The following is a 115,343-nucleotide window of genomic DNA, read 5'->3' as shown; positions in this document are numbered from 1 at the left end:
TCGGGCATGGTGTTATACACCGGTCTTGGCATCCTGCTCGCCATGGCAGTCGGCTTGCTGGCCGGTTTGGTCAACGGCCTGCTGGTCGCGAAACTGCGCATTACGCCAATCCTTGCGACGCTTGGCACAGGCCAGGTCTTGATGGGACTGGCACTGGTGATGACCGGCGGGCCGGCGATCGTCGGTTTTCCCGATGCATGGAACTGGATCGGTAACGGTAAAATCTTCGGCATCGCGACTCCGTTCCTGCTGTTCGTCGCCGTGTGCATCATCGTGGCTATCCTGCTGACGCGCTCGACGCTTGGCATCAACCTGATGCTGATCGGGACCAATCCGCGGGCCGCAGTGTTTGCCGGCATCCGCAAAGATCGCATGATGCTGTATTCCTACATGCTGACCGGCGTTCTGGCGTCACTGGCGGGGATCATTCTGTCCGGCCGAACCAATGCAGCGAAATCCGACTACGGTGCGTCCTATCTGTTGCAGGCGGTGCTGATCGCGGTACTCGGCGGCACCAATCCCGCAGGCGGAAAGGGGCGGGTTCTTGGCATCGCCATCGCACTGATCGCCCTCATGCTGCTTTCCTCCGGCTTCCAGATGATGCGGTTCTCCAACCACCTTATCGACTTCATCTGGGGGGCATTCCTCATTCTCGTCATCGCCATCAATGCGTGGCGCAACCCCGGCAGGTGATCTCATGCAGGCGACGGAATTTCATCTCCGCAGGCAGGACTTTACAGACGTCCCGCATCTTCTGGCCGCAACCGATGGGCTGAAGGTCACCGCCTTCCGCTATGCCACCGGCATTGAGGCACTGCAATTGGACAACCGCCTCGGCCGGATCGTCATATTGCCTTTCATGGGGCAGATGATCTGGAGCGTGGCGTTCAACGGCGTCGACCTGACCATGGGAAGCCGCTTTGCCATACCACGACCGGCAGGTTCAATCGTCGAGACCTATGGGTGTTTTGCATTCCACAGTGGCATGCTGCGCAATGGTTGCCCGTCGCCGCAGGACAATCACCCCCTGCACGGTGAAATGCCCTGTGCCGCCATGGACAAGGCCGGTTTTGTCGTCGCCCACGACGCGCGCGGCGCCTATGTTCGGGTAACAGGCGAAGTTGAATATGTCATGGGCTTCGGCGCCAATTATCTCGCCCGCCCCAGCGTGACTTTGCACGCTGAAGACACGCTTTTTGACATGGTCATGGATATCCAGAACCTGTCATCAGCGCCCATGGACCTCATGTATATGTGCCATGTGAACTTTGCTTATGCCGAGGGTGCACGCATCGTTCAGCCCGTGCCGTATACGCCGGAGCAGGTGAAGGTGCGCACGGCCGTGCCCGGCCATGTGACGCCAAACCCCGATTATCTTTCCCTGCTGGAGACGCTGGCAAAGCAGCCTTCAGCCATGGAAGTGCTTAACGAGCCGCAACGTTACGACCCCGAACAGGTGTTTTACATTAACGGCCTGCCGACGGACGGCGAGGGGCTTACGCATCTGATGATGCAGCGGCGTGAGGGCGATGGCTTTGCCATCTCCTATCCGCTTGCCGCCTTCCCGAAGACGGTGCGCTGGATCCTGGTCAATGGGGATTCGCAAGTTGCCGCATTTGCCCTGCCGTCGACCTGCGAGCCGGAGGGCTATCTGGCGGAGAAGGCCAAGAACAACGTGCAGAGCCTGGCACCGGGCGAACGCAGGGCGTTTCCGGTACGGCTCGGCTATCTCGATTGCGCTGCCGCCGATCAGTTCGGCGCCAGGATCAGCGCCCTTTGAAACAGGATATCCAGGGAATTTCGGCATGAGCAAGAAAATCGGGGTCGTAGGCTCCAACATGGTCGACCTTATCACCTATGTGAACCGTATGCCCGGACCGGGCGAGACGCTCGAAGCTCCCGCCTTCGAAATGGGTTGCGGCGGCAAGGGCGCCAATCAGGCGGTGGCTGCGGCGCGTCTTGGCGCTGACGTCATGATGGTCACCCGGGTCGGTGAAGATGTCTTCGCCGACAATACCATTCGCAATCTCGAGAGCTTCGGCGTGGATACGCGTCACGTGGTGAAGGTTGCCGGCAAGTCCAGTGGCGTCGCGCCGATTTTCGTCGAGCAGTCTGGCGAGAATTCGATCCTCATCGTCAAGGGCGCCAATGCCGATCTTCTGCCGGCAGAGGTCGACAAGGCGGCCGCCGATCTGAAACAGTGCGGTCTGATCCTCATGCAGATGGAAGTGCCGGTTGAGACAGTCTATCACACCATCGAACTTGCGGCCCAAAACGGTATCGAGACGATCCTCAATCCTGCGCCCGCCGCTGCCAATCTCGATCCGGAGCGTATTCGCCAGGTAACGTTCCTCGTTCCGAACGAGAGCGAGCTGGCATTACTGTCCGGCTTGCCGACCGAGACCGACGAAGCAATCATCACTGCCGCCCGTTCCCTGATCGCACGCGGTATCCGTACCGTCATCGTGACGCTGGGCGGACGTGGCGCGCGCATGATTACGTCAGATGAGATCGTCAATATCGAGCCCGTCAAGGTAACGCCGAAAGACACCACCGGCGCTGGCGACGCCTTTATTGGCTCCTTTGCCCGCTTTTATGCCGAAACGGGAGAGGTCGTGTCCTCACTGAAGAAGGCATCTCTCTATGCGGCGCATTCCATCACCCGTCCCGGAACACAGAAGGCTTATGCCAGCATCGAAGAGTTCGAGGCATTCTGCCGCGAACATGACCATGCCGCAGCCTGACCCCAAGAATGGACAGAAAATGAGCGAAGCATTCCCCAGAAACAACGGCACGGCTCTCAAACCGGAATGGTTTGAAGATGTATCGGTCAATCGCAGTGCCTCTGAACGGCGGGCAGCAACAATCACCACCCGGCGCTCGGTCAAGAAGGAATATCAGGTTGCCTGGCAGATCAAGGCGATTACCTGCATCGATCTGACAACGCTGTCCGGCGACGACACGGCCGGTCGTGTGCGCCGCTTGTGTGCGAAAGCACGACGTCCGGTCAGGGACGACATTCTTGAAGCACTCGGCCTTGCGGACGCCGGCATCACAACCGGTGCCGTCTGCGTCTATCCGACCATGGTGCCCCATGCCGTCAAGGCACTGGAAGGCACGACTATTCCGGTCGCATCGGTGGCGACAGGCTTTCCCTCCGGCCTAACTCCGCTACCGCAGCGGCTGGCAGAAATCCGCTATGCCGTCGAGCAGGGCGCTAAGGAAATCGATATCGTCATTACTCGCGAGTTCGTTCTGACGCAGAACTGGCCAGCACTTTATGATGAGATCGCCGCGATGCGTGAAGCCTGTGGCGACGCCCATATGAAGGCTATCCTGGCGACGGGTGATCTCAATACGCTTACCAATGTCTATCGCGCCTCGATGGTGGCGATGCAGGCGGGTTCGGACTTCATCAAGACCTCGACCGGCAAAGAAGAAGTCAACGCCACTCTGCCGGTCAGTCTGACCATGGTGCGTGCGCTGCGCGACTACGGCGAACTGACTGGCCAGATGGTCGGCTTCAAGCCTGCAGGCGGGTTGAAGACAGCGAAGGACGCGTTGTCATGGCTGACGCTGATGAAGGAGGAGCTGGGCAATCGCTGGTTGGAACCGGACCTGTTCCGCATCGGCGCCAGCTCGATGCTTGGCGATATCGAGCGCCAGCTCGAACATTTCGTAACCGGTCGCTATTCCAGCGCTCACCATCACGCTGCCGCGTAAGGACTGAAAAAATGCGACCCATCAAGGACATTTTGGAAACCATGGAATATGGACCTTCCCCCGAAGCCAATGGTGATGTGAAACAGTGGCTCGACGCGCATGGACGCTCGTTTGGACATTATATCAACGGCCGGTTCGTTTCTCCGGAGGGCCGCGAGACCATTTCCGTGTCAAACCCCGCAAACGGGGATAAGCTGGCGGAAATCATTCGCGGCAATGAGGAAGACGTCGATCAGGCGGTCAAGGCCGCCCGCACGGCCTTCGCAAAATGGTCGAAGCTGTCGGGTCACGAGCGCGCTCGTTACCTCTATGCCATTGCCCGACATGTACAGAAGCGCGAGCGCTTCCTGTCCGTTCTGGAAACGATGGACAACGGCAAGCCGGTTCGCGAAACCCGCGATATCGACATCCCACTCGTCGCCCGCCATTTTTACCATCACGCCGGATGGGCCGAAATGGTGGAAGACGAGTTCCGTGGTTTCTCGCCGGTCGGTGTTTGCGGTCAGGTGATCCCGTGGAATTTCCCTCTGCTGATGCTGGCGTGGAAGATCGCGCCGGCGCTTGCTGCCGGCAATACCGTGGTACTTAAGCCTGCAGACCTGACACCGCTGACCGCTGTCGCCTTTGCGGAAATCTGCCACGAGGTCGGCCTTCCCGCCGGTGTCGTCAACATCGTGCAGGGCGATGGCTCGACAGGCGCTGCAATCTGCGGCCATGACGGCATCGACAAGGTTGCCTTCACCGGCTCCACTAAGGTCGGTCGCGTTATTCGCGAGCAGATTGCTGGTTCGGGCAAAAAGCTGTCGCTGGAACTGGGCGGCAAGTCACCATTCATCGTTTTCGAGGATGCAGATCTCGATGCGGCGGTTGAAGGTGTTGTTGACGCGATCTGGTTCAATCAGGGCGAAGTCTGCTGCGCCGGTTCCCGCCTGCTGGTGCAGGAAGGTATTGCCGATAAATTTTATGCACGGCTGAAAAAGCGGTTGGAAACCCTGCGGGTCGGCGATCCGCTCGACAAGTCGACCGATGTCGGCGCGATTGTTTCGGCCACGCAGGTGAAACGCATCACGGATCTGGTACGCAAGGGCGTGGAAGAGGGCGGTGAACTTTGGCAGAGTTCCAACCCGTTGCCGGCCACCGGCAATTTCGTCGCTCCCGGCTTCTTCACCGAAGTCGATCAGGCATCGACGGTTTGCCAGGTGGAAATCTTTGGCCCGATCGCTGCGGCGACCACCTTCCGCACGCCGGATGAAGCCGTTTCGCTGGCCAACAATACCCGTTACGGCCTCGCCGCCTCCATCTGGTCGGAAAACATCAACGTAGCGCTTGATCTGGCCGCCCGCGTCAAGGCTGGCGTGGTCTGGATCAACTGCACCAACATGCTCGATGCCGGTGCAGGTTTTGGCGGCTACCGCGAAAGTGGCTTCGGTCGCGAAGGTGCGCGCGAGGGGCTTTACGAATATCTGGCGGCAGACTGGGAAAAGAGCCTGCCGGTTACAAAGCCCGCTGAATCCTTCACGCCATCTGCATTGCCGAACGCTGACAGCAAGATGGCGATTGATGGCCTTGATCGAACCATGAAGAACTATATCGGCGGCAAGCAAGCCCGCCCCGACGGTGGCTACAGTTATTCGGTGACCGGCAAGGGCAACGCCGTGATTGGAATGGCCGGAATAGGCAGCCGCAAGGACATCCGCAATGCTGTGGAAGCAGCGTCCAAGGCAGGCAGCTGGAGTTCCGCAACCGCCCATAACCGTGCGCAAGTGCTCTATTATCTTGCAGAGAACCTCGATGCACGGCGTGACGAATTTGTCGCCCGCATCATCGATAGCACCGGTGTCAGCGAAAAGAAGGCGAAGGACGAAGTCGACGCATCTCTGCGCCGTATTTCCTATTATGCCGCCCAGGCAGACAAGTTCGATGGCGCCGTGCACTCCACCAAGTCGCGTCACGTCACGCTTGCCATGAACGAGCCTTGGGGCATCGTCGGGATCATTTGCCCCGATGAGGCACCCCTCCTGTCGCTGGTGTCGCTGGTGCTGCCTGCAGTAGCGATGGGCAATCGCGTTGTGGTGGTCCCGTCGTCTCGCCATCCATTGATTGCCGGTGATTTCTACCAGGTGCTGGACACGTCGGATATGCCCGGCGGGGTCATCAACATTGTGACCGGCGAAAGCGATCTGCTTGCAAAGACACTGGCCGAGCATGATGACGTTGCGGCTGTGTGGTATTTCGGCTCGACCGAGGGAAGCGCGATGGTCGAGCGGGCTTCTGCGGGCAACCTGAAGGCCACCTGGGTCAATAATGGCCGTCAGCCCGATTGGCTAAATCGCACCGAAGCGCAGGGTCGTGATTATCTGCGCAGGGCGATCCAGGTGAAGAACATTTGGGTGCCATACGGAGCCTGACCGGCATTGTGCACGGGCGACAACTGACAAGATGGCTTACGGAGGCCAACGGTCTCCGTAGGTTTTTTGAATTATACTAATTGCTGCAACCGCATCTTTGCCCTGTTGGCCAACCTGGAAACGTCATTGGCGCAACTTCTGGGTTTCGAGCGGAACGAGCAAGCTAATAAACGGTTGAAAACCGTCGATTTAGTAAAGATCGCTCAGGGCCTTGGCGCCGATCTGGCGCCACAGCCAATCGCGGCTTGCTACGAAATCTCATATCAAAGCGACGCCGACAAAAATCGAACACAAGGGACGCCCCGTTGTCTCCAATAGGTTAGCCGTTCAGGGCGACTCCCAAGGTACAACAGGATGGTCTATTTCTTTTGATTGCCAGCAAAAGCGGCCGTCAAGCCAAGACCGATATACACGAAACCACTGACCCAGCGTTCAGCCTTCAGGTACGCGGGACTGCGCTTCAGCCACTTGCCGGCCGTGCCGGCGGCAAGTGCGTAAGAGCTGTCCGTCAGAACGCCAATCGCTGTGTAAACAAGCCCGAGAAAAGCGATCTGCATAGCCACATGGCCACGATTGACCTCAACGAACTGCGGCAAGAAAGCCAGAAAGAATAGTGCGGTCTTCGGATTGAGAAGATTAACGATAAAGCCCTCACGAAAGAGGCGCATGCGGCTCCGTGTGGGTAAATCGCCCTCGACGCCGGGAATATCCGAGGGGCCAAAAAGCTTTTTGAGGCCAAGCCAGATCAGATAGGCCGCGCCGGCATACTTTACGACGCTGAAGGCGAGCGCGGATGATGCCAGGAGCGCCGACAACCCGACAGCCGCGGCGGCGACATGCACAAGCGTGGCCGTATGGATGCCAAGGATTGAAACGAGCCCCGCAGAGCGACCCTGCTCGACCGAGCGCGCGAAGATGTAAAGAACTGCCGGTCCCGGCACAAGAAGCAGCACCAGTGTAGCGCTGACGAACAGGCTGAGATTTGTTAAGCTGGGAATTACCAAATCCATGATTGTCTTGCCCCGTTTTATATTGCACGAACGATAGCATTGGGCTTGCTCCAATGCCATATCGTCGTCTGCGGCTTGACACTTTTATGGTTTCACATCGCGCCGATTCCTGGTTCCGGGCTCACATGAGCCGCTATGACCTGAAAGACGTCGACATTGTGCCGCCTTTTACTGATGCCATTTGACGAGAGGCTGATAGTGATGCGGCTGACGCATGACGACAAGGTCTTTTCGCCGGACGATGTTCGTCGGATATGGCGTGTCGAGATTGGTGGTATCGACAGCCGCAGCGGCAATCCCCTCCTCATCCAGGATCGCCGATTCCTGACGTGGAAAAGCAAAGGAATCCGGCCCGAATACCGCACTCTTGCCCAGATAACCCTTTTCCTGGTCCAGCACATTGGCGAAGGCGAAATAGACGTTGTTCTCGCCGCCGCGAACGCGAAGCGCATGCCAGTGGTAGGGATCGGCGCCCTTTGGGATCGGATAGTTGTGCGGGATTTTCGTACCGCCATGGCTGCCGGTGAAGGTGCCGGCGATCGCCGAAGGGCAGGCAACAAGATCGCATCCCATGAGTGAAAGCGAACGGATGGCTTCCGGATAAAGCGCGTCGTGGCCAATCGCCAGGCCCACCCGGCCAATGGCAAGGTCGTAGATTTTCCATTCGTCGCCGGCCGTTGCCCAACTGTCGGCGACGCCCAGATGCGTCTTGCGATAGCTGCCCACCAGCCCCTCCGGCCCTGCAAGGACCACGCTGTTATAGATCCTGTCTTCGTCCGCTTCGGCAAATCCGGCGACGATATAAAAGCCGAGCTTCATGGCCAGACGAACGAAGGCGGATACGGTGGGACCAGACAGCGGCTCCGCACGCGTTTGCGGGGCCTCAAGTCCGGTCAGCGACAGTTCCGGGAACACCAGAATGTCCGGCGCCGTTGTCGCCTTAGCCTCGTTTGCGAGCCTTGTTATGTGGGCAATATTGTCTGCAATGACCGAGGTTGGCGCGAACTGGGCAACGGCTGCACGCGATCTGCGTCCGCGCGGGATTGGCTGATAGCCATAGAGGCGGAAGTAATCGCCAGGGTTCCAGGTGAAGCTGTTGGTCATCATGTTCATGTAGAGCTCGGGCCGGCGCGTCTTGAAGACCGGTTCGCTTAAGACCTCGCGGCGACGGGCACGGGCAAGATCGACCTTGCCATAGGCAATTCCGTCGCCTGTGTCGATGGATGCGGCAACCGTTCCGTCGGGCTCGATCAGGCAACTTCCCCCGGAAAACTGCACGGTTCTTTCCAGACCCCACCGATTACTTTCGATGACATAGCAGGCATTTTCGAAGGCGCGGTTGATCCAGTAGGGAGCGGGCGCGCGCTCCTGCAGCCAGTTGGAGATGTGGCATATGATGTCGGCACCGGCCAGAGCCTCCAGCCGCGCCGTCTCGAAGAAGTGCAGATCCATGCACACCAGCATTGAAATACGTCCGATCTCCGTTTCGAAGACCTCGTGCACGATGTCGCCATTTGCGGCCCATTTTGGCTCGGCGATATAGGGATGCGACTTGCGGTGCCGACCAACGATGCCATCCGGACCGATCAGAACTGCCGTATTGTAATAGAGATCGCTCGCCGGATCGACTTCCGGCATGCCGACGACGATATAGCAGCGGTGTTTGCGGGCAATCGCCTGGAAAACATCGGTTGTCGGTCCGGGGATCGCCTCGACGAAGGGCTTCACCTCGGCCCTGTCGAACCAGCAATAGCCTGTCGTCCCCATTTCGGGGGTGACGATCAGGCGGGCGCCGGCCTGCGCCGCTTCCTCGCAAAGGGCGCTCAGCCGGCTGATATTGCGCGCCTTTTCGAACATGGTCGGTTCGAACTGGATAGCGGCGGCGGTGTAGCTTTGTGTCGGTGTCATGATTGTTCCCATTGTCTTATGAAAGGATGCGTCTTTTCAAACAGCCATATGCCTATGAACCAGCGCGTCGGAGAGCGCGTCGATGGCGCCGGCCGCGACCACACCTCCCTTCTCCAGCATGGCGAAGTGGTGAGAGGCATGCCGCGCAAATGCAACGTTCTGCTCGACGAGGATGATCGTCATGCCGATCTCGCGATTGAGCCGGATGATGATCTTTTCAATCTCCTCGACGATCGAGGGCTGGATGCCTTCATTGGGTTCATCGAGAAGCAGTACCTTCGGATCCGCGGCCAGTGCGCGGGCGATGGCGAGCTGCTGTTGCTGGCCGCCCGAAAGCACACCGCCGGGCCGATCAAGGTTGGCCATCAGATATGGAAAAAGCTCCGGCACCAGTGCCGGAATTTCGCGTTTGCGATCGGTGCGCGCAAAGGCGCCCATCAGGATGTTCTCGCGGATGGTGAAATCGGGAATGATCTCCCGGCCCTGGGGGACGTAGGCGATCCCGGCCCGTGCCCTCATATGCGTCGAAGATGAGCCTATGTCTTTCCCCTGCAGATGCATCTCGCCCGTCATACGGTCGGTCAGCGCCATCAGGGTTTTCAACAGGGTCGTCTTGCCGGTACCGTTGCGGCCAAGAATGCTGGTTACCTTTCCCGCCGGGATATCAAGCGTGACGCCGTGCAGGATATGGCTGCGGCCGTAGTAGCTGTGTACGTTTTTCAATGTCAGCATCAGGATATTCCTTTCGAACCGAGATAGGCCTCGCGGACCTTCGGATTGCTCTCGATATCCCCGACGCTTCCTTCGGCGAGCACCTCTCCCAGATGCAGAACGGTGATGCGTTCGGCGATTTCACGGACGAACCCCATGTCGTGCTCGACGACGAGGATGGTGTGGCGGCCTTTGAGATTTTTGATGATCTGGGCCGTCTTGCGGGTTTCGGCCTGGGTCATGCCCGCCGTCGGCTCGTCCAGCAGAACAACCTTGGGATCCTGGACGATGAGCATGCCCAGTTCCAGCCATTGCGTCTGGCCATGACTGAGATAAGCCGCAGTCACATTCTCCTCCGCTTCGAGGCCGGTGAGGGCGAGTACCTCATCGACGCGTTTGGCTTCGGCGCGTGAAAATCCAAACCGGAGATTGGCAAACACCGATGGATTGCGGCAATTGGCGACCTCCAGATTCTGCCGCACGGTGAGATCGCGAAAAATGCTGGGGATCTGGAATTTTCGACCGATCCCGGCGCGGGCGATCTTGTGTTCCGGCCAGTTGGTGATGTCTGTGTCGTAGACGAAGACCCTGCCTTTTGTGCTGCGGGTCTTGCCGCTGACCAGGTCCATCAAAGTTGTCTTTCCGGCGCCATTTGCGCCGAGCAACACACGCAACTCGCCATCGCGAACGGTAATGCTGACATTGTTGACGGCTCTGAATCCGCCAAAATCGACGCTGAGACCGTCGATGGTCAATGCGATTGCACTCATATTACAATGCCTCGCTTTGTTGCTGTAACGATGAGGATGCCGGGCCTGGTTTGACACGGCGGATAAACTGCCGCAGCACATCGTGCGCGACGCCGCCAAGGCCCCGCGGCATGAACAGGACGACAAGGACGAAGATGAGGCCGATGATCGCTTTCCAGGCCTCGACCAGCGCTTCGGTCTCGCTGACCTCGGCCTCGATCATGTTGATCAGGATCGCGCCGATGCAGGCGCCGAGCAGGGAGGAGCGGCCGCCGACGGCAGCCCAGACGACCATCGTCACCGAGAAAGACAGGTCCATGAAGGTCGGCGAGGCGAACTCCGCGACGACCACATAGAGCATGCCGGCAACGCCGGCGATGCCTGCAGAAATGACAAAGAAGAATACCTGGTAAAGAGAGACGTCGAAGCCAAGATAGCGGGCGCGAAGCTGATCGTCGCGGATCGCCTGTAGGATCATACCTGCACGGGTCTCCACGATGAGACGCGCGCCGATGAGCGTCAGGGACAGGCATGCGGCGCACAGATAATAGGTTGCCCGGCTGTAGGGGTCGAATTCGATGCCGCCGATCGTCAGCCAGCCAAGATCGGTCAGGCCGTTGAAACCGTTCGTCACCGGTTGCGCATCGACCATGACGAGACGCACAAGCAGAACAAGCGCCAGGGTGATGATCGAGACAAAGACACCGGAAATACGCTTGCGGAAAACCAGCATGCCGAGTGCCCCGGCGATCACGACGGGAAGCACGATGCCAAGCACGAGACCCACGGACTGGCTCTGAAACGGAAGCCAGAGGAAGGAGCCCTTGTTGATACAGCAAAGTTCCGTCGGCGCGCCGGGCTCGGCATTCCACAGCATGAAATCCGGAACCGGCCTGTCGGAGCCCTGTTGCAGACTGGTCAGGCTCGACAGTTTCAGCGACATGGCGAGCATGTAGGCGCCCAGGCCAAAAAACAGCCCTTGGCCGAGATTGAGAATGCCGGCATATCCCCATGTGAGCGCAATGGCGACGCCGAGCATGCCGTAGACCAGATATTTCGAAATGCGGTTCAGCCAGAATTCGTCACCGAAAACCGGCGCTGCAAAAATCACCGCGATGAAAAGCACATAGGCGGCGATCTGGAATTTTCGTTCGATGCTCATGTTAGCGCCCCTTGAACGAGAATAGCCCGCTGGGCTTGACGAGAATGACGAGGATGACGACCCCGAAGACGACGGCGCGCGCCAGAATGTCGTTCGTTCCAATCGCCACCAGCGCATTGATTTCGCCCAGAAGCCCTGACGACAGGGCCGTGCCGAAAAGGCTGCCGACCCCGCCGGTCACCACGACCATGAAACCGTCAACGACCATCGTCGTGCCCATGTCGGGGAAAACGGTCTTGAAGCCGGACATCATTACGCCGGCGACGCCCGCAAGGCCGGAACCGAAGGCGAAAGTCAGGGCATTGATGCGTTTCACATCGATGCCGCAAGCGGCGGCCATTTTTGGATTACGGATGATGGCGCGCACCTGCATGCCCGCTGTCGTCCGGTAGAGAATGAACCATGTCGCCAGCGTCAACGTGGCCGTCACCGCGATGATGAAGGTGCGATACGCGTTGATGTCGGCGCCGGCGAACCTGAAGGTGCCCTGCAGATACGAAGGCACGGCGACGTTTTGCAGTCCGGCTCCCAGGCCCTCGATATGAATGCCGAAAAAGCTGAGGCCGAATTCGAGCCTTACGGCCTGCTGCAAAAGGATGGCAATGCCCCAGGTGGCAAGAAGCGTGTCGAGCAGGCGGCCGTAAAGCCTGCGCACCACCACCCGCTCGATCACCAGGCCGAGCAGGGCGGTCACGACAAAAGCTAAGGGAATTGCGAACAGAAGGCCTGTTTTCAGCCAGATGCCCGAGAGGACGGCGACGTAGGCACCGATCATGACCATTTCGCCGTGGGCCATGTTGATGACGCCCATGGCGCCGTAGGTGATGGCAAGACCGAGTGCCACCAGAAGAAGGATTGAGCCGAGACTGAGGCCGATAAAGAGAATGTCGAGCATAACGCCACCGTTCGTGAGAAGGGCGGATCAGACTTTGTCCTGCTCCTTGCCTGCCCCAAAATCGGGTTGGCACCGAGCAGAGGAAAAAACGCAGATCCGCCTTGCCGAGACATGATCCCGCCAGGCATGGCTGGCGGGAGGACGCGGAAAGAGGGGTCAGCCCTTGAGCTTTGCTGCGTCGAGACCGTTGCTGGTGCAGAAAAGATTGCTTTCCGTCTCGCCATAGGCCGAATAGGGCAGCGGCTTGATCGGTGACGGGTAGGCGTTCACGACCTTGCTTTGTCCATCCGGCTGCCATTGGCCGATACGCGGCGTCAGCCAGCAATGCAGGTTGTCGGGGTCGGTGGTCACCTTGCCGCCGGGCGCGTCATAGGTCTGGCCACGAATGCCGGCCCGGATAGCATCGGCGGACAGATCGCCGGATTTCTCCACTGCCTGCTTCCACAGGAATACCTGGAAATAGGCGGCCTCGAGCGAATGGTATGTCACTGCCTTCGGATCGTTGACGAAGGTCCTGAAGCGTTCGATGAAGCTCTTGTTGGCCGGCGTTTCGATCGACATAAAATATGGAAATGATGTGTAGCTGCCCGCCGCATATTCGGCGCCCATGGCGGCGATCTCGATTTCGGAGGTCACTGTCGCGCAGATCGGGATGACCTCCTGCGAGAGGCCCTGGTTCTTGAACTCGCGGTAGAAGGCGATGATCGAGTCGCCAACCACGTTGGAAAGAACCACGTCGGCGCCCGATTCCTTGATCTTGCTGACCATGACAGCCCATTCGGAGTGTCCAAGTTCCAGATATTCGTCCGCCACCCATTCTGCGCCCGCCGCCTCGATCAGTTTCTTGGAAACCTTGGCCATCTCGCGCGGATAGACATAGTTGGAGCCAACGATGAAGAACTTCTTCTTGCCCAGTTTCTCGACAATCCAGGGAATGTAGTTGGAGAGCTGCTGGTTTGGAACGGCGCCGGAATAGACGACGTTGCGCGAGCACTCAAAGCCCTCATAGTGCGTCTGGTAGAACAGCATCGCGCCGCGCCGTTCGAAGATCGGCAGCACGGCCTTGCGGCTGGCAGAGGTGTGGCAGCCGAAGATGGTGGAAATCTTGTCCTTGAGGATCAGTTTCGATGCTTTTTCGCTGAAGGTCTTCGGATCGGAAGCGCCGTCTTCGACGACGACTTCCACCTGGCGGCCAAGAACGCCGCCGGCTGCGTTGATTTCGGCCACGGCCATCATGACACCGTTGGCGAGAAGCTTCTCGGCGACAGAAAGCCCGCCCGTCTGGGAGTAGAGCGCACCGACCTTTATAGCATCGGCTGCAAAGGCCCGGCCGCCCAGCGTCGGCAAGGCGAGTGCGGCGGAAGCGGTGGCTGCGGTTTTCAGAAAGTCACGTCTGTTGAACACCATCTTGGTTCCCCTTTTTTTGATTGGCGCACGCGACGGCACTGCCCGGCTCTACGGCGAGGCTTTCATGCCGAAAAAATACTGGAAGGCCGACTTCACTGTCAGCAGATAACAAAAAACCCGCGAGGCTTTTCACAGCCTGCGGGCACCCTTGCCATCATCGCATCACGGCTGCGCCGCGTGCAACAGCGGCACATGGCTTCGCGAAACGAAGGGATGTGCCGGAGGTGTTCATCTGGAACACATCAAAAACTAATCATGTTTTTGGGAAGGGCGCAAGAGCTGTTCGGCGTTGATAATCGAATTGGCGATTTCATCGATTGGGACCCGCCGAGCCATCGCTTGCTCGCGCATTTCACGATACGCCTCATTCTCGCTCGTGCCGCGATTGGCCATGAGAATGGCCTTTGCCCGGGCAAGCTTCTGGTCTCCCAAGACCTTGCGCTTATATTTACGGGCTTCCTTGACGAGCCTTTGGCGCTCAAGCCAGAGACTGCGCGCTATGGCGAGATTTGTCAGCAGGCCGAACGGTTTGATCGGTCTCTCGACAATGGCAAGCGCGCCGCTTTCCAGAACGATCTGCAATGTGGAGGGATTTTCGTAACCGACGATGGCGAGCATGGTCGGAGCGGGATTAGGGAGGCACTTCAGCAGGCGTTCGATTTCCGGTCGCGCCTCGTCTTCCATGGCAAGAAAGACGACATCCGTGCCGTGTGGCAACTCGGCAGGGACCGGCCAGAGGCAACTGACCGTACAACCGATACGGCGCAGGTGATCAACGAGAAACTCTCCTTCGGATGTCCGGGGATGAATCACCAGAACCTTGAGGTCCCGCAAATCTCTAAGAAGGGCGAAAGACATCGTCGCTCCTTCTCAGACCTGAACACGATGTGGGAACGGCTGCGTCAGATCCGGGCGATATTCTCGCATGAAGGGATCTGGCGCCACGCGCAGCGACGGGTCATGGACGATGTCATAGCTGCCTTGCGCATTTACTTTTGCAACCCTTGGCCACAGATGGGTGTGGTTCGTCAGCCGGTCTATCTTCACAGCGCCCTGCGGAGCGTCGTACTCGACCTCGTAAAGGGCTGGAAGAAGCTGCTCCAGCCCGTCGCCACCGGCCCGCTGCAAAGCTCCCGCATAGAGATAGACCTGGAAATAGGCCGCTTCGGCCGGCGCGGTCGGCAGCATCTGCTGGCCGTATCGCTGTTGGTAAGCCAAGACGAAGGCACGCGCGCGAGGCGTATCCAGGGAGGCGAAAAACGGGGCCGCGGTGATATGCCCCTCGGCCACTTCCGGCCGCATCCGGATCACGTCGGCCTCGCTTGTCGACTGACTGGCGATTGGCATCGTCGCTGAATCAAAACCCGCCTCTTTGAACGCCGTGTAGAAGGGAATGATACCGTCGCCGACGATTGTCGAGTAGATGACATCCGGCCGTGCCGCGCGAATATGCCGGATGATTTTGGCGACATCTTCGGGTTTTAGGTTGAGAGGAACATATATTTCGTCCAGCACCTGACCGCCCAGCTGAAGAAAGAGATCGCTGATCGTCCGGTTGGATTCGTAAGGGTAGACGTAGTTCGAACCCACAAGGAAAACCCGCTTTCCATAATGCTTGGTGAGGAAGTCGACCAGCTGCACGGAGTTTTGGTTGGGTGCGGCCCCGGTGTAGATGCAGTGCCGAGAGTATTCAAACCCCTCATACAGTGTCGGATAGAATAGCAGGGCATCTCGAGCTTCGATGACGGGCAGTACGGCTTTGCGGGTGCTAGACATATGGCAACCGAAAACGACCCGGACCCGATCCTCGTCGCAAAGCTTGACCGCAAGTTCCTTATAGAGATTGGGCGTCGATTTAGGGTCATAGGCGACAGGCTCGATCATCCGGCCAAGGACGCCGCCAGCCGCATTGATTTCGTCAATCGCCAGCAAGGTCGCGAACCTCTGGGTTTTTTCGACGGCTCCGGTCACACCCGTCTCGGAGAACAGCACACCGACCCGCCAGCTTTCTGAATGCATCATCGCCCACCAAAAAATAAAAAAGCTCCCGCCCGTTTCCGGTCGAGAGCTACCCTGCTCATGGAATATCAGCGGCCCGTTGAAGCCTGCAAAACGATGATGTCAGTTTCCTTGTCCGGTGGCAACATAGAGGAGAGCTGAAAACACTCGCAAATCTAAAATCATGGGATCAAAATTCTTCCGCGTGTTCGCCTGAGCATCGAGAATACGCACACACCCTCTTTGCTCCACCGAGCGATGTCTAACTACCCTTCATCCGCGCGGCGCTATTCGGTAGCCTGGATGGAACGCGATATGGACATCGGTTCCACCGCCAAGTCGGCTTCGACAGCGGCGGCCAACACCACATTGCTGAGCTGTAACCGGAGGCAATTTATGTCTCAGCTGGATCTTCGATCGCCTTCGCAAGGCGTTCAAGTTCGACGGAGTAGCAAAAAAAACTGAACAGTACCAACAGGATCAAAGCCCCCTGCAGAACCGTGTGACCAAGCGGAGGCAGCGTGTTGGATTCCGGCAAGTGTCGAAAGAAGATCGTTGAGAACAGGACGCCTCCGAACAGGAAGGCCAGGCGTGCGGCAAACGATAAGAGGTGAGATACGAATATGGAGTGGAACGGTGCGCGGACCTCGACCCAACGCATTCTTGTCCAGTAGCTTGCCTGTAAAAGCAGCGCAACCGCAAGGATTGTGAGCAATGTCGACACGGGCACTTGTTGGCGTTCGCCAAGATGGGTGACGACGGCGTAAAAGATCGGGAAGATAACCCGGAGCAGGAATGCGACCGCCAGGGACTGGAGCACGATGAGTGATCCGTAAGCGAGAGCATTTTTCCTTCGATCAGTCATCATGCGCATTCCCTTCGAGCCGCCTGGAGAGGCTGCGCCCTATGGGTCAATGGCCCACCGCCGGCGCAATGATCCCTAGACGCCCTAGCCCACTGACAATCAGCTGGACTGCGACAGCGGTCAGCAAAATCCCGAACACGACCTCTGAGACGACCATGCTCGCTGGCTTCATGTGTTTGGACAGCTTGTCGGTATTGGTAAAAACGACATAGTCGAAAGCAGCGACAATCAGGATCAGAACAGCGACAACTACCGCGCTGGCGACTGAGACAACTTCGCCAGACGCCAGGATTATGACGGTTATGCCGACGGGGTTGAGCAAATAGGGAACCGCAAGCGGGAACACTGCGAGTTTGTCCGGATCGATCGGATCGGCAAGCTCGTCATGCGGCTTTTCCGTCGGTCCGGATGCCATCTTGATCGCTATGAGCGCAAGGATGATGCCACCTGCCACAGCGACGGCGCCGCCGGTTATGTGGAGAAGTCGCATCAGAAGCGCGCCGGTCGCAAAGAGGATCAGTGCTGTGACGAGTGCTGTCAGTACCATCTGGCGGCCGATGCGCACTTTGGTCGCGGTGTCGAAACTATGGGTTTTCTCAAGAAACGGCACGAGGGCAATTTTTGGACCCATGCCGATCAAAAGCAAAAGAAGAAGCTTTCCGACAAGCGTGGCGTCGATGGTGTTGAAGTCCATGGAAGATCCCCTTCGTTGATGATCTGCGCGTGCGCGAGCAGCATGATTGTCCCAGCCAAGCAGTTTCAGTGCGGGCAAACGTCCCAGAAGCCGGTCGTTTTGGCCGGAGACGTGTAATACCAGCACTGGCCGGGCTGCGGCGGTGTACCAGCCAGTGCGACAGCTGCTGCACCGGTGACGACGCCAATGGCTGCGCCTGCAGCTATCGCGGCGCCCGGCCGCCAGTAGCGGCGGGGAGCAACAACGACAACGCCGCGCCGCGCTGGCCGGTAGGCCGGGGCCGCAGGCCGATGGGCGGGGCGATATGCGGGTGCATGACGACGTCCGGCAGCAGCGCAACCGCGCGGTCCGCACGCCGCCACACCGCAGCCTCGGGGGCCGCAGGCTGCAGCCCCACGACGGGCTTCAGCGGTCGAGGGTAAAAGAACCGGTATGCTGATCAGCATCAGCACGGCGATCAGGCTGAGTAGGTGTGATACGATTTTTGAGGTTTTCATTTCATATCCTCCTTGTGATCTTTGATGGCGTTTCGCCTGGTTCACTTCGTGATCAAGCTGGCCCGGGCACGGTCACGGCGTTGTGTTTTGCCAGCGCCTGTTGGGCAGCGGCAGCAAGACCCTCTTCCTTTCCGCCTGCGACTTGCACGGTCGGAACGGCGATCTTGATGCCTTGGGCGTTGAATGCTTCCCGCAGCATTGCATAAGCTCTGCGACGGATGGCCGATTGCAGTTGGGTAGGTTTCAACGTCATCCCAAAGCTCAATTTTATTCCAATGTCTGTGATCTCTTCGACGCCTTTCATTTTGAGGTTCTCAATAATGAACGGCTGGAATTCGGGGTCATCGTACAGGGCTTTGCCCACGGCTTTGGTGATTGCCTTGACCTGGGCGACGTCGGATTCGTAGGACACGGACAGCAGGAATTTGACCACTGACCAGTCGCGGCTCATGTTCTGGACGGCACCCAGTTCACTGAATGGGACGATGAATATCGGGCCCCTGTGGTGCCTAAGCTTGACCGAGCGGAGACTGAACGCCTCGACGGTTCCTTTGTAACTGCCGCTCTGAATGTATTCACCAATCCGGAATGCATCGTCGAGTAGATAGAACATGCCGCTGATGATGTCCTTGACGACGGTCTGCGCACCAAAGCCAATGGCGACGCCTACGACGCCAGCACCGGCGATCAATGGTCCGATCTCGATTCCGAGTGAAGACAGGGCCATCATGATCGCAATCGCTGCAAAAAGGATCATGACGAAGTTGCGCAGGATCGGTAGAAGAGTTCTCAAACGGGTACGCCGCCGCTCCCGCTCGCTTCCAATCTCAAGCGCGGCTTCCGTGTCTCCCATTTTCCGATCGATCAGCACTTTAACGACATTCCATGCCAGATCGACGACGAGGAGAATGATGCCGGCGCTTAGCACTCCACGTAAGAGCCGTAGCGCGGGTGAATCCTGCATCGTCATCTCGGTCAGTCGAACGTCCATGACATCGGCGAGGAAGAGGATGGCTGCAACGATCAGGGCTGCCCTTATCCCACGCTCGACGACAACCGAAACCACTGTGACACGTTTATGACCATCCTCTTCAGCGCCGGAGCGGCGCAGAATGTTGTTTATAGATGCTTTGGTAAGAACGATCGCGCCTGGCAATGCGGCGCAGACGACCATAGTCCAGAAAAGCGTCGTCGCGCCCGCCACCCAGAGCAACCAGATACCGGTTAAATAGGCAGTCCAAAGCCAGTTGCGACCATTCAATCCAATCCGGCTGCCCTGTAACGTGGAGGAATGAGGCGGGCGTCGCCATATGGCCTCGATAGCAATGCCGAGAAGAATGAAACCCAGGAAGTAGGCCGCGAGCTGCCGCGCCGGGATCGATAGGCCAAGCGTACCGAGAAGCCGAATGGTCACCCAGCCAAAGGCGTACCAACCCACGAGATAGCTCAGTCGTTTTGCCCAGTGACCTGCCGTCTCGTCAGAGATCGGAACCACGCGGAAATGGCCTTTCTCGTTCGAGCGTGGCGCCAAAAACACATCCAGTACTGCGCTGGCGAGGCGGTAAATGACGACAGCGAACAGGAAGCCGACGACGATTTCCCTAACGATCGGTGGCCACTCAAAAAGCAGGAAGAAACCGATGCTGCCCAGCCCGAACGACAGCACGTAAAAAGCCGCCCAGAGCAGCCGGGCGGTTATGGCAATAATCCTGTGCCAAACGGTCGTGAACGAGGCTTCCGCCATCCATGACCGCCAGCCAGCACTGATCCACCAAAATACCCATTGAGCGGCAAGTCCTGCGACAACAAACGCGACCACCAGCACGATGGGCCGGGTCCCGCCAATCGTCTTGATGTCCTGCTCAAGTAAAGCGGCGCCACGCATTGCTTCGGACGGAAAAGAATGTGCAGCGTCGACCATTGCGGCGGCATGGGCGCGGAAACGCATTGTCGATGCGGCAAACGAGGGACCCGCCTCTGCGCTGGTCGAAGGCGGCGCTTCAGGATTCGCTCCACGAGCAACGTGCTGCAACCATTTCTGAACATCGGGATCCGACATTAGGGTGATGAAGTGCTGGACATTGGGTGGTTGTTCCGCCGGAGCGGGCGCGTCAGGCATTTGCGCTGCTACGGCTGAGATGCCAACGAAAAGGATGAGCATCGCCGCAATAGACGTGCGAGATATTTTCATCAGCAAAAATTTCAGGCGCATTACCATTGTCTGTCCCTGTTGTGGTACCTCGGCGCCCTTCCGAAGGACGCTCGACCCGCTAGTGATGACATGCTTCAGTCGAAGTGTTCGGTGTGTTGCAGTGCGATGATTTCCGTGTCGTGCCACCTGAACCAAGAAGGGACTGAACGCCCCCGGCATAATTGTCTCTGGTGTCGGCATCGACGACGGCAACCGGAGCGGCAAGGATCAGCCCTGCGGTACTGCCCACTGCCGCTGCCGTGCCGGTTGTTGCTGCAAGGATCGTATCTCCAAGGCCAATCTTGCTGTCCGTCAAAGTCTGTCCATCAGAAATCCGGGCTCCAATCAGCCGGACGATCTCTGGCGACTCCGCGAACTTCCCGTGGTTGAGGCTGTCCCCGGCTTTGATCATGGTGAGGTCGATTACCGAGATCTGGCTTTCGGCCAATTCACTCTTGTAGGGAGGCTGCTCAGGGTCGATAGCGCCAAGCCTCGCGACGTTGCCCCACACTCGGCGGGACACGGCCAATGCCCGATCATCCCGGGAGACAAATAAAGTGAATTTCGGATGCTTTTTGCCCATGTCGGCGATCTGTTGCCGGAAGACGTCGACGTCGACGTCGGGAGATGCGAGCATCACATTCTTGAACTTGGCCGGAAGGCTTCCATTGCGAATGGCCATTTGACGAAGCGCCTCGAGCGCGAGCCAGTTACCCATGGAATGAGCAAGGATCGAAACTTCCTTCACCTGCTTATCCCTGGCCAGATATTGAAAAAGCAACTCCAGGGCATTGCGCGTATAGTTGGTGCTCTCGCGGTCGTAGCCGTACGCAAGTAGGCTTCCGCGCGACGGCCAGGTGACCAGTACGGGAGCGCTCGCTACGCCGGAATCCTGGACGATTTGGGCAAAGCGATAGACCGAGTCTTCAAATCGATTGTTGAAGCCGTGAATGAAGACCAGCACGCTGCCGTCACGGCTCTTTCTGACGGAAGCGCTCAGCCATTTCCGGGCATCGTCGCGGCTGATTTCCTGTGCCTTTAACGTCGCAAAATCAGTGGCTGGATTGGGAGGAATCCTTTTCGGCCAGGCAACATTACCAATCTTGCGGACATTTCCCGGAGGGATGGACACGGTGATCTCCGCGAAGGCCGCATCCCTTGCGCGTTCACCCGTAAACATCTCGCCTTTGTTCGCGGAGCGACTACGCGTTGTTGTGATCAGCATGTCCACCTTGGTGGATGTGGGGGCGCTATCGGCAACAGGGACAAGAACGTTTTTCGCGTGGCCGCCGCAACCAACGAGAGCTGCGAACATCACACAAAAAGGGAGCCTTCCCATTCGATATGGAAAGCGTCCGTTACGGAGGTCCCTTGTATCGTTGCCGTTCACCAGATCGCCCGCCGCCATATGTCACAGCTTTGTCCTCGCCACGTCGGCGCACAAAAAACCTATGCGAATGACGGGCTGTTTTCCCGTAACATCGGGTATGTTACGGGCATCCGGCGGACGATGCCGTCATCTGAATGCGTGAAAGTGTGGAAGTTGCCAGAGACAATCACACGCGGCCCCGTAACCGTCGTCTTTCTCGCCCGCTCGCTAGCCGTGTTAAAACATGCGAGACCTTGACGGTGCTGCAATCCGACCCCGGTAAGCTGACCGCACCAGCGTATATTACGGTAACATACTGCACGAGCCGCGCTTCATCAAAGAATATGCCATCGAGGCATTCGGCGTCGCCGTGACGCTGTGAGGGTGGGAGAGGACAATGGATGAAGGTGTGGCTGCGGTCAGGCTGCGGTTTCCCACAAGAGTTCAGGCCATCAACGAGCTTGCGTCGCGCGACGTCATATTCTGTGAAATCTGCCAGGATTTTGCCGAAGCCCAGACGGAGTTGGCAAGATGGGAGGCGGCTTCTTCCGATCCAGTCCGAGATGACCGTGTGGCCGAATACAGGGAATTGTTGGCGGCCCTTGGCAGAGAGATTGAAGATGCTCTCGCCCGAGCCACCGTTGTCTCTCTTCATCGCTCACCTGGTCCGCGCCCGGTGTAATTCCGCCGGATGGGCAGTTAACTTCGAAGGAACGAGATCGTGGCTTCCGAGATATCACACGAGCCTGTAACTACCCCGCCACCCCGCAATCCCCTGCGGAGGATCGCTTTCGCTGTCGTTTGTCTGGCGCTGGTCCTGTTCGTGCTGTCAATCTTCATGGAGCGGCGGACACCATCAACATCTCAAGCGCAGGTCCAGGCGTATGTCGTTGGTATAGCGCCTGAAGTCACAGGTCGCGTCGTGGAAGTGGGCGTTAACGACAATACGCGGGTGGAGGCCGACCAGATCCTGTTCCGAATTGATCCCCAGCGCTACCAACTCGCCGTGAACGAGGCGGAGGCCGGTCTGGCCAGTGTCGGCCAGTCAATCGGCGCATCGACCGCTGCGGTGGATGCCGCCCAAGCAAAGCTTGTCCAGATCCGTGCCGACAGGGACAACCTTCGCGACCAATATGCCAGGGCCTCCGAACTCCTCAAAAACGGCGTGTTTTCAAAAGCCCGTTTCGACGCCGCCAAATCTGCTTTCGATCAGGCAGAGGCCTCGGTTTCCGGTGCGCAGGCTGATCTCACCAAGGCCCGCGAGCAGCTCGGCCCTTCCGGAAACGACAATCCGCAACTGCGCGCAGCTCTTGCTGGATTGGAGAAGGCCAGGCTGGACCTGATGCATACCACAGTGCGGGCGCCTTCGTCCGGGGTCGTGACAAACCTTCAGCTCACCAGTGGCAAGGTCTTGCCAGCCGGCCAACCGGCCATGACCTTTATCGATGTGGGCACCATCTGGATCAATGCCGCGTTCAAGGAGAACAGCCTCGAAAATGTCGTCGTCGGCAACAGGGCGGAAATCCTTTTTGATGCCCTTCCAGGCCGACTGTTCCCTGCCACGGTAGAAAGCGTCGGCTTCGGTGTCTCGCAAGGGAGCACGGATCCGAGCACCGGGTTGCCAACCATGCGCAGTGACAGCGGCTGGGTCAAGGAAGCGCAGCGGTTTCCGGTCCGTCTCAATATAGATGAAGCTCAAAGACCCAAGGGCGGCGTGCGCTACGGTTCGCAGGCGACCGTCATCATCTATACCGGTAACAATCCGGTCACCAATGCTTGGGGATCACTCTGGATCCGTATCATGTCGGTGCTCACCTATGTCAACTGACAGCACCGCCGCCGAGCAGAAACGAAAAGGATTGCGGGTCACTCTTGCGGTTTCGATCGGCTTTGTGCTGGCGGTGTATTGGGGGGCCTTTGTTCCGTTCCTCGGGCCGCTTTTCGCCGCGCAATTTCTGCTGGGAAGCTCTCGACCGATGCCGCTTGCCAAGACACTTGGCGCGGCGCTCGTCATTCTGGTCGCGGGAATGGCGATGATGATCTTGACCAGCAGCCTCGGCAATCGTCCTGTTCCCTTTCTCCTGCTTCTGGGGCTAACCTATTTCCTGTGTTTTGCCTTACAGACGTCGGGAAAGGGCGGGCCTGCGGTCTTTCTGGTGTTGGTGGTCGCGATCATCGTTCCGCTGCTCGGTATTTTGAACGATGAGTTGGCCAATTCCATCCTCTCGATTCTCGTTGGTGGCGTGTTGTCGGGCACGCTTTTGACGTGGCTCGCCCATGCGATCTTTCCCGAACCGGTAGTTCTGGACGGAAGTGCCGCGCCATCCTTCGACCAGCCGCCGGCTCTGCTGAGAGCATTGGCAAATACACTGATCCTGCTGGCATCTGTCGTGATCTGCCTGACGAGCGACAATCTGACGGCCGCGGCGGTCATTCCGATCACCGTTGCATCCTTACTCGGCCAGCTCGACGTCGCCGCAAGCACGCGGGCAGCTGTTGGGCTTATAATGGTCAATCTATTCGGCGGCGTCCTCGCATCTTTAGCTTATGCGATCCTCACGCTTCGCCCCAGCCTGTTCTCGATCTTTCTGATTGTCCTTGTCGTTGCCCTCTTTCTGGGAGGTCGGGCAGCAGCTCGTACCAAGGAGGCGCCGATGTTTGCCGGTGCTCTGACGATTTTCCTTATCCTGTTCGGGCTCGGTGTGTCGCCCCTGCCTGGCAGTGCTGCGGAAAGCTTCGCCACCCGCATTGTCTATATCGCGTTAGCTTTGACCTACACTCTGTTGCTCGCCACCATTCTGTGGCCCCGAAGGCCGCACCTGAGAAGGATAAACCCATGAAAACGAAGCTCGTCTGATTTCTACAGCGGTGCGTGGATCTGGAAGTATCCGCGTAAGATGTGGGCGTTCGAAAAAGGCCTGAAGGAAAGAGATATTGGCGTCACCTTTCCTACCTGCCCGTTTGGTACGTCGCAGCGGGCGGCATTTCGATTTTCAGCGTATTAAGCCTCTGCGCTAGCGCGGCTGCAAATCCGAAGCACTGATGGTTATCGCGGCGGGTTCTTTAACCTTGGGAGGCAGCATTCCGGCTTTGCGAAGTCCCTCTACCAGTCGGTCACGATCACCTGGCTGTACGTTCCGCATCGCCAGTTCTTCAACGACGTTTGGCAGGAAGTCCGGGCGCATTCGAACGAAAATCTCTGCCTCGTGCCGGGCTTGATCCATCATTCCGGCATCTGCGTATATGACCGCCGCAACCGCATGAAACAGCGGAAATTTTTGCATATCAGCCTTGGTGATCTCGCGGACGGCGGTTGAATTGTCGTGGAGCATGTAGGCTGCAAGAGCGCGTGTGCCGTTATAATAGCCGCTGCCGCCTGGATTGAGTGCGATAGCCTGATCAAGCAGGTTGGCTCCCCGTTGCCACTGGCCGCCAAGGGCTAGTCTGGTGCCGAACTCGCCCATCAACTCGGTGTCGTTGGGGTTGGTAGCGAGGGCCACTTCGCCTACTCGCATCGCCTCGGTAAGCTCCCGGTTGAAAAACAGGGCCATCATCAATGCCTGAAGCCCTCGCGTGTTGCTCGCATCAAGCTGGGTCGACCGCCGCGCCGCGCGAAGCGCCCGCTGCAATGGTGTTTCCGGACCTTGGCCCCTATTGAATTTGAAGCGGTCTTCATCGAGATAGATGATTGATAGCATCGCCCAGGCAGTGGAAAAGGTCGGATACCGCGCAACGGATGTTTCCAGGCATTCGCGAACGTGTGCATGCTCTTCGGGGCTGAGCTCGCTACGATATGCGTAAAAGCGCAGGCTGCATTCGTATGCACCAAGATCCTGCGGTGGAGGATTTGCGGTGTCGGCCTGTGCCATCACACCATATGGCTGCGCAATGGCGGTGGCGACTCTTCTGGCCACGTCCGCCTGTATGGAAAACAGGTCTTTCGATCCGAGATCGTTGTCATAATCCCGGGACCAGACTATTTCGCCATCGTCGGTGTCCAGAAGACGGGCTGTCACCCGCAGGCTGTTTCCAGCAGTTCGCACACCCCCGGTCAGAAGATAACGGGCCCCAAGCTCTTCCCTAACTTTGGATACATCGACGTCCGACGGCAGCGCTTTGGACGTCTCGCGACCAAAGACCTTGATCTCCTTGAAGCGGGGCAAGGCAGTCAGAAGCTCCTCCGTAAGCCCGAGGCTGTATAACTGGGCGTTTGGTCCATCGCCCAAATTGGCGAAAGGAGCCACAATTAGGGCGGGTCTGTCGGGAGCCGTGCTTTCGACTAACTCTTCTGTTGGCGCCAATCTTGAGTGACTTGAGAATTGATAGGCAGACGCAGCCGTAAGCAGGACGAGGCAAGCAAGCGAAAGCCGCCTCACGCTCCACCATCGGACAATCGGCGATAGCTGTGATGTCGGAACGGACCCATTATCGACTTTCTTGGAAACGACCGCAGTATTCAATGAGAACACCGGGGCATATCCGCCCTTCGGTATGTCGATCCTGACCGGGTCCTTGTGACCTTCCACCAGATAATAACGTTCCAGCGAACGCCTTAGACGCGCGGCCTCGATCCGCACGACCGGATCGTCCTGCGTGAAGCTTTCATTGCGGCCGAATACCTCAATTGCGATGGAGTAACCCTTGATGCGGGCGGCCCGCCCGGCGATGGCTTCTTCGACAACATATCGCAGAAATGCGGCACTTCGCCCCAAGCCGGGAAACTCCGCGCTCGCGACGATGCGTTCGAGTTGCGACCGGATTTCCTCTACTCCCGGAGGGTCTCGTGCTGCAGTTGAAGCCGTGGACACCGTCGTCTGCATAGCCGCCTCCCGTCCCCCTCGAGATTCATCGCATGCGTGTAGTGTGTTGTGAGCTTACACCCGAGATATGGGCGCGTCCATTGTTCCGTCGAGCCGTCGCCTGTGAAAGCCCGCTGTTTTTGTCTTTATATGCGCATAAGGCTAACGCCTTGAGCAAACGTTTCGTTAGTTGCGGTGCCCGACGATTGCACCCGATCAGGCATTTAAGATCGAGGGCGAGCTGGTTGCCATGTTCTTGGCCTCCCAACAGCATGTCCCCTGTGGTGCTACATTTCCATCATCTATGCCGACTGATACGTCCGCTTTCCGTGGACGGCAACGCCGTAGTTTCGACTGTAACAGAGTTGACTCTGGCAACTGGGCAAAGCGCCTGCATTCCAGTCGTGAATTGCGAGGCGCTATGGCCGGCTGCTAGTCGGGCCTCCTGCAATCTGAGATGCTTGTGGTACTGACTAGGACTGAACGCTGTTATCGCCAGAAAATGGCGATGCAGGCTTGCGCGGCTCATGCCGCTGGCATCGCGATCTTCGAGATGGTCGATGCGGTGTTCGCGCCTCTTTTCCGGTACTTCGGTTTCATCGACCCAGCCATAACGCAGACGATATCTCAGGGTCTCACGCGCGTCACGCGATGGCGCGAGGCTTTGGCTCGACGAGAGAGCGTGGTTGCGGCTGTGGGTCGTGACTACTGTCAGCGGTTCAAGCAACCTCTGGCCGCGCACCGGGTGCTTTTGGCAGATTGATGGCACCCAGGCCAGCCTTCGTTCTTTTGGTGTGTTGACCCGGCGGCGCTCCGAAGAGACGCCTGTACTCGCGGCTGAACTGCGACGCGCTCTCATAGCCGACGGCGAACGCAACTTCGGCTGCACCTGCCTGGTTCGCGATCATGCGTCGGCGGGCCTCGTGGAGCCGGATATATTTCTGATACTGAAGCGGGCTGACGGCGGCGACGGCTTTGAAGCGATCGTAAAACACGGATACACTCATGCCGGCAAGTGCCGCGACCGCCTTGAAATCGAGACGTTCGGCGTAGTGGTCGCGTATCCAGGCCATTGCCTTTCGGATGTGCATCAGACGCGAGTCAGCCCCGGCAATCTGACGCAGCAGGCCGCCATGCGGCCCCATCAGTAGCCGAAACATCAGCTCATGCTCCAGAGACTGAGCCATGACCGGGATTTCGGATGGGCGATCGAGCAGTTCTACCAATCTCCCCCAAGCACCGAGAAGCGACGCGCTCGCGGTGCTGACGCCGTATCCCAATTCCATCGGTAACTCCGGCATCGCCGCCATCTCAAGGACGAGGTCGGACAGCATAGGCGGGTCCAGATATAAACCGATTGCGACAAACGGTCTGTCTGGCGACGCTTCGCAAACTTGGCCCAAGGCGGCAATCTCGGCTGCGACGATCATGCTTTGGCCGGGTCCGTATTCAAACATCTTGTCGCCGATAAACATGCGCTGCGTACCCTGGATCACTAGGGACGCCGCAGGATCGTAGATCAGCGGATCGACCTCGGTCGTATGGTCGAGAGTATACGCGAACAGTCGCGGCAATTTAAGACTGGGACGGCCAGCATGACGCATGGCGATGGCGCGTATTTTGTCGAGTTCGCTCATGGAGTCACCCTAAGTCGATTGCCCAGTTCTATCAAGTATTCCGGAAGATCAGGCAAGAGTGCCGGAAGTTTCGGCATCGTGGCATTGGGGTCGAAATCCTAATATCGCGGCAAGACAGAGGCCAACGGGGCTTCTGATGGCCCAGGAGAAACTGCCATGCCCACCCCAATCGAAACCGTTTCGGCTTTTTGCGCGACGTTCGTTGAAGACGGCGGAAGGCCAGCCGTGCGCCGCTGGTTCACACCCGCCACGCGCTGGGTCAATGAAGGCGTGTCGGTCACGACGGGCGCCGACGAGGCCATTGCGATGATCGACGGACTGGAGACATCGCTGGGAATATCGACAGTCCATATCGATATGCTCGCGGTTGCCGCCGATGGATCCCGCGTTCTCACCGAAAGGCTTGACCGGTTCGAGCGCGCCGACGGCAGTGAAATCGGGCGCGTGATGATCATGGGAATTTTCGAGCTCGAAGGCGACAAGATTGTCGAATGGCGGGACTATTTCGACGTAACCGCCGTCCAGAAGTTCTCTGCCGGCTAGCACGGCAGCTTGCGAACGATGATGTTGAGTGCAGGGACTATTGTCTCCGCACTCAACACAAGGCAGTCGACTGGACTTTCGACGACAGGCCGCAATCCTTCCAAAGCAGATGGGCCACGTCCCGAAGGCTTCGCACCGCAAAGACTTCAAATTGTCAGTAGGTCTTTAGCTGGAAGCGAATTGTCATGTCTTTCGAGAAACTCCACCATGGCAGCCTTGAGCGCCACGCCACTGACGCGGGTCCTCATCATATCCCTGGTCAGCGTCGCAATGATCTCGGCAGCTTCGCAGACCGGCAGACCACCATCCCTGATATTGGAGACACAATTTCGGCTGGAATCCAGGTTTCCCGACTTGGGACCGTAAGTGATGTAAGCACCGAGGCTGTCGGCAGCTGAAAGTCCCGGACGTTCGCCGACAAGCACGATCGTCAGTTTTGCACCTAATGCCTCACCGGCAGGATCGCCGAGCGCGACGCGCGCCTGGCTCGCCAGCACAATTGGTGCAGCCGTCAGGTTCAGGATAGCGAGCTTCGGAACAAGCGCCTCGATCAACGGCACGGCATTGAGATCGATTGCATGGGACGACAGGCCATCCGCGACGATAATTGCGACATCATAGCCATTGATCGTTCTCTCATTTTTCAGCCGTTTTTCGGATTCCGCCGCAAGCCGCCGGCCAAGATCGGGCCGCCGCACATAGGTGCTGCGGTCACTTGCCATGCTATCGACATTGACAGCCGGAAGGCCGAGACGATCGAGCCTGTCTGCCAGCGAGGGTCGGTCGACGCTCGTCCAGACCGCTTCGCGTGCCCGCGCGTGGTCGAGAAGGAAGGCGAGTTGGGCGCGTGTCGGAAGACCCGCGCCATGACGGCCGAGCAAAACACGCGCATCGGTCATATCCTTGATAGTGAGGTTTTTTCCGGCAGCAGTGGGTTCTCGCACCTTTTCCATGTCAGGCTCCGATCAATACGCTGTTGCGGACATAATTGGAAAGCGCGACAGGCTCGCCGACCAGCGCGCCATCTGGATCGGTCAGGCCGATTTCGAAAAGCCATTTCTCGAACTCTGGTGCGGGTGGCCGCTTCAGCGTCTCGCGGCAATAGACGGCATCGTGATGCGATAGCGACTGGTAGTTCAGCATGATATCGTCGGCGCCGGGAACGGTGATGACGAAATTGACATTGGCTGCGCAGAGGAGCGTCAACAGCGTATCCATGTCTTCCTGATCAGCATCGGCATGGTTGGTGTAGCAGACGTCGACGCCCATCGGCAGGCCAAGGAGCTTGCCGCAGAAATGATCCTCGATGCCGGCACGGATGATCTGCTTGCCGTTGAACAAGTATTCCGGCCCGATGAAACCGACGACCGTATTGACGAGCAGTGGATCGAACTCGCGCGCCACCGCATAGGCACGTGCCTCCATCGTCTGCTGGTCGACGCCGAAATGCGCATTCGCCGAAAGCGCCGCGCCCTGCCCAGTCTCGAAATACATGACGTTTGCGCCCGGCATGCCACGACCAAGCGACCGCCCCGCCTCATGTGCCTCCTTCAGAAGCGCCAGATCGATGCCGAAGCCGCGATTGGCCTTTTCCGATCCCGCCACCGACTGGAAGACGAGATCGACCGGCGCACCCCGTTCGATTGCCTGGATCGCCGTCGTTACATGGCCAAGGCAACAGGTCTGTGTCGGGATCGCAAGCTTTTCCCGCAATTCGTCGAGCAAGGAAACAATGCGGATATAGTCATCCGTCGCATCGGTCGCGGGATTGACGCCAATCACGGCATCTCCCGACCCCATCAGCAGCCCGTCGATGGCAGACGCGATGATACCGCGGCTGTCATCGGTCGGGTGGTTGGGCTGGTTGCGGGTGGAAAGCCGCCCGGCGAGCCCGATCGTGTTTCGGAATCGCGTCACGACACGTCGCTTGGCAGAAACAGCTATCATGTCCTGCAGGCGCATGATCTTCGACACGGCCGCGACCATTTCCGGCGTCAGTCCAAAGGTCACCGCCTCCAGCCGCTCATGCGACGTCTCGGGCTTGAGCAGCCATTCGCGCAATTCACCGACAGTAAGCGAGGAAACTGCGGAAAAGGCTGCCGGATCGTGCCGTTGCGCGATCAGTCGGGAAACCTCGTCATCCTCCGACGAAATGAGCTCCTCGCCGAGAAATGCTTTCAAGGGGAGATCGGCCAGCGCCATCTGGGCTGCCAAGCGCTCGACCGGGCCTTGCGCCGCAATGCCGGCCAGCTGGTCGCCGGAGCGCTCCGGGGTTGCTTTCGCCAGCAGCATTTTCAGATCATCAAAGCGGAAGACAGTCTGCTCGATTGTCGTCGTATAGGGCATTTGTTCACGTCACCGGTTGAGGAGGGCCAGGGCTTCGTCATGAAGTCTCGGGGTGGCCGACGCCAGAACCCGTCCGTCGGAATGGATCGAAAGCGCATTGCCCCGCCAGTCGGTAATGCATCCGCCGGCACCCGTCACAACGGGCACGAGAGCCATGTAGTCGTAAGGTTGAAGTCCCGTCTCGAGAGCGATGTCGCAATGGCCGGAAGCGATCAGACCATAGATGTAGCAGTCTCCACCGAAACGCCGCAGCCTGGCTTTGCGGGAGAGACGCTCGAAGCTTTCAGCTTCGCTGTCCACGAACATATCCGGCGAAGTCGTATAAAAACGGGCGCTTGAGATGTTCTCGCAGCCGCTGGCGTGGGCCGGCTTGCCAGCAAAGAGTGTCTCTCCCGGCCGGCCCTGCCAGCGTTCGCCGGTGGCCGGAATATCGATCAGACCACAGAATGGCTTTTCCTGAAATGTCAGTGAGACAAGCGTACCAAACAGCGGGAAACCGGTGATGAAGCTCTTGGTGCCGTCGATCGGGTCCAGCACCCATGTAAAGGCGTTACCTGCCTTTACGCCAAACTCCTCACCATGGATGCCGTGATCGGGAAAACGCGCCTCGATCATCTCGCGGAGATGTTTTTCGATCGTCCGGTCGGCGATTGTCACCGGGCTATCGTCGAGTTTTGAGATAACGTCGAGCGGGGTCCGGAAATAGGAGAGCGCCAGCGGACGCGCGGCGTCGGCAAGTTCCGCAGCGAAGGTGATATAGGTCGCAGCTTCTTGCGGGCTGATATCGGTGACTGGCATCAAAGGGCTTTCAGGAACAGGGGCCAACGGGGGTCGTGGATGATCGAGCGGGCGCGCATATGCTTCCAGATTCCGTACTTGTAAAAGTCGAAATCGAGGGTCGATATCCGGTTTTGTACCATCGCCCAGGTGCTCCACTTGATGTCGGCGAGTGCCTTGTGGACGATGAAGCGAGCGTGATGCGCCTTGTCGTAACGACCGAAATACTCCTCGATTATCTCGCAGTCGGTCGCCTCGGAATAGAACATCTCGCCACTCCAGATCGCGAGATCGTAGAGCCTCTCATTGTTCGACGCATATTCGAAATCTATCAGCTTGATCGACTTGTCGTCACCGATCAGGAAATTGCCCGGCATCGGGTCGTTGAAACAGGGAACCAGATCGAGCCCGGACGCCTCAAGCGCGGCGCGCGCCTGTCTGTAGTTGCGCAAGAGCCAGTCGTGGTCGAGCGGCCAGTGGCCGTCAAGCTGGCGCACTTGGTCGAAATGTTCCTCGATCATGTCGAAGACGGTTTTTGTCAGCGGCAGGGCAAGGGCATTGTGAAACTGCCGGTAGACGCGCACCGCTTCGTTGCGGATCGCCGGGTCTGCAAAATCCCTATGTGTCGAGGCGCGGCGACCGTCAATGAACTCGGCGATTTCGATGTCGAGGTGATCGAGATAGTCGAATGTCTTCGGGCCGATTCCGATCACTTCTGCCTGCTTGCTGGCGGCAGCGGCGGCCTTACGATCGATGAACATCTCGGTGCCGCGGCCGGGAATCTTTAGAAAATAGCCACGCTCTTCGCCTTCGACCTCGATGCGGAAATTGGTGTTGCTGATTCCGCCGGAAACCGGACTGTAGCGCAGCCGCCGTCCTTCCCAAGGTGGTACCTGGATGATTGCAGCCTCAACTGCCCGTTCGGCATCGGATCGTGCCATTCCCAGTTCATTCATAGTCTTGTTCCCGTTATTGTTTCTAGCCCGTTATCGTTATCGTATGCCTAGAGCGCTCTCAGCCTAGCCTCGAAATCCGGCTGGCCGAGCAGCATTCGGCAACGCAGGAACCGCCAGCCGGCATATTTCAGGAATTCGACACCCCGCGGCGGCGAACGAAGCTCCAGTACGAGGCTGCGCAACGCCCAGTAGAGGTCGTCTGCCGCCGCATAGACACGGCAGCGGTTGAAGTTTCTTTCGCTGAAACCTCCATCGTGCATTTCCAGCAACGGCCTCATCTGGCTTTCGAACTGGTAGAGTTCGTTCATCTGAACGCCGAGCTGGTAGTAGGGGTCGATGTCGGCGGCCATGTCAAAGTCCACGAGCTGCATTTTCCCGTCTGGGCCCAGCATGACATTCGAAACCTGCGGATCACCATGGGCCGGTTTCAGGTCCAGGCCGGCCGCTGAAACTGCCTCGCGGATCGGCGTCATCCAGGAGAGCATCCATTCGACATCGCCGGGCAGGCTGGCGTCACCGGCACTCACGATCGCCCAGAGCTGATCGATGCCGTCGAAGACTGACCATGTTCGGCCGGTGGAAACACCCCCTGCAATCGTCGTCTGCATCTCGATCAGGCGGGCAACAGTTTGCGGCTGCATCAGATCGTCGATCCTTGCCGCTCGCCAGCCGTCGCCAAGTCGGGCAAACAGCATGCTGGCCGTCCCAGCATCGTAACCAATCGGCTCTGGCGAAAGACCAAGGCTGTGAAAACGGTGTGCCGCAGCATTTGCGGTCTCGGCATCCACGAGATCGGTTACCTCATCGGCACCGAGACGCAGGAAATAACGTGCCTCCCCGTCTGTCGGCGCGACCACGAAACCGCAGGATTCGACGGCATGATAGGACGGCGATGCGACAGCTGCCGTCGCCGGCGCATAGGATGGGGTGTCGCCAATCACTGCGGAAAAGACTGAAAGCGCCTTCTCCGCGCGGGCTTCCATCGGTGATTGAGGAGAGCCCGATCTCTTCATTCGGCAGCCTCGCTGAGTTCGACAACTTTCAAACCTTCGCAGGCGATCTTGTAAAGCATGTCCGCCACTATCTGCGTGCCAAGGGCCTGGTCTTCAGGCGAGGTATACTCGGTCGGGTGGTGGATGACGCCGTCACGGCTCTGAACCGCCAGAACCACCGCCGGGCAGACATCGGAAACGGCAACGGCATCATGGCCGCCGATCGTATCGAGGTGACGGGCGCTCTGGCCGAGATGCGCCGCAGCACTTTGCGCAAGCGTCACCAGGCCCGGTGCGAACCTTCCCGCCTTGCGGCGGTCGATGGAGCGGACCTCCGAGGTGACGCCGGCTTTCATCGCCGCTTCCTCGATCTTGATCTTCATCTTGCGTTCCGCCTCCGTCAGGACGTCTGGCGATCCCGAGCGCAGCTCGATGAACAGCACGGCTTCGGCCGGCACGACATTGGGTGAATTGGGGAAGACTTCCAGGCGGCCAACCGACGTATGCAGGTCCAGTCCGTGTTCGGTCGATATCTGCTTGAGATCGGCGATCAGATAGGCAGCAGCAAGCAGCGCATCCTTGCGATCTGCCATCGGGGTTGCGCCGGTATGTGCCTGGCGTCCATGGAAGGCGAGGCGATATTTTGTCGCGCCCCAGAACCGCGTGAAGATACCGAACCGCTCCCCGGCGCGGCTGAGCGTCGTGTCACCTTCTATATGCAGCTCGATCAATGCGTCGGGAATTTCCACCTTTTCCTTGCCAGCATAACCGATCTCGTCCAGCGACTGGCGCACCGTAATGCCATCACCGTCGGCCCGTTCGAGCGTCCATTCCAGGTCAATGGCGCCGGTAAACACGCTGCTGCCGAGCAGGCTCGGCTGGAAACGGGCGCCTTCCTCATTGGTCCAGTTGACGATCTGGAAGTTGCAGGCGGACAACCTGCCTTCCGCCTTGAGACGTTCGCTGACGGACAAAACCGCCTCGCAGGCGGCGATGACACCAAGCGCTCCGTCGAACCGGCCGCCGTTCGGCTGGCTGTCGATATGGGAGCCGACCATGACGACGGGCGCATTTGCGCCCGCCAAGGTCATCTTGCCGAACTGGTTGCCGATCGAGTCCACGGCCTGCTCGAAGCCGTTTTCGGCAAACCAGTGCCCCAGCCAGTCGCGCGCCATTCCGTCTTCCCTGGAAAGCGTCAGGCGGGTCATCGAGCCATCGGGGCCGCCGCCAAAAGTGGAGAGGGTCTCCATCAGCATCTGGAGCCGCTCGGCATTGATCGGGACAGGGGAGGAGGAGACGTCAGGCATGTATGATTTCCACTTTGGATTGATTGAATTGATCTGAAAATTCCCGCGCGATGACGCCGCTGGTCACCACCGCGTCGATTTCGCTGAGGCCGAATGTGTGGATGGAGCCGAGGCGCCCAAACTTGGAACTGTCGGCAACAATGATCGAACGTTTTGCCTGGGCCTTGGCGACGCGGCGCAGGATCGCCTCGTCCTCGCCGAAATCCATGAACCCGCGTTCGGCGTGAATGGCGCTGATGGCGATGATCGCGAGATCGAAGAAATGCTCCTTCAGCGCGCCCACGGTCTCATGGCCGTATGTCGCCTGATAATCTGGGCGCATGCGACCGCCAAGAACCCGCACACTTGCCTGCGGCAGATTGAAGAAGTGGGCTGCGACCGCCAGCGAATTGCTGACAACGGTCAAGTCCTTGCGCGTCTCGATATGTTTCAGGCAGGCAATCGTTGTGGTGCCGGTATCGATGAACACCTTCATGCCGTCCTCGACCAGCGACGCTGCGGCCTCGCCGATCTTGGCTTTCTCGCGTGAACTGACGCGCAGTCGGTCGGTAAACGGCTGATCGCTTTCCTGCTGGTCAAGGACCGCGCCGCCATAGACGCGGCGGGCATAACCGCGCATCTCAAGTTCCTTGAGGTCGCGCCGGATCGACTCCTGGCTGACCTGCAGATAATCGGCAAGCTCCCTCACATTGACGCGCTGGGTTTGCTTCAGCATGTCGAGGATAAGCTTGAGGCGATGTTCGGTGAAACTCATGAATGCACCCTGGATTCTAGTGATCGTCGCGGCCCCGTCTGTGGCGCCGCAACCATGGTCAGGCTAAAGCCATTTGACGGGTTGCGTCATCGAGAGCCAATGGCTGGATGAGATGACAGGCGGCGAAATCCTGGCTGCCACGCGCGGTAAGCGCGGGCTGCAGGCTGCCGCATCTCTCCATCGCACGCGGACAGCGCGACTTGAAGCTGCAACCTGGAGGAATATCGATCGGGCTTGGCGGTTCACCTTCCAGAAGGCAGTCTTCCGCCTTGTAGCGGCGTTCTTCAAGTGTCGGCATCGCGCTGAGCAACGCCATTGTGTACGGATGTCCGGGATCGAAGAACAACCGCTCGTTATCAGCCAGTTCGAAGACCTCGCCGAGATACATTACCGCCACCCGGTTGCAGACCTTGCGGACCATCGCAAGGTCGTGGGAGATGAAGATGTAAGTGAGGTCGTATTCCTTCTGCAGCTTCTGGAAAAGATCGAGAAGCTTGAACTGTTCTGTCTGGTCCAGGGCAGAAAGCGTTTCGTCCATGATCAGTATTTCAGGCTCCAGAACCAGCGCACGGGCAACATTGATGCGCTGGCGCTGGCCGGCACTCAGGCCGATCGGCAATTCCTCGTAGAGATCGGCGGAGAGGCCGACTTCGCCCATGACCTTGAGAACCCGCTCACGAATTTTGGCACTGTCCTTCCATCCGTGCGTGCGAAGCGGGCCCTCCAGCATCTTCCCGACCGATGTGCGTGGCGGCAGGGAACCGAACGGATCCTGAAGTACCATTTGCAGCTTCTTGCGGAAGGTCAGAAGGTCTTTGCCACCGAGCATGGCGATATCGTCGGAACCGCACAGAACCTGGCCGGAGCTCGGCAGTTCCAGCCTGCTTAGAAGCCGCATCAGCGTCGACTTGCCACAACCGGATTCACCGACGATCGCGAAACTGTCGCCGCGCCGGACATCGAAGGTGACGTTGCGAACCGCACGCACATGGTTGAAGCCACCGAAGCCAGTCTTCTTCTTTACCCTGTAGACCTGTGAGGCATCGCGCAGGCTCAAGACAACGTCGCGTTTGTCGTTGAGACGCGGCATCTCGGTCTTTTCGATCCAGATCTTCGGCGTCTGTTCTACAAGCTCCTTCGTATAGGCATATGCAGGGGCGGCGATCAGCCTTTCGGTTTCCTGTTCCTCGACGATGCGACCTTTCTCCATCACCAAAATCCGGTTGCAGGCTTCGCGGGCAACGGGAAGGGAGGAGGAGACGAACAGCACAGCGGTATTGAAACCATCTGTCAGTTCCTTCATCAGACGGATGACCTGGGCTGCGACGGTAACGTCGAGCGGCTGGGTGACGTTATCTGCAATCAGCAGCGCCGGGTTCGTTACCAACGCATCAACGATCAGTGCGCGCTGCATCATGCCGCCGGAAAACTGCGAAGGGTAGTCGCTGAAACGGCTGCGGGCCGAGGGAATGCGGACGGCCTCCAGAAGCTCGATCGTGCGCTTTTCCGCCTCTTTCCGCGAGGTTCCTGGAACGACCGCACGCAGCTTCTCGACGATCTGGACGCCGACCGGCAGCGTCGGATCGAGTGCACCCATCGGGTTGGAGCCGACATAGGCGACCCGGCGGCGCAGGGTACGCATCTCGTTCTCGGAGATGCCGTAAATATCCTTGCCTTCGAAGAGGACGCTGCCGGAACGCACGGAAAGCGGCGGTTCCAGCCAGTTGACGACTGCCTTGGAAAGCACCGTCTTGCCGGCTCCGCTGGCCCCGACCACACCGACGATCTCTCGCGGCGCGAGGCTGAAGGAGATATTGTCCAGAATAATCTTCGCCTTGTCCGAGCGACCGGCATTAACGGTGAGGTTTTTCAGCTCAAGAAGCGGCTTGATCATCACTCGGACCCTCCGTGAATGGTGTTGCGGGCCCGTTCCAGCGAAGCGCCTATGAGATTGATGCTGGTTAAAGTGAGGCCGAGGAAAATGCCGGGCATGGTAGCGATCCACCAGGCGTTCAGAAGATACTTTCGGCCATCGGCAATGATATTGCCGAAGGTCGGGGTCGGCGGCTGGACACCCAGGCCGAGGAAGCCGAGTGTCGATTCAAAGATCATCATGCGCGCCACATCAAGCACCGAGGTGAAGATCACCGGCGGCAGGAGCAGCGGCAGAAGCAGGCTGACGATAATGCGGAAATCGGTCGAGCCCCCAAGTTTGGCAGCGCGCACATATTCCCGCTGCCTTTCCGTCATCACAATGCTGCGCATGATGCGCGCATAGACCGGCCAGCTTGAGAGACCAAGCACCAGGACGATGGCCGGAATTGTCGGGCGCGACACGCCAAGAACGGCGATCGCCAGAATGATCATCGGAATAGATAGCTGCGCATCGGTCAGACGCATGATCAGCATGTCGATACGACCGCCGAAGTAACCGGCAATCGTGCCGAGGGCACAGCCGATGATGAGTGTCACTGCAACCGATGCAATCCCGATCAGGAAGGAATAACGCAGGCCGACAAGCGACCTCACCAGCATGTCGCGGCCAATCTGATCGGTGCCAAGCGGGTGGCCCCAGCTCCAGTTGTCGCCGAAGAAAAGTGGCGGCAGAAGGCGGGCCTTCACATCCATCTTTGTCGGGTCGACGCCACTGATTTCCGGATAAAGTGCGGCGGCAATCGCAAGCAGCAGGAAGATCGCAAGACCAATGCGAAAACCGGGCGTCGATGCGGCGCGATCGAATATGCGGCGCGCAATCGAGCGGCTTGCCATTTTAGAAATGATCGGGGTGTCAAGTGCGGATGTGATGGACATCAGTATTCAAGCCTCGGATCGATGGTTGTTGCGACGAGATCGACGACAATGTTGATCAGTACAAAAATGGCGCTCGTGACGATCGCGATACCCTGGATCAACGGAAAGTCGCGCTGCAGCACGGCGTTGATGGTCAGAAGGCCGAGCCCGGGATAATCGAAGATATATTCGACGATGATGACCCCGCCGAGCAGGCTGGAGAATTGCACACCGAGCAGGTTGAGAAGCGGCACCGAGGCGTTGCGCAGGGCATGGTTGGAGATGATCCGCGAACGGCTCAGGCCACGTACGCGTCCGACTGCCACATAGGGCTCCATCATCTGGCTGGATACGGAACTGACCAGCGTGCGGATCAGCACCGGAGACAATTCGACCGCCAGCACGATTGCCGGCAGGATTGTGTAGGCAAAACCCTGATAGCCAATGGCAGGAAGCCATCCGAGCTTCACCGAGAAAAGCAATGCCAGAACGATGCCGAGCCAGAAATTCGGCAGCGAGATGAATATCGATGAAATGTAGAAGGCAAGCTTGTCTGGCCATCTGCCGATCGAAAGCCCGCCGGCAATGCCGATGATTGCCGAGAAGATCAGTGCAATCACCAGTGTCACGGCCGCCAGTTGAAGCGTCATTGGAAGTGCATCGAAAATCAGGTCGAAGACCTTTGCTCGTTCGCCGCGAGTTGAGTCGTTGAATGTCGCGCCACCGGTCGAGGCGCCGTTTGCCGGGCGCACGAAGGACTGGCCAAGATCGCCACGAACCACACCGCCCATGTAGCGACCGAATTGCACCAGTATGGGATCGCGAAGGCCCATGTCGGTTGCGATCTTTTCGATCAGTGCTTCGGGCGCCATGCCGCCCGCCATAAGGCGTACCGGGTCACCCGGCACCACCCGCAAGAGGGTAAAGATCAGCAAGGACACAAGGAATATGATGATGGCGCCCTGCATGAGGCGTCGCATCAGGAAGTTCACGGCAAACATTCAGTCACTCCGCTCGAAAAGTCACGGGCAAGTCCACACGCCGCCTGATCGCGGCGTGTGGCTGATCACGGTCAGGCAGCAGGTTTGGCCGCGTCGATCGACCCGTCGGGATAGATGTACATGCCCTCAAAGTCCTTCTGCATTGCGTGGATCATCACGGATGTGAACAGCGAGAGTGCCGGCATCTTGGCGGTGATGAGAGGCATGGTCTCTTCCTGAAGGATCTTCTTGCGCTCTTCCAGCGTCGGTGCCGAACGTTCCTTATCGAGGCTGGCATCGATCTCCTTGTCCTCAATGCCGCAGATGCGGTGCGAGGTGGAATGGAAATGGGTGCGCAGGACCAGATCCGGTTCCGGAGACGCTGTCGACCAGCCGCAATCGACCATATGGCCCGGGCCGCCGCCGGGGCGATGGTACAGTTGCTCGTTCCAGGCCGCAGGTTCAAGCACGGTCAGGCTGACGTTAAATCCCTGCTCCTGCAGCATGGCGGTCAGCATCTCGCCATATTCCTTGGTCTTCGGATAGAAGCCGACGGACGTGATGTATTCAAGTGGCGGCAGGCCCTTGCCGTTTGGGAAACCGGCTTCGGCGAGCAGGGCCTGGGCCTTCTCGGGGTCGAATTTCGGGTAGTTCGCCAGATCGACATAGCCGAATTTGACCGGCGAGACGAAATTCGACGAGGCATGGCCGGCCGAGCCCATCAGTTCCATGATCATGTCGCGATCGATCGAATGGCAGGCGGCAAGACGGATACGCGGATCGTCGAAAGGCGGTTTCGAGCAGCGGAACCACAGATACTTGTTCTCGACCGAAACGACCTTGTTGATGAAAATCGCCGGATTGTCCTTGATCGTGTCAACCTGTTCAGGCTCCAGACGTTCAACGATCGAAGCCTGGCCGTTCATCAGCGACAACATACGGGTGGTGGAGTCGCCTGTGAAAGTGAAGTTGATGCCGGGAATGGCTGGCTTGCCCTTGAAGTAGCCGTCATAGGCTTGCATCACGGTGTCGTTGCCGCGCTGTTCGACGAATTTGAAAGGACCGGTGCCGTTGAGCCGCTGGGAGAGCGGGCCGCCTGGGCCGCCGGCGACGTCCTTGGCCGACATGATCGGCAGGAAGGATGCAAGAAAGATGAAGAGATGGGCCGGATAGCCGCCCTTGGATGTGTCGACGATGACGGTGTAATCGTCAGGTGTTTCGATCGTCAGCGTCTCGGTCGGGCCGGGATACCACTGCGCCGGACGATCTGCCCTGGAGCCGTATTCGAAAGTTGCCTTGACGTCTTCTGCCTTGAACGGCTTGCCGTCATGGAAGACGATGCCTTCGCGCAGCTTGATCTGTAGCCGGTGCGGGTCAAGCAGCTTGATGTCGGTGGCCAGTTCGTACACCACCGCGCCGGGATCATCGAGTTTCATCGGCGTGCGGGTAAGAAAGCCCATGACGAAACCTTCGATATTCTTCTGAGAAAGTGTCGTATGAGCGGTCGGGTCCCAGTTGCCGGTAATGTTTTCGGCCGACAGGAACGTCATGGTCTTGCCGGCCTGAGCGAAGGCCGGCGAGATGAAGAAGTCAGGATTGATCTGCATGTAGCCAGCGACGGCGGCTGCGCCCGCGGATCCTTGCAGGAAGCGACGACGACTGAATTCTGAACCCATCGAGTTCCCCTTTTCTATTTTGAATAAACCGTCAAATCAGTCAAAACGGTCAAATCAGTCACAAGCAAACAGCGTGCCAATCTCGATTTCCTGCAAGAACCGGGCTTTTGGTTCGATGCAATTTGTGGGATTTGACCATTTATTGGACGAATGAGAAAGATTTAAGCGGCCAGCCGGATCGCTAAAATTACGGGGTCATTTCTGCCGTTGAATCGGGGGATGCTGATCCGTTGTCAGGATGTGTCCGAAACGGACAGCGACGATGATTTCAAGCGCCGCCGGATTGAAACTCCCACGAGAGTTCAACTGAATATTTCGTTTGCTCTTTTGATGGCGTGAATACATCAGCGGGCAGTACATCCGCCGATCCATTTCGTGCATGCCCGCCCGCATTTTTGCTGCGGTCTCATCTCTCTGCCGCCTCAGTTGATCACTTGATCCTTCATAGTGATTAATGCTGTACGATGGGTGATCGCGGTTATAGTGACGTCGCCGGCACGGGCTGTCGGTTCCGTCGTTTCACGCTGGGCTGGCCTCAGTAAGGAAAATAAGAGCAGGACCAGAATAAGGTTCTTGCCATGGCAATTGGCCGTCTTTCACCGCCCGAGAAATTTAGGTCATGCTTGCCGACCTCACTGGTAAGGCCGCTCGGTATGGCAACCGTTCGGTCATAAATCGCAGCCTGCATATTGCGTGTTTACGGCTGATATCAGCCGCTATACTGCTCTTTCAATATCCCAATGAATTGCTCGTCCGCGAATGCTTGGCGCTGCCCGTCTCTTCAGGGTAACCGACCCTACCAGGATTAAAGGACGTTTTGCGGCCCCGGTCACAGGCCATCCGCAAAAGGCCAGGCGGATTGTAGGCGTCCAGTTGCCCTGCGCGACGTGATTGAAGGTCCCACCTGATTGGGTTTAAATCAACCTCAGTCCCGTGCCGGGATCAAACACGTGTAGGTCGGACGATGCCACTTCAACACCAAGCACCTCGCCGATGGCGGGTCTTATGTCCGCAGGAACAGAAATATTGATCTCGTGGCGGTCGTTTTTCAGGCAGATCAGACGTGTCTCACCGTGGAACTCGTTCCGCTCGACGGTGCCGCGAAAGGCTTGAGCATCCTGGTTTATGCGAAATGATCCGGGCCGAATTCCAACGGTAACCTCACCGGAACGGAGGCCTGCCGGAGCTGTAAACCTGACAAGATTGTCGCCGAGCCACTCCTGCGTCATCTGCAACCGAAGGAAATTCATGTTCGGTGTGCCGATGAAGCCGGCAGCAAACACTGTCCGAGGCGCCTGATAAATTTCTTCGGGCGTGCCCATCTGCTCAATACGGCCGTCCTTCATCAGGACAATACGGTCGGCAAGCGTCATAGCTTCGAGCTGGTCGTGAGTGACATATATGCTTGTCGTTTTCAGGTCGCGGTGGAGGCGCGCGATCTCGACCCGCAGGCTGCCGCGCAGCTTGGCATCAAGGTTTGAAAGCGGTTCGTCAAACAGGAAGACCTCCGGGGTCTTGATCATGGCGCGGGCGATGGCCACACGCTGCTGCTGTCCGCCGGACAGTTCCGTCGGCTTGCGCGCAAGATAGACGCCAAGACCGAGCGCGTCGACCACAGGCGCCAGGCGCTGATCGATCGCGGCTTTTCCTATTCCGGCCCTCTCGAGACCGAAAGTGATATTGTCCCGCACGCTCATATGGGGGTAAAGCGCGTAGTTCTGGAACACCATCGCGATGCCCCGGTCACCCGGATCGCGATCGTTCATCCGCTCGCCACCGATGAGCAGATCCCCGCCTGAAATCTCTTCAAGCCCGGCAATCATCCGCAGCATGGTGGATTTTCCGCAGCCTGACGGGCCGAGAAAGACGACGAATTCGTGGTTGTCGATCTTCAGGTCAAAATCCCGCATGACCTCAAGCGAACCATAGACTTTCCTGATCCCCCGGCACTCAACAGTGGCCATCACTTCGTCTCCCCGTCCACGACGATCTGCAGCTTTACGTCCTCTGGCCGGCCTTCGGCCGCCCTTTCGAAGGCCTTGATCGATTGATCAAAGGCATAGGTGCCGGAAACCAATGGCTTCAGGTCGACCTTGCCTGCGGCGATCAGCGCCAGTGCACGGTCAAACACGTTGGCGTAGCGGAAAACCGTTTCAATACGGCATTCGCGGAAGCAGGCCGCCGCAAGGTCTACCGCGACGGGTTCGGGCGGCAGACCGACGATAACGACTGTTCCGCCCGGGCGCACGACCTTGAAGAGATCACGGACCGCGGCCGGTGCGCCGGAGCATTCAAAGACGATATCGGCTCCCCAGCCTTCTGTCGCGTCGTTGACGGTCTCAATGAGATCCACCTCCTTGAGGTTGATACCAGTGATGCCGCCATAACTTTCGGCCAGTTTAAGCTTTGTTGCGGAAATGTCCGAGATCAGCACTCGCGAGCAGCCGCCGGCAAGGGCGGCCAGTGCCACCATGATGCCGATGGTTCCGCAGCCTGTAACAACCGCCGTATCGCCGGGCGTGATCTTCGCCCGCGCCGCCGCCTGCATGCCCACGGCAAATGGTTCAACCATCGCGCCTTCGGCGAAGGAGACATTGTCAGGCAGCTTGTAGGTGAAACTTGCCGGATGGACTGTCTCCGGGCACAAGACGCCGTGCACTGGCGGCGTTGCCCAGAATGTCACCGCAGGATCAACATTGTAGAGGCCGAGCCGCGACGCACGCGATTTCGGATCGGGGATGCCCGGTTCCATGCAGACGCGGTCGCCGGGCTTCAGATGGGTGACATTGGCGCCGGTCTCGGTGACGGTTCCAGCCGCCTCGTGGCCCAGAACCATGGGCGCGTTCACGACGAAGTCACCGATGCGACCATGGGTGTAATAGTGCACGTCGCTGCCGCAGACGCCAACAGTATGGATACGAATGCGAACGTCATCCGGCCCCAACTCTTGAGGAATTTCGATATCGCGCAGGGAAAGTTCGCCGACATGTTCGAGGACAAGTGCTTTCATGGGTCAGTCAACCTTGGTCAGTTTTCTTGGAAAATGCGGCGTTGAGGCCACCGGCAAGCACTCCGAGCAGGATCAGCGGTGGCAGCGACAACAGGACGACGGCGGCGTTCAGAATTCCCCAGGGCACATTCATGCCGAGCTGTGACATCTCGGACGCGATGATCGGCAGGGTCTTTGCCTTCGAGGTCGTGAGCATCATGGCAAGCAGGAACTCGTTCCAGACAAGGACGAAGGAGAAGGCAATGGCGCCGAAGACCTGGAAACGGGCAATCGGCAGGGCGATGCGGAAGAAGGTCGCATATGGGCCAAGCCCATCCACCCGGGCAGCTTCTTCAACGTGAAGGCTGACACGCTCGAAAGCCGGCACGGAAAGCCAGATGGTGATCGAGGCTGTCACAATGAGATAGGTCACGATCAGCGACAGCCGGGTGTCATAGAGATCAAGACCGAGCCAGATGACCAGCATGGGAATAGCGATCGCGACGGGCGGCAGAAAGCGCAGCGACAGAACGAAGAACTGCGCCTCCGCCGTGATCCTGTTCTTGAACCGGGCGATCACATAGGCCGCCGGTACACCGAGTACGGCGCCAAGCACGACCGCACTCGAGCAGATGATCAACGAATTGGTAAGTGCGCGCGCCACCGAGCGGCGATTGAGCACATAACTCATATTGTCGAAGACAGGCTGGAAGATAAGCTTTGGCGTTGACACCAGCAGATCGGCATTGGTCTTGAAGGCGTTTAGCAGGGTCCATAGGAGTGGCAGCACGACAAGTGCAGCGGCAAGAACCAACAAAAGCCTGAGCAGAAAGGTGGATATCTTCATCGGTTCAGCCTCTTCCAGGTAAAGGTAAAGGTGACGATGGTCAGGACCATCATGATGACGGCCATGGAGGACGCATAGGAGATCTTGCCGGCTTCTATGAAGCCTTGGGAATAGGCATACATGTCAAGCGTCTCGGTTGAGATGCCGGGACCGCCGCGCGTCATGACGTAAACGAGGTCGAAGGAGCGAAGACTCTCGATCGCCTTGACCAGCAGCAGACTGATCAAGGGTGCTTTCAGCATCGGCAGGGTCACGAAACGATGGATTTCGAAGCGGGTCGCCCGATCTATGCGTGCGGCTTCCAGCGGCTGAGGCGGCAGGGATTCGAGAAGCTTCAAGATGATCACTGAAAAGAACAAGCCCCATTGCCAGACATCGACGAAAGCAACAGCAAGGAGGGCGCCGAGCGGCGTCGATAGAATGTCGGGCGTGATGCCGGTGAGCTCCCTGACCGGCCAGGTCAGCGCGCCGTAGAGCGGATGAAAGGCGAACTTCCACACAAAAGCGGCGCACACGCGTGGCAGGAGAACGGGAATGATGAAGAGCACGCAGAGGACGTTGCGCATACGGGGGCTCGCTGCCTCGAACATGGCAATCCCGAGCGCAACCCCCGTCACCATGGTCAACGAGACGCTGATAACCTCCCACTTGAAAGATACCCAGAGCGCGTTCAGGAAACGGGCATCCGAAAACAGCGCCAGATAATTGGCTAACCAGACATAGTCTGCATCGGGTGCCGAAAGGGTCCGGTTCTGCAGGGATATATTGATAGCGTAGATCGTCGGCACGAGCGCCAGAATGATCAGGATACCCAAACTGGGCCCAAGAAAGACGTAAGGCAGCGAGCGGCCTCGGCGCATGGCAGATCCTCGGATTGGGAAAAGGGGGCGCGTCATCAGACGCGCCCGTCAGACGGCTTGGGAGGCGTCAGAGTTTGGCTGCGAAGGCTTCTAGGTCGTTCAGCGTCGCCTTGATGTCAGTGCGGCTACCGGTGATCAGCTCTTCCAGCATGATGCCCCACTGGTTGCCCAATTCCTGCCAGCGCGGATCCTGCCAGAAGGTGACTGTGGTCTTTTGACCGGTCGCCGCCATGGCGTCGGCAAGGTTCTGGCCAAAGGTCTTGGCGTATTCCGGGCTCTGATAGGTGCTTGTGCGCGTCAACTCGCCCGGCTGGCCGGCGGCGAGGCGGCGGGCTTCCTGTTCCTTGGATGTTGCCCAGGCAACAAAGAGACCAGCGCAGGCCTTTTCCTCATCTGTCTTGTTGGCCTTGGACGCGATTGCAAAACCATGGGCGTAACCGGCCCCCGGCAGCGGCGACGGCGGAACGGAGAACGCAACCTTGTCTGCAACCTGGCTCTGTGCCTTGTCGACGGACATGCCGCCAAGGGGTGCGGATTCGATGATGATCGCCACCTTGCCGGAGCGGAAGGCGCCGGTGGACTCGTCCCAAGAGCCGGTCTGAGTGCCCGGCGCCGAATATTTGAAGAGCTCGAGATAGGTCTCTGTCGCCTTTACCGCGGCATCCGAATTGAAGGCCGGCTTGCCGTCCTTGAACCACTCGCCGCCGTTTGCTTTGAAGAACGGCATCCAGCGCCAGACGTTGGCGCCTGAACCGCGCTGTCCGCGAAGCGCAGTGCCGTAGACGCCGTTGGCCGGATCATGCAGCTTCTGCACGGCTGCGAAATATTCGTCCCAGGTCTTCGGCGGCGCGATGCCTGCCTTTTCCAGGAGGTCCGTACGGTAGACCATCAGGTCGCCGCCACCCTGCACCGGTGCAAACCACTCTTTGCCGTCATAGGTCGCAGCTGCGCGCATACCGGAGTCAAAGTCTTTGTAGTCGTATTCGGATGGATAAAAGCCATCAAGCGGGACGATCCAGCCAGACGAGGCAAAAAGCGCCAGATTGGCTTCATCAACATAATACACGTTGAAGCTTCCGACCGTCGAGGCGTCGGCCTGCGACTTCGCGCGGCGATCGTTCTCGTTGAGATAACTGATCTCGAAGCCTGCGCCGGAGAGCTCTTCGAACTCATCGACATATTTTTCGAGAAGGGTCAGTCCATCGCGCGGCTGCGCCAGGACACGCACGTCGCTGGTGCATTGTGCAGCGGCAAAAGCGCTGGATGCGGCAAATATGGCGATAACCGCGCAACCGGCGCGGAGAGCGTTGAGTGTCATGATGTCCTCCCTGAATGGCAACTCCCTTGCCATCGACCAGCCCACATTTACGCAAGCGACGGGCGCGTACTAGTTTGCCTCCGTCCCAGAACTGGTATTATATTGACATTTGTGCGCTGTAACATGAGCAATTGAATGCCTATTGCATCAGACTTTCCTCAAACAGTCTCTGAGACTTTCACCGCCACGCGCGAGCAGATCGTCTTACCCGGAGGCGCTTCCTATCTGATCCGGAGGGACGACTATCCCAATCCGATCTGCATCTGGAACTATCATCCCGAATGGGAGATTCACTTCATCCCTGACGCTTCAGGATTTGCTTATGTGGGGGACTATATCGGCCCGTTTCGGCCCGGGCATCTGGTGCTAACCGGGACAAATCTGCCGCACAACTGGATCACACCCGGTGCACCGGCTTTGCCAGGCCGAGACATGGTCCTGCAATTCGACGCGGATGCCCTGATCGGTATTCGCGCAGTATGCCCCGAGTTTGAAGTGCTCCACCGGCTGAAGCCTCTGGCCCAACGGGGGATCGAGGTGCTGGGCGCCGACGCGCTCTTGATTGGAGCGAAGATTCTCGAGCTTCACGCGGTGGGACACCGAGGTGGGCTCGGGCTGTTTTTAGAGATACTGGAGGCAATCGAAGCGGCCACCGAAAAGAGGTTGCTCGCCAGCGAACACTTCATAGCGGTCTATAACCAGGTGTCGGACCGCAGGCACCGCCGGATCGACCAGGCAATCCAGATCCTGCAATCGGATCCTGGTGCGCAGATGCATGAAGTGGCTGCGATGGTTGGTTTCGAGCCGTCCGCCTTCTCGCGTGCCTTTCGGCGTCTAACCGGCATGAACTTTTCTGACTACAGCCGATCCGTCCGCGTCTGGCGAGCAAGAACCCTTCTCGCGGAGACTGAAATATCGATCACCGATATCTGTTTCGAGGCGGGTTTCAACAACCTGTCGAACTTCAATCGCTATTTCCGGATGGAGATGGGACTCACGCCCCGGGCCTACCGAAAGGCCGCGCGCATAAGAGCCAAGTCCGTCATTGGAGGAGTGCCGGTTAAGTCCATTTAATGGGTGGTCGCGCCGAGATATCATCGATCCCTGGGGCTGCAATCGGTTTTTATCGTATCACCGCCGCTTGGATATGTCGGCCTCTTCGCTAACAACAAAACTGGCATCTCCATTTCCCTGAACCAGTCTTGCGAGGGTGGTGGCAGCCGGCCGCTGCATTTGTTGCTTCAGCTCTGTCGCATCGAGCGGCTGTTCGCAATTGTCCTATTCGGGTTCGCCCATATCCAAGCATTTGCTTGCCGGTGAGATAAAGACGATTAAAAAATACTCCTGTTTACGCTCCGGGACAGACCGGCGTTTGAAGCGCTGAAAACCTTACCTGGCTCTGTGGTGTTCCGGGCTCATGAATTCGGTTCTTGCAATGGCCCAAATCGACGACGCGATTCCTGGCGACACCGTTTCGACTTCGACGTGCGAGCGGCGGTTGATGTATGTGCTGGGCGGTCTTTACCTCGCTCAGGGGATACCAACGTATTTGCTTTTGGTGGCCCTGCCGCCGATCATGCGCGAGAGTGGGGCATCGCGCACGTCTATCGGGCTATTCTCGCTGCTGATGCTGCCGCTCATCCTGAAATTTGCGGTCGCACCGTTGGTGGATCGATGGTCTCCGTTACCCAAGCTTGGCCATCGCCGCGGCTGGGTGGTGCCGACCCAGCTTCTCGTCAGCGCCGGTATCGCTTCCATGACGCTGGTGGATCCGAGCGATGCCACGGTCCTTTTTGCAATCTGCATATCGATCACGCTTGTCTCCTCAATCCAGGATATTGCAACCGACGGCTACGCCGTAAGATGCCTGACCGACAAGACGCGCTCGCTGGGGAATGCCGTGCAGGCGGGTGCCGTAGCGCTGGGCGTAATCGTTGGCGGGACGGCGGCACTGGTGGTGTTTCATGTCGCTGGATGGCGCACGATGATACTGCTGGTAGCCGCGCTGTCGTTGCTGCCCCTTCTTGCAGCCCTGGCGATGCAGCCGGAAGCGCCCACGGTTGGCAAAGAAAAAAAGCGCGCAAGCCTTGCTGGTTTCTTCCGCCGTCCGAGTGCCTGGCTGATCTTGGGATTTGCGCTGACATACCGGGCGAGCGAAGGTCTCGTGCGCGGGATGGAAGGCACCTATCTGGTTGACAGCAAGGTCCCGGCTGACTGGATCGGTTACCTCTCTGGCGGAGCGGCGGCAACTGCGGGCCTGATCGGCGTGGGTATCGCTGCCTCCATTATCCGCAAGGTTGGCCTGACGACAACGCTCATCCTGCTGGGTTGCCTCAGAAGCTTGTGCTTCCTCGCCTTCACCCTGAATGCGTCCGGCGTCTGGCCCGGCATGTGGGTGGCGATGTCGGCCTCGGCATTCCAGACGCTGATCCGCTACATGGAGCTGGTCGCCATCTATTCATTCTTCATGAAGAACTCTTCGGACGATCAGCCAGGAACGGATTTTACCATTCTCACCTGTGCCGAACTGGTCGTCTACATGGTTGGTGCATCCGCAGCCGGCCTGGTTGCCGACCGGATGGGTTATTCCGCGCTGTTTTCGACGGCAACAGTTCTTTCGCTTGTCGGAATGGGACTTTCCGTCTGGTTCCTTGGAAGGATCGGACGCGGTTCAGGCGCGTCGCCACGGCGATGATCACAAGCGGCCAGAGTGACGCATTCCAGCGGTGTCACAAGACGGCTTAATTCCTCACATGTTTTTTGCCCCGTCAGGCGCCGTCATGCGGCGAAGGTCTGTAGGGCGTAGTCCGTAACGACTGCGGAAGGTGCGATTGAAATATGACAGGTCGTTGAAACCGACGCTGTAGACGATCTGGCTGATCGGAGTTGCGGTGTTCTCGGCAAGAATCAGGCTCTTGGCGAGCACCAGCCGCCGCTCCAGCACGTAGCGCGAAAAGGTCGTGCCTGTCCGACTGAAAAGTTTCTGGATCGCGCGCGGTGTGATGCCTTCGGTGCGTGCCACATCAGCTATCGAAAACGCACCGTCGGCAAGATTTTCCTCAACCATCGCCTTGATCGCTTCAATGCGGTTTTGCGGAACTGCCGAAGGCGAAACCTCGTTCCCATATCGGGCGAGAACGGGAAGCAGGGAGTAGAAGTGCGCCACCATCATGGTGGCATGCTCTTTGTCCTGATGGTCCTGTTGAAGAAGATATCCTGCATAGTGGGTCAACAACTGCAATGGTAGGCATTCTGCTGAAAAGGGCCGCAACAAGATCCGGTCGATCGACTTTCGTGCAAGGGTGAGGGCGGCATGGGGAAGATGGGCGCAGTCGAGGCGCCCGCCTTCCGGCAAAATAATTTCCGATGCCATATCCGTGGGAAGGATGATGACATCACGGGGTTCCAGTTCGAAAGTGTGCTTGCGATGATGGACAATCAAGGTTCCGTCAGTTGCACGCAACATCGCGATATCAGGCCTGCCGATCCCATGAGCTGTCAGCCGCAAGGGTGTTTTGGGCAGGTAAACGGTTGCGAGAGAAAGGTTTTCGTGTTTCCAGACAAGGCCGGTGACACCCGCCAGATCACCGTCTTCAACGGTGATTGTTGCTTCTCCCAACATGTCTAGAAGGATTGTGCGGCAGACCAGTCTGCTTTCTGGATCAGGTAGCGAGAGGGTTCCAAGTTTCAGGGGGCGGACTACTTCCATGAAAAATCAAACCTGTCTTTGCTGTTGATGTTCGCATCTATCCAAATCGGGTTCGTTCCCATCCAAGCCCGGCAGTTTCATAGCGCATAAAACATGATCAAAATAGTCTTGTATTTTCCGAGGAACGACTTGGAAGATATTTTTTGCGCATTGGGGGCGACATGATCGGAAAGTGGAATGTCGGCGTTAGTCTTGTGGCTATCGTCGTCGCAATCGGGGGCGGCAACGACGCCGCTCAGGCGCAGGATACGTCTCAGAACGCGCAGTCAGACAATGGTTCTACGGTGCTGGAGCCGATCGTTGTAAGTGGCAACCGTATACCCCAGCAAATCTCGCGGACGGCGCGAACGATTTATGTCGTTGATGCACAGGCCATCGAGGCCGAAGCCCGTTCGGGCAAGTCGCTTCAGCAGATTCTTGCTGAGAGAGTTCCAAGTTTCGACCCCGCCAGCGAAGGTGCGCGCACAGCCTATGGCCAGAACCTGCGGGGACGCACGGCCCTCATTCTCATCGATGGTGTTTCGATGAACTCGGCGCGCTCCCTGAGCCGCCAGTTCGATGCAATCGATCCGTTCAATGTCGAGCGTGTCGAGGTTCTGTCTGGCGCGACGGCAATCTATGGCGGCAATGCAACAGGTGGTGTCATCAACATCATCACGAAGAAGGGGAAAGATGCGCCGGACGGTTTGCGCGGTGAAGTGACGGCGGGCCTTGGCAGTGGCTTTGGCCGTACCCGTGACCTTGACCGCAACGGTGCAGGTGCCGTGACCTATAACAGCGAAAACTGGGATGCGCGTTTCTCCATCGCCGGCAACCAGACCGGAGCCTTTTACGATGGCTCAGGCACAATGCTCACCCCCGATATCACCCAGACGTCCACAGCATTCAACAAGCGCATCGATGTCATGGGAACTGTCGGTTTGCAGATCGATGACGACAGGCGCCTTGAGGTGTCCGGCCAGTTTTATGACAGCGCCCAGGATTCGCCGTTCGGGCTTTATCTTGGCGCAGGCCTTGCCGGGATCCGCAATTCCAACCTGGTTGAAACGCGGGACGGATACCGATCGGATTTCGATCCCCGCACGCGCCGTACCATGGTAAACGCGACTTACACCGACAATGATTTCCTGGGGCAGGAACTGCTTCTGCAGGGCAGCTTCCGACGGGAAGAAATCCGGTTCCACCCGTTCCCCGGTAGTGCGATTTTCTCGCCATTCGTCTATTTCGGCGGCAGCTCGCAGGATACCGACTACTACAGCATCAAGGCAGCGATGATCTCGGAGCCATTGGACGGGCTTAAGGTGACATATGGCATCGACGCCGACCGGGATTCACTCACCTCGAAACAGAACGTATTCGATTTCATCAACGTGGCGAGAAGCGGTGCGATGAATTTCAATACACGCGGCACTACCGGGCTTTATCCCGACATCGATGTCTCGTCCCTGGCCGGTTTCATACAGGGGTCTTATGAGGCGACGGACCGGCTGACGGTCAATGGTGGTGTGCGTTATCAATATGTCACGACCGACGTATCCAGCTTCGCCGGTGCGGCACAGCAGGTCGCCGTTCTCAACGGGGTCGGCTCCTCCGTGGATACCATCCCCGGCGGCGACGTCAGCTACGATGCAGCTCTCTTTAACGCAGGCGCGACCTATGAGCTGACCGACACGCAGCAGATCTATGCCAATTTCAGCCAGGGCTTCGAGCTTCCTGACCCGGCAAAATACTATGGGATCGGGCGCTATACGCTTGTTGGTGGCCGATATGTCCTCCTGGACAGCGTCAATGTCGCCGACTCCGCACTCCAGGCGATCAAGACCAACTCTTTTGAAGTCGGTTATCGTTTCAACGACGATACGTTCAGTTTCGAGACCGCGGCATATTACTCGCTATCCAACCGATCCATCGAGTTGAACCGTACGACCCTGGCTGTTGATGTCGTTGATCGTGAACGACGCGTCTACGGTCTGGAGGCTAGCGCGAGCATGAAACTGGATTACGGCTTTGATGTCGGCGCATCCGGTCATTGGGTGAAGTCAGAAATCAAGGCCGACGGTAACTGGGAGAAGGAAAACATCGGTACGGCCAGCGTTTCCAAGCTCGGCGGGTATGTCGGCTGGACGAAAGATAACTTCAACGTCAAGCTTGCCGGGCAGCATGCCTTCAACCTTAGCGACGATGACAGCGGGAAGATTGATGGTTATACCCTGTTCGATCTAACCGGTGCCTATCGTTTCGAAGCGCAGGATACGACCCTTCGCTTCGGCGTAATGAACCTGTTCGATACCGATTACACAACCATATGGGGCGCACGCGCCAACGCGCTTTATGGGGCTTTGGCAAATGAAGCCGTGTTCGACTACAAGGGACGAGGACGCACTTTCGCCGTTTCACTGACGAAAGTTTTCTGACGGGTCAATAGGGCGATATGCGGCGGGGGATCGTGACTCCCGCCACACCCCGCGAGGTCGCCGGATGACTGGTCCCTGTCGTCTATCGTGCCTTCAATCTCCATGGCCGCGGCACAGTCTAGCTATATCGGGAGGGCCGGCGGGTTCTGGTTTCCGATGCTGATGGAGTAATCACTCGCACTTGGTCTGACCTGTGTAGCTCGCTCCAGCGCTCGGCAATCAAGTACTGATCGCCTACAGGGGGTGAAAATTGGATGTGGAAAAGGGGGGTGCGGACGAAAACTTGGACCACCAAGGAGGTAGTTCGTGTATTCCTACGCAGACAGACTTCGAGCGGTTGAGCTCTATATACGGCTTGGCAAGCGGCTTAACGCGACCATTCGCCAGCTGGGATATCCCACCAAGAATGCGTTGAGGGGCTGGTACCGCGAGTACGTACAGCATCTCGACCTGCGTGTTCAGCCGGCTGCCCGAGCGCCAAAATATTCAGAGGCTCAGAGGCAGGCGGCACTTGAGCACTTTCGCACCCATGATCGTTGCATCTCTGCGACAATGAGGGCGCTTGGCTATCCCGGTCGGGGGACTTTGACCGGATGGGTCCGGGAGGCATTTCCTGAGACGCGAACATCGCTGGTCGGTCGATCGTGGCATCCTGGCTGCTGCGAGGAGGTCCGGAAAGCAGGAGTCATCGGGCTATGCAGTGGAGATGAAACTGCTCAACAGGTAGCTGACCGACTGGGCGTCTCAAGGCCAACATTGTACAGCTGGAAAGATCAGCTACTCGGTCATGAGGCTCCCTCATCCATGAAACGCCGCAAATCCAACCCCAAGGTGCCTGAACGTGAAGAGCTCGAGCGACAGCTTGAAGCCCTCCAGCGTGATGTCCGCCAGTTACAACTCGAGCATGATCTCCTGAAGAAGGCCAACGAACTCCTAAAAAAAGACCTGGGCGTCGATCTGCAGATCCTGAGCAATCGGGAAAAGACACAGCTGATTGACGCCCTCAAGGAAGTTTATCGCTTGCCAGAGCTGCTCGCCCAGCTTCGAATTGCCCGAAGCTCCTACTTCTACCATCGCGCCCGCATATGTCTGGCAGACAAGTATGCCGCCGTCCGCCACAGCCTAGCGGAAATCTTTCAAGCAAACCGTCGTTGCTAGGGTTATCGACGACTGCAGGCGTCGTTGGCCAGACAGAGCGTGATAATCTCGGAGAAGGTCGTCCAGCGATTGATGAAGCAGGAGCAGTTGGTCGTTGCCAGGCCGCGTCGACGGCGGTTTGGATCCTATCTGGGAGAGATCAGTCCCGAGCCCGAGAACCTGATCAATCGCGACTTCCATGCAAAAGCGCCGAACGTGAAATGGCTGACAGACATCACCGAGTTCCAGATCCCTGCGGGCAAAGTGTACCTTTCGCCGATCATCGACTGCTTTGACGGCATGGTCATCAGTTGGTCCATCGGTACACAACCAGATGCGGGTCTCGTCAACACCATGCTGGATGCGGCCATTGGGACCGTGACCGACGGCGATGAGCGGCCAATCATCCATTCCGATCGCGGAGCCCATTATCGCTGGCCCGGCTGGCTAACCCGTATCAGCGAAGCAAACCTAGTGAGCTCGATGTCCCGAAAGGGATGCTCGCAAGACAACGCCGCATGCGAAGGGTTCTTCGGCCGGTTGAAACCCGAACTCTTCTATCAACGCGACTGGAAGGCCATCACAATCGAGCAGTTCGTCGAAGAAGTGGACGCCTACATCCGATGGTACAATGAAAAGCGCATTAAAATATCGCTGGGATCACTCAGCCCGGTCGAGTACCGTCAGAGCCTCGGCCTGAATTTATGAAACAGTCCAACTTTTTATCCGCACCCCCTTATGCGCCTAACCGGCTCAGTTCTGCGTGGAAACCAACAGCACGGGGAAACACACTTGATCGATGTCAGCGGCCATCTGACATTTGATGGGTCTGACCTTATTCTGGAGGCCGCTCTTGCCGGATTTGGGCTCGCCTATCTGGGTGAACATGCACTTGCGCCCCATATTGCCTCAGGCGATCTCATTCCTGTTTTGGAAGACTGGTCTCCCGAATATCCGGGACTTAGCCTTTATTTCTCGCAACGGCGACACATGCCAGCCAAACTGCGTGCGTTCATCGAACTGATCCGAGAGCGTTCGACTAGCGATAACTGATAACCAGAGTCTATCTTACTCCTTAACCGCGTCGTTGGTTCATAGCTCTTCAACGCGAATACCGCCGCAAATTGTTTCCATTTTCAAGTTGCGGACGTAGCTTGGCGGGAAGTCTCCCGATCAATGCGCGGGCGATTCTCAGATGCAGATCGTCCCTAGGTGAGGCTGGATGATGCAGGTAAAGGTCTCGGCCGCTTCAAACATCGGCGTGCTTTATGACGTGAGGCGCCCAGGTGGATCGCGAGATTTCGTCTTCGGTCGGGTTCACCGTGTCATACTCCTCCAACAGCGTTAGGAACGCACTATTTGAATGCATGATATCCTCAGGCTTGAGGAATCCCCACTCACATTCCTCGCAATGCGCATAGATCATCTGCCGGGTCACGTCCTTCTGGAGATAAAGGCGGCCCTGATTGTCACACTGTGGGCAGGTCCCGACATAATAGAGTCTCGCCATCAATGATTGCCGCTCCCGCCATCCAAGCCGGTGTCGTTGCAGCCGCCGGTATGTGGAAGGTAGTCGTGACCGCCAGAGCTATCCGTAACGCCGCTGCCGAACACTCGCCGCAATCCCTCTCTCCGAGGCCAGATGAAGACCAACAGCACGAGCAGGACCAAGGCGAAGCTACCAGCCATCATGAATTGCAACAACAATTTCAAGTCTCCTCACTGCGTGATTTCACGGCTAGCATAGTCCGATCAGCATGAGATGGAACCAGAAAGAGACCGGGTAAGCCGCCGAATTGCATAAGTTCCCAGCATATATCTATAGCCGATAAACTCTCCTGCATCCAAGTTGATATTGAGGGGGCATCGATATGCTGGCTGGATGCGCGTTTTAAGTTCAACCATCCTGCAATACTGTGGATCGGATATCGGGTGTTTTCTCAGGACTAAGAAACGGATGATTTTACCGGTAGCAAATTCAGCTGAAACGTAACCCAGCATCGTACGGTGGGGGGCATTATCGGGGGAGGACGTGCCTGAAGGCCAATTTCACTGGCTTACAGTTTCCGGACGTGGGTTAGATGAAGTGCCAGTGGGGGGGGGGAGAATCTTCCCGAAGTGCATCATGCCTGTTTTGAGGGTAGGGGATCAGGCCTCTCCTTGCAAATGTGCCATGAACGCTTCGGTTGGCGTCTTGTAGCCTAGGCACTTTCTGGGTTGGTTGTTGAGTATGCGTGTGATTTGGTTCAGCATTGCTTGTGACATCTGGCTGAGGTCCGTGTTCGATGGCAAGAACCGGCGGATGCGCTTGTTAGCGTTTTCCACCGCACCTTTTTGCCAGGGCGCGCTTGGATCGCAGAACCAGCTTCGTGCGCCAATTCCATCCTCCAAAGCCCGGAATGCAGCAAACTCCGTGCCGCGATCGAAGGTAAAACTCTGGCGCGCGAATGCGGGCAGGGACGAGAACGCACGCACGATCTTGTCCATGATCGGGCGCGAATGCCGGCTCGGGTTTTTGATCAGCACCGTGTAGCGGCTTTTGCGCTCTACAAGTGATGTTACATTGGCATGTCCAAACGGACGCTCGAATATGATGAGGTCACCCTCCCAGTGCCCGAACTGCGATCTGTCTCCAATAAAATCAGGCCTTTGCGATATGCGATGGCTCGCGGGGAATACGCCGTCGCGAGGCTTCCTTGAGCCCAGTGGGCGACGTTTGCGACGCGCTTCCGGCAGGTATCTATAGAGACCGAGTTCGTAATCTTCCTTGCTGTAGATGAACCGGTAGATCGTTTCTGCAGACACGCGAACGGGGCTTCTTCTTTCCGACAGCAGACGTCCGGCGATCTGCTCTGGAGACCACCGAGCCTCCAGTTGACTGATAACTTCAGCACGAAGATCTGGATGGCGTCGAAGCTTTCTCAGACGCCGCCGACGTTCGCGCGTAATCTCATCAGCAATGGTCGGAAAGTAGCCGCTGTATTCAGGAAGTTCCTGATCGCGGAACGTGTTTCGACGGATCTCCCGATAGATCGTCGATCGGTGGCGTCCTAGCCGACGGGCCATTTCATTGACAGCAAGTTTCTGCTCTACGAAGCGATGAAGAAGACGACGATCGGCGAGGGTCATTTGCTGATAACAGTCAGACATGCCAAAATCTCCAAAGTGAAGCCATTGAAATCATTGGCATGTCGCACTTGAAAATAGAATGTACCCGGCTACATACGATAATCGCATAAGATATATTATGGAACTAAAACTAGCGAAAGGGCGACTCTCTTTTAATCCTGAGTTGACCACAGCGATACGCACAAGCGCAAACGCTGAGTGGTTCTTCCGATCCGAGTCGCAAGACCATCGAAGCCTTTTTCGTAAGACCAGCAGCTAGGAAAGGTTCTGTCCGTAGAAAAGCAGGATTGCAGTGAAGACAAGAACTCCAAAGCCTGCCAGGCCGAAAGCGCGAAAAGAGGAAGCTCGGCCTTTCTGGAGCAGCGCTGCCACAAAAGCGCACAGAGACCAGAGTGCTGTGAAAATTATCAACAACCACGAATACACAAACGGACCAAGGTCGTAGCCTCCCCCGCCAATTGATGGTGCAGAATCTGTATCGACTTGAGCTGCTATCAGAACCGACACAGGGACAGCTAGCATCACCAGCCAAATATAGAGCGACTTGTTTTCCATAGGGTTTAAAATAGTCTCCTTTTGGAGGTCGATGTGCCAGTTCTGGCCTATGTGTTTGATCCGGCGTGGCTCGTCAGTATCGTGATAGTTGCTCTACTAGACGACGCGACGAACGCCAAGAGAGCGTTCGATCCCCGGCAGGCAACAACCGAATGTGACATCCTGAACCGGCTTCCTTAGACGACCGCGTTATGAGCGCCCGAAACACCGAACAGTTGGAAGCTCATCTGTTACTGCTAGAGCGTTATGGCTTGCTTGATGTTCGCGACACCGCGCCTAAGGAACGGATCCATTAAAATAAAGAAATACTTGGCGCTTTTATCGAATTGGCCCTTTTGAACTCCCCAAGCCCCGTAAACTTACGCGAGGTCATGCAGCCGTGCCCAGCAATGAATCCTGGCGAACGGCATCAAGCAGAAAATCCAAAATAGCGCGGACACGGAGTGGAAGATTACGATGAGAAGCATAGACGACGGTGATCGGCAACCGCGCGGGTCGAAAAGAGGGCATCACTTCAACAAGGCGTCTCGCAGCGATGTCATCGCCAGCAATAATATGAGACAGCACGGCCAACCCGCCGCCTGCTTGCGCGGCTCGATGTGCCGCCACCGCATTGTTGAACACCATCCGCGGGGCAACCTGGATCCTCTCGATGTCGGCGCCATTCAAAAAACTCCAGGACCGCCCCTCGCCTCCACGATTGTAGCAGATGCAATCGTGGTCGGGGATCTCAAGCAGATGGTTGGGCATACCCCGCCTCTGGATATAACTGGGTGCGGCAACAAGGAAGGCTGTCGTCCAGCCGATCCGGCGACAGATCAGACTGCTATCGGACACCTCACCGAGGCGGACTTCGAGATCGATCCCCTCGCCGACCAGGTCCGAAGACTGTTCGCAAAAGAGGACGTCAACGGACAGGCCAGGACAATCCTTCAAGAAGGCAGGAAGCCGGTCGCTGATGTAGAGGCCGAGCGCTGCCGGCAGACTAATCCTGACTTTTCCGGAAGCGATGGCGCCATCAGCCGACGCGGTTTCGTCCAGCGCTTCCACAGCATCGATAACCTTCTGCGCCATCGAAATCATCTGCTCGCCCTCGACGGTGAGGGAAAGGGCGTTGGTCGAGCGGTGGAACAGCCGTGTGCTGTAGTGTTCCTCAAGCGACGAGACCTGCCGCGACACCGCCGGCTGGGTCAGGCCGCGATCCAGCGCCGCCGCAGAGAATGACCCTGTCTCGGCCACGCGCAAGAATGTCCTCAGCGCTGAAACGACGTCCATCCTGCTCCCCCTCTGCCCCATACCATTTGGAATAGGCGTTATGCCGAAAGCTTAGGCTGGTTTTAGTTGCCTGTCCAGCTATTAAGGATAAGAAATATCCATAAGGATAATATCTATCCGTAATAAAGGAGAAAGCCATGACACAGCGCCTCAATTACGCAGCCCGGTCCCCTGAGTTTTTCAAGAAGATATCCGAGCTCAGCCTGTCGCTGAAAGACAGCGTCATCGAGCAGTCGATCCGCGATCTCGTCAATATCCGTGCATCGCAGATCAATGGCTGCGCCTTCTGCCTCGACATGCACGTGAAGGAAGCCAAGATCCACGGCGAAAGCGAACTTCGCCTCTATCACGTTTCGATCTGGCGAGAATCCAACCTGTTCGTTCCCCGCGAACGCGCAGCCCTTGCCTGGACCGAAGCCGTAACCGAGTTGCCCGAAGGCGGCATTCCGGACGAGCTTTACGAGCGTGTCCGCGGCCAGCTCTCGGAGAAGGAAGTCTCCGACCTCACCTTCTCTATCATGACCATCAATGCCTGGAACCGTGTCAGCATCGCCTTCAAGTCCGTGCCCGGCTCGGCAGACAAGCTCTACGGTCTCGACAAGGCCGGCCTCAGCTGAGGTCCAAAAGACAACCGCATTTCAATGACAACCACACGATGTCAGCACGACTGACGGAGGAACGACCATGAAAATCGTCATCATCGGCGGAACCGGCCTGATCGGTTCGAAGACCACCGAACGCCTTCGGGCAAAAGGCCTTGTGGTGATCGCCGCGTCTCCCAATACCGGTGTGAACACGATCACCGGCGAAGGGCTGGCCGAGGTGCTGGCGGGAACGGATGTGGTTCTCGATCTCGCCAATTCCCCATCCTTCGAGGACAAGGCGGTGATGGAATTCTTCGAGACCTCCGGCCGCAATCTGCTCGCGGCGGAAAAGGCGGCTGGCGTTAAGCACCACATCGCGCTCTCCGTCGTCGGAACGGACAAGCTCCAGGAAAGCGGATATTTCCGCGCGAAGCTGGCGCAGGAAAAGCTGATCCGCGAGGCTGGCATCCCCTACACGATCGTCCACTCCACCCAGTTCATGGAGTTCCTCGGCGGCATCGTGCAGTCCGCCCTGGTTGAAGGCAAGGTGCATCTGTCGCCGGCCTTCGTGCAGCCCATCGCTTCCGATGATGTTGCGGATGCGATGGCGAACGTGGCGCTTGAACCTCCAGTCAGCGGTTTGATCGAGATCGCTGGACCACAGCGTTTCCGGCTCAATGAGCTGGTCGCCCGCTATATGGAAGCGACGGGGGACGCCCGACAGGTCGTTGCCGACCTTGAGGCCAAATACTTCGGCGCCCGCCTGGAAGAATGCACGCTGGTTTCCGACAACAATCCGCGGCTCGGCAAGATCGGTTTCGAACAGTGGTTCGCCACCGCTCCTCGCAAGTGAAATCCGCCTCCGCATCTATGAAGGAAGAACATCATGATCAAAACTACAATTGCAGGAATGGCGATCGCAATCCTTGCCTCGGCACCCGCCATCGCGCATGACGCCTCCGGCGGCTCGGCATCCAAGGTCACGCTTGTCTATGAACACGAGCTGCCGAATGTGCCGGGCAAAAGCCTCAAGGGCGTCCTGGTAGAATACGGTCCGGGTGGGTACTCCGATGCCCATACACACCCGGACAGCGCCTTTATCTACGCCACCGTGCTGGAGGGATCGATCCTCAGCCAGGTGAATGACGGTGCGGTCACGGAATACAAGGCTGGAGAACACTTCTCCGAACTGCCGGGCGACCGCCACGGTGTCAGCAAGAACGACAGCGACACGAAGCCCGCCAAGCTTCTCGCCGTCTTCGTAGTCGATACCAATCAAAAGGAACTGACCTACCCGATCAAGAAGTAGAGATCTCGACAAGGACCGGATGTCGTCGCCGCATCCGGTCCCTTTTGCCCTTTAAGTCTGGAGTAACCTGCCATGGCCGTTGACCTGTCCGCACTGGCATTCGCAATCGTCGATATTGTGGGCGTGATCGGCATCCTTGTCTGGCATGTTCAGGGCAAGGATCGACCAACGGCGCGCCTCATCATCCAGATCCTGTTCTTTGCAGCAATGACCGCGACATTCGTGTCGCAGGGTATCCTTCCGTTTCGCGTGACAACAGGTGAGCTTGAAGGGTTGACCTCCTATCTCGGGAAATCCGCGCGCGTTCTCTGGTGGGTCCACTTCGCCTGGGCAGCGATCGGCTTCGTACGCCTCTACATTGTGCTCGACCGCCGGCCGCAGGAGGCACGACTGATCCAGGATTTGATCGTCGCCGGCGTTTATCTGGGCGTAGCGCTTTCCATCATCGGCTTCGTGTTCGGCGCACCGATCGGAACGCTCGTCGCCACCTCCGGCGTGGTCGCTATCATCCTTGGGCTCGCCCTCCAAAACACCTTGGGCGACCTGTTCTCTGGCGTTGCCCTCACGCTTGGCCGCCCGTTCTCGATCGGCGACTGGATCCAGCTTGGCGACGGCACAGAGGGACGAGTCATCCAGAACAATTGGCGCTCGACACAGATCCTGACGCCAGCACATAACGTTGTTGTTCTTCCCAATAGCGCGCTCGCCAAACTCAGTCTCACAAACCTGACGCGCCCGGACGAATCGCACCTCGTCGTATTGGCCATCCGCATTGCCGCCGACCGACAGCCGTCCGCCATCGAAGTTATTTTGAAGTCGGCACTGGAGGATTGCCGGTTCATTGTTCAGGAGCCGCAGCCTATCGTGGCATTCAAGGGGATCGATGCGATCGCAATCGATGTCGAGTTGCTGTTCCGCGTGACCAGCCCTGCCAACCGAGCCCCGGCGCGCAATGAGATCATCGATGTCGTCAGCCAACACTGCGCGACCCATGGTCTCGGCTTTGCAACGCCGGCGCACGCCTATCTCGTTGTTTCCAGCCAGGGCGACAAGATAGAGGCATCCGGATCGGTCCGCGCTCTACCCCGCGCGCTTTAGCACCCAATCGAACGTTCCGGCCCAGATGCCCGGATCAATTTCCTGCTCCAGCGTTTTCCCAAGGTCTGCAAACGTGACCTTGCGAAGGACAGTGCGCCACGCTTCGTCAGCTTCCCACATGATTCGGGCGATCGCACACGGACCACTCTCGCAATAGCCCTTGGGACGGCAGGGATTGTTGGCACGGATGTTCTGGCAGACGAAGGTCCTTCCGCTCCCCTCCACTGCTTCGACGACATCAAGGAATGTCAGCTTTGCCGGTGCCTTTGCAAGTCTATAGCCGCCCGAAGGGCCAAGCGTCGTATGGACGAGGCCTGCCTGCGACAGGCTCTGAAGTGCCTTTGAAAGATATTCCTTCGGAAGCCCATGCAATTCTGCCAGCGCCTTGGTCGACAGATAGCGCCCGTCAGGCAGACCGGCGAGAATGGCGCAACAGTGGAGCGCCCATTCAACTTGGCTTTTGAGGATCATGCGGAGGATACCGTATTGTAATTAAGGATATATTATATCCCTATTTGAGGTTTTGTAAATGCGGGCAAAGCTTGATTGAGGCGGGAACCTTCTGTCTTGTCGGCAGGTGCTTTTCACTAATCCACATTGTGACGATGGCCGTACTTTCTTGTGGCCTACCGCTTGCAATCGGGCACCGGTGGAGCGCGGAACTGACGCACCCTTCAGCTACGCTGTGAAAAATCAATTAATAATACCGCCAAGGACTGGTTTCGCAGGCGGGATGCAATCGGAGCGGGCTTGTGCGAACGCCGTCAGCATAGTTCTCCGCCTCCTGTTAATTGACTGCCGCACGCGATGACATGGCAAAATCGCGAGGCGATTTTGGTCTCGCAAATACGTCGACCATCCCAAGGCTATTTTCATAGCGATCGTTATTCAGGAACGTTCCACAAACGTTACTTCCAGCCTAGAATTTGACATTCAGGCCAATTCTTCCAGTCAGGGTATAGCTGTCGCCAAAGTCGTTCAAACTGGTGTCGACCGCAGCCTCACTATAAAGGGTATACCTGTCATTGTTCCAGTTGTAGGTGCCTCCAAGGCCGAGGCCACCCCAGAGCGCGTCCTGTTCGCTGGTAAACTTGACACCGGAGAGTCGGACATCCGAACTCGAAAAGGAGTTATAGTAAAGGTTCGCGATGCCATAGGCATGGAGACGGCTTGTCTGGCCCGCAGTGTCTGTCCAGCTTTCCTCGTAGTCGGCCGATACACCGAGACGCCCCTTGAGATTATGCGCGTCGCTCAACGAAACCGCGCCGCCGAAGACGTCGGTGAAGTCGTCGTAGTCGACTGCTGAGTAGATCAGCTGTGCCTGCGGTGTAAGCGACCAATGCGCACCGAGTGCAATTTGTTGGCCTGCTTCCAGTCCGAATGAATAGCCGAAGCCGTCATTGCCTGAAATTAGGGTGGCGGCGGCAGTGGAAGACGAAAGGTCACTTTCGTACCACGTGGCGTTCGCCTGGGCATCAAGGTAAAAACCAGTCTTCCCGTACCAGGTCATTGATCCGCCGACACCATATCCCGAGCTTTCGATCGACCCGGTTCCAAAAGTCGAGGAAACGTCAGCAGAGATTGTGCCATAGCGAAGCGAAAGACCCCCGATGAAAGCGCCCGCATCTCTGGAGTAGAGCTGCCCGTCAGCCCCGGCCTGCATTTGCCAGATGTCTGCGTCATAACCCGACATCGTCGTCGATTCGCCGGGATTGATGCTGGCATGACGACCCAGGGCCCGCGCCCACATGCCGTTACCGGCACTATACGCACTGAGCTGACTGTCCGCCGTGACCGGACCTTCCGACCACGAGCGATTGCCAAGACGCTGTTGAAGCGTGTCGAGTTCGTTGAATGTTTGCAATACCCCCGCGTAGGCCTCGTAGACAGGAGCGCCCGCTTGGTAGAGCGGGGTTCCCGGATTTGCTGAATTCAAAAGGGCCGAACGAAGATACCAGTCACCGTCCGCGGGTGTGCTGACGCCACCCTGATAGAGGCGATAGGCGTAAGCGCCTGCAACTATGGCCGGGTCCCCCTCGAACGTGTAGCTGCCCAAAAGCGTGAAACTTCCGCTCGAGGTTCCACCGACATCGACGATTTTGATGCCTTCGTTGGTTTGCGCGCCTGTACCACCCAGATTGATCAATTGAACATTGGTGGACCCAGAAGTACTGCCAGTAACTACCAATTTGTCAGTGGCGGAACTATCATTTCCAAGGACTGTCTCGATTTCCAGCGTACCGCCGTTACCGGTATAATTACCGGCAACGGTCAACGTGCCGATTGAATTGCCGGGCGCGATCAAACCGCTGGCAAAGTTGGTGGCGTTTCCTACCTGGCCTGAGCCCTGAAGGCGCCCGCCCTTGACTTCGATCGAGCCACCAAGAATGCCATTGACTGAGAGGATCCCGCTCTGAACCTTTGAGATGCCAGTTAGGGCGGAACTGTTGGCGGTGAGCGTGGTCATTCCACTGCCGATTTGATGAACGCCACCAGCTCCCGTGAGCGTGCCGACAAATGCTCTCATGTCCGAGCGGTTGAAGGCCAGGATGCCGTTGTCAGTGACGTCGCCAACAATCCAGCCAGAGGTGCCGCCATGTCCAAGCTGCAATACGCCATCGGTGATCGTGGTACCGCCGCCATAATTGTTCTCGCCAGTCAGGGTCAACGTTCCAAACCCGTCCTTGGTCAAGCCGCCCACCCCCGAGATCACAGGAGCGATACCGATGTCATGACCACTCGTGTCGATGATTCCACCACCGGCGCCAAGGTTCACCTGTTGATTTCCATAGTTGGAAAAGAACAGGGTGTTATTATTAGTGGCACGCAAAATACCGCCATCAATTGTCAGATCCGCCGTTCCGAGTCCGCCCCGGAACCCACTTGTTTCCAGCAGTCCTCGGGCACCAGGCGTGCCATTGACGTTAAGTGTCCCGCTGGCATCCGTTGCCGAAATGCCAAGATAGACACCGGTCTTCGCGAAAACCTGCGCTCCGTCTTCGATGGTCATCGAACCGAGTCCATAATTGCCCAGAGTGAGGTTAAAATCTGTCATCTGCCAACTGGAGCCGTTCCCAGTCACGGAGACACTTCCATTGCTGCCGGTACTGGAGCCGATGTATCCTTGATTGCTGGTAACGGTAGCGCCGTTTTCGATGCGCAAAGTACCCGTAGCGAAGCTCCCGACCGTCAATTGTCCCGTGTTGACCCATAACGCGCCCGGGCCGGTCACGACCGCGTCGCCAGTGTCTGAATCGCCTACGATACCCAATGTGTTCGAGACATTGCCCGCGTTTTCAATGCGCAAACTTCCGTTGTTTATTGTCAGCCGCCCGGTACTTTGCCAGGAAGACCCCAACCCTGATACCAATGCATCCGCATGAAAAGATTGGCCGAGAATAGCATCGGCGTTGACGACTACCTTACCGCCGCCGAGAATATTCAGTGTGCCGGCTCCGCCGTCGCCGACTGCGAAATAGTCGTTGTTAACCCATGTCGAGGCATTGCCGTTGCCGTCAGTCCCCGAAATGGTGGCAATCCCGCCGACAATACCGTTGCTATTAGTGGCCAGGCCGCCGTTGTAGATATTAAATGCCCCGCCATCGGTACGGGTTTCCGCGGTCGTCAAAGAGGACCCTTGCCCCGTTATCGTCACTGTCCCGCCAGACCGTATGGCGACGCTGTCGCCCTCGGCAGCGTTGCCTGAAATGACTGCGCTGCCGGGATCGACTTCGATCGAGGTGGAGGCAGCCGGCACGGACGAGGTATCCCAATTGCCAGCGTTGAACCAGTCGTTGTTCCCTGCGGCACCGGTCCAGACGGTCTGTGCCAAAGCAGGATATCCGTTACCAGCCGTCAAGCAAACAACCAGAACGATTGGCGGCAGACGCAGATAGGATGATTTCCGGGCAGCTTCGTGCCCGCTTCGCGCCGGTGACGACGAGTGCTGTCTGCAGGCAGCCCGGACCAGCAACGAAAAAAAATCTTCCCTAGGCAATGAGGGCATCCGAAAGACGTCTGGGGTCTCTACCGAGCCATTAATTTTTCGCATCACCCCACCCCCGGTACCAGAATCGAAAACGGCTAATATCAAACTTTTCTAAATTAGAGTAATTTATAGTTAAATAAGGGTAAATCATAAGTTGTGTTTTTGGTCGACCTGCCGCTTAGCTAGCCTTCATTTCCCGGCTAAAAAAGGTAGTGGCGGCCTCTTGGTGCCGGTTGCCTCACGAACACTTTACCGGTCGTCGTCAAAGTCCGCTCCTCACACAAATACTTCTCATCGCCGTGTCCACGTCGGGCGGGACCGGCAGCGGATCATATTCTTGTCTCTTTCAGCAAACGACAATCCGAACCGCGCCGCAAATAGACGTTATCGAGCCGGATTGGCATAGTCCTGGGCGCGCGTATGCCGAGGCTCGCCATCAACGGGAACATGGCGTACTCGCGAGCGCCGCACTAACAGCCGGTCATCGACCGCACGGAATTTGGATGCCCCTTTTATTGCGCCGTTGCCGGATGACGATCACAGGTCGTGAGCCGATGTTGCTGGCGGCCGGTGACCTCGCGCTGGGGCCGGAATCTTCTCGTTCACGATTAGCAGCCTGGAGCCGCCGCCCCGTGGAGCGCTTGCCGAGCGTCTTGAGACCAGTCAGTGTGTCTTCCGGCTCGGATACCCAGAGGGCCCCTCCCCCAAATCGACGCGATGGTTGGCTATTTTGCCTTTAGCTCGGATGACAAGGCTCTTCTCGTCTCGCTACTACCGGACGTCATCCATGTGCAGGACGAGGAACGGCTGATGATGCTGGTCGCGATGATCAACGACGAAACCAGAGCCGACCGTGCCGGCGTGAGATGGTGCTTCACCGGTTGTTGGAGGTGTTGTTAATCGAAGCTTTGCGATCAAAGGCAAATGCGGCGTCCCCGCCCGGTCTCCTGCGCGGCATGGCCGATCCGCTACTTGCACCGGGTTCACGCGGATCCGGGGCGCAGCATGACCTTAGAAACACTCGCGCGGGATGCTGCCATGTCCTGTTCTGCATTCTTTGATCGTTTCCGAAAAGAAGTTGGCGTAGCCCCGATGGAGTACGCGACCTGCTGGCGTATGGCGCTGGCGAAGGAATTCCTTCGCCAGGATGTTGCCACGGTCGAAATTGCGCAACGCGTCGGCTATGGTTCAGCAAGCGCCCTCAGCGTCGCGTTCAGTCGGCGTGTGGGAATGCCACCTGGCGCCTATTCCCAGGAAAACACTGCTGGGTAGCGCTAATGCGTTTGGAGATATGGGACAGGCGTGCCCTCACCTGCCGATGTAGGCCGCCAGTTCATCGGGCGTTCCGTTCGGGAAAGCCTGCTTTAAAAAGTCCAGGAAGGCAGATACGCGCGCACTCAACAGCCGCCGGGACGGGTAAAGCACCCACAGCGCGATCTCGGAGCCCTCAATATCGCCCCAGTTCAGCAAAGTGCCATCGGCCAGATCGTGACTCACCAGCGAAATCGGCATACAAGCAGCACCTACGCCAGTTCGCACCGCGTCGCGAACCATAATGAGCGACGACAAGGCGAGGACGGGTTCTACCTTGATCTTCGAAGAGCCTTTCGCAGTCCTGACGCTCCAAGTCAGGAGATCGCCGGGTCCGCGCACGACGCCCGGCGATGTAATGTCTGCCACCGGCCGGGGAAGGTTGGGGTTTGCCACGACGACCAGACGATCATGCAGAAAGACTCGACCAACGAGACTTTCATCTGGGTCCGGGTTGACCCGGATGACCAGATCATAACCTTCCTCGATCATATCTACGGCTCGGTCCTCTGTTGTGACTTCCAACCGCACGTCTGGATATGTCAGTGAAAAGCCCGCCGCGATCCGACCCATGGCTGACTGCGAAAACAGCAGCGGCGCGCTGATCCGCAACCTGCCTCGAGGCTTGTCCCCGCCCGCCGCGATACTGGCTGCCGTTTCGTCGAGCTCCGTCAGCAGAGCCGCTGTCCGTTCATGAAGGGCGCGTCCTTCCTCGGTAAGTTTCAGGCTGCGCACGCCGCGTTCAAACAGCCGAAGCTGGAGGGCAGCCTCAAGTTCTGCAACCCGTCTCGACAAGGTCGCTTTGGGACGGCCGGACGCCCGCGCCGCTTTGCCGAAGCCGCCATGACGCGCGACAAGGTTGAAGTCGGCAAGGGCGAGGAGATCCATAATCGTTCCACTTACGAGACGAGCTGTCTAATTTAATCGTCTATTGGTTTGATGGTGAGCCAGGCATTCTCCGGATGTCAAGCAATACCAACCCGGAGAATATCCCATGACCATTCTTGTTACCGGCGCCACCGGCAATATCGGCGGCCAAGTCATCCGGCTCCTCGTTGACCACGGTGCCGATGTCCGCGCTCTCGTCCGCGACCCTTCCAAAGCCAACTTCCCGGCAGGCGTTGCCGTCAAGAAAGGTGACTTACTCGACGTCGACTCCCTGCGTACTGCGTTCGACGGTGTGTCGACGCTGTTCCTGTTGAACGCTGTCGCACCAGACGAGTTCACCCAAGCCTTGATCGCCCTCAACGTCGCCCGCTCCGCTGGCGTTGAGCGGATCGTCTACCTCTCGGTCATTCACTCTGATGTCTATGTGAACGTGCCGCACTTCGCCGGTAAATTCGGCGTCGAGCGAATGATCGAGCAGATGGGCTTTTACGCCACCATCCTGCGTCCAGCCTATTTTATCCAGAATGACTTGACGATCAAGGAGGTCATCACCGGATATGGCATCTACCCGATGCCCGTCGGGACGAAGGGCCTTGCGATGGTCGACGTGCGTGATATCGCCGAGATCGCAGCCCTTGAGCTGCTGCGTCGTGAGCAGGCCGCTCATCCATTGCCGCTCACCCGCATCAACCTGGTTGGACCCGACACACTGACAGGAACGGATATCGCCGCCATCTGGTCGGACGTGCTCGCTCGCCAGATCAATTATGGCGGCGGTGACACGGCAGCCTTTGAGCAGAACCTTAAGCAGTTCATGCCGGCCTGGATGGCCTACGACATGCGCATGATGGGCGAGCGATTTTTGACCGATGGCATGCTGCCCGAGGGAAGTGATGTAGAGCGCCTGACGACGCTTCTTGCCCGTCCGTTGCGCTCCTACCGCGACTTCGCCTCGGAAACAGTTGCCTCGGCCTGAGGCCATCAACCACAATTTCAATCAAGGAGAACCGTCGTGATCTATTCCAGCGCAACAGTCCCGGTGAATCAGGAAGGCGAAGCAAAACTCACCCGGGAACAGGTCTGGAAGGGCCTGGAGCTGAAGGCGCGCGATGCGCGTCTCTTTCTCCCGCCCGGCCTCTGCACCCGCTGTGACGTCATCGAGGAAAGTGCGACGCACTTTGTGCGCACAGCCACAATCGCCGGCTCCGACATCAGGGAAATCATCACCCTTGAGCCACAGAGCAAGGTCACCTTCTTCCAGGCAGCCGGCCCCCGTGAAGGCGCCATTATCAATGAGCTGTTCGAGGACGAAGCCAGCGCAATGCAGCTGAAGTTCTACTGCTACCTCGGCCTGCGCGGAAAGGAACCCGATGCCCCGGAGGAACAGGAAGAGCAGAAACAGTTCGACAGCGACAAAGGCTACAAGTCGGCCCTCCTATCGACGCTGAAGCGGGCCCGCGAGCTGCTTGAACAGGGCCGACTGTGATTCCGATCGCAACAAACAAACCTGGGCCGCCTTCCTAGAGGCGCCCAGCCGTCCAACAGGGACGCTCGGGATGAGAAAGCGTTGCGCCGAGCTTTAAAAGGTCGAGACGCCGTGATCACAGCGCTCAAGCATTAGTTACCCGCCGATGTAACTTTGCCTCGCTTTGCCAGGAAATCGAGAAGAACGCGTACTCTTGAAGGCAGCGGACCACCCTGTCCGATATGAATGGCATGAAACTCCTCCCGGTCCCCAGGATTATACTCGTCGAGCACCGGCACCAGTCGGCCCGCCCTCAAATCATCGCGTATCGTGAAGTTGGCGAGGCGGGCAATTCCATTTCCAGCGAGTACCAGCTGGCGCAGCGCCTCGCCGTCATTCGCCTGGACACGGGCGGCGACTGGGGCAAAAATCGTCGCGCCTGCCGATATTAACGGCCAGCCATCCATCGAGCGGGTGTAACCAAGGCCCAGCCTGTCATGCCTTTCAAGCTCCTCGATAGTCCGGGGAAGGCCACGCCGGTCGACATAGCAGGGAGCAGCGACGATTGTCATTGCAGTATCGCCAAGCCTGCGCGCGATGAGGCTCGAACTTTTAAGCGGGCCTGCTCGAACCGCAACGTCCATTCGCTCCTCAAGCAGATCGACGACAAGGTCGCTTTGCACGATATCGACGGTAATTTCAGGATATCGCTCCAGGAATTCCGGGAGTATGCCGGCGAGGACATGGGTGGCATAGGAGGCGCTGGTACTCAGGCGGAGGCGGCCACTGGGCACCTCTCCCGCACTGGCGATCCGCTCGGCATCTTCGATGTCGGCCAGGATACGCGTGGCGCGCTCGAAAAAGACGCAGCCTTCCGAAGTCAACTTGAACACGCGCGTCGAGCGATTGATGAGACGGGTACCCAGCCGCGCCTCCAGTCTCGCGACCAGTTTGCTCACCGCCGACGGCGTCATTCCGACGCTGCGAGCAGCTGACGAGAAGCCACCGCGCTCGACAACCTGCACGAAGACTTCCATTTCTCCGGATCGATTGACTTCCGCTCGAGCCATCTGGTCCCTGATTTCACAAATGTTGTTCCCGCCCGCAATCTATATCACGAAAGCCGGATCTCCTATCTCTTCCCCATCAGGTGGCGCAAGTCGCTTCTATTTCTCAAGAAAGGAAGACCAGATGGAATATCGTTCTCTTGGCCGATCAGGCCTCAAAGTCTCGGTCCTGAGCTTGGGCGCAGGCACGTTTGGAGGGGCAGGTCCCCTTTTCAGTGCATGGGGCACGACCGATGTCACCGAGGCACGGCGACTTATCGATATCTGCGTTGAAGCAGGCGTTAATCTGTTCGATACCGCAGATGTCTACTCGAACGGTGCATCGGAGGAGGTGCTGGGTGCAGCGCTGGAAGGTCGTCGCGAGACCGTGCTGATATCGACGAAGACCAGCCTTCCTATGGGAGAAGGGCCGAACGATGCGGGGTCCTCCAGGTTTCGCTTGATCAGATCGGTCGAAGACGCACTTCGCCGGCTTCGGACGGACTATATAGACATCCTGCAACTTCATGCCTACGACGCCCGGACACCCGTCGAAGAAGTCTTGTCGACCCTTGATATGCTCGTTCGGGCGGGAAAGGTCCGCTATGTCGGCATCTCGAACTTTTCGGGATGGGAAATCATGAAGTCGCTGGCGGTTGCCGACGCGTACGGATGGCCTCGCTACATTGCCAATCAGGTGTACTATTCCCTTATCGGCCGAGACTACGAGTGGGATCTGATGCCACTGGGTATGGATCAAGGCCTTGGAGCACTCGTCTGGAGTCCGCTTGGCTGGGGGCGGCTCACGGGAAAGATCAGGCGCGGCTCTCCCCTGCCGGAGAGCAGTCGTCTTCACGAAACCGCAAGCTTTGGTCCTCCGGTCGATGAGGAGCATCTCTACCGCGTCGTTGATGCCCTTGAAGACGTCGCAAGACAACTCGACAAAACAGTTGCGCAAGTGGCGCTCAACTGGGTTACAGGCCGGCCCACGGTGTCTTCCATTATCATGGGAGCGCGAAACGAAGAGCAGCTCCGGCAGAACCTCGGAGCGGTCGGCTGGCATCTCACCGATGATCAGATTGCTCTCCTGGACAATGCGAGCGTCTTGACGCCGCCATATCCGCATTTCCCCTATCATCGTCAGGAGGGCTTTGCCCGTCTTAATCCGCCGATGGTAGGTTCCAAGATGCGTGGATTTTGAGCGTAATGTTGCGATTGATGTGGTGGATCCGGCTGCAAAAGTTATGCAGAAAGACCAACCCACAACAGCTGTGAAAATACCAGCGCAATTGGCGCTGCGTTACTTTGTCGGCTGAGACCGTGCGCTCAGTTTATGTCCGTCCGGATCACGAAGATAAGCGACGAAGGCCCCGTTCGGGCGCTCATTCGGCGGGCTCTCGATCGATGTGCCGCCGTGCGTAACACCGGCGTCGTGCCACGCCAGAACATGCTCGCGGCTCAGGGCGGCGATTCCGATTGTCCCGCCATTGGCAACGGTCGCCGCCTTGCCGTCGATCGGTTTCGTGATCATCAGTCGTCCGCCTTCGTGGACATAAATCAGTCTGCCTCTCGCATCCATCTCGCCGGGCGTGCCGCCCAATGCAGCAAACGTGGCGTCGTAGAAGTTTCTTGACCGCTCCAGATCATTACTTCCGATCATGATGTGCGTGAACATGGTCTCATCTCCCGTAAGGCAGCGCGCTGGCAGCAGGGGGCGAGCTACCCCTGAGCCAGGAGCTCGTTTGTCTGCCTTCACCGTACACCGCCCCGCGGGGCTCGCAAAGTGGGGGTAGGGTTTGGTTGATCGCTTCTGAAGGAGCCGAGCGCTCGATCCACCGATGTGGAATACCGGGAACGACAGTTTCGGCTTTAAGGCCAGCGCGGTCGCCCTGGCACAGAAGAAAGGAGAAAAAGCCAATCCCTCGACCAAACCCTGATCAGAAAATCGTACCCGGAGGTGGCGCACTTCTCCTTGGTAATTGGCTCAGTTCCTCGTTGAAACCGACGTCCAGCGGTCAGGCACGGTCGTAAGTGAAGGACGTCAGCAATGTCGTCACGAAGTTGCTCGCCCGCTCCTTTACAAGCACTTCAGTCCACTCGTCGGTTCCTCGAAGTCGCAGATCGGAGTGGATGCTGTCGACCGCAGCTTCTTCAATACGTTTTATATGGGCCTTGAAATTCGCTTCTCCACCGTCATGGTACATGTCGCGAATGACCATGCGCAGGATTTCCTGGATAGCGATTTGCCACGACGTGTTGATTGCCTGGAGCTCGTTATTATCCGGTGCCATGGGGCTGCTTTCGTTAGAGTGTCACCAGCATGACGCCGTCATGTTGTGGGGTCGGCGTGCAAGGGCAAGGTTAGGCTTGTCTTGCCTTGCGGTTAGCGTAGCGCCGGTCGCGTTCAGCCTTTCGCATCGTCTCATCTTCAATGACCCGGGCTATACGTGCCTTTTCGGCACTCTCCCGCGCTTCGATTTCTGCGACTGCGACCGCCTCAATCGCTGCCTGGCGCTCCAAAGCGTCGGTCTCGATACGCTGCTGTTCCTCAAGCTTCGTACGCTCGCGTTGAAGACGTCGCTCTTCTCGAGCTGTGGCAATGGCTGCTCGTTCTGCCTGTCTTGCCAGCCTGGAAGGTTCTAAAGCGGTCTTTGCCGCGCGGTACGCATTGAGCAGAGCAGCTTTGGCTTCGGTAGATGCGGCGCGACGGTCGGCGACGTCATTGTTTCGGGCGTTCTTCATGGATATCCTGATAATGAGTGGAAGAGAGATCATCGCGTTTTGGCGCGTTTTATGACCGGACTGATGGAGCAGTGGCCCTGCCTTCTTGGCAAGACGTGCCGCTGGCAGCCATTCGGTCTACGGGGCGTGGGCGCCGTATTCCGACACTACCGCAAGGTTGCTTTTGACAGAAAATAACATCTGGATGCCGGTGAGGCAGATCGTCGTCTGCAAGGCGGATCCACTTTGTTTTTCTGCTCTTGCAATCTCAATTGGTTCGGCTTGAAACCGAAACGAAAAAGGCCAGGCAAAACGCCTGACCTTAATGAAGCAGCTTCCGACAGTGCCAGTACATCCGTGGTCAAAGGGAAGCAAATCTTGATTTATGCGGCCTGCAGATTGGTAGCAGACATCTTGCCCGACTTGTTGTCGCGCTCGAGTTCGAAGCCGATCTTCTGGCCTTCAACGAGCTCGCGCATTCCGGCGCGCTCGACAGCGGAGATATGAACGAACGCATCAGCGCCGCCATTGTCGGGCTGGATGAAGCCGAAGCCTTTGGTGGAATTAAACCATTTTACTGTGCCAGTGGTCATGTTGAACCCTTTCAAAGCATAGAGTGTAGGACCGCGAAGCTGATGCTGCGCAGCGAGGAAACCGACTATTTTTGAAATGGAAGTTCGCTTAAAGCGCGGTGCCAATCGCGCGGTAGACAAAGCTCGGCAAGCAAAAGATCGATGATTTATGTATAACGGACTGAAGTCGTCGCGTCAACGATTAGTTTTCATATTATGTGTATTCGCCTTAAGTTTGTTCTTCCTGAGCGTTGCATGAGGCTGGTGCTTTGAATTACTCCGGATTTATAGACAGCTTATCCCACCTCGAGAAGAACGTTAGGCTGCGCAACCTCAAATGGCGTCGGCAATCAATGTCATCCACACGCCGACTTCCACGGAATCCGCGCTCCAAGCTGGGTCGAGTAGGCATGGCGTTTTACGGCGCTTCGTGCGGTTGGAATTTCTTTTGCTGGGCCGCGATCGACATCACGCGATGGTGAGCATTGTGAAGATGAAGCAGGGTAGCTTGTCTCGATCCAGATCGTCGATCGCGCCTCGACGTGCGCGGTAATCAAGGAGGTGACGTATCGGCATGTTTTTGGCAAAATGATGCAAGGTTTGCTGGCGGAGCTCTAACATTGGTGACTGTTCCTTATAATACGAACGCGATGACGTACGGAGTGAAACCATGAACAGGCAAGAGCCCAGGCTTTCCTGGTGGATCGCGCGTTGGGTTTTGCTCGCGCTCGCTATTCCCGGGGCGTCGCAATCCGCGCTGGCCGATGCACCAAGACTTGGTCCTTTCGAACTCCCAAAGCCGCGTGAACTGACCATTTTCAAGAACGACGAGAACTTCAGCCCCTTTGAGGCTCTGAACGGGTCTTACGCATCGGCAAGATCATGCTCCGCCGTCCCTCACGGTCTGTGGATCGAAGTCGACGGCAAGGGCGATTGCATTCGGTATTATCCGCAGGGGCTGGTAGATGGCCAAAACCAGACGGCCCTGGTTTATTTCGGTGGCGACGTGATGTTACGCAATTCCAAAGGCGTGCGTTTCATATCAGATTCCTATCTGCGCCAGTCACCTGCCACGATAGCAGCAGAAATGGCGGATTGGGCGCTACAATCCGGCTATCCCGCAATCTTCATTGCCCGCCCGGGCATATATGGTTCTTCTGGCGACCATAACAAACGTCGCCATCTGCGCGAAATTGCGCTGATGGATCGCGCGCTCGACCTGATCAGAGAAAGGCATAAGGTATCAACTTTCATCGTTGCGGGTCATTCCGCAGGCGGACAGATTGTTGCCGCCCTCATGAACCGGCGCAGGGACATCTCGGCAGCCGTTATCACCTCCGGTCTGGTTTCGGTAAAGCAGGTATCCGCCTTCTGGGAGCGGCGGCGGCGGGTTCCTGGCAAACTGCTTTACAATTCATCAGAATTTTACGATCCCGTTGATGAAATCGACCGTATTCCGGCCGATCATCGGCCAGAGATCTATATTCTGTCCGATCCGGAAGATCGTACCGTACCATTTTTCAGTCAGCTCTTTTATGTCAGGCGCCTGCGCGCCGCAGGCTTTGAGCCACACCACGTCTACGTTCAGGCGACGGACCGCCAACGCCATATTCTGGCATATCACGGTCGCCTCGCTGCTGCCCTGATCGCTCGAGGCAAGTCCCCGGTCGAAATCCGTCGTGCCGTGCATGAAATGGAACTTGAACAATTCAAATAGCGGTTCGCTTTGGCCGCGTGCAAACTGGCCTATGTGAGGGTGCTGCGGTCGGCGTTATTCTTCAACCATTCTACCAGTTCGTGCATTCCTGTGCTGTGCGAGCCCTTGAAAAGAACCGTGTCCCCGTCTACCAGACGCTCACGAAGAATTTCCTTCAGTGCCTGACGAGATTCGGCATAGAGACCACGCGAGGACGGCGAAAGCGCTTTCCAGAAGTCGCTATAAAGGTCACCCGTAACATACACCTCATCGATCGACCGGTCCTGTATAAAGGCTGCGAGCTCGGTATGGTAGGCGGCCCCGCCGGGGCCAAGTTCCGCCATCTCTCCCAAAACAGCAATCCGCCGCCCACCTATGTGATCACCCAGGCGGGCCAGAGCAGCGCGCATCGAACCCGGATTGGCGTTATAGGCATCATCGATCACGGTGAGCCGGCGTCCGTCAAGCAAGAGGTGAATTTCTTCACCGCGTCCCGGCAGAGCCGCGAAACTTTCCAGTTGGGCGATCGCTGGTTCGAGTGGGTGACCGAGTACGGAGATCGCTGCGAGAACGGCCAGGCCGTTCAGCGCCATGTGAGACCCGGCCGCGCCGATCAAGAAGCTGACCTCCCGGTTCCTGATCCGCGCATGAGCGTGCCGGCTTGCCGCGTCATAGCGCAGCAGCTGGCACATGCATTCCTCCGAGGTGCCGTAGGTGACAATGTCAAGCTTTCGCCGAGAAGCCGCATCATGCACCGTGTCCCATTCAAGCATATCGCGGTTGAGGACAGCCGTGTCGCCCGGCTCCATGCCCAGAAAAATTGCGCTTTTGGTCCGTGCGATGTCGGTAACCGTGCTTTTTTCGCCTAGGTGGGCAGGTAGAACATTGGTAAAAATAGCGACTTTCGGACGCGCCATACGGGCACTTATGGCCATTTTGCCGATGGCGAGTTCCAGCACCACATGTGGAGTCTCCCACGGGATGGAAGCAAGGTTCCACGCCACGCCGGCGGGCAGGTTCGCATTATGGTTGCTTTTGGCGACATCGCCCCAGGCCGAAAGCGCGTGGGCAAGCATGGCGACAACTGTCGTCTTACCGGCACTACCGGTCACGGCCAACACACTGCCAGTCATCCGGCTGCGCGCATAGTCGCCCATCGCCAGAACGGCTTGCATATTGTCCGCAACCTTCAGCACCGGCCCCTGCTGGCCACTGGCAAGATCCGGTTCTGTTGTCATGAAACCTGCCGGTTTTGCCCTATTGATCAGGGCATTCACCGGCACGCCTGTTGCGTCCTCATTGCCACGCAAGACGACCATGTCTGCAGGTTGCATGGCAGGTGCGTAGGTGCAAAGACCCTTTGCAGTCCAGCCGTGGGGCGGTTGACGAACCCAGGTGCCGCCCGTCGCGGCAGCGATATGCGCCGCATTCCACTGCCTGCCACCAGGAATGACCTTTGACTTCGATAATCGGGCGACACGGAGCCTGTCAGATGCGGCATGTTGGCGTACAAGTTCGCGGAAAGCGGCCCGCTCTCTAAGATAGCTGCGATAAGCAACGAGGCCGGAAAGGTAGTGCTCGACATCGTCTATCCGCACCCGGAACGCATGGTGACGGATGAAGAATGAGCCGGCGATACGGTCGGGCTTGCGATAATACATCGCCATTTCCGGCCAGAAATGGCCGTTAAGCAGATGGCGGGCGCGTTTCTCAAGCGCCCTTTCGAAATGCACCAAATCGATGTCACTCAGTAGGCCGTGCAATTTGGGTTCGGCAGCAATCCGCGACAGCGTCTGGCGCGCGGCCATCATCAATTCGAGCAATGTCGGGAAGGTGGTGATCCGGTTCTCGACGAAATCGAGATAGTCAGCGATGTTGCGGATGGCAAAACGGAAGTAGCGCTCCTCGGGCCTGTGACGCGTCAGTTCATTGACGCAATAGCCGAGCCAGTGATCGTGATGTTTCCAGTGATCGCGGGCGATGAAGTGATTGAATGCCCGCTCAACGGTTTCTAGCCACCTCCCATCGCCGGTCAGGTCGTAGAGTCGTATGAGACCGAAGGCTGCCTCGCCTTCGTAATAGATGGTGCGATATTTCTGTTTGATGGCAAGACCGGGAAAATGAAGGACATGCACGAAGGCGCCGGTCTGCGGATTCTGCATGTGGCGGATGCCGAGAGCGAGCTGATCTGCAAGTCCCCTCCATTCTGTTTTACCGGTGGCCGCCATGTATTTCGTCAGGGCGAGTAGCGCAACGGCGTTGCCGCCAAGCTTGATTTCACCGTCGGCCTCAACGAGGAACGCAGCTTGCGTGCCATCGGGAAGGACGGTGGGCTTGATCAGCCTGGCCTCGAGAGCGACGAGCGCGCGTTCGATCGCATTTTTCAGCTGCGCGTCATGGGTGACTTCCCAGGCCTCGATCATGGCATAGGTCGTGCTCGCGTGCCGCAAGGCGTTATAGGCCTCTATGCGTCGGTCGAAACAGGCATGGTAACCGTAGACAAAGAATCCGTCTGCTTCGACCTGTCGTGCAAGATACCTAGAGGAGTCACGAATAAGTGACAGTACCACCCCGCCGTCCAGCCTGTCGATTGTCCGGCGTCCGGCTTCAATGCCCATTCCCTCAATTGCGTGGAGCCTATCGGCTTCATCGCAGAAGACACCTTTTGTCGAAAAGAGAAAGATCGCTTTGTCTTGCGAAAAGCTGAGAGCTGGCAGATCTTCATAGCGAGCGCGAGCATAAATGTTGAAATTCTTCTCGTTCAGCACGGCATTGGTGATGGTGTTGCCGCCATAGAGCATCGCATTTGCGTTCAGCTCCTGTTCCGTGAAGGCATGGCGGAATGCCGGATCCAGCGCGATGCCAAAGCGAAAATAGTTACGCTTCACTTTGCCGAGCAGTGCGCGCAGCTGAGGCCATGTCGTCTGTTCGGCAATCTCTACCCAATCGACACGGAGCCAACGCCCCTCAATGTTTTCGGAGGCCATGGCGGCGAACAGACTGGTTACTCCCTGCTGCCATGCCGACTCAAGCGATGGCCCTGACGCATTAATGACACGGGCGCGCTTGTCACCATCGGATACCGAAAAGAACAACGTCACGGATGGCAGCGGCTGTGCCAGTGGGCGGACCCGGCCGCGCAGAAAGGTCCGAATACTCGAAAGCCGCTGTTTTATGTCCCGTGGTTTCCTTGCCAGGTCCACTCTTGCCTCAACGTTCACGCAATGCCTCCCGGGCCTTGTTGAAAGGCTTGACGAGATATTCCAGTACGGTCTTTTCACCCGTATGAATATCGACGTTCGCGACCATGCCCGGCACTATCGGAAACTCACGACCGGCGGCGTTGACCAGCGCGTCCTTCTCGGTCTTGATGAATACGCGATAGTAGTAAATCTCCCGGTCGACTTCATCCTGTATCGTGTCGGGCGAAATTGTCGTGACTTTGCCGTCGAGACTGCCATAGACGGCGTAGTCGTAAGCGCTGATCTTGACGCTCGCGCGCTGGCCCGGATGGATATAGGCGATGTCGCGTGGCGATATGCGTGCCTCGATGAGAAGCTCATCACCAAGCGGGATGATGTCCATGAGCTTGCCGTTGGGCGGGACAACACCGCCGATTGTCGACACCTCTATGTTCTTGACGATGCCGCGTACCGGTGAACGGTGTGTCAGGCGAGCAAGACTATCCGCCCGGCCGGTCACCACCGGGGAGAGCGAATTCACCTCCGCATTCGCCTTCGTCAGTTCCTCGCGCGCCTTCACGAGATATTCAGACTTGATCTCGACCTTCTTGAGTTCGAGTTCAACGATCTGCCTTCGTAGCCGGATGACCTCGACATTGCTGGCCGCCCCGATGGACCTCAGTTCTTCGTTGAGTTTCAGTTCACTTGCGACAAGCGAAAGGGATTCCTCGATCCAGCGCAGCGACTCCTCCAGCGCGTGCCGTCGCGCCGTGTAAAGTTCAGTCTCCGATCCAGTCAGTCCAGGATAAGCGTTCAGCGCCGCGGGGAAAGTCAGTGGCGTGCCATTGACTTCAGCTTCAAGCCGCGCCGCGGCAGCGAGCGTAGCACGATATTTTGCGGCACTTTCCTCAACATCGGATTCGCTTCTTGTGGGATCAAGCTGCGCGAGAATCTGGCCGGGCTCGACCACCTGGTCCTCGCGCACATGAAGCGTTGCGACAATACCCCCCTCCAGTGATTGTATGACCTGTTCGCGGCTGGTGGGGATAACACGGCCATCGCCGGTTGAGACCTCATCGAGCGTTGCGAAATAGGCCCAGACGAGCATAGCCACCAGAAGAGCGACGAAAAGTTGCACGACGCGTGTGGACCGGGTGAGGTTTCGACCGTCATCGTCGCCGAATGCCCAACCGCCGCGCCTGGAGAAATCGCGTTCGCTGAATGCCGCCATTTACACCTCCTGTGTCGTCTTGAATGGAAAGCTGTTGGCCGCCGCTGCGGGCTTCGCTTCCGACATTTTTCGGCGCACGCCGTTCGGCGGCACAGTTTTTTTGACACCACGTAGGGTGTTGAGAACCTCCTCCTTGCTGCCATCGAGAACAATTTGCCCGCTCTCTACAACGACGATGCGCTGAACAAGTTCAAGAACGCGCATGCGGTGCGTTGCGACGACGACCGTTCGCTCCGCACTCCAGGATCGCAAGCGTTTTATGAACTCACGCTCGGTCGCTTCATCCATTGCTGCGGTGGGCTCATCGAGCAGGACGACGGATGGGTCACGAATGAGAAGGCGTGCCAATAGCAATGCCTGCTTCTGTCCGCCTGAGAGGCCTCTTCCACCTTCAAGGATCGGGTGGTCGAGACCACGAGGGAACTTTCGCACGAAATCATCCGCTCCCGTCATCGAAAGTGCCTCAAGAAGCAATGGTTCGGGTGCGTGCAATGCGCCTAGGGTGACGTTTTCACGGATCGTGCCGTGAAACAGGCGCATATCCTGCGTCAACAGCCCTACATTGCGACGGAGATCGGAAGGGTCGATCTGTGAAAGTGCAAGGTCATCGATCAGCAATTCACCGGCTGCCGGTTCAACCATGCCCGCCATAGCAAGGAGAAGGGTCGATTTGCCCGCGCCGTTTTTGCCCAGAACGGCAACTTTTTCACCAGCGGCAATTGTCAGGTCACCGATGGCAAGCGCCGGCCGGCCTGTACCCTTACCGTAGTGAAAAGCAGCACCCTTGATCCTGTAGGCGCCACGCAGGGTGGAGACACTTACTCGTGTCTCGTTGTCGGGATGATCCGAAGGCATGCGCAGAATGGCATCGATGCTCTTCAACCCGACTTTAGCCTGCTGAAATCGACCGAGGATTTGTGTCAGTTGCGCCATGGGCGCCATCATGCGGGAGCCTAAAATGGAGCAGGCAACGAGGGAGCCCGTGGTCATGTTGCCTTCCATGACAATCGGCGCGCCGACGAAGACCACGGCGGCGAATGTTCCAGTTTGCACTGTATGGCTCCACGCGGCAAGACCATTGGTAATGGCGCGCAGGCGAAGCTGTCCGTCAGCAGACACGGCATTGTAATGGTTCCAGCGCTGCTGAAAGTGATCCTCAGCCTGTAGTGTCTTGATGTCCTCTATGCCCTGAACGGCTTCGACGAGCATGGCATTGCGCAGTGAGGATTCCCGCATTGCCTCACTGGCGGCAGCACGCAGCCTGCGCTGTGCCAACAGGCCCGGCAAGATTAGAAGCAACAGTGCCGCAACCGGGATGATCACAATCGGTCCGCCAATCAGCCAGAAGATGAAGAGGAACAGGATGAAGAATGGAAGGTCGGCAATTGCTGACACTGTGGTGGAGGTCAAAAGTTCGCGCACCTGCTCCAGGTCGCGCAACTGGGCAATGAATGTGCCAGTTGAGGTGGGCCGTTCCTGGTTCTTTACCCGGAGCGCATGACCGAAAACCAGATCGGAGATTCGCATGTCTGTGCGCTTGCCGATGATGTCGATGATGCGGGTGCGCAGACGGCGCATGATAAAGTCGAAGAACACGGCCATCAGCACACCGATGAACAAGACATAAAGCGTGTTGAAGGACTTGGCCGGCACCACCCGGTCATAAACCTGCATTGAGAACATCACGCCGGCCAGCGCCAGAATGTTGGCAACAAGTGATGCCAGCATGACATGACCATAGGAGCCGAAGTCGCGAAATGCGATCGAACGGAACCAATGTTCCCGGTAAGGGGCAATGTAACCGTCGACCCGCTCATCGACGGTTCCGCGTTGCGGCCGCGCCAGGATGATGAATTCGGTCTGCGACAGCAGAACGTCTAGCGGCAAGACCGTTGCAACGCTGCCTTCTCCGCTCAGCACGATGGACGCGTCCTTCCTCGCAGAAAGACCCGTTACGACGCCCACGGCACCGTCCGAGAGCTTTACGATAACCGGTAATCGCCAGCTGCTGAGTAGGCGCGGTGTCGGGGCTGCCTGTTTTATCTGCAGGCCCATTTTGCTTGCCAGGCGCGCAAGCCAATCATATGTCTCGATCGCCTGAAGTCCTTCGGCGAGTTGTTGTGCCCCGCCGGGCGAGAACGGCACACCATAATGACGTGCCACATATTGGAGGGCCTCGCTCCAGCTCGCAAAATCAGTGCCGGCAGCATTAGGATCAGGCCATTGTTCCGTCGTCATGTCGGAAAGGGGCATGGATATTCCTTTGTGACGACATGAGGGCATTGATGCCCCCATGCCGGCCTTGGATCGTTCAGACTACAGTCGACTGCGTGGGGTTCAGTTCATCCTCGGCCACCAGGTGCCCGAATGGATCGACAGGCAGTTCCACCGGCTCGGGCATCTCGAATATATCCGTCCGCTCTTCTGTTGAACTCAGATCGGCGTCACCGTCCTCAGGTTCGCTGAGGGCAGCCAGATCGTCGAGCGGTACCGTCAGTTCCTCCGTATCGTCCTCAATCAGTTGAGAGAGCCGGTCGTCATTGTCCGAATTTGATGCGGGCGGGTCGTCGCTTGCCGTAACGTCGATGGTATCAAGACCGGATATGTCTTCGGCTACGAACATCATGGCCTGATCCGGCACGCCCGCGCCGGAGGGATCCACGGTCACGACCAGCGAGGATTGCTCAGCCACTCCTGAAGGATGGATCAGCTGATATTCAAACGTGTCGGTTTGCGGCGTATTGAAATGCGCGAGATCCGGGTTCAGCGCGTAGCTGTAGCTGCCATCCGCATTGATGGTCAGTGTACCATATTCGCCATCGATCGTTCTGGCATCCGTCACATCAACGAAGCTCGTTCCGTCAAATATTTGGAAGTTCGTGAAAGTGGAGCCCAGATCGTCATTGGCAAGCAGGTTGCCGCTATCACCGGTCGCAGTCCCGACTTCATATTGGTCCGTATATGTCACATCGATATCAGTCGTTATGGTCGCCGAGACGTTTACCAACGTGCCACTCAAAGTGGAGCGGACACGGTACGTGCCGGCAGCCAGATCAAGTTCAGAGAGGTCGATCGATGCCACGGTGCCGAGACCTCCAACAATGATGTTGAAGGAATCGGTTGCCACCTGCTGCCAGCTGCCTGGTGTTGTTTCTCGTTCGAGATGGAGCGCCCCATTCGACAGCGCAGCAAGCAAGACGGAAACGCTAATGCTGCCAGAGACCTCCATACTATCGGTAATGACGAAGCTGCTGCTGATATATGTGCTCGTCTGCCCCAGGCCCCCTGAGAGCAATGTGGAACCGGTGGTGGTATAGAAATTGTCGTCCGTGACATTGTCCCAAACGACCGAAGCGTTTGCGCTATCGCCCGTCGCGGCAAATTCGAACGTCGCTGGAAGGCTCGGGTCGGTGTCACTCCAGGTCATAGTCACATTGTCGCTGCCAATCTGGACATAAAGGGTGGCAGTGCCAATATTGCCGTCTGCATCCACTACCGTGTATTCGAACCTGTCGACCTTGCCGATTCCCGCTCCATTCGCGAACGGCGTGTAGGTATAGGTGCCATCGGCTAGGATCAGAAGCTCACCGAAATCGCCTTGTACAGTAGTCCCATCCTGATCAACAGTCTGGCTGTCGACGCTTTGAACTGTTGTTCCGGCCGGTACGTCATCATTATCGATGACGTTGCCGCTCACCTCGACAGCTTCATAACCTCCAACTTCAGTAAAATTATAGTCGGTGCCATCAAGGGTTAATGTGCCACCAACTCCTACGCCGAGCAGGCCCGTAAATCCCATGAATGCGCGGTACTCTCCCGGATCAAGTCCCGGTACGGTGCCGCTTGTTCCGCCAAAAAGTGACAGTGATAGGATCGTGGCAGGTCCTCCACCGTCAATGCTTGTCCATTGCTGCGTTGCGGCGTCCCACTTTTGCACGACAAGACTATAGTCGCCGAGAACGCCAGTCCCGAGTATTCCACTGAAATCGAAATTGAGATCCTGTTTGTGACCGGTCTCCACGTCAAATTCGACTGTATCTGCAAATAGCTGAAGATCGAGACCTGCAAGGCTGACGACAGCGAGGTAGGTGTCGCTTCCAAGCGGAACATTTTCCGTCACTGTCGGCAAGAGATTCACTTCAGCTGAGGCCACGTCGTCCGTGGGCTCGAGATCTGCGTCAGCATCCGCATCCGCATCCGCGTCGGCATCTGCATCCGCGTCGGCGTCGGCGTCGGCATCCGCATCGGCGTCAGCATCGGCGTCAGCATCTGCGTCCGCGTCGGCATCTGCATCTGCATCCGCATCCGCATCCGCATCCGCATCGGCGTCAGCGTCGGCATCCGCATCGGCATCGGCGTCAGCATCCGCATCGGCATCCGCATCCGCATCGGCATCGGCATCCGCGTCGGCGTCGGCATCGGCATCCGCGTCGGCGTCGGCATCGGCATCGGCGTCGGCATCTGCGTCAGCATCTGCGTCAGCATCCGCGTCAGCATCTGCGTCGGCGTCAGCATCACCGTCATCGCTGGAAGATCCTCCAAGAGCGAGGGCTCCCCCGCCAGCCAGCAGGCCCAGAGCGACAAGACCGAGGACGGAGCCGTCACTTGTAGCGGCGCCAACCAGTTGATCTACGCCCTCTATTTGTGAAAAACGAAAGTCAGCCAAACCGTCGCTATGCTCACCCAGCCAGAGGTTGCCATTTTCATCCTCCAGCACCAGCTCGCTGTGCTCACCATCCATCTCGCGGAAAAAGTGTCCGATGCGGATGGTCTCGCCGGAACGCATCCGAAGAAGGAGATCGTCACCGTCGCGCACGAAGTCGGAGACCTCATTTTTATCCGCGCGAATCCGCACGATGCTCGGTTTTTCGATATCAAGTTTATCGAGCGACACGGTCTGAGAACCACCGGCGGCCTTGTCGGTAACGATCGCAACCATGAAACTGTCCTCCTGCAACGCGGTAACATCGGCGACAGAAATTCCTGCCGCCCGTGACATCAGGCAACATGTAAGAAACTGGATTTTCGCAAGCGACGACCGCTGAGAAGCAAGCAGCCCCAAAATCAACGGATCGGTTTATCTAAACGTCGGAAATAGTCTTCCGATCGCCTCTCCCACCCTCATAATTGCATAAAAAATCGACTCTGCAAGAAAAAAACAACCGGGAAGAGCATTAGGAAATTCTTTTGTAACGGTAATTCCGAGATCTAATATATGTTTTCCCCTCTTATATATGAGGGTGGCAACAGTGCGAAGTCATGGTCGATTTCTCTTCGGGACGGCTTGCATTATCATCGGTCGGCAATCACGTGTGAGACCAATTCTATTTTTGGTCAACACCCGTTATGGTCGTATCTTGCGGCGATCCGACCTTCCCCGTGATACTGTTTAATCAAGCCTAGGCGCGAACCAGGAGAGAAACTTTGCGTTTAAAAAATTGATAAAAATCAAATATATGTTGCTTAAGGGCCGGCCTTTGCTACCGTCCGCTAAAGTGAAATGCCCTGGACGGTTTGGCCTTCCAGCGAGAAGGCTTCCCGCATTCGTCCACTATTGAACGTGCAGTCGATGTTCAACCTGTGCAGGTCATACTTGATGTTGCTGATATCAAACCTGGCGGCATGGAGTTCCTGGTCGGCGTTGAGCAGATCAAGCAGTGTTCGCGTCCCGAGTTCAACATATTGTGTTCGATAGAGATCACGCGTCTGTCGCATCGTTGACTGACGCGTCGAGAGCGAGCGGCGCAGACTTTCTTTACTTGAAATCTGACTACTGGCTTCCGTCAGGTTCCTCAAGATATCAACCAACGCGCGCGCTTCTGCAGCCTGTGATGCTCCAAGCGCCTGGACGGCCATGTTGCGTCTAGCGCTCGTCGCACCGCCATTGTAGAGGCTGCCCGTAACCTTTAGCCCGACACTGTAGTCGGGATCAAATGAGCTGAGTTCCGTCACGTCGACACCAATTCCAGCGTCGAGCGACAGTGTCGGCAACCCTTCGGCTTTCGCAAGAGCAATCTGCGCGGTCGCCGCTTCGCGATCTGCCGCTGCCTGCATGACTGCCGGCACGCGCGACCAGTCCGGATTTGTGGAACTGCAGGACTTAGACAGCCATGCCGGCAGTGTGTCCGATACATCGACGGGTCCGTCGATACCGCTTAAATTCGCGAGGATCGCTTCCCAGCGCGATAATTGCCCCTCGATCTCCAACAATGTGGCTTCGGCGGCCTGAACACGCGCTTCGGCTTGCAGCAGATCTGAACGCGTGCTTGCGCCCTTGTCGGTGCGCGACTTCACCAGGTCCAAGATCGCTTTCACATCCTTTATCTGGTCACGCGCAACACTTCCCAATGAGCGATTGCGCTGTATTTCGATCACTGAATACGCCGTTTCGCGCGCCAGATCGTCCACAGCCATCATAACCTGCGACTTCCGGCCCGCAATTCCCGCAGTGGCGATTTTGACCCGGTTGTCCACTTTACCGAAATCATAAAGCATCTGCGAGACATTGAAGTTCAAATCTGGACTGTAGCGATCCGATCTATTGGTGCTATAGGAAGAGTCGAGTCCCCAACTCATATTGGGAAGATAACCGGCACGAGCTTCATTGACCGACTCGGTCTGCTGACGAAGCCGACCTATGGTTTCCGTTACAGCGGGATGCCAATCGACTGCCTTTCTCACAGCAGTTTCGATTGACAAGGGGCCCTTGTGGGTTCGTTCGCGTTTCGCCGACCTGATGGGTTCCGATTTCGTCCCGATCACGCCCGGAAGATCCGCGTTACCAAGGTGCATGTCTTTGCCGGAAGCTTCGGGATTCCCGGGGCCCGCTTGTCGGATGTTGGCGCTGGAGCGATTTGCACAGCCAGTTGTCACTATACTCGCGGCGATGACGCAAACAAACGCTGGAAGCCAACTAAATCGCATTTAACGTTCCACCTTCTGACGGGAAGAATGAGCAACCTGCCAGTACGAGGAACGAGACCATGGCTTTGATTTACCGATATAAAACCGGCTTTGGAGACAGAACTAGGCAAACATGGTTAACGATTGGTTAATCAGGTCAAGTGAATAATAACCATGTATATCGCTTAAGGCATGATCCAGGGGCGATTGTTCAACCAGTTCTCTATGCTGCTGTTACCTGATCACCTGCTTTGGGGGGGGCGCAATAGTGATGCAAACCTGCGACTAAATTTAATGTTTATTCCAATTGCACATGCAGGTGCGTGCTACTAATATTTGGCGTCGCAAGATAGGTTGTTGATGCAATTACCAGTTTGACCGACGTCGTAGCCCGCTACGGATGTGAAGCTATATGAAGGCGCATCACGACACAGCGATCCAATCTGCGACCCTGACCTGATACCGATGAGTCCGATTTTGCCAGCATGATTTCCCATCCTGAAGTCAGGATTGATCAGTTGGACCAATTTCGAGGGCGGAGAGCGATCGTGGTTTCGACCGCTTTGTACAGGCATTCGATTTGCGTGCGTTCGCATGATAGGTCATCGAGTGTGGGAGTAACGCTAGTTTCTAGGCTATGTTGGCCTCGTGTCGGTCTGCAGAGAGCGTCCTCTGGGTCCCCCACGTTGAAATTGGATGGCGGGTTGTCCGCAAAGTATTGGGGCGATTTCTTGCGACCATGCCGTCTGAACGCCCCGGCACGCAAGTTACGAAGCTGCATCCTCGAGGGTGCTCGCGCAATGGCACGCAGTATCGTCAAACTGAATCCTATGTTACGTTGAGGCGTCACAGGAAAAAAGCAGAGATTCTATTTGCCTAACTCAAACTCATCCTGTGACTTGATCGCCTTCGATTAGAAGGCCCAACGGAGCGTGTGATAGATTCCATCCGCAGCCGTAGCAAAACCTCCTGAAAGTCGCAAAACTTGTTCCCACGACGAGGTCCAAATTGCCATGAACGGAAATATACCTAAGCGCGCCACAGATAGCGTGAAGTGCACTGACGGTCGCAGTTCGACATGGACTCGCAGGATGGTCTATTTCTTTTGATTGCCAGCAAAAGCGGCCGTCAAGCCAAGACCGATATACACGAAACCACTGACCCAGCGTTCAGCCTTTAGGTACACGGGACTGCGCTTCAGCCACTTGCCGGCCGTGCCGGCGGCAAGTGCGTAAGAGCTGTCCGTCAGAACGCCAATCGCTGTGTAAACAAGCCCGAGAAAAGCGATCTGCATGGCCACATGGCCACGATTGACCTCAACGAACTGTGGCAAGAAAGCCAGAAAGAATAGTGCGGTCTTCGGATTGAGGAGACTAACGATAAAGCCCTCACGAAAGAGGCGCATGCGGCTCCGTGTGGGTAAATTGCCCTCGACGCCGGGAATATCCGAGGGGCCAAAAAGCTTTTTGAGGCCAAGAAAGATCAGATAGGCCGCGCCGGCATACTTTACGACGCTGAAGGCGAGCGCCGATGATGCCAGGAGCGCCGACAACCCTACAGCGGCGGCGGCGACATGCACAAGCGTGGCCGTATGGATGCCAAGGATTGAAACGAGCCCCGCAGAGCGACCCTGCTCGACCGAGCGCGCGAAGAAGAACTGCCGGTCCCGGCACAAGAGGCAGCACCAGTGTAGCGCTGACGAACAGGCTGAGATTTGTTGCGCTGGGAATTGCCAAATCCATAGTTATTTTGGCCCGTTTTTTATTGCGCTACGAATAGCATGCGGCGGCCTCAGACACGAGGTCATCCTCTTTTTTGCCTTTGGTGTTCGAGTCGACAAGAACGGCATCCGGATGTCAGACATCGGAACGGACGTCTCAGTCTCAGTATCGTAGAAAAACCGGCCGCGGCGGCGGCCGGCTCATTTTGGCGATATCTGCCTCACATTGCTCAATTCAAGGGGAAACGCTCAGGTCGGAAGGTTGCGAGCATGGGATGTTCGGTGCCTGTCGCAATCTCGAACGCGAGCAGCTCGCCCACGATGAGGCCGAGTGTAGCACCGCTGTGGCTGAAGGCCACGTAGTAACCGGAAATACCCTTGATGGCTCCAATCACCGGCTCGCCATCGCCGGGGATAGGTTTGCCACCAACGCCGATGGAAGCCACCTCCAGTTTCGGATTGCCTTCCATCACCCGCGCAGCCTCAACCAAAAGCTCTGAAACCACGCTATCGTCGATATCATAGCTGCCGTCTGCGCGCACTGTCACACCCTCATCGGCCGCCCAGTCGGCATCCAGGGAGAATGTGCGGCCCGGCGCCGGGCGAACGGCGACGCGCGGTGTATTAAGAACAGCGCGCAGGGGATGGGCGAGCGGCCTCGTCTGCACGAGAAGGGCGATCGGTGTCCCGTCGGCAATGGTCTGTCCGCTTTCCGCAGCCATCTTCGGGACGGCCGGACCGGTGGCAAGCACGACGGCATCCGCCCGATGGAGAACAGCATTTGCAGTTTGCGCGCCAATGACACGACCACCCTCGATCACCACCCGTGCAGCACCCTGGTCCGTTACCAGAACGCCACCGAGTGCGAAAAACTCCTCAAGCAGCACACCAATCAGCGTCGGCAAATCGACCCAGCCTTCGCCGGGATTGTAGATTGCGCCCTGTCGAGTGATTGCGCCGGCGTCGACACCGGGGACGACGCGGGCGACTTCGGCTGCTGAAAGGCGCTGCGCATCATAGGCAAGCGAAACTTCGTGGCGATAGGCCGCGTCGATCTCGTTTCGCTCGTCATCCGCGTCCCAGGTCAACCCGCCATCAAAGCGAAGCCATTCTGCGCCGGGATTCTGCGCCGCGAGTGTGCGATACCGGTCGATGCCGGCCATACGCAGCCGATGATAGGGCTCAGAGCGCATGCGTGCCGAGTTCAGCCAGGACAGCGAGCGGCCGGAGGCACCATTGGCCGGCGGCCCGTCATTGAGGATCGTCACCTTAATGCCGCGCCGCGCAAACTGTACGCCAGTGGAAACGCCGAAGATACCGGCGCCGATGATGACGGCCGAAGAGATGGTGTTGTCGGTCATGGAATTGGCTTTCAATCAATTGTCATACGGATGGGGGTAAGGCATCGGGGATCTCCCAGCGACCGCTGGCTGCGGAGCGGAACAGCGCGTCAATCGCCGTCATATTCGCGATTGCGTCGCCAAGCCCCGTCTCGAGTGGTCCGCCGGAGAGGACAGCCTCGGCGAATGCATCGGCCTGTTCGCGATACTGGTCGACAGGCCCGATCGCGATCTCCTCGCGGCCGCCGCCGGCAAGATCGCGACCATCATCAAAGACAAGAATGGTCGGCTCATCAGCCGGTGCATTGAAGGGAATGGGGATTTCCAGACGCCCGCGCGTTCCAAGCGCCGTGACCTTCTGCGTGAGGCAGAGTTGTGTGGAACAGGTGAAGGCAAGCTGCCTTCCCTCTGGAAACGCCAGCAGCCCGCTCGTCAGCCGGTCCGTGCCGAAGACGGGATCGCGCTCCATGAGCGCGATCGCCCGTACCGGTTCCGCGTCGAACAGGAGCCGCGCCGTGTTGATGGCGTAACAACCAACGTCGAACAGACCGCCGCCGCCAATATCAGCCTGGTTGCGTACATTCCCGGGGTCGTCGAGATAATAGGAAAAGATCGTCTGGATGGCCCTCACCTCGCCGAGGCGCCCCTCGGCAATCAACGCGCGCGCCTTTTTCCATTGCGGATGGTGGCGCACCATGAAGGCTTCTGCGACCGGCAGGCTTGCCGCCTTTTGTGCCGCTGCCAGTTCCCTCGCCTGCTCGGCATCAAGCGCGATCGGTTTCTCGCAGAGTACGGGTTTGCCCTGCGCCAGTGCCTTTATCGTCAGTGGCACGTGCAGATGATTGGGCAAAGGGTTGTAAATTGCGTCTATTTCCGGATCGGCAAGCAGTTCCTCGTAGCTGCCATAGGCCTTGGCGATGCCGAAGCGGGCCGCCATCTCCTTCGCCTTCGCGGCATCGCGCGAGGCGATTGCCGCAACGCGCCCCAGGCGGCTGGACTGGATGGCGGGAATGACCGCCTTGGCAGCAATGCCTGCGCAACCGAGCACACCCCATCGTATCGTTTGTGTCATTGGTTTCTCCTCCCGGCGCTCAGAGCACTTCCGCTAGGAAGCGCTGGAGACGCGGGCTTTGCGGGTTGTCGAATATTGCCTCTGGCGTGCCGGCTTCAACGACGCGCCCCTCGTCCATAAAGACGACCTGATCGGCCACCCGGCGGGCAAATCCCATTTCATGCGTGACGACGACCATGGTCATGCCACGCGTGCCGAGCTCAGCCATGAGGTTGAGCACGCCCTTGACCAATTCCGGATCGAGCGCACTCGTCACCTCGTCGAAGAGGATAACCTCCGGTTCCATGGCAAGCGCACGGGCAATGGCAACGCGCTGCTGCTGCCCGCCGGAAAGACCGCCCGGACGGTGGTGCTGGCGGCTCGCAAGGCCGACATCGGCAAGCCTTGCCTTGGCGATGCGCTCGGCCTCGGCTGCGGGCAGGCCCTTGATCTTCGTAAGCGACAGCATGACGTTTTCCAGCGCCGTGTGGTCGGGAAAGAGGTTGAAATGCTGGAATACCATGCCGACCCGGCGGCGCAGCGTTTCCGGCTTCATTGCGAGAATGCTTTCGCCATCGATAAGAATATCGCCGCTCTTCGGCTCGACCAGACGGTTGAGCCCACGCAGCAAAGTCGATTTTCCGGATCCGGACGGGCCGATGATGCAGGTGACGCTGCCTGGCTTGACTAAAAGATCGACACCCCTCAGCACATCAAGATCGCCATAGGCCATACCGAGACGGCGCACTTCAAGGCTGCCGCCCTTGAACGAGACGCCAGTCGCGCGAGCTGCGCTGTCGAGTTCACTGACTTCCTCCAGTCCGCTGGTGATGACGGAGGGGCGCTGCTTGCCAACCCGCAGACGATTGTCGATCGCATTGACGACATGGGTAAGCGGCACGGTGACGACGAGATAAAATACGCCTGCCAGCAGGAGCGGTGACAGATTGCCGGTCACCACTGCCTGGTCCTGTCCCACGCGAAAGATCTCACGCTCTGAGGCCAGAAGCCCGAGGAAATAGACCAGGCTCGAATCCTTGACGTTGCCGATGAACTGGTTGACGAGGGCCGGCAGAACGCGGCGCACGCCTTGCGGCACGACGATAAGGCGCATGCCCTGGCCATAGCTCATCGACAATGCCCGGCAGGCCTCCATCTGCCCACGGTCGACGCTCTGGATACCAGAGCGAAAAATCTCGCCGATATAGGCACCGGCAATCAGGCTGAGTGCCAGAATGCCGAGCGGATAAGGCGATGGACCGAAGAGCTCGCGGCCAATGCGGGCAAAACCCTGGCCAATGAGGAGAATTGTGACGATGGCCGGCAGGCCACGGAAAATATCGGTATAAAGACGAGCGGGAATGCGCAGCCAGGGCGAGCGGGAAATGCCCATGATCGCGAGCATCATACCGATGGCGACGCCAAGCACAGTCGAGGTCGCAGCCAGGATCAGCGTATTCTTGAGACCAACGGTGATCATGGTCGGCAGCACTTCGGCCATGGCATTCCAGTCGAGGAAGCTACGGCGCAGGTTTTCAAGCCAGTTCATCAGGATATCCCTTGAAAGAAAGGCCGGTCCGACCGGTAAAGGCCGGACCGGAAGGTGGCATCACTGCTTGGGAAGATATGCCTGCGGCATCGGCGTGCCGGGGAACCATTTTTCGTGCAGCTTTTTCCAGGTGCCGTCCTGCATGGCCTCTTTCAGGCCCTTGTTAAGCGCCTCGCGCAACGCATCGTTACCCTTGCGGATGACGAAGCCAGCGGGCGCGTCGAAGCTCGGAATGTTGACTGCGACTTTTAGCGCCGGATAACGGGCGGAATAGTCCTTTGCAGCCTCGAAATCGAGGAAATGTGCATCGACCGTCCCGTTGTTGAGTGCGGAAACGGCAGAATTGTTGTCCGGGAACTTCACGAGATCGGTGCCGACAAAATTCTTCTCTGCATAGATCTCCTGAAGTGTACCCTGCACCACACCGAGACGCTTGCCTTTGAGACCCGCTGCATCGGTGATGCCTGGCTCCGAAGTGAGGACGCTCAAGAAACCTGCAAGATAACCATCAGAGAAATCAATGGTCTCCTTGCGCTTGGCAGTCGTGCCGATCGCAGCGGCCGCAACATCGAAGCGGCCGTTGGCGACAGAAGGCATCAGGGCCGAGAATTCCTGGCCGGTGAACACCACCTGTTCCTTCTTGAACCCAAGACGTTCGGCTACGTTGAGGAACAACTCTATGTCGAAACCGGTAAAGTTGCCGTCGGCGGTGGTGAAGGCATAAGGCTTGGCATCGCCCATCGTGCCGACACTGATGGTGGCGGGATCGATGAGGCCAAGCGGATTGTCGGCAAGTGCGGGCGTCGCCGCGCCTGCAAGGACACCGAGTGTGATCGCGGCCGTGGTCGCGCGAATTTTTGCGAAGGCGGATGTTAAGGCTTGGGTAAATTGCATTGGTTTCTCCTCTGGTGTCGTTGTCTGCGATAAATTCAAGGCGCACGGGTCCCACCCGGTCGGCGCACGATGTCACCTACCCGGCCCACGCAGTTCGCATGTCGGAAGTCTTTTTATTTTTGAGACCGGTCTCAATTAGAAAGAGACCGGTCTCTTTGGGTATTGGCAATTGTTATCTTCGCATTTGCCAGTCGTCAAGTTCTCTTGTAAGGCTACCGCTTATGGACAAGATCCCGCCTAAAACTCCTTCCGTGACAGTCGCTGACGTCGCACGCCAAGCCGGCGTCTCAAAGGCAACGGCTGCACGCGTGCTAGGTGGCTACGGAACTGTTAGCGACCGGGTGAGAGAGGCGGTCCTGGCCGCGGCTCAGTCCCTCGATTATCGCCCCAATGAGCTTGCTCGCAGCATGACGACAGGTCGTTCAGGCACCATCGGCGTCGTGGTGGGAGATATTGAAAACCCCTTTTTCAGCCTCGCCGTGCGAGGCATCACGGATATTGCCCGGCAGGCAGGCTTCACCGTCATCCTCATTAACTCGGGTGAAGACGTCGTTGCGGAAAGAGCGGCCATCCGCACTCTGCTTGCCAAGCGTGTCGACGGTCTCATCGTCTCGCCGGCCAAGGAAAACGATGTCGAGCATCTGCATGAGGTTATTCGCTCGGGGCTGCCGCTCGCGTTGCTCGATCGTGGAAGCGACACGCTCGATGTCGACACCGTTATTGCCGACGACCGGCATGCCGCCGAGAATATTACACGCCGGCTGATTGCTCTCGGCCACCGCCGCATCGCCTATTTAACCGCCTGCGACACGCCGGATCATCGGTTCCGCAGTGCAGACGACATCAGTACCGGTTCGGTCAGGCGACGCATCGAAGGGTATCTTGGTGCGTGCAGTGAGGCTGGTCTGACCAACATGGAAAGCTGGGTACAGGTCGGTGCCGTCACGCAGCAAGAGACGCATCGCATCGTTACCGAAATGCTCCAGTCGGCGCAGCGTCCGACGGCAATCATTGCATCGGACAGTATAATCGGCCTGGAGGTGTTCAAGGTTCACCGTCAACTGGGGCTTAGCATCCCGGACGACCTGTCGCTGGTATCGTTCCATGATGCGGATTGGACGTCTGTAACAACGCCTCCAGTGACCGTCGTGCGCCAACCCGTCTACGATCTCGGCGCGACGGCGGCCAGGTTGCTGGTCGAGCGGCTAAATGGCAACGATCAGACGGCCCGCAAGGTCGTTCTGAAAACCGAAATCGTTGAACGTGCCTCCATGCGGGAAGCACTTTGACTCGGTAGACGGTGTTGAAAAGCTGCTTTGATCCCTCCGTCGTTTTGTGACGGCCCTTCGCCGATCGATCCGCTGTCACTATTATCGCCAACGTAAAAACGACGCTGGTCCTCGGTCAGACAAAAACCGGTAGATCGGCTCGCAGCCGGCCCTTTTAGTATTGCCGAGTGGTTGCCTCTTGAGATCGAATGTCGTTCGATTCGCCATGGGGTAGATTTTTTGCAGTGAAAATTTCGTTTCGACCGACGCTGATGACCTTGATTGCCGAGCAAAAATGCAGTTGCCGCCGCAGGGGCAGGATGTCCGAAACATTCTATAAGTATCTGATTATAATTTATAAAATGGGCGCGTCTATTCCCCTGTCAACCACGGACGTCAATATCCGGTTAACCGTAAATAACTGGACGGCGAAACAGAATCATGTTGTACCTTTGGCGGACGATGGTCGGCAAACCGGCGAATGCCCGCCAAGAGGAAAATATGGCGATAGCAAAACACGCAGAAATGACGAGCGGTCAGAAGGAAGACGCGGGCGCCAAGATTATGCGCCATGCGGGTCTTCTGTCTCAGCAGTTGCAGGACCTTCGCACCCGCATGTATCCTCCGAAGTCGGAGAAAAGCCTGCGACCGTTCCTCACCAACGAAGTCTCCAAGCTGACCTCAATACCCGATTCTACGCTGAAACTCATGTCGAGCGAAGGCCGTGGACCGATCCCTGGCCGGCTCGAAAATAACCATCGTGTCTATACGCTTGCTCAGATCAATGAATTGCGTGAGCTCTTTGCCGCCCAAAAGCCTTCTGAAGCGCTGAGATTTTCTCCTCGCCGACGCGAGGGCGAGCATCTCCAGGTCGTTGCGATCGCCAACTTCAAGGGCGGCAGTGCCAAGACCACGACCTGCGTCCATCTTGCGCATTATCTCGCGCTGCAGGGCTACCGCGTGCTTGCTCTTGATCTCGATCCGCAGGCATCACTTTCTGCACTGTTCGGCGCGCAACCTGAGTTTGACGTTGGTGCCAACGAAACGATCTACGCTGCTCTTCGCTACGACGACGCCGAGCGCCGGCCAATCCGCGATATCATCCGCAAGACCTATTTCGACGGGATCGATCTGATACCCGGCAACCTCGAAGTGATGGAATATGAGCATGAAACGCCGCGGGTTCTGGCGCAGAAATCGGGCTCGGGAGCGATCTTCTTCGAACGGTTGAAGCTTGCTCTTGCCGAGGTTGATCAGGACTATGACGTCGTCATTCTCGATACGCCGCCGTCTCTCGGGTTTCTGACGCTGAGTGCGATTTATGCTGCGACCAGCATGATTATCACGGTACACCCGGCGATGCTCGATGTCGCATCCATGAGCCAGTTTCTCCTGATGATGGGAGATCTGATAAGCGTGCTCAACGAGAGCGGAGCACAGCTTGATCAAGATTTCATCCGCTATCTCATTACCCGCCATGATCCCAACGACGCACCACAGTCTCAGGTCGTTGCGTTGATGCGCCATCTCTTCGGAACGGATGTGCTTCTTCCGACGCTGATTGAAAGCACTGCTGTCGAGGCAGCAGGACTTGCAAAGCGCTCGATTTACGAACTCGAAATGGGCCAGATTGGCCGTGACACGCATAAACGCGCACGCGAGGCGGTTGATGCCGTCAACGAAGCGGTCGTGAAACTCATCAACACCAGCTGGGGACGCACATGACCAACAAGTCATCGCGTAAATCCATCGTTGCAAATTTTGGCCTGCTGTCGGCGGAACTTGAAAACCGGCTGGCGACCGATGCTCCTGCCTCCCCGCAACAACCTGCACCAACTGCACGTGTCGGTGCCGGCGTGATCGGTGCGGCGCACAGGGCGATCGACGACATCAAATCGGAACGCGACCGCCTCAAGGCGCTTGTTGAATCGGGTGGTGGTGCGATCAGAGAGCTCGACCCGTCAAAGGTCGATCCCTCTCCCTTTCCCGATCGTCTTCCAGATGACGATGCATCGGATTTCGAGTCTTTCAGGAACTCGATAAAGTCCGAGGGTCAGAAGGTCCCGATCCAGGTCCGCAAGTCACCAGCATCGCCCGATCGCTATCAGGTTATCTACGGCCATCGCCGGCTCCAGGCAGCGCGCGATCTTGGAATTCCGGTCAAGGCGATCGAAGTCGAGATTTCCGACGTCGAGCTTGTCATTGCGCAGGGTATTGAAAATGCCGATCGCCAGGATCTGACCTGGATCGAGCGCACCCTGTTTGCCCGCCGTATGGATGATGCCGATGTGAAGCCTCGTGATATCAAGGCGGCATTGTCTATCGACGATCCCGAGCTTGCACGGATGCGAGCGGTTTATCGCGCCCTTCCGCTCGATATCGTCGAGACAATTGGTCGGGCAGCCAAGGTCGGTCGTCCAAGGTGGGTGGAGTTTGCAAAGGCTTTCTCCGAACAGCCTGACCTGCACGATGAACTGCGCAGCGTGCTTTCGGCCGCTACGCAAAGACGGCTTGGATCCGATCAAAAGTTTCTTGCCGCCTTTAACGCCCTGAAACCTGCCGCACCGTCGAAGGCCGGCAAGATGATTGCCGGCGCCGCAGGCGAACCACTTGGCAGCTTTTCGCGCACGAACAAGGATATCCGTATTTCGGCGGATACACCGGCCGGAGCAGAATTCCTGCGTTTCATCGAAGCGCAGCTGCCATCACTGGCTGAGCGGTTCACGCGCGAAAGATCAAAGATTTGAACTGAAGCCGAGAAACAGACTTCGGAACCATTTTAAGTAAGGAAAACGCGCAAAAGAAAAAGGCCCCCGAAACGTTGCCGTCATGGAAGCCCTTCTCGTCGTGTGAGAGCTAGAGAATCGCATTTCCATGAATCCTAGTCAAGAGTCTTTGGCACCGTTTTGGTGAGCGTAAATCTTTTGCCTTTTTGAAGAGGCGAGGGACATGGAAGGTGGACAAGTGACGACGCCGTTTGGGCGGCGGTCGGTAACGCTTGCGCTTGTGAAGCAGCAGATTGCCACGACCAGGATCAAGGAAGGCAAGTCGGCAGACAAATGGAAAGTTTTCCGCGACGCATCGGAGGCGCGAGAGGTGCTTGGTCTGCAGGATCGCAGCCTTGCAGTGCTCGATGCGCTTTTGAGTTTCTATCCTGAAAATGAGCTGCGCCAGGACGCACAGCTCATTGTTTTCCCGTCGAACATTCAGCTGTCAATTCGTGCGCATGGCATTGCGGGCGCTACCCTGCGGCGTCATCTTGCCCTGCTTGTCGATGCAGGGCTGATCATCCGCAAGGATAGTGCAAACGGCAAACGCTACGCCCGAAAGGATGGTGAAGGCTCGATCGAGCATGCCTTCGGTTTTGACATATCGCCGCTTCTGATGCGCGCCGAGGAACTGGCATGCCTTGCCCAGCAGGTGGCTGCCGATCGGATCGCGTTCCGCAGGGCAAAGGAGAACCTAACGATCTGCCGGCGGGATATCCGCAAGCTGATTACGGCGGCCGTCGAAGAGGGAGCTGCAGGCGATTGGGACGAGCTGGAAGAACAATATCTGGCCGCTGTCAGGCGAATTCCTCGAAACCCGACGCTCGACGAACTGAGAGATTTGGGCATCGAGATGGATAATTTGCGGCAGAACATCATCAACCAGTTGAATTCCGATGATTTTTCTTCAGAAATGACCACCAATGATGCTCAAAATGAGCGTCACATACAGAATTCAAATACCAACCTCCTTAATGAACTTGAACCTAGCTCTGAAAAAGAGCAGGAGGCGAAGCCGAGCCCGAATAAGCAGGCCGAACATGTGCCGATTAAGGCTTTTCCGATTGGTCTCGTCTTGCGCGCCTGCCCCGAGATTTTAAACTACGGTCCTGAAGGCCAGATCAGAAACTGGCGAGAACTCATGACGGCCGCCGTGGTGGTCAGATCGATGCTCGGGGTGAGCCCGTCCGCATATCAAGAGGCCTGTGAGGTGATGGGTCCGGAGAACGCGGCAGTGACGATCGCCTGCATTCTCGAGCGGGGCGGTCACATCAATTCGGCCGGCGGGTATCTCAGAGACCTAACCAATCGGGCCAAGCGAGGTGAGTTTTCGCTGGGGCCGGTGCTGATGGCGCTATTGCGGGCGGCCGGTCATTCGGTGAAGGCAACGGGGTGACGTTGACGTAATGGATGAGGGTTCCCGTTGCGCCGGTGTTTCCATCTGGAGACTGGAGCATTTGAGGAATCCACATCCAGGTTTGGGGGCTTTCCCTTCATTTTCCGGCCTTCCATATCAGTTCCTTCCGCCTCAATGTTTACGACCCAACGACAGCTGAACTCTTGTTGGACTGCAGCCAGGTTAAAAGGCCGAGAGAGACTGACATCAGCTACCGGACGTTGTTCACGGAGCTGATGCGGCGGACGTGGGGTGCCTAACTTGCGGCGGACTTCCGTTTGGAAGCGTAGTTCGTGACTGTGACGGTCAAATAACGCGACTATTGGTATTTTAATCTCACTAGCCCCGAAAAGGATGAGCGAAGCTATGTCGGGTCACACTACGATAAGCAGATCACGGTGCGGTATGATCATACGGCACCCAGATGAAGATTGTGGTTATGGACTAGGGATTGATCACTTTCACCCCGGCAGCCTCGAATGTGCTTGTATAAGTCATGTCGAGGCAAAAAGTTCTTTCGTGGCACTTCCGCCCAAGGTGCCATGTTGAATATCTAACCCGTTAATGCCATCGCGCACTTGGACGGGCCGTGAGCGGCTTCGGTATCCTCCTCAGAACACGAAGCTGCCGTGTCCTGCTAACTCGGCAGATACTCTGCGCTCCAACTCTCGCTGATCGTGCCGGATGCAATCAACCGATCGATCTCGTTATCCGTGTAGTTCAGGTCGCGGAGAACGGCGCGTGTGGAGGCGCCGTACTTCTCCGCTGGCGTTATAGCCGTCACCTTGCCGACTGCCGGACGGATGGCGAAGGGGTCGAGCTGAGTGACGGTGTGCCCGCTCGGATGGTCTGGAAAAACCGAGAATGAATAACTGCCCCGGTCGATCCCCGGCGTGCCGTCGGCAATGCGGGCGCTGCGGCTGCGGATCTCCTCGATGTTCTCGCAGAGAGATACGCCGATATCGGCTTTCTGCAGGCGCTGTTGCCAGGTTTCAGCAGGTGCCGTCATGAAGGCTTTCGCCAGATAGGCCTCGCGATCGGATGCGGCCATCTCGACAATTGCCTCAAGCCCCTCCGCCCTGCCGAAGCGTGGCAAATCAACTTCCGAAGCACAGAGGAGAATATGATCCCCCGACGCCGTTTCGTAGAGCTGCGACAGGGCGTTATATCCCTTGGTCTCGCGACCGGAAGGCTCATCGAAGGGACCTCGGTTGGTATAGTCATAGCAGAAGGGTATCTGGGCGAGACCGGTAAGCGCTGACAGCGAGGTCCGCGGACGGCCGATGACCCCGGTTCTGGATTTCTGATACGAAGCCGCTGCAATGCCGAGCGCAGCGCCGAAACCGCACATGACGTCAATGGTACCGACATGGGCGTGTTCCTCCGGCGTGTCCATGGAGCCGCCGAAACGCAACATCATGCCGGTTGCCGACTGCACGAGGTCGTCATAGCCGAGATAGTCGGTACGCGGACCGGTGCGCACGCCGCCGAAGCAATCGAGCTGGCAGAAGATCGCTTGGGGGTTGAGCGCTTTCAGGCTTTCGGCATCGAGCCCCATCGCCTTGACCTGACGGTCGGTGGCGTTCCAGACAACGACATCGACTGAGCGCACCAGTTCTTCGAACACGATGCGGCCATCGGGCGAACCAATGTCCAGCAGCACGGACTGTTTCCCGCGCATGTGGGACATGCCGAAGATCACGGTGTTCCAGCAGTCATAGAGCGGCTTGGCCGGATCGATCTTGATGACCTCCGCACCGAAGCGGGCAAGATAGGCGACCGAATGCGGACCGGCGATCACATTGCACAGATCGAGAACCTTGACGCCGTCCAGCCAGCCGCCGGGGGCCTCATTAGCTACAACCGGCAAGGAAGGGTGCTCCATGCCGGCGAGCAGTGCTAGCGCCTCCTTGGCCGTTCCCCAACGTCTCGGGCTTGGCGTTAACATAGGTTCGGCGCTCTCCTGCAGCCAGGCCATAGGCCCCGGCTGGGTCATGCGGCCGAAGATCGGATCGTCCACTTCGATCATGAGGCCGGCAGCCTTGGCATGATCGTCGGCGATCCATTCCTTCAGCCAGCGTTGCGGCGCACCCGGAAACAGCCCTTCTCCGAAGACACGTTCCCATTCAAAAGCCGTTTTGGTCAGGAAAACATCCTTCATGCGAGCCGCGATTTTGTCAGCCCAGAATTTTGGGAGCGGATAGACACCGAGCGAAACGTCCGAAGACCACTGCGAAACTGGAAGATAGGTGTCTTCCTCCTCGCGCAGTCCTTCAGCAACGAGCTCGTCGTAAATGCCAAGCGCTTGCAGGCAGCGTTTGGCATGGTTCTTGTGGCTGGGGCAGACGACGTAGAACATCCGCCCGTCGGCGCACCTATAGCTGCGATAGAAGGGATCGAGAAACTCCTGGAGGTCGTCAAAAGACATGTCCATTTGCAGGTCCTCGCCGCGCCGACGCTCGATTTCCCGCTCGCGCTGGGTTTTATAACGCAACGGATAGTCGTCAATCAGAATGGAATTGTAGGACAGGCCCTCCATGACGGCGCTTGCCAGCGGCACCTCGATATGATCGCCGTGGCCGGTGCGCTCACGCGCCTGAAGCGCCAACACCGTCGCGGAGGCCGCAAGCATCGTACCATATGCGGAAGAGAGTGGGAGCGGCGAGAAAGACGGGTTGATACCCATAAGAACGCGGTTTAAGCCCATATCCGTAAAGACGCCCGACGAGGCTGCGATCACTGTCTCGAAGGCTCGCCAGTCCCGGCGGAGTTCATCGTCGGAGGCGAAACCTGGGATAGACAGGGTGATCAGCTCAGGCCGCGATTTACGCAAAGTCGAAAAATCGATCCCGAGCCGGGCAAGCACACCAGGGCGAAAGTTCTCGATCACAATATCAGCCTCGGCCACCAGCGCTTTCGCCTCAAGCAAACCCTTCTCCGTTTTGAGGTCGAGTGCGACGATCAGCTTGTTGCGGTTGAGGATGGCGTTGGCGGGATTGTCCCAGAGCGGCCCGTTGGGGGGATCGATATGCACGACGGTAGCACCCAGATCGCCGAGGATCATGGCCACGGCCGGGCCAGCAATATACTGCCCAAAATCAACGACTCGAACGCCGGAAAGCGGAAGCGTTGAACGTGCTATTGATGTCATCCTGTAACCTCCCCCAATAGTTTTCTATGCGTGTGCGTCAGCAACAATCCAGCCGGCTGCCTTTTCGGCGATCATCAGCGTCGGCGCATTGGTGTTACCACTGGTGATCTTCGGCATGATGCCCGCATCGACGACCCGCAGTCCCGCGATTCCGCGAACCTTGAGGCGACTATCGACAACCGCCATAGGATCGTCATCCCCGCCCATCTTCGTCGTACCAACCGGATGGAAGATGGTATTGGCAATGTCGCCCGCAAGCCGCGCCAGCTCCTCATCGCTTTGGAACTGCGGGCCCGGTTTCCACTCCTCCGGCCTATATTTCGCCAATGCTGGCTGCGACACGATTTTGCGCACTTGCCGCAGACTTTCGGCAGCAATCCTGCGGTCTTCGTCCGTGCTGAGATAGTTCGGCGCAATCGCGGGCGCGTCCGACGCCTTATTGGAGCGAATACGAACGCTGCCCACGCTCGATGGATTGAGGTTGCAAACGCTGGCTGTGAAAGCGGGGACAGTGTGCAACGGTTCGCCGAAGGCGTCGAGGCTGAGGGGCTGGACGTGATACTCCAGATTGGCGTGGGCCTGGCGTTCGTCCGAACGGGTGAAGGCGCCCAGCTGCGAGGGCGACATGCTCATCGGACCACTGCGTTTCAACGCATATTCGAGCCCTATCATCGCTTTACCAAAGACGCTGTTGGCGAGCGTATTCAGCGTTTTCGTATTACCGACCTTGAAGACGGCACGGATCTGCAGATGGTCCTGAAGATTTTCTCCGACACCTGGCAGGTCGTGTTTGACCTCAATACCGAAACGCTTCAGCAATCCCGCTGGACCGATGCCAGATAATTGCAGGATTTGTGGTGAGCCGATGGCGCCGGCCGACAGAATGACTTCTCCCCGCGCCCCAACCTCCGTGCGCTGCCCTTGACGCTCAACAATAACACCGATGCACCGCTTGCGACCAGATGCCTCGTTCGCAAGGATCAAACGCTCGACATGAGATTGCGTCCAGATCGTCAGGTTTGCGCGGTTTTTCGCTGGGCGCAGGAAAGCCTTGGACGTGTTCCAGCGCCAGCCCGAGCGCTGGTTCACCTCGAAATAGCCGACGCCTTCATTGTCGCCACTGTTGAAATCGTCCGAACGCGGAATGCCCGCTTCCACCGCGGCTTCTGCAAAGGATTCGAGGATATCCCATTTCAGCCGCTGCTTCTCGATGCGCCATTCGCCGCCATGGCCATGCATGTCGGAAAATCTGCTGTTGCCACCAGTCTTCGGGTCTGCGCCATGGTCCAGCCGGTAGTGGTCCTCGTGCGCCTTGAAATCGGGCAGGCAATTTTGCCAGGACCAGGCATCGTCGCCGGTTGCCGTTGCCCACCCGTCAAAATCGCGTGCCTGACCACGCATATAGATCATGCCGTTGATCGACGAGCAGCCACCAAGCGTCTTACCGCGAGGATAGCGTAGCGAACGACCGTTCAGTCCGGCGTCCGGCTCGGTTTTGTACAGCCAGTCTGTGCGCGGGTTGCCGATACAATAAAGATACCCGACCGGGATATGTATCCATGGGTAGTCGTCCTTGCGGCCGGCTTCCAGCAACAGGACACGTTTTGACGGGTCACGACTGAGGCGATTGGCAAGCAGGCAGCCTGCAGAGCCACCACCGACGATAATGTAGTCAAAAACGTCGTGGAAATTGCCGGAACCACCATTCCTCATTGGGTTACCCTCCAATCGCGATGGAACACCACACAATTATAAGACTGGACACCTTGCAGTGGCATGCCATGCTTCCTCCCTGCTTTATATGCAGGCATAGCCAACATTCGCTCGTGAAATCCAATGACAAATTCAACCAAGCATTATAAGTGAAATTAATATGCTGGAAGGTATCGATCTGAGAACATTGCGAGCGTTCGTTACCGTGGGGCGAGAAGGGAACGTCACCCGCGCCGCCGAGCACCTCCACGTTACGCAGCCTGCGGTGACGCTTCAGTTGAAACGCTTGGCCGCTGACACCGGGCTAACCCTGTTCCGGCGGACCTCGACAGGTTTGGAGTTGACACAGGAAGGTGCACTGTTGGCGGCAAAGGCCGAGCAAGTGCTGGCGGCGCTGACGGACTTCGGCCAGACAGCCGGGCGTTTATCGACCGGCGTCCGGGGAAAATTGCGGATCGGTACGATCATCGATCCGGAGTTCACACGATTAGGGGCGTTTCTGAAAGCACTTATCGAAAACGGGCCAGGTATCGAGACAACGCTGCGTCATGGCATGAGCGGCGATGTGCCGGAGAGGCTGAAGCGAAACGAACTCGACGCCGGTTTTTATCTTGGTGATCCAAGGGACTATGACCCGCCGACCGATATTACTGGAGGGAGTACCGCGTCGCTTTTCCACTCTCGCGCACTTGCGCAATTGACCTATTGCGTTGTCGCTCCGCCATCGCTCGCCAACTTTGTTCGAGGGGCCAACTGGTTACAGCTTGCCTCCCTCCCCTGGATCGGCACGCCACCCGCATCGGTCCATAACCGGATGCTGGCACGGCTGTTCACCAATCTTGGCGTTCGCCAACAGATTGTCGCCCAGGTCGATCAGGAAGCGTCAATGATTGCCATGACACGCACAGGGATAGGGCTGAGCCTTTGCCGGGAATCGATTGCCCTTTATGAACAGCAGTCTCATGGACTGGTCATCGCTGATAATGTGAAGCTCTCGACGACCTTAAGTTTCCTCTGCCTGGAAGCGCGTATGAGCGATCCTTCTATCGTCGCTGCATTTGACGCAATCAAACGAGTTTGGGTTCAGTAAACCGACTTAGCGGTGAAGCTCTTGATAGGAATCGAACCGTCGGGCTGCAGTCCCTTCACACACGCAGCGCATCAATGACGGCGCGCAGGCCGGCCGACAGGTATTTCCGCGTCGGGTAATAGAGATAGAGCCAGTCCTCGGGCGCACTCCAGGATGCCAGGCATTCGACCAGGCTGCCGCTCTGGACATAGGAACGCGCGCGCTCTTCCCAGACGTAAGCCAGCCCCACGCCCGAAAGTGCCGCCTCGACCATCAGTTCATGGTCATCGAGCGACAGAGATCCGGTCGGCTCGAATTCGATGATCTTGCCAGCGCGGCTGAACTCCCAAGGGTAGGGTTTGCCGCTTGGATAAATATTGCGGATGCAGACATGGCCACGCAGATCATCCGGGGTTTTAGGAAGCGGATAACGTTCGAAATAGCCTGTTGAGCCCACGACGGCAAACCGAAGCCGCGGTTTGATCTTCACAGCCGTCATGCCATCGCGCAGACTTTCTCCAAGACGGATGCCGGCATCGAACCCCTCCTCCACAATGTCGACAAGCCGGTCGGTAGCGACGATTTCCAGCTGAAGCCCGGGATTTTCTGCAATCAGAGGACCGATGACTGACCGGAATACGAACGGTGCGACCGAATTGGGCGCATTGATGCGAACCTTGCCAAAAGGCGTATCGCGAAACTGGTTGAGGGCATCGAGCGCCGAGCCGATCTCGCCGAAGGCGGGCGACAGTTGCGCAAGCAACATTGCCCCGGCATCAGTCAGCGACACGCTGCGGGTCGTTCGATTGAGCAGACGAATGCCGACGCGTGCCTCGAGATTACCCACCGCATGGCTGATCGCCGAGGCCGTCACCCCGCGCTCTTCGCCGGCGCGGCGAAAGTTGCGGTGACGGGCGACCGCATCGAAGGCCGCGAGTTCAGAGAGATCCGTACTGCGCATTGTCAAATCTCACTCATCATTGAGAGGAAGATTATCTCTCTAATCCTCATCGTTGAAAAGGTCCAGATTTCTCCTCGCAAACCGGCGCTTGTGCCGGACCACACAGGAGATAGGACAATGGCCGACTTCATTCCTCCCGCCCACAACACTGCATCACCCTTTGCCGACATGCGCGGTCATCACGTTGCCGTCCGCACGCCGGACCTCGAAACCGCAAAGCGCTGGTATGTCGAGAAACTCGACTTCCGTGTCGTTGCCGAATGGGACTACGCCGACGAACAATTGGCCTATCTCGCACCCGCGACTGACGACCATTTCTATGTGGAAATCCTGGGTGGCGGCGATCCGGCGCCGGCGGAGGTCCGCCCTTATACCGATCTCGGCGATAGCCTCAAATATGCCGGCTACCACCATTTCTGCCTGAATGTCGCAAGCGTCGACGCCACTGTCGAGGAATTGCGGGCGCGCGGCGTCACCATCGTGACCGAGCCGTTCGAGCTTTTGGCAATCAGCCGCCGCCTCGCCTTCTTCTGCGATCCCTTCGGCAATCTGATCGAGCTGGCGGAAGTCCTGCCGTGACCCTTTCTCACCCGGCTGGCCGTCACGGCATCGCGATGGCCAGCACATCAGGAGAATATCCCATGACGAACTCCATCATGATTATCGGCGCCGGCCCCGGCATCGGGCAGGCCGTTGCGGAGAAATTCGGGCGGGAAGGCTGGCATGTCGTGCTCACCTCTCGCAATGCCGCTCGTCTCACCGGTCTTTCCAGAACCCTTTCCGGGCAAGGTCTCCACGCCTCGACTTTGCAAGCCGATGCGACCGACCCGATCGCACTGCGCAAGGCGGTCGCTGAGGGCGACCGCATGTCCGGCGGGCTGACGGCGGTCCTTTTCAATGCCGCGTTCGTGCGTGAACAGGATCTGTTCAGCATGCGCGATGATGAGGTCACGGACGACCTCGCCACCAATGTCGCTGCCGGCCTTCACACGATCCGGGCATCCGTTGAGTTGTTCGGTGCCCGCGGCGGTACGATTCTGGTTACAGGTGGCGGCCTCGCCGTCTCACCCCATGCCGGCTATGCCAGTCTCGGCCTTGGCAAGGCGGCCCTTAGAAATGTCGTCGAAAGTCTGGCCGGCCCTCTCGCCGAACGCGGCATCCGCATCGCGGTGGCGACAATCGCCACACTCGTCGGCCCCGGATCGACAGAGGCGAGAGAGGCAGCCGACACAATCTGGACGCTGGCGACGGACCCGACCGCAGGGTGGGAAGCCGTTTACCCCGCAGACGCCTTCAAGGGAGACTGACATGACCGAAACATTGACTTTGATTGCCAGGCTGACGGCCAAGCCGGACTGTGCCGCGACGCTTGGCGAAGCGTTGCAGGCTCTGGTCTTACCGACCCGCGCCGAGGGGGGATCGATCGACTATCACCTGCACCGCGACAACCATGATCCCAGCGTCTGGATTCTCTATGAGAACTGGCGATCGCGCGCTGATCTCGATGCGCATTTTGAGCAGCCCTACACCAAAGCCGTCATGGCGCGCTTTCCGGACCTGCTGGCCCGCGACATGGAACTGACATTCTGCACCATGACATCGCCGCGTCCCTGAGGGGTGGCGCGGCACTTTCCCCATCAATTCAATATCAAGGAACATCCTCATGAAAATCTGGTTCATCACCGGCGCCTCGCGCGGCTTCGGAGCCCTCGTGACCACACGCGCTCTTGCCCAGGGAGATGCCGTCGTCGCCACCGCCCGTAATCCGAAGGCGATTACCGATCGGTTCGGCGAGCATCCCAACCTGCTTCCGGTCGTCCTCGATGTGACCGACGACAAACAGGCAACCACAGCGGTCAAAGCCGGGATCGAGCGCTTCGGCCGCATCGATATCCTGCTCAACAATGCTGGGTTCGGATTGATGGGTGCCGTCGAAGAAGCAACCGTGGCTGAGGTCGAGGCTGTATACCGCACCAACGTCTTTGGTCTCCTCAACGTGACCCGCGCCGTCCTGCCCTTCATGCGCCGGGCCCGTTCCGGCCGCATCCTGAATATCTCGTCGATCGGCGGCTATCGCGGCGCAGCAGGTTTCGGGGTCTACTCCTCGACGAAATTTGCCGTCGAGGGGCTGAGCGAAGCCCTGCATGACGAACTGGCGCCGCTTGGCATCCATGTCACCGTCATCGAGCCGGGTTATTTCCGGACCGACTTCCTCGACAGCTCGTCCTTGTCGGTCAGCGGCAATATCATCGGCGATTACGCAGAAACTGTCGGCAAGGTGCGCACGATAGCAGCCGGTCTCAGCCATAACCAACCCGGCGACCCCCAAAAGCTGGCAGAGGTCCTGATCGCCTTCGCTGACGCCCCCAATCCGCCGGTCCGCCTCCCGCTCGGTAGTGATACCGTCGCAGCGATCGAAAAGAAGCATGCACAGGACAACGCCATCCTTTCCGAATGGCGCACCGTCTCGGTCTCGACCGACTTCGCCGTTGACTCATAACGACGTGGGTCTGATTAATTTCATCCGATGGGAGGCCGCTTTCGGGCCTCCCATCGCCTTGAGCAGATTTGCACGCAACGATTTGCCGTTATTGGTCGCGGCGTCGGCTAAAAACCTCTGCGAATTAGCGTTTCTCGCCTGTACGCCTCTCAGCTCCAGCGCGGTGGCGTCCCAATGTGATCTTTCAGCGCTAGTGTGAATGCCTTGACCTTGGCAGATGGTACCTGAAGCGCGCGTAGAAGATAAATTCCGTTGGCCGCTTCATTCCATCTTTCGCCCGATAACGGTAGGCGTACAAGATCACCCACCTTCACCGAAGGTCCCGATACCCAGCTCGGCAGGAACGCCACACCCATCCCCGCTAGTGCAGCCCCGTTCAGCGCTTCAAAATCATCGGACCGGAATACAACGCGCTCACACGCTTCCCCGGTCGGCGCGCCAAGAATGCTAGACCACTCAAGAAGATCGTTGCCATGGAGCTTGTCGAGAAGGCGATGATTGCGAAGCTCGTCTTCGCTTTCCGGCACGCCGTGATGCTCAACATAGGCCGGGCTTGCCACGAGTATCCGATCGAGGGGTGCCAGTTTGGTTGCGATCAACGTGCTGTCGGGCAGTTCCCCCATTCTCACCACCAGATCAAGTCGCTCCGCGACCGGGTCGGCCAGTCGTTCGGTCAAGTCCAGCTCAACATGCAAGCCTGGATATTGCCACGCAAGCGATGCCAAGACAGGAATGACATACCGCTTTCCGAAGGTCGGGAAGCAGGCGATACGCAAAGTGCCACTGACCTCACTATCGAATGCCGTCACCTCGGCATGCGTATCGGCCAGATCGTCGAGCAGGCGCTGCGCACGCTCGAAGAGGTGACGGCCCGCGTCCGTTAATGACAGTGCCCGTGTTGAGCGGACAAGGAGAGGCACCCCCAGATCCTGCTCGAGCGCATCGATCTGCCGCACAACAGCCGAGGGAGTGACAGCCCGACGCCTGGACGCAGCTGAAAAGCTGCCGGCGCGGACGACGTCAACGTATACCGCCAGATGTTCAGCGAAGCGTGGATCCCTCATCTTTGCCTACGACGCAAAACCGTTCCGACCATTCAGTTGGTTATCATCCAAGGTCATCAGGAGCACATTCCTTCTCGTCAACGGGCAATTTTGCTCACCAAACAGAAGGAACACACCTATGGTCAAGATCCTTGATACAATTCTCTCACAATCCGCCTATTCCGCAGAGATCGACATTCCGCTCGAAAAGATCGACATTGCCGATTGGCTCTTCAACCTACCCGAAGCGGAATATCTTCGCTGTTGCCCGCCTGACCATATTGCCGCAGGCGTCACCTGGACTGACGACGGCCGTCGGATGTCGATCAATGTCGAGCAGATCGGCTCAGGCCTAGTGGTACAGCACTATGTGGCCGAAGCCGCCGAACCAACCTATTGCCGGATGAACTCGATCTCGGATGTCTTCACCGCCAGTGGCAGAACTCAGGTCAATGTCGTCTGGGAACTGATCGCTGAGAAAATCGATGACGGCAGGACGCGCTACACCAACAAGGTCACAGCGCATCCAACCGATGCGTTCATGAAGTTCATCGAAGACCATGGGGTCGCTTACGAAGATGCTGCAGCCGCCCGTCAGGCCGCAGGTGGTGACCACAACAGCCGCGAAACGCCACTGTTCGCTGCCAGCATCGCCCGGCGCGCGCTTTCGAAGTAAGGGAGGAACATGCGATGAAAGCGATCGTCTTTGATGAATTCGGAAGCTCGGATGTTCTACGGCGTGCCGAAGCACCCATGCCTGAAGTGCGTCCCAACGACCTTCAGGTGAAGGTTATGGCGGCAGGTGTCAATCGCGCCGACCTTCTTTAACTCGAAGGCGTCTATGGAGCAGCGTTGCCTCGTCCCTGTCACCAGTTTTGCCGAGCCGGATCCGGCCAGCAAACAGGAAGGCGGCAATGTGCCCAATGCCTGGTTTGCCCGCGATGACGAGAAATCGCTGATGTTTTTTGCGGGAATCCATGTGCCGCGCTGGCAAAGTGTGCGGAAGGTCAGGGACGGCCTCACGACCGACGATCTCTATGGTTTTCTGACCACAGATCCCAACGATCTCGTGAAACCGATCCATGGGAAAGCCATGCCGGTTCTGTTGCTGAAGAAAGAGGACACGGACATCTGGATGCGGGCGCCGTGGGACGAGGTAAAACATCTTGTCCGTCCGCTTCCGAATGATGCGCTGATCATTCTGTCGCGTGAGCCCGATGGATCATCGATCGTGTCGAAATCCGGTGAGCCTGTAACGCACTGGCCTTCCGAGATCTCGTCGATGCGGCGCTGATCGGCTTCGATCGCCGCGAGTCTTTCACACTTCCTCCGCGGAACTCACTCCGCTTGGTTAGAACTCCTGCGTCGCCTATTTGGGCACGTCCGTCCCAAATTCATCGATCAGCGCTTCGACGAAGCTTCGTACCTTGGCGGTAGGCCGGCGCCCGACGGGGTAAATCACGTGCATTGGACGAGACGGACCCTCGTGGTCGGGCAGCACCTGGACGAGTCGCCCGGCAGTGATTTCTGCGTTCAGCACACTTTCCGGCCCCAACGTGATGCCATAGCCTGCGATCGAGGCATGCAACAAGGCCTTCCAGTCGTTGCTACGGATTCTACCGCTGATGCGCACCTCCTCGCTTTTGCCGCTGCGAGTGAACTGCCAGCGGCAGGGAGTCGAGGACGGCCGGTCGCCATAGGCAAGGCAATCATGCTGCTCCAGATCCAGTGGAATTCGAGGGGTGCCGCGCCGGATAAGATAGTCCGGAGACGCACATGCAATCAGCCGATAGGGAGCGAGAGGAAGCGCGATCAGCGACGAGTCTTCGACCTCGCCGATCCTTACCATCACCTCGAACCCCTCCTCCAACGGATCAACGAAACGGTCGTTGAGAGTAAGGTCTATTCGCATGTCCGGATAGCGATCGAGATAGCGCGTCACGAACGGCGCCAGACTAAAGGCACCGAAGGTCACCGGAGCATTGACCCGCAGCACGCCTTTTGGCTGGGAACGCATATCAAGTGCAACGGATTCAGCCGCCTCGACGTCTGAAAGCAGCTGCTTGCAGCGGTCATAGAAGACCCTTCCCACGTCGGTCAGACTTTGTCGCCGCGTCGTACGGTGAAGCAACGCCGTCCCAAGTCGGTCCTCCAGGAACACAACATGTTTGGCGACCATTTGGGGTGACATTCCCATGGCCTTAGCTGTGGCGGCAAAAGAGCCCAGGTCGGAGGCTTTGACAAAAACAGCCATGCTCGAAAGTTTGTCCAAGATTGCCCGCTTACAGTTGGGAATGCCTGCTTGAATTGGCGATTTATCTCAATGTGGCACTCAATTAAACCCATGTTTGTGAAATTAATCGGAGAGACATCATGAAAATTGGAATTATTGGGGCAGGCATGGTTGGCCGTGCCATCGGCAAGCTCGCTGTTGCTTTGGGCCATTCTGTCATGCTGAGCAATTCTCGCGGCCCTCAGACCCTGTTCAGCTTGAGCCGGAGCATGGGGTGCCAAGTAGGAACGGTCGAGGAGGCCGCCGCTTTTGGCGAACTCCTCGTCATCGCCATTCCACTCGCAGCCTATCGGTCTATCCCAGTTGAGCCACTTGAGGGCAAACTGGTGATCGACACGAACAATTACTACTTCGAACGAGACGGCCACATTCCAGAACTGGACTCAGGCGAGACGACGACAAGCGAAATTCTCGCGCGCCACCTGCCGCGATCGCGGATCGTCAAGGCATTCAATGCCATCATCATGGACGATCTTGAAAAGGATGGACAGCCGGCTGGATCGTCGGGACGTCGAGGTCTCCCTCTGGCTGGCGACAATTCTACCGACAAGGCGGTCGTCGCAAGGCTCTATGACCAGTTCGGCTTCGATGCAGTGGATGCAGGCCTTCTTGCCGAGGGATGGCGGTTCGAGCGCGGCAGGCCGGTTTATTGTGTGCCGATGGCTGCCGATCGCCTAAACGATGAGCTTGCGAAAACGATCCGCTAGATCGGTCCCGGAAGCGGCAAGGCGTCAGCTTTACATAGTCGAAGAGCAGAACCAACTGCGGAGCCGACTGCGCTCGTCCCCGCAGTTTCAATACCGAAGCAGCCAGCCTTCGCAGACCTTTCATCCAGAACCGCTTCAAGATCTGCCTGATTTCGGTTGTTACAAGCGCCCAAACAGGAAATGGGCATACCAGCTGTAGCGAGCAGCGCGAAAGCCGTTCGCCTCCCGCAAGACCGGCAAAAAGGGTTGACGCAGAAGGTTTGAGCATGGCGACAGCAAAGCCGGAAACCGAGACCGACAGCCCGGGGCTAGCGGGCCCGCATCTGAAATCTATGCCTCCGCCGTACCGCCTTATGCGGACTGGCACTGCCGTCGAAAACCGCGTCACCATGGTGGGTGATTTCTGGCATTCTCACAACACCGCTGTCTTAGGCCATGGACAACCAAGAAAGTCCATTTGATAATGAAATCGTATTCAAAATTATGGATCGTACAGAATGGATGCTTTGACCGACGTAGTGCAACTGCTAAGACCTAAGACAGTCCTCATGGGCAGCATGGTGGCATATGGAGATTGGGGAGTTCAGGTTCCGCCGCAATCTGGTCCAATGTTATATTTTATTATGGAAGGCTCGGCGCAGTTTCGCGCCAGCCATGGCGAAACAACGTCGCTGGAGACTGGCGATTTTATCCTGTCGGGAAATCCCACAGCCGACACATTCTTCAGCCGGCCTGACCAAGAGATCGTATTCTCCGATGAAGAGTTCAAGGCGCTCAACACGGTCGACGGAGAAATTAGGGTCGGCCAGGTTGGGTCGGAAACTCCGACGCGTATTATTGGCGGGTGCATACTCTGCGATCCAACGAATGCCGACTTGTTATCAGAGCTGCTGCCCACGCTTGTCCATGTCCGCGCTGAAGAGGGAATCGGAGCCCGTCTCGGCAACCTCATCGCTTACATACGTGATGAAGCGGCCAACTCCCGGGCTGGAAGTGACCTCATTTTGTCGCGGCTTTTGGAGGTCCTGCTTATCGAAACGTTGCGGCGCGAAGCCTCGACACTTCCAAACCCCGGAATGTTGCGTGGCCTTTCCGATCCCCAGCTTGCTCGGGCCATCAGCGACATTCATTCAGACGTCCGCCGCGGCTGGACGATCGCCGAGCTAGCACAACGAGCCGGAATGTCGCGTTCGGCCTTTGCCCGGAAATTCTCTGCGGCTGTTGGCCTCGCACCCGTTGAGTACCTTCTCAGATGGCGGATGGCCATCGCCAAGGACACATTGCGACATAGCCGGAGATCGTTAGAGGAAGTCGCCGAAAAGGTGGGCTACCAATCTGCCAGCGCCTTCAGCACTGCGTTCAGTCAGAGGGTCGGGTGTCCACCGAGCGAATTTGCGCGGATGGCAGGTGCGACCTAGATCACTTTGGTCATCACCAATTCAGAGAAGAAATGAAGAGCCAACAAACAGCGCGATTAGGACGATACAAAACGCATAAAGGACGATCGATTATGGTTCGTCTTGGTTTTCAGATTTAGAAGGAACCATCCTAAAAACAAATTGGAGGTTCCAATGAAAACCATTCTAATTACGGGCTGCTCCTCTGGCTACGGCCTGGAGACGGCTCGTCACTTCCTCGCAAACGGTTGGAACGTCATCGCCACGATGCGTACGCCGCGTGAGGATGTCCTACCGCGCTCGACGTCACTTCGCATCCTGCCACTGGATGTCACGAGCGTTGACAGCATCGCAGCCGCGGTTGCGACCGCCGGCCCGATCGACGTTCTGGTCAACAATGCCGGAATCGGCGTTGTCGGCGCTTTCGAAGCAACGTCCATGTCGCATATTCGCAAGATCTTCGATACCAACACCTTCGGCCTGATGGCCATGACCCAAGCGGTGATCCCGCAGATGCGCGAACGCCGTTCCGGCGCGATCATTAACGTGACGTCCAGCGTCACCTTGGCTGACATGCCTCTTGCAGCAGCCTACAAGGCCAGCAAGCAGGCGATTGAAGGTTTCACCGGATCATTGGCACACGAGCTCGGCTATTTTGGTATTCGCACCAAGCTGGTCGAGCCAGGCTACGCTCCCACAACGCGGTTTACCGAAAACACGTCGGTGCGCATCGAGGACATGATCCCGCCAGCCTATGCCGATTTTGCAGCTCCAATCTTTGCCTCCTTCGCAAAGCCCGCACTGACAACGAAGGAAACCGACGTTGCCGAGGCGGTCTGGGCCGCGGTCGCGGACACCGCTGGTCAGCTTCGCTTCCCTGCCGGTCCAGATGCAGTCGAATTGGCACGCGCTGCTGGTATTATCTGACCTTTGGGCAGTGGACCGGGCGGCGGAGGAACCTTTAGTCTGCCGCCTGACGCCTCTCTGGGTATGACGGCTAACGACTTGGCGGAGCACTGGAGCGGCGACGCCAGATGCTGCTCACTTCCCGCAGCTCTTGAGATCCCATCAGGGGTGAGTAGCGGCCTGCACCATGGCAGAGTGAGGTCGCTAGAAAACTCTCTGGAGGCCAATCATGCCGATAACAGCAGA

General features: G+C 57.7%; 94 protein-coding genes and 4 pseudogenes (1 of these 98 running past the window's edge). 38 read left to right on the top strand and 60 right to left on the bottom strand.

Translation table 11 applies throughout. From position 1 onward, the window contains the following. The 5 genes in view from ACQZ45_RS21185 to ACQZ45_RS21165 are tightly spaced (at most 25 nt apart) and all read left to right on the top strand, a layout consistent with a single transcriptional unit that may run on beyond the window. Window positions 1–693: the 3' portion of an ABC transporter permease gene (locus ACQZ45_RS21185; RefSeq protein WP_013637542.1), read on the top strand. Its footprint begins 306 nt before the window's first position; the window shows 693 of its 999 coding nt (coding positions 307–999); its start codon lies beyond the left edge, outside the window; its stop codon occupies window positions 691–693. 4 nt (window positions 694–697) lie between these two features. Then, window positions 698–1,780, top strand: coding sequence for an aldose 1-epimerase family protein (locus ACQZ45_RS21180; protein ID WP_013637543.1), 1,083 nt, complete (start codon window positions 698–700; stop codon window positions 1,778–1,780). Between the two features lie 25 nt (window positions 1,781–1,805). Continuing rightward, on the top strand, window positions 1,806–2,744 hold the full coding sequence (gene rbsK / locus ACQZ45_RS21175; protein WP_013637544.1) for a ribokinase: 939 nt from the start codon (window positions 1,806–1,808) through the stop codon (window positions 2,742–2,744). 19 nt (window positions 2,745–2,763) lie between these two features. Next, window positions 2,764–3,723: a deoxyribose-phosphate aldolase gene (deoC, locus tag ACQZ45_RS21170; RefSeq protein WP_025591671.1), complete on the top strand. Its 960-nt coding sequence runs from the start codon at window positions 2,764–2,766 to the stop codon at window positions 3,721–3,723. Window positions 3,724–3,734: 11 nt separating this feature from the next. Next, window positions 3,735–6,131 carry an aldehyde dehydrogenase family protein gene (locus tag ACQZ45_RS21165; protein WP_065687671.1) on the top strand — a complete coding sequence of 799 codons (2,397 nt, stop codon included), beginning with the start codon at window positions 3,735–3,737 and terminating at the stop codon, window positions 6,129–6,131. 359 nt (window positions 6,132–6,490) lie between these two features. Here ACQZ45_RS21165 and ACQZ45_RS21160 read toward each other — a convergent pair whose 3' ends face one another. The 14 genes from ACQZ45_RS21160 to ACQZ45_RS21095 all read right to left on the bottom strand — a co-directional run bounded on the left by ACQZ45_RS21160 (window position 6,491) and on the right by ACQZ45_RS21095 (window position 21,557). Beyond that, on the bottom strand, window positions 6,491–7,141 hold the full coding sequence (locus ACQZ45_RS21160) for a LysE family translocator (protein ID WP_013637548.1): 651 nt from the start codon (window positions 7,139–7,141) through the stop codon (window positions 6,491–6,493). Between the two features lie 168 nt (window positions 7,142–7,309). Then, on the bottom strand, window positions 7,310–9,061 hold the full coding sequence (locus ACQZ45_RS21155) for a nitrilase-related carbon-nitrogen hydrolase (RefSeq protein ID WP_025591675.1): 1,752 nt from the start codon (window positions 9,059–9,061) through the stop codon (window positions 7,310–7,312). Window positions 9,062–9,085: 24 nt separating this feature from the next. After that, window positions 9,086–9,781 (bottom strand): urea ABC transporter ATP-binding subunit UrtE, encoded by a 696-nt coding sequence (gene urtE / locus ACQZ45_RS21150; RefSeq protein ID WP_003516996.1) that lies wholly within the window; start codon window positions 9,779–9,781, stop codon window positions 9,086–9,088. Continuing rightward, window positions 9,781–10,530 carry an urea ABC transporter ATP-binding protein UrtD gene (gene urtD, locus ACQZ45_RS21145; protein WP_013637550.1) on the bottom strand — a complete coding sequence of 250 codons (750 nt, stop codon included), beginning with the start codon at window positions 10,528–10,530 and terminating at the stop codon, window positions 9,781–9,783. The genes urtE and urtD overlap by 1 nt, the downstream gene beginning before the upstream one ends. 1 nt (window position 10,531) lies before the next feature. Continuing rightward, window positions 10,532–11,671 (bottom strand): urea ABC transporter permease subunit UrtC, encoded by a 1,140-nt coding sequence (gene urtC / locus ACQZ45_RS21140; RefSeq protein WP_013637551.1) that lies wholly within the window; start codon window positions 11,669–11,671, stop codon window positions 10,532–10,534. Between the two features lies 1 nt (window position 11,672). Then, the gene (urtB, locus tag ACQZ45_RS21135) at window positions 11,673–12,566 is read right to left on the bottom strand and encodes an urea ABC transporter permease subunit UrtB (protein WP_013637552.1); all 894 of its coding nucleotides are present in this window, start codon (window positions 12,564–12,566) and stop codon (window positions 11,673–11,675) included. A gap of 156 nt (window positions 12,567–12,722) precedes the next feature. Beyond that, window positions 12,723–13,973, bottom strand: a complete 1,251-nt coding sequence (locus ACQZ45_RS21130; protein ID WP_112153450.1) for a transporter substrate-binding domain-containing protein — start codon at window positions 13,971–13,973, stop codon at window positions 12,723–12,725. A 249-nt stretch (window positions 13,974–14,222) separates the two neighbouring features. Then, window positions 14,223–14,831, bottom strand: a complete 609-nt coding sequence (locus ACQZ45_RS21125) for an ANTAR domain-containing response regulator (protein WP_003516987.1) — start codon at window positions 14,829–14,831, stop codon at window positions 14,223–14,225. A 12-nt stretch (window positions 14,832–14,843) separates the two neighbouring features. Continuing rightward, the gene (locus tag ACQZ45_RS21120; RefSeq protein WP_013637554.1) at window positions 14,844–15,995 is read right to left on the bottom strand and encodes a transporter substrate-binding domain-containing protein; all 1,152 of its coding nucleotides are present in this window, start codon (window positions 15,993–15,995) and stop codon (window positions 14,844–14,846) included. 370 nt (window positions 15,996–16,365) lie between these two features. Continuing rightward, window positions 16,366–16,839, bottom strand: a complete 474-nt coding sequence (locus ACQZ45_RS21115; RefSeq protein WP_013637555.1) for a hypothetical protein — start codon at window positions 16,837–16,839, stop codon at window positions 16,366–16,368. 43 nt (window positions 16,840–16,882) lie between these two features. After that, window positions 16,883–17,530, bottom strand: coding sequence for a MarC family protein (locus ACQZ45_RS21110; RefSeq protein WP_003516981.1), 648 nt, complete (start codon window positions 17,528–17,530; stop codon window positions 16,883–16,885). A gap of 65 nt (window positions 17,531–17,595) precedes the next feature. Continuing rightward, window positions 17,596–18,027, bottom strand: a complete 432-nt coding sequence (locus ACQZ45_RS21105) for a hypothetical protein (protein ID WP_013637556.1) — start codon at window positions 18,025–18,027, stop codon at window positions 17,596–17,598. Between the two features lie 52 nt (window positions 18,028–18,079). Further along, window positions 18,080–20,245, bottom strand: a complete 2,166-nt coding sequence (locus ACQZ45_RS21100; RefSeq protein WP_013637557.1) for a mechanosensitive ion channel family protein — start codon at window positions 20,243–20,245, stop codon at window positions 18,080–18,082. A gap of 52 nt (window positions 20,246–20,297) precedes the next feature. Then, window positions 20,298–21,557, bottom strand: a complete 1,260-nt coding sequence (locus ACQZ45_RS21095) for an alpha/beta hydrolase (RefSeq protein WP_035201433.1) — start codon at window positions 21,555–21,557, stop codon at window positions 20,298–20,300. A 427-nt stretch (window positions 21,558–21,984) separates the two neighbouring features. On the opposite strand from ACQZ45_RS21095, the gene ACQZ45_RS21090 reads away from it, so the two are divergent. From ACQZ45_RS21090 to ACQZ45_RS21080, 3 genes are read left to right on the top strand one after another with little or no spacing between them, the layout of a single operon-like run. Then, complete coding sequence (locus ACQZ45_RS21090) at window positions 21,985–22,269, top strand: hypothetical protein (protein ID WP_035200796.1); 285 nt, start codon at window positions 21,985–21,987, stop codon at window positions 22,267–22,269. 39 nt (window positions 22,270–22,308) lie between these two features. After that, the gene (locus tag ACQZ45_RS21085) at window positions 22,309–23,415 is read left to right on the top strand and encodes an HlyD family secretion protein (RefSeq protein WP_035252442.1); all 1,107 of its coding nucleotides are present in this window, start codon (window positions 22,309–22,311) and stop codon (window positions 23,413–23,415) included. Further along, complete coding sequence (locus tag ACQZ45_RS21080) at window positions 23,405–24,427, top strand: DUF2955 domain-containing protein (RefSeq protein WP_448742535.1); 1,023 nt, start codon at window positions 23,405–23,407, stop codon at window positions 24,425–24,427. The genes ACQZ45_RS21085 and ACQZ45_RS21080 overlap by 11 nt, the downstream gene beginning before the upstream one ends. A gap of 174 nt (window positions 24,428–24,601) precedes the next feature. Here ACQZ45_RS21080 and ACQZ45_RS21075 read toward each other — a convergent pair whose 3' ends face one another. Both ACQZ45_RS21075 and ACQZ45_RS21070 read right to left on the bottom strand, forming a co-directional pair. Further along, window positions 24,602–26,407 carry an adenylate cyclase gene (locus ACQZ45_RS21075; protein WP_448742534.1) on the bottom strand — a complete coding sequence of 602 codons (1,806 nt, stop codon included), beginning with the start codon at window positions 26,405–26,407 and terminating at the stop codon, window positions 24,602–24,604. Window positions 26,408–27,105: 698 nt separating this feature from the next. After that, entirely contained in the window at window positions 27,106–28,023 is a 918-nt protein-coding gene (locus tag ACQZ45_RS21070; RefSeq protein WP_448742533.1) for an AraC family transcriptional regulator N-terminal domain-containing protein, read from the bottom strand. A gap of 156 nt (window positions 28,024–28,179) precedes the next feature. Between ACQZ45_RS21070 and ACQZ45_RS21065 the strand changes: the two genes are divergently transcribed. After that, the gene (locus ACQZ45_RS21065) at window positions 28,180–28,566 is read left to right on the top strand and encodes a limonene-1,2-epoxide hydrolase (RefSeq protein WP_448742532.1); all 387 of its coding nucleotides are present in this window, start codon (window positions 28,180–28,182) and stop codon (window positions 28,564–28,566) included. 146 nt (window positions 28,567–28,712) lie between these two features. Here ACQZ45_RS21065 and eutC read toward each other — a convergent pair whose 3' ends face one another. From eutC to ACQZ45_RS20985, 16 genes are all read right to left on the bottom strand, one after another. Continuing rightward, entirely contained in the window at window positions 28,713–29,519 is an 807-nt protein-coding gene (eutC, locus tag ACQZ45_RS21060; protein ID WP_448742531.1) for an ethanolamine ammonia-lyase subunit EutC, read from the bottom strand. 1 nt (window position 29,520) lies between these two features. Beyond that, entirely contained in the window at window positions 29,521–30,912 is a 1,392-nt protein-coding gene (locus ACQZ45_RS21055) for an ethanolamine ammonia-lyase subunit EutB (RefSeq protein WP_448742530.1), read from the bottom strand. Between the two features lie 9 nt (window positions 30,913–30,921). Continuing rightward, window positions 30,922–31,710, bottom strand: coding sequence for a histidinol-phosphatase (gene hisN / locus ACQZ45_RS21050; protein WP_065687655.1), 789 nt, complete (start codon window positions 31,708–31,710; stop codon window positions 30,922–30,924). After that, window positions 31,710–32,645, bottom strand: coding sequence for a choline/ethanolamine kinase family protein (locus ACQZ45_RS21045; RefSeq protein ID WP_013637568.1), 936 nt, complete (start codon window positions 32,643–32,645; stop codon window positions 31,710–31,712). Before ACQZ45_RS21045 ends, hisN begins: the two co-directional genes overlap by 1 nt. 47 nt (window positions 32,646–32,692) lie before the next feature. Further along, window positions 32,693–33,658, bottom strand: coding sequence for a phosphotransferase (locus ACQZ45_RS21040; RefSeq protein WP_236771542.1), 966 nt, complete (start codon window positions 33,656–33,658; stop codon window positions 32,693–32,695). Then, window positions 33,655–34,944, bottom strand: a complete 1,290-nt coding sequence (locus ACQZ45_RS21035) for an allantoate amidohydrolase (RefSeq protein WP_448742529.1) — start codon at window positions 34,942–34,944, stop codon at window positions 33,655–33,657. Before ACQZ45_RS21035 ends, ACQZ45_RS21040 begins: the two co-directional genes overlap by 4 nt. Continuing rightward, window positions 34,937–35,698: a DeoR/GlpR family DNA-binding transcription regulator gene (locus ACQZ45_RS21030; protein WP_448742528.1), complete on the bottom strand. Its 762-nt coding sequence runs from the start codon at window positions 35,696–35,698 to the stop codon at window positions 34,937–34,939. The genes ACQZ45_RS21035 and ACQZ45_RS21030 overlap by 8 nt, the downstream gene beginning before the upstream one ends. Before the next feature lie 58 nt (window positions 35,699–35,756). Continuing rightward, complete coding sequence (locus ACQZ45_RS21025; RefSeq protein ID WP_025591693.1) at window positions 35,757–37,592, bottom strand: dipeptide ABC transporter ATP-binding protein; 1,836 nt, start codon at window positions 37,590–37,592, stop codon at window positions 35,757–35,759. Then, a complete protein-coding gene (locus ACQZ45_RS21020; RefSeq protein WP_003516951.1) occupies window positions 37,592–38,509 on the bottom strand; it encodes an ABC transporter permease in 918 nt (305 codons plus the stop codon). The genes ACQZ45_RS21025 and ACQZ45_RS21020 overlap by 1 nt, the downstream gene beginning before the upstream one ends. Next, entirely contained in the window at window positions 38,509–39,489 is a 981-nt protein-coding gene (locus tag ACQZ45_RS21015) for an ABC transporter permease (protein WP_003516948.1), read from the bottom strand. The genes ACQZ45_RS21020 and ACQZ45_RS21015 overlap by 1 nt, the downstream gene beginning before the upstream one ends. Before the next feature lie 71 nt (window positions 39,490–39,560). Beyond that, window positions 39,561–41,144 (bottom strand): ABC transporter substrate-binding protein, encoded by a 1,584-nt coding sequence (locus ACQZ45_RS21010; RefSeq protein ID WP_025591696.1) that lies wholly within the window; start codon window positions 41,142–41,144, stop codon window positions 39,561–39,563. A 914-nt stretch (window positions 41,145–42,058) separates the two neighbouring features. Continuing rightward, entirely contained in the window at window positions 42,059–43,108 is a 1,050-nt protein-coding gene (locus ACQZ45_RS21005) for an ABC transporter ATP-binding protein (protein ID WP_141194255.1), read from the bottom strand. Next, window positions 43,108–44,154, bottom strand: a complete 1,047-nt coding sequence (locus ACQZ45_RS21000; protein ID WP_112949062.1) for an NAD(P)-dependent alcohol dehydrogenase — start codon at window positions 44,152–44,154, stop codon at window positions 43,108–43,110. The genes ACQZ45_RS21005 and ACQZ45_RS21000 overlap by 1 nt, the downstream gene beginning before the upstream one ends. Window positions 44,155–44,161: 7 nt before the next feature. Next, window positions 44,162–44,980, bottom strand: a complete 819-nt coding sequence (locus ACQZ45_RS20995) for a carbohydrate ABC transporter permease (RefSeq protein WP_003516943.1) — start codon at window positions 44,978–44,980, stop codon at window positions 44,162–44,164. Next, window positions 44,977–45,840: a carbohydrate ABC transporter permease gene (locus ACQZ45_RS20990; protein WP_003516941.1), complete on the bottom strand. Its 864-nt coding sequence runs from the start codon at window positions 45,838–45,840 to the stop codon at window positions 44,977–44,979. Before ACQZ45_RS20990 ends, ACQZ45_RS20995 begins: the two co-directional genes overlap by 4 nt. A 67-nt stretch (window positions 45,841–45,907) precedes the next feature. Continuing rightward, window positions 45,908–47,158: an ABC transporter substrate-binding protein gene (locus ACQZ45_RS20985; RefSeq protein ID WP_448742527.1), complete on the bottom strand. Its 1,251-nt coding sequence runs from the start codon at window positions 47,156–47,158 to the stop codon at window positions 45,908–45,910. Between the two features lie 135 nt (window positions 47,159–47,293). Between ACQZ45_RS20985 and ACQZ45_RS20980 the strand changes: the two genes are divergently transcribed. Both ACQZ45_RS20980 and ACQZ45_RS20975 read left to right on the top strand, forming a co-directional pair. Then, window positions 47,294–48,232 carry an AraC family transcriptional regulator gene (locus ACQZ45_RS20980; RefSeq protein WP_013637579.1) on the top strand — a complete coding sequence of 313 codons (939 nt, stop codon included), beginning with the start codon at window positions 47,294–47,296 and terminating at the stop codon, window positions 48,230–48,232. Between the two features lie 361 nt (window positions 48,233–48,593). After that, window positions 48,594–49,853 (top strand): RhtX/FptX family siderophore transporter, encoded by a 1,260-nt coding sequence (locus ACQZ45_RS20975; RefSeq protein WP_448742526.1) that lies wholly within the window; start codon window positions 48,594–48,596, stop codon window positions 49,851–49,853. Window positions 49,854–49,907: 54 nt separating this feature from the next. Here ACQZ45_RS20975 and rhrA read toward each other — a convergent pair whose 3' ends face one another. Then, on the bottom strand, window positions 49,908–50,867 hold the full coding sequence (gene rhrA, locus ACQZ45_RS20970) for a rhizobactin biosynthesis transcriptional regulator RhrA (RefSeq protein WP_333711624.1): 960 nt from the start codon (window positions 50,865–50,867) through the stop codon (window positions 49,908–49,910). 161 nt (window positions 50,868–51,028) lie between these two features. Here rhrA and ACQZ45_RS20965 point away from each other — a divergent pair, with 161 nt between their 5' ends. The 3 genes and pseudogenes from ACQZ45_RS20965 to ACQZ45_RS20955 all read left to right on the top strand — a co-directional run bounded on the left by ACQZ45_RS20965 (window position 51,029) and on the right by ACQZ45_RS20955 (window position 55,471). Next, window positions 51,029–53,281 carry a TonB-dependent receptor gene (locus tag ACQZ45_RS20965; RefSeq protein WP_060641967.1) on the top strand — a complete coding sequence of 751 codons (2,253 nt, stop codon included), beginning with the start codon at window positions 51,029–51,031 and terminating at the stop codon, window positions 53,279–53,281. 306 nt (window positions 53,282–53,587) lie between these two features. Further along, window positions 53,588–55,126 (top strand): annotated as a pseudogene (locus ACQZ45_RS20960) (IS3 family transposase). Window positions 55,127–55,156: 30 nt separating this feature from the next. Next, window positions 55,157–55,471, top strand: coding sequence for a LysR substrate-binding domain-containing protein (locus ACQZ45_RS20955; protein ID WP_448742525.1), 315 nt, complete (start codon window positions 55,157–55,159; stop codon window positions 55,469–55,471). A gap of 196 nt (window positions 55,472–55,667) precedes the next feature. Here the strand turns inward: ACQZ45_RS20955 and ACQZ45_RS20950 are convergent, their stop codons facing one another. The 4 genes from ACQZ45_RS20950 to ACQZ45_RS20935 all read right to left on the bottom strand — a co-directional run bounded on the left by ACQZ45_RS20950 (window position 55,668) and on the right by ACQZ45_RS20935 (window position 59,377). Beyond that, window positions 55,668–55,928 carry a hypothetical protein gene (locus tag ACQZ45_RS20950; RefSeq protein WP_060641966.1) on the bottom strand — a complete coding sequence of 87 codons (261 nt, stop codon included), beginning with the start codon at window positions 55,926–55,928 and terminating at the stop codon, window positions 55,668–55,670. A gap of 638 nt (window positions 55,929–56,566) precedes the next feature. After that, window positions 56,567–57,568, bottom strand: coding sequence for an IS30 family transposase (locus ACQZ45_RS20945; protein ID WP_060641964.1), 1,002 nt, complete (start codon window positions 57,566–57,568; stop codon window positions 56,567–56,569). A 234-nt stretch (window positions 57,569–57,802) separates the two neighbouring features. After that, complete coding sequence (locus ACQZ45_RS20940) at window positions 57,803–58,102, bottom strand: hypothetical protein (RefSeq protein ID WP_013637589.1); 300 nt, start codon at window positions 58,100–58,102, stop codon at window positions 57,803–57,805. Between the two features lie 369 nt (window positions 58,103–58,471). After that, window positions 58,472–59,377, bottom strand: coding sequence for a LysR family transcriptional regulator (locus ACQZ45_RS20935; RefSeq protein WP_013637592.1), 906 nt, complete (start codon window positions 59,375–59,377; stop codon window positions 58,472–58,474). Between the two features lie 137 nt (window positions 59,378–59,514). Between ACQZ45_RS20935 and ACQZ45_RS20930 the strand changes: the two genes are divergently transcribed. The 4 genes from ACQZ45_RS20930 (at window position 59,515) to ACQZ45_RS20915 (ending at window position 62,368) form a co-directional block, all read left to right on the top strand. Further along, window positions 59,515–59,994, top strand: a complete 480-nt coding sequence (locus ACQZ45_RS20930; RefSeq protein WP_013637593.1) for a carboxymuconolactone decarboxylase family protein — start codon at window positions 59,515–59,517, stop codon at window positions 59,992–59,994. A gap of 67 nt (window positions 59,995–60,061) precedes the next feature. After that, window positions 60,062–60,814 carry an SDR family oxidoreductase gene (locus ACQZ45_RS20925; protein ID WP_448742524.1) on the top strand — a complete coding sequence of 251 codons (753 nt, stop codon included), beginning with the start codon at window positions 60,062–60,064 and terminating at the stop codon, window positions 60,812–60,814. 33 nt (window positions 60,815–60,847) lie between these two features. Then, window positions 60,848–61,270 carry a cupin domain-containing protein gene (locus ACQZ45_RS20920; RefSeq protein ID WP_013637595.1) on the top strand — a complete coding sequence of 141 codons (423 nt, stop codon included), beginning with the start codon at window positions 60,848–60,850 and terminating at the stop codon, window positions 61,268–61,270. Window positions 61,271–61,342: 72 nt separating this feature from the next. Further along, on the top strand, window positions 61,343–62,368 hold the full coding sequence (locus tag ACQZ45_RS20915; RefSeq protein WP_013637142.1) for a mechanosensitive ion channel family protein: 1,026 nt from the start codon (window positions 61,343–61,345) through the stop codon (window positions 62,366–62,368). Here the strand turns inward: ACQZ45_RS20915 and ACQZ45_RS20910 are convergent. Both ACQZ45_RS20910 and ACQZ45_RS20905 read right to left on the bottom strand, forming a co-directional pair. Then, a complete protein-coding gene (locus tag ACQZ45_RS20910; protein WP_065687685.1) occupies window positions 62,351–62,839 on the bottom strand; it encodes an Rrf2 family transcriptional regulator in 489 nt (162 codons plus the stop codon). The genes ACQZ45_RS20915 and ACQZ45_RS20910 overlap by 18 nt on opposite strands. A 448-nt stretch (window positions 62,840–63,287) precedes the next feature. Further along, on the bottom strand, window positions 63,288–66,200 hold the full coding sequence (locus tag ACQZ45_RS20905) for an autotransporter family protein (protein WP_148257359.1): 2,913 nt from the start codon (window positions 66,198–66,200) through the stop codon (window positions 63,288–63,290). A 639-nt stretch (window positions 66,201–66,839) separates the two neighbouring features. Between ACQZ45_RS20905 and ACQZ45_RS20900 the strand changes: the two are divergent. Next, a pseudogene (locus ACQZ45_RS20900) lies at window positions 66,840–67,628 on the top strand (helix-turn-helix transcriptional regulator). Between the two features lie 36 nt (window positions 67,629–67,664). Here ACQZ45_RS20900 and ACQZ45_RS20895 read toward each other — a convergent pair. Then, window positions 67,665–68,555: a LysR family transcriptional regulator gene (locus ACQZ45_RS20895; RefSeq protein ID WP_448742523.1), complete on the bottom strand. Its 891-nt coding sequence runs from the start codon at window positions 68,553–68,555 to the stop codon at window positions 67,665–67,667. A gap of 106 nt (window positions 68,556–68,661) precedes the next feature. On the opposite strand from ACQZ45_RS20895, the gene ACQZ45_RS20890 reads away from it, so the two are divergent. After that, window positions 68,662–69,531, top strand: a complete 870-nt coding sequence (locus ACQZ45_RS20890; RefSeq protein WP_065687687.1) for an SDR family oxidoreductase — start codon at window positions 68,662–68,664, stop codon at window positions 69,529–69,531. A gap of 36 nt (window positions 69,532–69,567) precedes the next feature. After that, the gene (locus tag ACQZ45_RS20885; protein ID WP_065687688.1) at window positions 69,568–70,041 is read left to right on the top strand and encodes an AtaL-like protein; all 474 of its coding nucleotides are present in this window, start codon (window positions 69,568–69,570) and stop codon (window positions 70,039–70,041) included. A 131-nt stretch (window positions 70,042–70,172) separates the two neighbouring features. On the opposite strand, the gene ACQZ45_RS20880 is transcribed toward ACQZ45_RS20885, so the two are convergent. Then, on the bottom strand, window positions 70,173–71,090 hold the full coding sequence (locus tag ACQZ45_RS20880; RefSeq protein ID WP_065687689.1) for a LysR family transcriptional regulator: 918 nt from the start codon (window positions 71,088–71,090) through the stop codon (window positions 70,173–70,175). Window positions 71,091–71,211: 121 nt separating this feature from the next. Between ACQZ45_RS20880 and ACQZ45_RS20875 the strand changes: the two genes are divergently transcribed. Further along, on the top strand, window positions 71,212–72,267 hold the full coding sequence (locus ACQZ45_RS20875) for an aldo/keto reductase (protein WP_065687690.1): 1,056 nt from the start codon (window positions 71,212–71,214) through the stop codon (window positions 72,265–72,267). Window positions 72,268–72,366: 99 nt separating this feature from the next. Here ACQZ45_RS20875 and ACQZ45_RS20870 read toward each other — a convergent pair whose 3' ends face one another. The 4 genes from ACQZ45_RS20870 to ACQZ45_RS20855 all read right to left on the bottom strand — a co-directional run bounded on the left by ACQZ45_RS20870 (window position 72,367) and on the right by ACQZ45_RS20855 (window position 74,380). Beyond that, window positions 72,367–72,741, bottom strand: a complete 375-nt coding sequence (locus ACQZ45_RS20870; RefSeq protein ID WP_041694767.1) for a VOC family protein — start codon at window positions 72,739–72,741, stop codon at window positions 72,367–72,369. Window positions 72,742–73,081: 340 nt separating this feature from the next. Next, on the bottom strand, window positions 73,082–73,357 hold the full coding sequence (locus ACQZ45_RS20865; protein WP_003519315.1) for a hypothetical protein: 276 nt from the start codon (window positions 73,355–73,357) through the stop codon (window positions 73,082–73,084). A 70-nt stretch (window positions 73,358–73,427) separates the two neighbouring features. Continuing rightward, window positions 73,428–73,808, bottom strand: coding sequence for a DUF6481 family protein (locus ACQZ45_RS20860; protein ID WP_003519316.1), 381 nt, complete (start codon window positions 73,806–73,808; stop codon window positions 73,428–73,430). Window positions 73,809–74,170: 362 nt separating this feature from the next. Further along, on the bottom strand, window positions 74,171–74,380 hold the full coding sequence (locus ACQZ45_RS20855) for a cold-shock protein (RefSeq protein WP_003519318.1): 210 nt from the start codon (window positions 74,378–74,380) through the stop codon (window positions 74,171–74,173). Between the two features lie 649 nt (window positions 74,381–75,029). Here ACQZ45_RS20855 and ACQZ45_RS20850 point away from each other — a divergent pair. Next, window positions 75,030–76,076, top strand: coding sequence for an alpha/beta hydrolase family protein (locus ACQZ45_RS20850; RefSeq protein WP_065687691.1), 1,047 nt, complete (start codon window positions 75,030–75,032; stop codon window positions 76,074–76,076). A gap of 29 nt (window positions 76,077–76,105) precedes the next feature. On the opposite strand, the gene ACQZ45_RS20845 is transcribed toward ACQZ45_RS20850, so the two are convergent. The 10 genes and pseudogenes from ACQZ45_RS20845 to ACQZ45_RS20800 form a co-directional block, all read right to left on the bottom strand. Next, window positions 76,106–79,156: a Mur ligase family protein gene (locus ACQZ45_RS20845; RefSeq protein ID WP_236736211.1), complete on the bottom strand. Its 3,051-nt coding sequence runs from the start codon at window positions 79,154–79,156 to the stop codon at window positions 76,106–76,108. A gap of 109 nt (window positions 79,157–79,265) precedes the next feature. Then, window positions 79,266–80,468, bottom strand: a complete 1,203-nt coding sequence (locus ACQZ45_RS20840) for an HlyD family efflux transporter periplasmic adaptor subunit (protein ID WP_065687693.1) — start codon at window positions 80,466–80,468, stop codon at window positions 79,266–79,268. Further along, window positions 80,469–82,721 (bottom strand): type I secretion system permease/ATPase, encoded by a 2,253-nt coding sequence (locus ACQZ45_RS20835; protein WP_065687694.1) that lies wholly within the window; start codon window positions 82,719–82,721, stop codon window positions 80,469–80,471. It lies immediately after the preceding gene. A 58-nt stretch (window positions 82,722–82,779) separates the two neighbouring features. After that, the gene (locus ACQZ45_RS20830) at window positions 82,780–85,407 is read right to left on the bottom strand and encodes a BapA/Bap/LapF family large adhesin (protein ID WP_448742522.1); all 2,628 of its coding nucleotides are present in this window, start codon (window positions 85,405–85,407) and stop codon (window positions 82,780–82,782) included. A gap of 551 nt (window positions 85,408–85,958) precedes the next feature. Beyond that, the gene (locus ACQZ45_RS20825) at window positions 85,959–87,167 is read right to left on the bottom strand and encodes a TolC family outer membrane protein (RefSeq protein WP_236759207.1); all 1,209 of its coding nucleotides are present in this window, start codon (window positions 87,165–87,167) and stop codon (window positions 85,959–85,961) included. A gap of 1,300 nt (window positions 87,168–88,467) precedes the next feature. Next, window positions 88,468–89,113: pseudogene (locus ACQZ45_RS20820) on the bottom strand (LysE family translocator). Between the two features lie 208 nt (window positions 89,114–89,321). After that, a complete protein-coding gene (locus tag ACQZ45_RS20815) occupies window positions 89,322–90,452 on the bottom strand; it encodes an NAD(P)/FAD-dependent oxidoreductase (RefSeq protein WP_421461421.1) in 1,131 nt (376 codons plus the stop codon). Between the two features lie 22 nt (window positions 90,453–90,474). Further along, window positions 90,475–91,503, bottom strand: a complete 1,029-nt coding sequence (locus ACQZ45_RS20810) for a Gfo/Idh/MocA family protein (protein ID WP_421461418.1) — start codon at window positions 91,501–91,503, stop codon at window positions 90,475–90,477. Between the two features lie 19 nt (window positions 91,504–91,522). Beyond that, a complete protein-coding gene (locus ACQZ45_RS20805) occupies window positions 91,523–93,031 on the bottom strand; it encodes an amino acid ABC transporter permease/ATP-binding protein (RefSeq protein WP_112286119.1) in 1,509 nt (502 codons plus the stop codon). Between the two features lie 60 nt (window positions 93,032–93,091). Then, complete coding sequence (locus tag ACQZ45_RS20800) at window positions 93,092–93,925, bottom strand: ABC transporter substrate-binding protein (protein WP_003518685.1); 834 nt, start codon at window positions 93,923–93,925, stop codon at window positions 93,092–93,094. 221 nt (window positions 93,926–94,146) lie between these two features. On the opposite strand from ACQZ45_RS20800, the gene ACQZ45_RS20795 reads away from it, so the two are divergent. The 4 genes from ACQZ45_RS20795 to repC all read left to right on the top strand — a co-directional run bounded on the left by ACQZ45_RS20795 (window position 94,147) and on the right by repC (window position 99,357). Continuing rightward, a complete protein-coding gene (locus ACQZ45_RS20795) occupies window positions 94,147–95,214 on the top strand; it encodes a LacI family DNA-binding transcriptional regulator (protein WP_112401850.1) in 1,068 nt (355 codons plus the stop codon). A gap of 420 nt (window positions 95,215–95,634) precedes the next feature. After that, the gene (gene repA / locus ACQZ45_RS20790; protein WP_003518687.1) at window positions 95,635–96,918 is read left to right on the top strand and encodes a plasmid partitioning protein RepA; all 1,284 of its coding nucleotides are present in this window, start codon (window positions 95,635–95,637) and stop codon (window positions 96,916–96,918) included. Continuing rightward, window positions 96,915–97,940, top strand: a complete 1,026-nt coding sequence (repB, locus tag ACQZ45_RS20785; RefSeq protein WP_019567178.1) for a plasmid partitioning protein RepB — start codon at window positions 96,915–96,917, stop codon at window positions 97,938–97,940. Before repA ends, repB begins: the two co-directional genes overlap by 4 nt. A 202-nt stretch (window positions 97,941–98,142) precedes the next feature. Next, window positions 98,143–99,357 carry a plasmid replication protein RepC gene (gene repC, locus ACQZ45_RS20780; protein WP_112651858.1) on the top strand — a complete coding sequence of 405 codons (1,215 nt, stop codon included), beginning with the start codon at window positions 98,143–98,145 and terminating at the stop codon, window positions 99,355–99,357. A gap of 637 nt (window positions 99,358–99,994) precedes the next feature. On the opposite strand, the gene ACQZ45_RS20775 is transcribed toward repC, so the two are convergent. Both ACQZ45_RS20775 and ACQZ45_RS20770 read right to left on the bottom strand, forming a co-directional pair. Next, the gene (locus ACQZ45_RS20775; protein ID WP_448742521.1) at window positions 99,995–102,508 is read right to left on the bottom strand and encodes a CoA transferase; all 2,514 of its coding nucleotides are present in this window, start codon (window positions 102,506–102,508) and stop codon (window positions 99,995–99,997) included. Between the two features lie 24 nt (window positions 102,509–102,532). Continuing rightward, window positions 102,533–104,221 (bottom strand): GMC family oxidoreductase, encoded by a 1,689-nt coding sequence (locus ACQZ45_RS20770; protein ID WP_111784015.1) that lies wholly within the window; start codon window positions 104,219–104,221, stop codon window positions 102,533–102,535. A gap of 160 nt (window positions 104,222–104,381) precedes the next feature. Here ACQZ45_RS20770 and ACQZ45_RS20765 point away from each other — a divergent pair, with 160 nt between their 5' ends. Next, on the top strand, window positions 104,382–105,311 hold the full coding sequence (locus ACQZ45_RS20765) for a LysR family transcriptional regulator (RefSeq protein WP_025591781.1): 930 nt from the start codon (window positions 104,382–104,384) through the stop codon (window positions 105,309–105,311). A gap of 55 nt (window positions 105,312–105,366) precedes the next feature. Here ACQZ45_RS20765 and ACQZ45_RS20760 read toward each other — a convergent pair whose 3' ends face one another. Continuing rightward, on the bottom strand, window positions 105,367–106,251 hold the full coding sequence (locus ACQZ45_RS20760; protein ID WP_174038195.1) for a LysR family transcriptional regulator: 885 nt from the start codon (window positions 106,249–106,251) through the stop codon (window positions 105,367–105,369). A 117-nt stretch (window positions 106,252–106,368) separates the two neighbouring features. Here ACQZ45_RS20760 and ACQZ45_RS20755 point away from each other — a divergent pair, with 117 nt between their 5' ends. Genes ACQZ45_RS20755 through ACQZ45_RS20740 form a run of 4 tightly spaced genes read left to right on the top strand, consistent with a single transcriptional unit; the run spans window position 106,369 to window position 108,751 of the window. Further along, a complete protein-coding gene (locus ACQZ45_RS20755; protein WP_013637024.1) occupies window positions 106,369–106,830 on the top strand; it encodes a VOC family protein in 462 nt (153 codons plus the stop codon). Beyond that, window positions 106,827–107,558, top strand: a complete 732-nt coding sequence (locus ACQZ45_RS20750) for an SDR family NAD(P)-dependent oxidoreductase (RefSeq protein WP_448742520.1) — start codon at window positions 106,827–106,829, stop codon at window positions 107,556–107,558. Before ACQZ45_RS20755 ends, ACQZ45_RS20750 begins: the two co-directional genes overlap by 4 nt. Window position 107,559: 1 nt before the next feature. Next, entirely contained in the window at window positions 107,560–107,865 is a 306-nt protein-coding gene (locus tag ACQZ45_RS20745; protein WP_111801635.1) for a putative quinol monooxygenase, read from the top strand. A 49-nt stretch (window positions 107,866–107,914) separates the two neighbouring features. Further along, the gene (locus ACQZ45_RS20740) at window positions 107,915–108,751 is read left to right on the top strand and encodes an oxidoreductase (protein WP_112523779.1); all 837 of its coding nucleotides are present in this window, start codon (window positions 107,915–107,917) and stop codon (window positions 108,749–108,751) included. Window positions 108,752–108,900: 149 nt separating this feature from the next. Here ACQZ45_RS20740 and ACQZ45_RS20735 read toward each other — a convergent pair whose 3' ends face one another. Then, complete coding sequence (locus ACQZ45_RS20735) at window positions 108,901–109,815, bottom strand: LysR family transcriptional regulator (protein WP_025591789.1); 915 nt, start codon at window positions 109,813–109,815, stop codon at window positions 108,901–108,903. 118 nt (window positions 109,816–109,933) lie between these two features. Here ACQZ45_RS20735 and ACQZ45_RS20730 point away from each other — a divergent pair, with 118 nt between their 5' ends. The 3 genes and pseudogenes from ACQZ45_RS20730 to ACQZ45_RS20720 all read left to right on the top strand — a co-directional run. Beyond that, window positions 109,934–110,470: a hypothetical protein gene (locus tag ACQZ45_RS20730; protein WP_025591791.1), complete on the top strand. Its 537-nt coding sequence runs from the start codon at window positions 109,934–109,936 to the stop codon at window positions 110,468–110,470. 14 nt (window positions 110,471–110,484) lie between these two features. Continuing rightward, entirely contained in the window at window positions 110,485–110,622 is a 138-nt protein-coding gene (locus tag ACQZ45_RS20725) for a hypothetical protein (protein WP_013637029.1), read from the top strand. A gap of 13 nt (window positions 110,623–110,635) precedes the next feature. After that, window positions 110,636–111,088 (top strand): annotated as a pseudogene (locus ACQZ45_RS20720) (SOS response-associated peptidase family protein); the annotation flags it as partial. Window positions 111,089–111,163: 75 nt separating this feature from the next. On the opposite strand, the gene ACQZ45_RS20715 reads toward ACQZ45_RS20720, so the two are convergent. Further along, window positions 111,164–112,066 carry a LysR family transcriptional regulator gene (locus ACQZ45_RS20715; protein WP_448742519.1) on the bottom strand — a complete coding sequence of 301 codons (903 nt, stop codon included), beginning with the start codon at window positions 112,064–112,066 and terminating at the stop codon, window positions 111,164–111,166. A 101-nt stretch (window positions 112,067–112,167) separates the two neighbouring features. Here ACQZ45_RS20715 and ACQZ45_RS20710 point away from each other — a divergent pair, with 101 nt between their 5' ends. The 3 genes from ACQZ45_RS20710 to ACQZ45_RS20700 all read left to right on the top strand — a co-directional run bounded on the left by ACQZ45_RS20710 (window position 112,168) and on the right by ACQZ45_RS20700 (window position 115,118). Next, complete coding sequence (locus ACQZ45_RS20710; RefSeq protein ID WP_025591795.1) at window positions 112,168–112,794, top strand: NADPH-dependent F420 reductase; 627 nt, start codon at window positions 112,168–112,170, stop codon at window positions 112,792–112,794. 548 nt (window positions 112,795–113,342) lie between these two features. Continuing rightward, window positions 113,343–114,212, top strand: a complete 870-nt coding sequence (locus tag ACQZ45_RS20705) for an AraC family transcriptional regulator (RefSeq protein ID WP_236761694.1) — start codon at window positions 113,343–113,345, stop codon at window positions 114,210–114,212. 153 nt (window positions 114,213–114,365) lie between these two features. Beyond that, complete coding sequence (locus ACQZ45_RS20700; protein WP_013637034.1) at window positions 114,366–115,118, top strand: SDR family oxidoreductase; 753 nt, start codon at window positions 114,366–114,368, stop codon at window positions 115,116–115,118. Window positions 115,119–115,343 lie beyond the last annotated feature (225 nt).

The sequence above is a fragment of the Agrobacterium sp. 16-2014-1-2a genome, from assembly GCF_053522705.1.
Note: the sequence above shows the minus strand (reverse complement) of the source record. Positions and strands in the feature narration are given on the sequence as shown.

Excerpts from the sequence above, each read along its gene's own strand:
- ACQZ45_RS20990 (WP_003516941.1), bottom strand. The coding sequence starts at position 45,840 with ATGCGCCGAGGCCGCTCGCTGCCTTACGTCTTTCTTGGGCCCAGTTTG.
- ACQZ45_RS21105 (WP_013637556.1), bottom strand. The coding sequence starts at position 18,027 with ATGAAAACCTCAAAAATCGTATCACACCTACTCAGCCTGATCGCCGTG.
- ACQZ45_RS20890 (WP_065687687.1), top strand. The coding sequence starts at position 68,662 with ATGACCATTCTTGTTACCGGCGCCACCGGCAATATCGGCGGCCAAGTC.
- eutC (WP_448742531.1), bottom strand. The coding sequence starts at position 29,519 with ATGGAAAAGGTGCGAGAACCCACTGCTGCCGGAAAAAACCTCACTATC.
- ACQZ45_RS21110 (WP_003516981.1), bottom strand. The coding sequence starts at position 17,530 with ATGGACTTCAACACCATCGACGCCACGCTTGTCGGAAAGCTTCTTCTT.
- ACQZ45_RS20880 (WP_065687689.1), bottom strand. The coding sequence starts at position 71,090 with ATGGCTCGAGCGGAAGTCAATCGATCCGGAGAAATGGAAGTCTTCGTG.
- ACQZ45_RS20995 (WP_003516943.1), bottom strand. The coding sequence starts at position 44,980 with ATGAAGATATCCACCTTTCTGCTCAGGCTTTTGTTGGTTCTTGCCGCT.
- ACQZ45_RS20915 (WP_013637142.1), top strand. The coding sequence starts at position 61,343 with ATGGCCGTTGACCTGTCCGCACTGGCATTCGCAATCGTCGATATTGTG.
- ACQZ45_RS20835 (WP_065687694.1), bottom strand. The coding sequence starts at position 82,721 with ATGCCCCTTTCCGACATGACGACGGAACAATGGCCTGATCCTAATGCT.
- ACQZ45_RS20830 (WP_448742522.1), bottom strand. The coding sequence starts at position 85,407 with ATGGTTGCGATCGTTACCGACAAGGCCGCCGGTGGTTCTCAGACCGTG.
- ACQZ45_RS20940 (WP_013637589.1), bottom strand. The coding sequence starts at position 58,102 with ATGGAAAACAAGTCGCTCTATATTTGGCTGGTGATGCTAGCTGTCCCT.
- ACQZ45_RS21020 (WP_003516951.1), bottom strand. The coding sequence starts at position 38,509 with ATGTCCATCACATCCGCACTTGACACCCCGATCATTTCTAAAATGGCA.
- ACQZ45_RS21000 (WP_112949062.1), bottom strand. The coding sequence starts at position 44,154 with ATGAAAGCACTTGTCCTCGAACATGTCGGCGAACTTTCCCTGCGCGAT.
- ACQZ45_RS20800 (WP_003518685.1), bottom strand. The coding sequence starts at position 93,925 with ATGCAATTTACCCAAGCCTTAACATCCGCCTTCGCAAAAATTCGCGCG.
- ACQZ45_RS20775 (WP_448742521.1), bottom strand. The coding sequence starts at position 102,508 with ATGACATCAATAGCACGTTCAACGCTTCCGCTTTCCGGCGTTCGAGTC.
- ACQZ45_RS20930 (WP_013637593.1), top strand. The coding sequence starts at position 59,515 with ATGACACAGCGCCTCAATTACGCAGCCCGGTCCCCTGAGTTTTTCAAG.
- ACQZ45_RS20895 (WP_448742523.1), bottom strand. The coding sequence starts at position 68,555 with ATGGATCTCCTCGCCCTTGCCGACTTCAACCTTGTCGCGCGTCATGGC.
- ACQZ45_RS20770 (WP_111784015.1), bottom strand. The coding sequence starts at position 104,221 with ATGAGGAATGGTGGTTCCGGCAATTTCCACGACGTTTTTGACTACATT.
- ACQZ45_RS20980 (WP_013637579.1), top strand. The coding sequence starts at position 47,294 with ATGCCTATTGCATCAGACTTTCCTCAAACAGTCTCTGAGACTTTCACC.
- ACQZ45_RS20840 (WP_065687693.1), bottom strand. The coding sequence starts at position 80,468 with ATGGCGGCATTCAGCGAACGCGATTTCTCCAGGCGCGGCGGTTGGGCA.
- ACQZ45_RS20920 (WP_013637595.1), top strand. The coding sequence starts at position 60,848 with ATGATCAAAACTACAATTGCAGGAATGGCGATCGCAATCCTTGCCTCG.
- urtC (WP_013637551.1), bottom strand. The coding sequence starts at position 11,671 with ATGAGCATCGAACGAAAATTCCAGATCGCCGCCTATGTGCTTTTCATC.
- ACQZ45_RS21055 (WP_448742530.1), bottom strand. The coding sequence starts at position 30,912 with ATGCCCTATACGACGACAATCGAGCAGACTGTCTTCCGCTTTGATGAT.
- ACQZ45_RS21010 (WP_025591696.1), bottom strand. The coding sequence starts at position 41,144 with ATGGGTTCAGAATTCAGTCGTCGTCGCTTCCTGCAAGGATCCGCGGGC.
- ACQZ45_RS21080 (WP_448742535.1), top strand. The coding sequence starts at position 23,405 with ATGTCAACTGACAGCACCGCCGCCGAGCAGAAACGAAAAGGATTGCGG.
- ACQZ45_RS20710 (WP_025591795.1), top strand. The coding sequence starts at position 112,168 with ATGAAAATTGGAATTATTGGGGCAGGCATGGTTGGCCGTGCCATCGGC.
- ACQZ45_RS20805 (WP_112286119.1), bottom strand. The coding sequence starts at position 93,031 with ATGAACTGGCTTGAAAACCTGCGCCGTAGCTTCCTCGACTGGAATGCC.
- ACQZ45_RS20700 (WP_013637034.1), top strand. The coding sequence starts at position 114,366 with ATGAAAACCATTCTAATTACGGGCTGCTCCTCTGGCTACGGCCTGGAG.
- ACQZ45_RS21180 (WP_013637543.1), top strand. The coding sequence starts at position 698 with ATGCAGGCGACGGAATTTCATCTCCGCAGGCAGGACTTTACAGACGTC.
- ACQZ45_RS21015 (WP_003516948.1), bottom strand. The coding sequence starts at position 39,489 with ATGTTTGCCGTGAACTTCCTGATGCGACGCCTCATGCAGGGCGCCATC.
- ACQZ45_RS21075 (WP_448742534.1), bottom strand. The coding sequence starts at position 26,407 with ATGCAGACGACGGTGTCCACGGCTTCAACTGCAGCACGAGACCCTCCG.
- ACQZ45_RS20910 (WP_065687685.1), bottom strand. The coding sequence starts at position 62,839 with ATGATCCTCAAAAGCCAAGTTGAATGGGCGCTCCACTGTTGCGCCATT.
- ACQZ45_RS20725 (WP_013637029.1), top strand. The coding sequence starts at position 110,485 with ATGAAAGCGATCGTCTTTGATGAATTCGGAAGCTCGGATGTTCTACGG.
- ACQZ45_RS20870 (WP_041694767.1), bottom strand. The coding sequence starts at position 72,741 with ATGTTCACGCACATCATGATCGGAAGTAATGATCTGGAGCGGTCAAGA.
- ACQZ45_RS20765 (WP_025591781.1), top strand. The coding sequence starts at position 104,382 with ATGCTGGAAGGTATCGATCTGAGAACATTGCGAGCGTTCGTTACCGTG.
- ACQZ45_RS20985 (WP_448742527.1), bottom strand. The coding sequence starts at position 47,158 with ATGACACTCAACGCTCTCCGCGCCGGTTGCGCGGTTATCGCCATATTT.
- ACQZ45_RS21155 (WP_025591675.1), bottom strand. The coding sequence starts at position 9,061 with ATGGGAACAATCATGACACCGACACAAAGCTACACCGCCGCCGCTATC.
- ACQZ45_RS20925 (WP_448742524.1), top strand. The coding sequence starts at position 60,062 with ATGAAAATCGTCATCATCGGCGGAACCGGCCTGATCGGTTCGAAGACC.
- ACQZ45_RS20755 (WP_013637024.1), top strand. The coding sequence starts at position 106,369 with ATGGCCGACTTCATTCCTCCCGCCCACAACACTGCATCACCCTTTGCC.
- ACQZ45_RS20850 (WP_065687691.1), top strand. The coding sequence starts at position 75,030 with ATGAACAGGCAAGAGCCCAGGCTTTCCTGGTGGATCGCGCGTTGGGTT.
- rbsK (WP_013637544.1), top strand. The coding sequence starts at position 1,806 with ATGAGCAAGAAAATCGGGGTCGTAGGCTCCAACATGGTCGACCTTATC.
- ACQZ45_RS20795 (WP_112401850.1), top strand. The coding sequence starts at position 94,147 with ATGGACAAGATCCCGCCTAAAACTCCTTCCGTGACAGTCGCTGACGTC.
- ACQZ45_RS20865 (WP_003519315.1), bottom strand. The coding sequence starts at position 73,357 with ATGGCACCGGATAATAACGAGCTCCAGGCAATCAACACGTCGTGGCAA.
- ACQZ45_RS20975 (WP_448742526.1), top strand. The coding sequence starts at position 48,594 with ATGGCCCAAATCGACGACGCGATTCCTGGCGACACCGTTTCGACTTCG.
- ACQZ45_RS21025 (WP_025591693.1), bottom strand. The coding sequence starts at position 37,592 with ATGATCAAGCCGCTTCTTGAGCTGAAAAACCTCACCGTTAATGCCGGT.
- ACQZ45_RS20875 (WP_065687690.1), top strand. The coding sequence starts at position 71,212 with ATGGAATATCGTTCTCTTGGCCGATCAGGCCTCAAAGTCTCGGTCCTG.
- ACQZ45_RS21125 (WP_003516987.1), bottom strand. The coding sequence starts at position 14,831 with ATGTCTTTCGCCCTTCTTAGAGATTTGCGGGACCTCAAGGTTCTGGTG.
- ACQZ45_RS21035 (WP_448742529.1), bottom strand. The coding sequence starts at position 34,944 with ATGCCTGACGTCTCCTCCTCCCCTGTCCCGATCAATGCCGAGCGGCTC.
- deoC (WP_025591671.1), top strand. The coding sequence starts at position 2,764 with ATGAGCGAAGCATTCCCCAGAAACAACGGCACGGCTCTCAAACCGGAA.
- urtE (WP_003516996.1), bottom strand. The coding sequence starts at position 9,781 with ATGCTGACATTGAAAAACGTACACAGCTACTACGGCCGCAGCCATATC.
- ACQZ45_RS20955 (WP_448742525.1), top strand. The coding sequence starts at position 55,157 with ATGCGCCTAACCGGCTCAGTTCTGCGTGGAAACCAACAGCACGGGGAA.
- ACQZ45_RS21005 (WP_141194255.1), bottom strand. The coding sequence starts at position 43,108 with ATGGCCACTGTTGAGTGCCGGGGGATCAGGAAAGTCTATGGTTCGCTT.
- ACQZ45_RS20705 (WP_236761694.1), top strand. The coding sequence starts at position 113,343 with ATGGGCAGCATGGTGGCATATGGAGATTGGGGAGTTCAGGTTCCGCCG.
- ACQZ45_RS20730 (WP_025591791.1), top strand. The coding sequence starts at position 109,934 with ATGGTCAAGATCCTTGATACAATTCTCTCACAATCCGCCTATTCCGCA.
- rhrA (WP_333711624.1), bottom strand. The coding sequence starts at position 50,867 with ATGGAAGTAGTCCGCCCCCTGAAACTTGGAACCCTCTCGCTACCTGAT.
- ACQZ45_RS20855 (WP_003519318.1), bottom strand. The coding sequence starts at position 74,380 with ATGACCACTGGCACAGTAAAATGGTTTAATTCCACCAAAGGCTTCGGC.
- repC (WP_112651858.1), top strand. The coding sequence starts at position 98,143 with ATGGAAGGTGGACAAGTGACGACGCCGTTTGGGCGGCGGTCGGTAACG.
- ACQZ45_RS20860 (WP_003519316.1), bottom strand. The coding sequence starts at position 73,808 with ATGAAGAACGCCCGAAACAATGACGTCGCCGACCGTCGCGCCGCATCT.
- ACQZ45_RS21160 (WP_013637548.1), bottom strand. The coding sequence starts at position 7,141 with ATGGATTTGGTAATTCCCAGCTTAACAAATCTCAGCCTGTTCGTCAGC.
- ACQZ45_RS20740 (WP_112523779.1), top strand. The coding sequence starts at position 107,915 with ATGAAAATCTGGTTCATCACCGGCGCCTCGCGCGGCTTCGGAGCCCTC.
- urtD (WP_013637550.1), bottom strand. The coding sequence starts at position 10,530 with ATGAGTGCAATCGCATTGACCATCGACGGTCTCAGCGTCGATTTTGGC.
- repB (WP_019567178.1), top strand. The coding sequence starts at position 96,915 with ATGACCAACAAGTCATCGCGTAAATCCATCGTTGCAAATTTTGGCCTG.
- ACQZ45_RS20760 (WP_174038195.1), bottom strand. The coding sequence starts at position 106,251 with ATGCGCAGTACGGATCTCTCTGAACTCGCGGCCTTCGATGCGGTCGCC.
- ACQZ45_RS21090 (WP_035200796.1), top strand. The coding sequence starts at position 21,985 with ATGGATGAAGGTGTGGCTGCGGTCAGGCTGCGGTTTCCCACAAGAGTT.
- ACQZ45_RS21165 (WP_065687671.1), top strand. The coding sequence starts at position 3,735 with ATGCGACCCATCAAGGACATTTTGGAAACCATGGAATATGGACCTTCC.
- repA (WP_003518687.1), top strand. The coding sequence starts at position 95,635 with ATGTTGTACCTTTGGCGGACGATGGTCGGCAAACCGGCGAATGCCCGC.
- urtB (WP_013637552.1), bottom strand. The coding sequence starts at position 12,566 with ATGCTCGACATTCTCTTTATCGGCCTCAGTCTCGGCTCAATCCTTCTT.
- ACQZ45_RS20745 (WP_111801635.1), top strand. The coding sequence starts at position 107,560 with ATGACCGAAACATTGACTTTGATTGCCAGGCTGACGGCCAAGCCGGAC.
- ACQZ45_RS21070 (WP_448742533.1), bottom strand. The coding sequence starts at position 28,023 with ATGAGCGAACTCGACAAAATACGCGCCATCGCCATGCGTCATGCTGGC.
- ACQZ45_RS21100 (WP_013637557.1), bottom strand. The coding sequence starts at position 20,245 with ATGGTAATGCGCCTGAAATTTTTGCTGATGAAAATATCTCGCACGTCT.
- ACQZ45_RS21040 (WP_236771542.1), bottom strand. The coding sequence starts at position 33,658 with ATGAAGAGATCGGGCTCTCCTCAATCACCGATGGAAGCCCGCGCGGAG.
- ACQZ45_RS20935 (WP_013637592.1), bottom strand. The coding sequence starts at position 59,377 with ATGGACGTCGTTTCAGCGCTGAGGACATTCTTGCGCGTGGCCGAGACA.
- ACQZ45_RS20810 (WP_421461418.1), bottom strand. The coding sequence starts at position 91,503 with ATGACACAAACGATACGATGGGGTGTGCTCGGTTGCGCAGGCATTGCT.
- ACQZ45_RS21045 (WP_013637568.1), bottom strand. The coding sequence starts at position 32,645 with ATGAATGAACTGGGAATGGCACGATCCGATGCCGAACGGGCAGTTGAG.
- ACQZ45_RS21130 (WP_112153450.1), bottom strand. The coding sequence starts at position 13,973 with ATGGTGTTCAACAGACGTGACTTTCTGAAAACCGCAGCCACCGCTTCC.
- ACQZ45_RS20950 (WP_060641966.1), bottom strand. The coding sequence starts at position 55,928 with ATGGCGAGACTCTATTATGTCGGGACCTGCCCACAGTGTGACAATCAG.
- ACQZ45_RS20965 (WP_060641967.1), top strand. The coding sequence starts at position 51,029 with ATGATCGGAAAGTGGAATGTCGGCGTTAGTCTTGTGGCTATCGTCGTC.
- hisN (WP_065687655.1), bottom strand. The coding sequence starts at position 31,710 with ATGCCAGTCACCGATATCAGCCCGCAAGAAGCTGCGACCTATATCACC.
- ACQZ45_RS20815 (WP_421461421.1), bottom strand. The coding sequence starts at position 90,452 with ATGACCGACAACACCATCTCTTCGGCCGTCATCATCGGCGCCGGTATC.
- ACQZ45_RS21065 (WP_448742532.1), top strand. The coding sequence starts at position 28,180 with ATGCCCACCCCAATCGAAACCGTTTCGGCTTTTTGCGCGACGTTCGTT.
- ACQZ45_RS20945 (WP_060641964.1), bottom strand. The coding sequence starts at position 57,568 with ATGTCTGACTGTTATCAGCAAATGACCCTCGCCGATCGTCGTCTTCTT.
- ACQZ45_RS21030 (WP_448742528.1), bottom strand. The coding sequence starts at position 35,698 with ATGAGTTTCACCGAACATCGCCTCAAGCTTATCCTCGACATGCTGAAG.
- ACQZ45_RS21095 (WP_035201433.1), bottom strand. The coding sequence starts at position 21,557 with ATGGGAAGGCTCCCTTTTTGTGTGATGTTCGCAGCTCTCGTTGGTTGC.
- ACQZ45_RS20735 (WP_025591789.1), bottom strand. The coding sequence starts at position 109,815 with ATGAGGGATCCACGCTTCGCTGAACATCTGGCGGTATACGTTGACGTC.
- ACQZ45_RS21115 (WP_013637555.1), bottom strand. The coding sequence starts at position 16,839 with ATGATGACTGATCGAAGGAAAAATGCTCTCGCTTACGGATCACTCATC.
- ACQZ45_RS21120 (WP_013637554.1), bottom strand. The coding sequence starts at position 15,995 with ATGATGCATTCAGAAAGCTGGCGGGTCGGTGTGCTGTTCTCCGAGACG.